This window comes from Paenisporosarcina quisquiliarum (genome assembly GCF_027563315.1).
Taxonomy (GTDB): domain Bacteria; phylum Bacillota; class Bacilli; order Bacillales_A; family Planococcaceae; genus Paenisporosarcina; species Paenisporosarcina quisquiliarum.
The window spans coordinates 1-113,215 of record NZ_JAMKBJ010000010.1 but is presented as its reverse complement, the minus strand read 5'-3'; the positions used below and the strand labels follow the sequence as shown (position 1 = coordinate 113,215).

The 113,215-nt window shown below is 39.4% G+C and carries 112 protein-coding genes; 74 read left to right on the top strand and 38 right to left on the bottom strand.

Features of this window, described 5'->3' with window-relative positions:
* The first annotated feature begins 320 nt into the window (after positions 1 to 320).
* The 13 genes from helD to M9R32_RS12150 all read left to right on the top strand — a co-directional run bounded on the left by helD (position 321) and on the right by M9R32_RS12150 (position 19,314).
* Complete coding sequence (gene helD, locus M9R32_RS12210; RefSeq protein WP_269927010.1) at positions 321 to 2,672, top strand: RNA polymerase recycling motor HelD; 2,352 nt, start codon at positions 321 to 323, stop codon at positions 2,670 to 2,672.
* 519 nt (positions 2,673 to 3,191) lie between these two features.
* The gene (locus M9R32_RS12205; protein WP_269927009.1) at positions 3,192 to 6,764 is read left to right on the top strand and encodes an EAL domain-containing protein; all 3,573 of its coding nucleotides are present in this window, start codon (positions 3,192 to 3,194) and stop codon (positions 6,762 to 6,764) included.
* Between the two features lie 529 nt (positions 6,765 to 7,293).
* Positions 7,294 to 7,713, top strand: coding sequence for a hypothetical protein (locus tag M9R32_RS12200; RefSeq protein ID WP_269927008.1), 420 nt, complete (start codon positions 7,294 to 7,296; stop codon positions 7,711 to 7,713).
* Positions 7,714 to 7,923: 210 nt separating this feature from the next.
* Positions 7,924 to 9,456: a DEAD/DEAH box helicase gene (locus M9R32_RS12195; protein WP_269927007.1), complete on the top strand. Its 1,533-nt coding sequence runs from the start codon at positions 7,924 to 7,926 to the stop codon at positions 9,454 to 9,456.
* 26 nt (positions 9,457 to 9,482) lie between these two features.
* Positions 9,483 to 10,265: a YqhG family protein gene (locus tag M9R32_RS12190; protein WP_269927006.1), complete on the top strand. Its 783-nt coding sequence runs from the start codon at positions 9,483 to 9,485 to the stop codon at positions 10,263 to 10,265.
* 207 nt (positions 10,266 to 10,472) lie between these two features.
* Complete coding sequence (locus M9R32_RS12185; protein WP_269927005.1) at positions 10,473 to 11,312, top strand: DUF2382 domain-containing protein; 840 nt, start codon at positions 10,473 to 10,475, stop codon at positions 11,310 to 11,312.
* 526 nt (positions 11,313 to 11,838) lie between these two features.
* Positions 11,839 to 12,846: a S66 family peptidase gene (locus M9R32_RS12180; protein WP_269927004.1), complete on the top strand. Its 1,008-nt coding sequence runs from the start codon at positions 11,839 to 11,841 to the stop codon at positions 12,844 to 12,846.
* A 26-nt stretch (positions 12,847 to 12,872) separates the two neighbouring features.
* Positions 12,873 to 13,319, top strand: coding sequence for an AraC family transcriptional regulator (locus tag M9R32_RS12175; RefSeq protein WP_269927003.1), 447 nt, complete (start codon positions 12,873 to 12,875; stop codon positions 13,317 to 13,319).
* A 105-nt stretch (positions 13,320 to 13,424) separates the two neighbouring features.
* Complete coding sequence (locus M9R32_RS12170) at positions 13,425 to 14,333, top strand: plastocyanin/azurin family copper-binding protein (RefSeq protein WP_269927002.1); 909 nt, start codon at positions 13,425 to 13,427, stop codon at positions 14,331 to 14,333.
* A 300-nt stretch (positions 14,334 to 14,633) separates the two neighbouring features.
* Positions 14,634 to 15,800: a TraB/GumN family protein gene (locus M9R32_RS12165; protein ID WP_269927001.1), complete on the top strand. Its 1,167-nt coding sequence runs from the start codon at positions 14,634 to 14,636 to the stop codon at positions 15,798 to 15,800.
* A 181-nt stretch (positions 15,801 to 15,981) separates the two neighbouring features.
* Positions 15,982 to 16,599 carry a TetR/AcrR family transcriptional regulator gene (locus M9R32_RS12160; protein WP_269927000.1) on the top strand — a complete coding sequence of 206 codons (618 nt, stop codon included), beginning with the start codon at positions 15,982 to 15,984 and terminating at the stop codon, positions 16,597 to 16,599.
* 55 nt (positions 16,600 to 16,654) lie between these two features.
* Positions 16,655 to 18,130 carry an MDR family MFS transporter gene (locus M9R32_RS12155; RefSeq protein ID WP_269926999.1) on the top strand — a complete coding sequence of 492 codons (1,476 nt, stop codon included), beginning with the start codon at positions 16,655 to 16,657 and terminating at the stop codon, positions 18,128 to 18,130.
* Positions 18,131 to 18,507: 377 nt separating this feature from the next.
* Positions 18,508 to 19,314, top strand: a complete 807-nt coding sequence (locus M9R32_RS12150) for a YitT family protein (protein WP_269927014.1) — start codon at positions 18,508 to 18,510, stop codon at positions 19,312 to 19,314.
* A 75-nt stretch (positions 19,315 to 19,389) separates the two neighbouring features.
* Here M9R32_RS12150 and M9R32_RS12145 read toward each other — a convergent pair whose 3' ends face one another.
* On the bottom strand, positions 19,390 to 20,244 hold the full coding sequence (locus M9R32_RS12145) for a hypothetical protein (RefSeq protein WP_269926998.1): 855 nt from the start codon (positions 20,242 to 20,244) through the stop codon (positions 19,390 to 19,392).
* 199 nt (positions 20,245 to 20,443) lie between these two features.
* Here M9R32_RS12145 and M9R32_RS12140 point away from each other — a divergent pair, with 199 nt between their 5' ends.
* Together M9R32_RS12140 and M9R32_RS12135 are read left to right on the top strand one after the other, a co-directional pair.
* Positions 20,444 to 21,259, top strand: coding sequence for an MBL fold metallo-hydrolase (locus M9R32_RS12140; RefSeq protein WP_418936247.1), 816 nt, complete (start codon positions 20,444 to 20,446; stop codon positions 21,257 to 21,259).
* Positions 21,260 to 21,403: 144 nt separating this feature from the next.
* Positions 21,404 to 21,574: a Fe3+ hydroxamate ABC transporter substrate-binding protein gene (locus tag M9R32_RS12135; protein ID WP_269926997.1), complete on the top strand. Its 171-nt coding sequence runs from the start codon at positions 21,404 to 21,406 to the stop codon at positions 21,572 to 21,574.
* Between the two features lie 104 nt (positions 21,575 to 21,678).
* On the opposite strand, the gene M9R32_RS12130 is transcribed toward M9R32_RS12135, so the two are convergent.
* On the bottom strand, positions 21,679 to 22,518 hold the full coding sequence (locus M9R32_RS12130; protein WP_269926996.1) for an immunoglobulin-like domain-containing protein: 840 nt from the start codon (positions 22,516 to 22,518) through the stop codon (positions 21,679 to 21,681).
* Positions 22,519 to 22,708: 190 nt separating this feature from the next.
* Between M9R32_RS12130 and M9R32_RS12125 the strand changes: the two genes are divergently transcribed.
* Both M9R32_RS12125 and M9R32_RS12120 read left to right on the top strand, forming a co-directional pair.
* Entirely contained in the window at positions 22,709 to 23,509 is an 801-nt protein-coding gene (locus M9R32_RS12125) for a hypothetical protein (RefSeq protein ID WP_269926995.1), read from the top strand.
* Between the two features lie 301 nt (positions 23,510 to 23,810).
* Positions 23,811 to 24,581 carry a DUF817 domain-containing protein gene (locus tag M9R32_RS12120; RefSeq protein ID WP_269926994.1) on the top strand — a complete coding sequence of 257 codons (771 nt, stop codon included), beginning with the start codon at positions 23,811 to 23,813 and terminating at the stop codon, positions 24,579 to 24,581.
* Positions 24,582 to 24,815: 234 nt separating this feature from the next.
* Here M9R32_RS12120 and M9R32_RS12115 read toward each other — a convergent pair whose 3' ends face one another.
* The 8 genes from M9R32_RS12115 to M9R32_RS12080 all read right to left on the bottom strand — a co-directional run bounded on the left by M9R32_RS12115 (position 24,816) and on the right by M9R32_RS12080 (position 31,203).
* The gene (locus M9R32_RS12115; RefSeq protein ID WP_269926993.1) at positions 24,816 to 25,703 is read right to left on the bottom strand and encodes a glycerophosphodiester phosphodiesterase family protein; all 888 of its coding nucleotides are present in this window, start codon (positions 25,701 to 25,703) and stop codon (positions 24,816 to 24,818) included.
* Between the two features lie 258 nt (positions 25,704 to 25,961).
* Positions 25,962 to 26,462, bottom strand: coding sequence for a DinB family protein (locus M9R32_RS12110; protein ID WP_269926992.1), 501 nt, complete (start codon positions 26,460 to 26,462; stop codon positions 25,962 to 25,964).
* Positions 26,463 to 26,606: 144 nt separating this feature from the next.
* Positions 26,607 to 27,047 carry a YybH family protein gene (locus M9R32_RS12105; protein ID WP_269926991.1) on the bottom strand — a complete coding sequence of 147 codons (441 nt, stop codon included), beginning with the start codon at positions 27,045 to 27,047 and terminating at the stop codon, positions 26,607 to 26,609.
* 183 nt (positions 27,048 to 27,230) lie between these two features.
* Positions 27,231 to 27,605 carry a YciI family protein gene (locus tag M9R32_RS12100; protein WP_269926990.1) on the bottom strand — a complete coding sequence of 125 codons (375 nt, stop codon included), beginning with the start codon at positions 27,603 to 27,605 and terminating at the stop codon, positions 27,231 to 27,233.
* Between the two features lie 86 nt (positions 27,606 to 27,691).
* On the bottom strand, positions 27,692 to 28,945 hold the full coding sequence (locus tag M9R32_RS12095; RefSeq protein WP_269926989.1) for an RNA polymerase sigma factor: 1,254 nt from the start codon (positions 28,943 to 28,945) through the stop codon (positions 27,692 to 27,694).
* A gap of 274 nt (positions 28,946 to 29,219) precedes the next feature.
* Positions 29,220 to 30,203, bottom strand: a complete 984-nt coding sequence (guaC, locus tag M9R32_RS12090) for a GMP reductase (protein ID WP_269926988.1) — start codon at positions 30,201 to 30,203, stop codon at positions 29,220 to 29,222.
* 338 nt (positions 30,204 to 30,541) lie between these two features.
* On the bottom strand, positions 30,542 to 30,733 hold the full coding sequence (locus M9R32_RS12085; RefSeq protein WP_269926987.1) for a hypothetical protein: 192 nt from the start codon (positions 30,731 to 30,733) through the stop codon (positions 30,542 to 30,544).
* 278 nt (positions 30,734 to 31,011) lie between these two features.
* A complete protein-coding gene (locus M9R32_RS12080; RefSeq protein WP_269926986.1) occupies positions 31,012 to 31,203 on the bottom strand; it encodes a hypothetical protein in 192 nt (63 codons plus the stop codon).
* 217 nt (positions 31,204 to 31,420) lie between these two features.
* On the opposite strand from M9R32_RS12080, the gene M9R32_RS12075 reads away from it, so the two are divergent.
* The gene (locus M9R32_RS12075) at positions 31,421 to 31,834 is read left to right on the top strand and encodes a hypothetical protein (protein ID WP_269926985.1); all 414 of its coding nucleotides are present in this window, start codon (positions 31,421 to 31,423) and stop codon (positions 31,832 to 31,834) included.
* Between the two features lie 115 nt (positions 31,835 to 31,949).
* Here M9R32_RS12075 and M9R32_RS12070 read toward each other — a convergent pair whose 3' ends face one another.
* On the bottom strand, positions 31,950 to 32,495 hold the full coding sequence (locus M9R32_RS12070) for a hypothetical protein (protein WP_269926984.1): 546 nt from the start codon (positions 32,493 to 32,495) through the stop codon (positions 31,950 to 31,952).
* A gap of 372 nt (positions 32,496 to 32,867) precedes the next feature.
* Here M9R32_RS12070 and M9R32_RS12065 point away from each other — a divergent pair, with 372 nt between their 5' ends.
* From M9R32_RS12065 to M9R32_RS12040, 6 genes are all read left to right on the top strand, one after another.
* Positions 32,868 to 36,695: an AAA domain-containing protein gene (locus tag M9R32_RS12065; RefSeq protein ID WP_269926983.1), complete on the top strand. Its 3,828-nt coding sequence runs from the start codon at positions 32,868 to 32,870 to the stop codon at positions 36,693 to 36,695.
* 5 nt (positions 36,696 to 36,700) lie between these two features.
* Complete coding sequence (locus M9R32_RS12060; RefSeq protein WP_269926982.1) at positions 36,701 to 37,492, top strand: hypothetical protein; 792 nt, start codon at positions 36,701 to 36,703, stop codon at positions 37,490 to 37,492.
* 9 nt (positions 37,493 to 37,501) lie between these two features.
* Complete coding sequence (locus tag M9R32_RS12055) at positions 37,502 to 37,948, top strand: HIT family protein (RefSeq protein ID WP_269926981.1); 447 nt, start codon at positions 37,502 to 37,504, stop codon at positions 37,946 to 37,948.
* Between the two features lie 271 nt (positions 37,949 to 38,219).
* Positions 38,220 to 39,356 (top strand): DNA polymerase III subunit beta, encoded by a 1,137-nt coding sequence (gene dnaN / locus M9R32_RS12050; RefSeq protein ID WP_269926980.1) that lies wholly within the window; start codon positions 38,220 to 38,222, stop codon positions 39,354 to 39,356.
* A 521-nt stretch (positions 39,357 to 39,877) separates the two neighbouring features.
* The gene (locus M9R32_RS12045) at positions 39,878 to 40,084 is read left to right on the top strand and encodes a hypothetical protein (RefSeq protein WP_269926979.1); all 207 of its coding nucleotides are present in this window, start codon (positions 39,878 to 39,880) and stop codon (positions 40,082 to 40,084) included.
* A complete protein-coding gene (locus M9R32_RS12040) occupies positions 40,081 to 40,719 on the top strand; it encodes a hypothetical protein (RefSeq protein WP_269926978.1) in 639 nt (212 codons plus the stop codon). The genes M9R32_RS12045 and M9R32_RS12040 overlap by 4 nt, the downstream gene beginning before the upstream one ends.
* A 154-nt stretch (positions 40,720 to 40,873) precedes the next feature.
* Here M9R32_RS12040 and M9R32_RS12035 read toward each other — a convergent pair whose 3' ends face one another.
* The 4 genes from M9R32_RS12035 to M9R32_RS12020 form a co-directional block, all read right to left on the bottom strand.
* Positions 40,874 to 41,134 carry a helix-turn-helix domain-containing protein gene (locus M9R32_RS12035; RefSeq protein WP_269926977.1) on the bottom strand — a complete coding sequence of 87 codons (261 nt, stop codon included), beginning with the start codon at positions 41,132 to 41,134 and terminating at the stop codon, positions 40,874 to 40,876.
* Entirely contained in the window at positions 41,131 to 41,751 is a 621-nt protein-coding gene (locus M9R32_RS12030) for a sigma-70 family RNA polymerase sigma factor (protein WP_269926976.1), read from the bottom strand. The genes M9R32_RS12035 and M9R32_RS12030 overlap by 4 nt, the downstream gene beginning before the upstream one ends.
* A 72-nt stretch (positions 41,752 to 41,823) precedes the next feature.
* Positions 41,824 to 41,982, bottom strand: coding sequence for a YvrJ family protein (locus M9R32_RS12025; RefSeq protein ID WP_269926975.1), 159 nt, complete (start codon positions 41,980 to 41,982; stop codon positions 41,824 to 41,826).
* 176 nt (positions 41,983 to 42,158) lie between these two features.
* On the bottom strand, positions 42,159 to 43,121 hold the full coding sequence (locus tag M9R32_RS12020; protein ID WP_269926974.1) for a S8 family peptidase: 963 nt from the start codon (positions 43,119 to 43,121) through the stop codon (positions 42,159 to 42,161).
* A 312-nt stretch (positions 43,122 to 43,433) separates the two neighbouring features.
* On the opposite strand from M9R32_RS12020, the gene M9R32_RS12015 reads away from it, so the two are divergent.
* Positions 43,434 to 45,455 (top strand): penicillin-binding transpeptidase domain-containing protein, encoded by a 2,022-nt coding sequence (locus tag M9R32_RS12015; protein ID WP_269926973.1) that lies wholly within the window; start codon positions 43,434 to 43,436, stop codon positions 45,453 to 45,455.
* Between the two features lie 417 nt (positions 45,456 to 45,872).
* On the opposite strand, the gene M9R32_RS12010 is transcribed toward M9R32_RS12015, so the two are convergent.
* On the bottom strand, positions 45,873 to 46,937 hold the full coding sequence (locus M9R32_RS12010; RefSeq protein WP_269926972.1) for an NAD(P)/FAD-dependent oxidoreductase: 1,065 nt from the start codon (positions 46,935 to 46,937) through the stop codon (positions 45,873 to 45,875).
* 157 nt (positions 46,938 to 47,094) lie between these two features.
* Here M9R32_RS12010 and M9R32_RS12005 point away from each other — a divergent pair, with 157 nt between their 5' ends.
* The 10 genes from M9R32_RS12005 to M9R32_RS11960 all read left to right on the top strand — a co-directional run bounded on the left by M9R32_RS12005 (position 47,095) and on the right by M9R32_RS11960 (position 56,116).
* A complete protein-coding gene (locus M9R32_RS12005; protein WP_269926971.1) occupies positions 47,095 to 47,886 on the top strand; it encodes an ABC transporter ATP-binding protein in 792 nt (263 codons plus the stop codon).
* 6 nt (positions 47,887 to 47,892) lie between these two features.
* Entirely contained in the window at positions 47,893 to 48,822 is a 930-nt protein-coding gene (locus M9R32_RS12000) for an iron-hydroxamate ABC transporter substrate-binding protein (protein WP_269926970.1), read from the top strand.
* Positions 48,823 to 48,825: 3 nt separating this feature from the next.
* Positions 48,826 to 49,836, top strand: coding sequence for a FecCD family ABC transporter permease (locus tag M9R32_RS11995; RefSeq protein WP_269926969.1), 1,011 nt, complete (start codon positions 48,826 to 48,828; stop codon positions 49,834 to 49,836).
* Positions 49,833 to 50,840 carry a FecCD family ABC transporter permease gene (locus tag M9R32_RS11990; RefSeq protein ID WP_269926968.1) on the top strand — a complete coding sequence of 336 codons (1,008 nt, stop codon included), beginning with the start codon at positions 49,833 to 49,835 and terminating at the stop codon, positions 50,838 to 50,840. Before M9R32_RS11995 ends, M9R32_RS11990 begins: the two co-directional genes overlap by 4 nt.
* 561 nt (positions 50,841 to 51,401) lie before the next feature.
* Positions 51,402 to 52,130: a GntR family transcriptional regulator gene (locus M9R32_RS11985; protein ID WP_269926967.1), complete on the top strand. Its 729-nt coding sequence runs from the start codon at positions 51,402 to 51,404 to the stop codon at positions 52,128 to 52,130.
* On the top strand, positions 52,127 to 53,677 hold the full coding sequence (gntK, locus tag M9R32_RS11980) for a gluconokinase (RefSeq protein WP_269926966.1): 1,551 nt from the start codon (positions 52,127 to 52,129) through the stop codon (positions 53,675 to 53,677). The genes M9R32_RS11985 and gntK overlap by 4 nt, the downstream gene beginning before the upstream one ends.
* A 17-nt stretch (positions 53,678 to 53,694) precedes the next feature.
* Positions 53,695 to 55,041, top strand: a complete 1,347-nt coding sequence (locus M9R32_RS11975) for a GntP family permease (RefSeq protein WP_269926965.1) — start codon at positions 53,695 to 53,697, stop codon at positions 55,039 to 55,041.
* Between the two features lie 147 nt (positions 55,042 to 55,188).
* Positions 55,189 to 55,404: a hypothetical protein gene (locus tag M9R32_RS11970; RefSeq protein WP_269926964.1), complete on the top strand. Its 216-nt coding sequence runs from the start codon at positions 55,189 to 55,191 to the stop codon at positions 55,402 to 55,404.
* Positions 55,405 to 55,415: 11 nt separating this feature from the next.
* On the top strand, positions 55,416 to 55,694 hold the full coding sequence (locus M9R32_RS11965; protein ID WP_269926963.1) for a hypothetical protein: 279 nt from the start codon (positions 55,416 to 55,418) through the stop codon (positions 55,692 to 55,694).
* 20 nt (positions 55,695 to 55,714) lie between these two features.
* Entirely contained in the window at positions 55,715 to 56,116 is a 402-nt protein-coding gene (locus tag M9R32_RS11960) for a hypothetical protein (RefSeq protein ID WP_269926962.1), read from the top strand.
* Positions 56,117 to 56,192: 76 nt separating this feature from the next.
* On the opposite strand, the gene M9R32_RS11955 is transcribed toward M9R32_RS11960, so the two are convergent.
* On the bottom strand, positions 56,193 to 56,777 hold the full coding sequence (locus M9R32_RS11955) for a biotin transporter BioY (RefSeq protein ID WP_269926961.1): 585 nt from the start codon (positions 56,775 to 56,777) through the stop codon (positions 56,193 to 56,195).
* 334 nt (positions 56,778 to 57,111) lie between these two features.
* Here M9R32_RS11955 and M9R32_RS11950 point away from each other — a divergent pair, with 334 nt between their 5' ends.
* The gene (locus M9R32_RS11950) at positions 57,112 to 57,747 is read left to right on the top strand and encodes a DUF2238 domain-containing protein (RefSeq protein WP_269926960.1); all 636 of its coding nucleotides are present in this window, start codon (positions 57,112 to 57,114) and stop codon (positions 57,745 to 57,747) included.
* A 45-nt stretch (positions 57,748 to 57,792) separates the two neighbouring features.
* On the opposite strand, the gene M9R32_RS11945 is transcribed toward M9R32_RS11950, so the two are convergent.
* The gene (locus M9R32_RS11945) at positions 57,793 to 58,626 is read right to left on the bottom strand and encodes an alpha/beta fold hydrolase (protein ID WP_269926959.1); all 834 of its coding nucleotides are present in this window, start codon (positions 58,624 to 58,626) and stop codon (positions 57,793 to 57,795) included.
* Positions 58,627 to 58,668: 42 nt separating this feature from the next.
* Positions 58,669 to 59,037 carry a helix-turn-helix domain-containing protein gene (locus M9R32_RS11940; protein WP_269926958.1) on the bottom strand — a complete coding sequence of 123 codons (369 nt, stop codon included), beginning with the start codon at positions 59,035 to 59,037 and terminating at the stop codon, positions 58,669 to 58,671.
* A gap of 314 nt (positions 59,038 to 59,351) precedes the next feature.
* Here M9R32_RS11940 and M9R32_RS11935 point away from each other — a divergent pair, with 314 nt between their 5' ends.
* From M9R32_RS11935 to M9R32_RS11925, 3 genes are all read left to right on the top strand, one after another.
* Positions 59,352 to 60,023 (top strand): GNAT family N-acetyltransferase, encoded by a 672-nt coding sequence (locus M9R32_RS11935; protein WP_269926957.1) that lies wholly within the window; start codon positions 59,352 to 59,354, stop codon positions 60,021 to 60,023.
* 298 nt (positions 60,024 to 60,321) lie between these two features.
* The gene (locus M9R32_RS11930; protein WP_269926956.1) at positions 60,322 to 60,660 is read left to right on the top strand and encodes a hypothetical protein; all 339 of its coding nucleotides are present in this window, start codon (positions 60,322 to 60,324) and stop codon (positions 60,658 to 60,660) included.
* Positions 60,661 to 60,689: 29 nt separating this feature from the next.
* On the top strand, positions 60,690 to 61,346 hold the full coding sequence (locus tag M9R32_RS11925) for an alpha/beta family hydrolase (protein WP_269926955.1): 657 nt from the start codon (positions 60,690 to 60,692) through the stop codon (positions 61,344 to 61,346).
* Positions 61,347 to 61,680: 334 nt separating this feature from the next.
* Here M9R32_RS11925 and M9R32_RS11920 read toward each other — a convergent pair whose 3' ends face one another.
* Together M9R32_RS11920 and M9R32_RS11915 are read right to left on the bottom strand one after the other, a co-directional pair.
* Positions 61,681 to 62,967: a saccharopine dehydrogenase NADP-binding domain-containing protein gene (locus M9R32_RS11920; RefSeq protein WP_269926954.1), complete on the bottom strand. Its 1,287-nt coding sequence runs from the start codon at positions 62,965 to 62,967 to the stop codon at positions 61,681 to 61,683.
* Between the two features lie 360 nt (positions 62,968 to 63,327).
* On the bottom strand, positions 63,328 to 63,819 hold the full coding sequence (locus tag M9R32_RS11915; RefSeq protein ID WP_269926953.1) for a YhcN/YlaJ family sporulation lipoprotein: 492 nt from the start codon (positions 63,817 to 63,819) through the stop codon (positions 63,328 to 63,330).
* Positions 63,820 to 63,996: 177 nt separating this feature from the next.
* Here M9R32_RS11915 and M9R32_RS11910 point away from each other — a divergent pair, with 177 nt between their 5' ends.
* The 3 genes from M9R32_RS11910 to aceA are packed head-to-tail and all read left to right on the top strand — an operon-like array spanning position 63,997 to position 67,712.
* On the top strand, positions 63,997 to 66,168 hold the full coding sequence (locus M9R32_RS11910) for a malate synthase G (protein ID WP_269926952.1): 2,172 nt from the start codon (positions 63,997 to 63,999) through the stop codon (positions 66,166 to 66,168).
* A gap of 48 nt (positions 66,169 to 66,216) precedes the next feature.
* On the top strand, positions 66,217 to 66,375 hold the full coding sequence (locus M9R32_RS11905) for a hypothetical protein (protein ID WP_269926951.1): 159 nt from the start codon (positions 66,217 to 66,219) through the stop codon (positions 66,373 to 66,375).
* Positions 66,376 to 66,434: 59 nt separating this feature from the next.
* On the top strand, positions 66,435 to 67,712 hold the full coding sequence (gene aceA, locus M9R32_RS11900; RefSeq protein WP_269926950.1) for an isocitrate lyase: 1,278 nt from the start codon (positions 66,435 to 66,437) through the stop codon (positions 67,710 to 67,712).
* 187 nt (positions 67,713 to 67,899) lie between these two features.
* Here the strand turns inward: aceA and M9R32_RS11895 are convergent, their stop codons facing one another.
* The 3 genes from M9R32_RS11895 to M9R32_RS11885 are packed head-to-tail and all read right to left on the bottom strand — an operon-like array spanning position 67,900 to position 70,117.
* The gene (locus M9R32_RS11895) at positions 67,900 to 68,622 is read right to left on the bottom strand and encodes an amino acid ABC transporter ATP-binding protein (RefSeq protein WP_269926949.1); all 723 of its coding nucleotides are present in this window, start codon (positions 68,620 to 68,622) and stop codon (positions 67,900 to 67,902) included.
* On the bottom strand, positions 68,609 to 69,274 hold the full coding sequence (locus tag M9R32_RS11890; protein ID WP_269926948.1) for an amino acid ABC transporter permease: 666 nt from the start codon (positions 69,272 to 69,274) through the stop codon (positions 68,609 to 68,611). Before M9R32_RS11890 ends, M9R32_RS11895 begins: the two co-directional genes overlap by 14 nt.
* 57 nt (positions 69,275 to 69,331) lie before the next feature.
* Entirely contained in the window at positions 69,332 to 70,117 is a 786-nt protein-coding gene (locus tag M9R32_RS11885) for a transporter substrate-binding domain-containing protein (protein ID WP_269926947.1), read from the bottom strand.
* Between the two features lie 329 nt (positions 70,118 to 70,446).
* On the opposite strand from M9R32_RS11885, the gene M9R32_RS11880 reads away from it, so the two are divergent.
* From M9R32_RS11880 to M9R32_RS11870, 3 genes are all read left to right on the top strand, one after another.
* Positions 70,447 to 70,809, top strand: coding sequence for a rhodanese-like domain-containing protein (locus M9R32_RS11880; RefSeq protein ID WP_269926946.1), 363 nt, complete (start codon positions 70,447 to 70,449; stop codon positions 70,807 to 70,809).
* Positions 70,810 to 70,904: 95 nt separating this feature from the next.
* Positions 70,905 to 71,573, top strand: coding sequence for a peroxiredoxin (locus tag M9R32_RS11875; RefSeq protein ID WP_269926945.1), 669 nt, complete (start codon positions 70,905 to 70,907; stop codon positions 71,571 to 71,573).
* Positions 71,574 to 71,864: 291 nt separating this feature from the next.
* Positions 71,865 to 72,107, top strand: coding sequence for a YqhV family protein (locus M9R32_RS11870; RefSeq protein WP_269927012.1), 243 nt, complete (start codon positions 71,865 to 71,867; stop codon positions 72,105 to 72,107).
* A gap of 132 nt (positions 72,108 to 72,239) precedes the next feature.
* Here the strand turns inward: M9R32_RS11870 and M9R32_RS11865 are convergent, their stop codons facing one another.
* Positions 72,240 to 72,968, bottom strand: a complete 729-nt coding sequence (locus tag M9R32_RS11865; protein WP_269926944.1) for a BsuPI-related putative proteinase inhibitor — start codon at positions 72,966 to 72,968, stop codon at positions 72,240 to 72,242.
* 160 nt (positions 72,969 to 73,128) lie between these two features.
* Here M9R32_RS11865 and M9R32_RS11860 point away from each other — a divergent pair, with 160 nt between their 5' ends.
* Positions 73,129 to 73,983, top strand: coding sequence for a class I SAM-dependent methyltransferase (locus M9R32_RS11860; protein ID WP_269926943.1), 855 nt, complete (start codon positions 73,129 to 73,131; stop codon positions 73,981 to 73,983).
* A gap of 67 nt (positions 73,984 to 74,050) precedes the next feature.
* On the opposite strand, the gene M9R32_RS11855 is transcribed toward M9R32_RS11860, so the two are convergent.
* The 3 genes from M9R32_RS11855 to M9R32_RS11845 form a co-directional block, all read right to left on the bottom strand.
* Positions 74,051 to 75,289, bottom strand: coding sequence for an MFS transporter (locus tag M9R32_RS11855; protein WP_269926942.1), 1,239 nt, complete (start codon positions 75,287 to 75,289; stop codon positions 74,051 to 74,053).
* Positions 75,290 to 75,464: 175 nt separating this feature from the next.
* Positions 75,465 to 75,809: a CHY zinc finger protein gene (locus tag M9R32_RS11850; protein ID WP_269926941.1), complete on the bottom strand. Its 345-nt coding sequence runs from the start codon at positions 75,807 to 75,809 to the stop codon at positions 75,465 to 75,467.
* A 65-nt stretch (positions 75,810 to 75,874) separates the two neighbouring features.
* Positions 75,875 to 76,048 carry a hypothetical protein gene (locus tag M9R32_RS11845; protein WP_269926940.1) on the bottom strand — a complete coding sequence of 58 codons (174 nt, stop codon included), beginning with the start codon at positions 76,046 to 76,048 and terminating at the stop codon, positions 75,875 to 75,877.
* A 307-nt stretch (positions 76,049 to 76,355) separates the two neighbouring features.
* Between M9R32_RS11845 and M9R32_RS11840 the strand changes: the two genes are divergently transcribed.
* The 5 genes from M9R32_RS11840 (at position 76,356) to M9R32_RS11820 (ending at position 83,540) form a co-directional block, all read left to right on the top strand.
* The gene (locus tag M9R32_RS11840) at positions 76,356 to 77,222 is read left to right on the top strand and encodes an AraC family transcriptional regulator (RefSeq protein WP_269926939.1); all 867 of its coding nucleotides are present in this window, start codon (positions 76,356 to 76,358) and stop codon (positions 77,220 to 77,222) included.
* Between the two features lie 123 nt (positions 77,223 to 77,345).
* On the top strand, positions 77,346 to 77,642 hold the full coding sequence (locus M9R32_RS11835) for a DUF3817 domain-containing protein (protein ID WP_269926938.1): 297 nt from the start codon (positions 77,346 to 77,348) through the stop codon (positions 77,640 to 77,642).
* Between the two features lie 180 nt (positions 77,643 to 77,822).
* Positions 77,823 to 79,010 (top strand): exonuclease SbcCD subunit D, encoded by a 1,188-nt coding sequence (locus M9R32_RS11830; RefSeq protein WP_269926937.1) that lies wholly within the window; start codon positions 77,823 to 77,825, stop codon positions 79,008 to 79,010.
* Positions 79,007 to 82,099: an AAA family ATPase gene (locus M9R32_RS11825; protein ID WP_269926936.1), complete on the top strand. Its 3,093-nt coding sequence runs from the start codon at positions 79,007 to 79,009 to the stop codon at positions 82,097 to 82,099. Before M9R32_RS11830 ends, M9R32_RS11825 begins: the two co-directional genes overlap by 4 nt.
* 865 nt (positions 82,100 to 82,964) lie before the next feature.
* Positions 82,965 to 83,540, top strand: coding sequence for a C40 family peptidase (locus M9R32_RS11820; protein WP_269926935.1), 576 nt, complete (start codon positions 82,965 to 82,967; stop codon positions 83,538 to 83,540).
* Between the two features lie 44 nt (positions 83,541 to 83,584).
* Here M9R32_RS11820 and M9R32_RS11815 read toward each other — a convergent pair whose 3' ends face one another.
* The gene (locus tag M9R32_RS11815; protein WP_269926934.1) at positions 83,585 to 83,716 is read right to left on the bottom strand and encodes a hypothetical protein; all 132 of its coding nucleotides are present in this window, start codon (positions 83,714 to 83,716) and stop codon (positions 83,585 to 83,587) included.
* Positions 83,717 to 83,940: 224 nt separating this feature from the next.
* Here M9R32_RS11815 and M9R32_RS11810 point away from each other — a divergent pair, with 224 nt between their 5' ends.
* Complete coding sequence (locus M9R32_RS11810; protein ID WP_269926933.1) at positions 83,941 to 84,240, top strand: hypothetical protein; 300 nt, start codon at positions 83,941 to 83,943, stop codon at positions 84,238 to 84,240.
* A 121-nt stretch (positions 84,241 to 84,361) separates the two neighbouring features.
* On the opposite strand, the gene M9R32_RS11805 is transcribed toward M9R32_RS11810, so the two are convergent.
* Positions 84,362 to 86,434 carry a metallophosphoesterase family protein gene (locus M9R32_RS11805; protein ID WP_269926932.1) on the bottom strand — a complete coding sequence of 691 codons (2,073 nt, stop codon included), beginning with the start codon at positions 86,432 to 86,434 and terminating at the stop codon, positions 84,362 to 84,364.
* A 178-nt stretch (positions 86,435 to 86,612) separates the two neighbouring features.
* Here M9R32_RS11805 and M9R32_RS11800 point away from each other — a divergent pair, with 178 nt between their 5' ends.
* A complete protein-coding gene (locus M9R32_RS11800; protein WP_269926931.1) occupies positions 86,613 to 86,981 on the top strand; it encodes a hypothetical protein in 369 nt (122 codons plus the stop codon).
* Positions 86,982 to 87,068: 87 nt separating this feature from the next.
* Entirely contained in the window at positions 87,069 to 88,931 is a 1,863-nt protein-coding gene (gene asnB, locus M9R32_RS11795) for an asparagine synthase (glutamine-hydrolyzing) (protein ID WP_269926930.1), read from the top strand.
* A gap of 249 nt (positions 88,932 to 89,180) precedes the next feature.
* Here the strand turns inward: asnB and M9R32_RS11790 are convergent, their stop codons facing one another.
* Positions 89,181 to 89,780: an SAM-dependent methyltransferase gene (locus tag M9R32_RS11790; protein ID WP_269926929.1), complete on the bottom strand. Its 600-nt coding sequence runs from the start codon at positions 89,778 to 89,780 to the stop codon at positions 89,181 to 89,183.
* Between the two features lie 121 nt (positions 89,781 to 89,901).
* Between M9R32_RS11790 and M9R32_RS11785 the strand changes: the two genes are divergently transcribed.
* The 6 genes from M9R32_RS11785 to M9R32_RS11760 all read left to right on the top strand — a co-directional run bounded on the left by M9R32_RS11785 (position 89,902) and on the right by M9R32_RS11760 (position 94,053).
* Positions 89,902 to 90,615 (top strand): cytochrome c biogenesis CcdA family protein, encoded by a 714-nt coding sequence (locus tag M9R32_RS11785; protein ID WP_269926928.1) that lies wholly within the window; start codon positions 89,902 to 89,904, stop codon positions 90,613 to 90,615.
* A 14-nt stretch (positions 90,616 to 90,629) separates the two neighbouring features.
* Positions 90,630 to 91,328 (top strand): response regulator transcription factor, encoded by a 699-nt coding sequence (locus M9R32_RS11780; RefSeq protein WP_269926927.1) that lies wholly within the window; start codon positions 90,630 to 90,632, stop codon positions 91,326 to 91,328.
* Positions 91,315 to 92,379, top strand: a complete 1,065-nt coding sequence (locus tag M9R32_RS11775) for a sensor histidine kinase (RefSeq protein ID WP_269926926.1) — start codon at positions 91,315 to 91,317, stop codon at positions 92,377 to 92,379. The genes M9R32_RS11780 and M9R32_RS11775 overlap by 14 nt, the downstream gene beginning before the upstream one ends.
* Before the next feature lie 74 nt (positions 92,380 to 92,453).
* Positions 92,454 to 92,858 carry an OsmC family protein gene (locus M9R32_RS11770; RefSeq protein WP_269926925.1) on the top strand — a complete coding sequence of 135 codons (405 nt, stop codon included), beginning with the start codon at positions 92,454 to 92,456 and terminating at the stop codon, positions 92,856 to 92,858.
* A complete protein-coding gene (locus M9R32_RS11765; protein ID WP_269926924.1) occupies positions 92,855 to 93,469 on the top strand; it encodes a hypothetical protein in 615 nt (204 codons plus the stop codon). Before M9R32_RS11770 ends, M9R32_RS11765 begins: the two co-directional genes overlap by 4 nt.
* Positions 93,466 to 94,053 (top strand): peroxiredoxin family protein, encoded by a 588-nt coding sequence (locus M9R32_RS11760; RefSeq protein ID WP_269926923.1) that lies wholly within the window; start codon positions 93,466 to 93,468, stop codon positions 94,051 to 94,053. Before M9R32_RS11765 ends, M9R32_RS11760 begins: the two co-directional genes overlap by 4 nt.
* 300 nt (positions 94,054 to 94,353) lie before the next feature.
* Here the strand turns inward: M9R32_RS11760 and M9R32_RS11755 are convergent, their stop codons facing one another.
* From M9R32_RS11755 to M9R32_RS11745, 3 genes are all read right to left on the bottom strand, one after another.
* Positions 94,354 to 94,983 (bottom strand): YfbR-like 5'-deoxynucleotidase, encoded by a 630-nt coding sequence (locus tag M9R32_RS11755; protein ID WP_269926922.1) that lies wholly within the window; start codon positions 94,981 to 94,983, stop codon positions 94,354 to 94,356.
* Positions 94,984 to 95,178: 195 nt separating this feature from the next.
* Positions 95,179 to 96,090, bottom strand: coding sequence for an S-layer homology domain-containing protein (locus tag M9R32_RS11750; protein ID WP_269926921.1), 912 nt, complete (start codon positions 96,088 to 96,090; stop codon positions 95,179 to 95,181).
* A gap of 184 nt (positions 96,091 to 96,274) precedes the next feature.
* On the bottom strand, positions 96,275 to 97,249 hold the full coding sequence (locus M9R32_RS11745; protein ID WP_269926920.1) for a proline dehydrogenase family protein: 975 nt from the start codon (positions 97,247 to 97,249) through the stop codon (positions 96,275 to 96,277).
* Positions 97,250 to 97,624: 375 nt separating this feature from the next.
* Between M9R32_RS11745 and M9R32_RS11740 the strand changes: the two genes are divergently transcribed.
* Complete coding sequence (locus M9R32_RS11740; RefSeq protein WP_269926919.1) at positions 97,625 to 98,635, top strand: LLM class flavin-dependent oxidoreductase; 1,011 nt, start codon at positions 97,625 to 97,627, stop codon at positions 98,633 to 98,635.
* 168 nt (positions 98,636 to 98,803) lie between these two features.
* On the opposite strand, the gene M9R32_RS11735 is transcribed toward M9R32_RS11740, so the two are convergent.
* Positions 98,804 to 99,865: a saccharopine dehydrogenase family protein gene (locus M9R32_RS11735; RefSeq protein WP_269926918.1), complete on the bottom strand. Its 1,062-nt coding sequence runs from the start codon at positions 99,863 to 99,865 to the stop codon at positions 98,804 to 98,806.
* 208 nt (positions 99,866 to 100,073) lie between these two features.
* Here M9R32_RS11735 and M9R32_RS11730 point away from each other — a divergent pair, with 208 nt between their 5' ends.
* Positions 100,074 to 100,259 (top strand): aspartyl-phosphate phosphatase Spo0E family protein, encoded by a 186-nt coding sequence (locus M9R32_RS11730; protein ID WP_269926917.1) that lies wholly within the window; start codon positions 100,074 to 100,076, stop codon positions 100,257 to 100,259.
* A 299-nt stretch (positions 100,260 to 100,558) separates the two neighbouring features.
* On the top strand, positions 100,559 to 101,677 hold the full coding sequence (locus M9R32_RS11725) for an NAD(P)/FAD-dependent oxidoreductase (protein WP_269926916.1): 1,119 nt from the start codon (positions 100,559 to 100,561) through the stop codon (positions 101,675 to 101,677).
* A gap of 63 nt (positions 101,678 to 101,740) precedes the next feature.
* Here M9R32_RS11725 and M9R32_RS11720 read toward each other — a convergent pair whose 3' ends face one another.
* Positions 101,741 to 102,058 (bottom strand): winged helix-turn-helix transcriptional regulator, encoded by a 318-nt coding sequence (locus M9R32_RS11720; RefSeq protein ID WP_269926915.1) that lies wholly within the window; start codon positions 102,056 to 102,058, stop codon positions 101,741 to 101,743.
* A gap of 392 nt (positions 102,059 to 102,450) precedes the next feature.
* On the opposite strand from M9R32_RS11720, the gene M9R32_RS11715 reads away from it, so the two are divergent.
* Together M9R32_RS11715 and M9R32_RS16100 are read left to right on the top strand one after the other, a co-directional pair.
* The gene (locus tag M9R32_RS11715) at positions 102,451 to 103,650 is read left to right on the top strand and encodes an MFS transporter (protein WP_269926914.1); all 1,200 of its coding nucleotides are present in this window, start codon (positions 102,451 to 102,453) and stop codon (positions 103,648 to 103,650) included.
* 64 nt (positions 103,651 to 103,714) lie between these two features.
* The gene (locus M9R32_RS16100; RefSeq protein ID WP_418936246.1) at positions 103,715 to 103,891 is read left to right on the top strand and encodes a YfhE family protein; all 177 of its coding nucleotides are present in this window, start codon (positions 103,715 to 103,717) and stop codon (positions 103,889 to 103,891) included.
* An 84-nt stretch (positions 103,892 to 103,975) separates the two neighbouring features.
* On the opposite strand, the gene M9R32_RS11705 is transcribed toward M9R32_RS16100, so the two are convergent.
* Positions 103,976 to 104,167 carry a hypothetical protein gene (locus tag M9R32_RS11705; protein WP_269926913.1) on the bottom strand — a complete coding sequence of 64 codons (192 nt, stop codon included), beginning with the start codon at positions 104,165 to 104,167 and terminating at the stop codon, positions 103,976 to 103,978.
* A 215-nt stretch (positions 104,168 to 104,382) separates the two neighbouring features.
* Between M9R32_RS11705 and pxpB the strand changes: the two genes are divergently transcribed.
* The 7 genes from pxpB (at position 104,383) to M9R32_RS11670 (ending at position 110,316) form a co-directional block, all read left to right on the top strand.
* A complete protein-coding gene (gene pxpB, locus M9R32_RS11700) occupies positions 104,383 to 105,081 on the top strand; it encodes a 5-oxoprolinase subunit PxpB (protein WP_269926912.1) in 699 nt (232 codons plus the stop codon).
* Positions 105,068 to 106,078 (top strand): 5-oxoprolinase subunit C family protein, encoded by a 1,011-nt coding sequence (locus M9R32_RS11695; RefSeq protein ID WP_269926911.1) that lies wholly within the window; start codon positions 105,068 to 105,070, stop codon positions 106,076 to 106,078. Before pxpB ends, M9R32_RS11695 begins: the two co-directional genes overlap by 14 nt.
* A 2-nt stretch (positions 106,079 to 106,080) precedes the next feature.
* Positions 106,081 to 106,851: a 5-oxoprolinase subunit PxpA gene (gene pxpA / locus M9R32_RS11690; protein WP_269926910.1), complete on the top strand. Its 771-nt coding sequence runs from the start codon at positions 106,081 to 106,083 to the stop codon at positions 106,849 to 106,851.
* An 18-nt stretch (positions 106,852 to 106,869) separates the two neighbouring features.
* Positions 106,870 to 108,075: an NRAMP family divalent metal transporter gene (locus M9R32_RS11685; protein WP_269926909.1), complete on the top strand. Its 1,206-nt coding sequence runs from the start codon at positions 106,870 to 106,872 to the stop codon at positions 108,073 to 108,075.
* Positions 108,076 to 108,110: 35 nt separating this feature from the next.
* On the top strand, positions 108,111 to 108,884 hold the full coding sequence (locus tag M9R32_RS11680) for a putative hydro-lyase (protein WP_269927011.1): 774 nt from the start codon (positions 108,111 to 108,113) through the stop codon (positions 108,882 to 108,884).
* 140 nt (positions 108,885 to 109,024) lie between these two features.
* A complete protein-coding gene (locus tag M9R32_RS11675; RefSeq protein ID WP_269926908.1) occupies positions 109,025 to 109,201 on the top strand; it encodes a hypothetical protein in 177 nt (58 codons plus the stop codon).
* 272 nt (positions 109,202 to 109,473) lie between these two features.
* The gene (locus tag M9R32_RS11670; protein WP_269926907.1) at positions 109,474 to 110,316 is read left to right on the top strand and encodes a DegV family protein; all 843 of its coding nucleotides are present in this window, start codon (positions 109,474 to 109,476) and stop codon (positions 110,314 to 110,316) included.
* Positions 110,317 to 110,378: 62 nt separating this feature from the next.
* Here M9R32_RS11670 and M9R32_RS11665 read toward each other — a convergent pair whose 3' ends face one another.
* Positions 110,379 to 110,921, bottom strand: a complete 543-nt coding sequence (locus tag M9R32_RS11665; RefSeq protein ID WP_269926906.1) for a recombinase family protein — start codon at positions 110,919 to 110,921, stop codon at positions 110,379 to 110,381.
* Between the two features lie 175 nt (positions 110,922 to 111,096).
* On the opposite strand from M9R32_RS11665, the gene M9R32_RS11660 reads away from it, so the two are divergent.
* Entirely contained in the window at positions 111,097 to 112,560 is a 1,464-nt protein-coding gene (locus M9R32_RS11660; protein WP_269926905.1) for a SulP family inorganic anion transporter, read from the top strand.
* Between the two features lie 23 nt (positions 112,561 to 112,583).
* A complete protein-coding gene (locus M9R32_RS11655; protein ID WP_269926904.1) occupies positions 112,584 to 113,003 on the top strand; it encodes a universal stress protein in 420 nt (139 codons plus the stop codon).
* Positions 113,004 to 113,215: the final 212 nt, after the last annotated feature.

Genomic DNA, 113,215 nt, shown 5'->3' with positions numbered 1-113,215 from the left:
ACTGCCCATTTTGTTTCGCTTGAATATACGTTTTTGCCCATGCAAAAACACCTCCGATATAAGTACTTGTTTAAAGTGTACCATTTCGAAGGTGTTTTATATTGTCCCACTAAATTAGGTTAGTCCAGATTAAGGTCGGTTTTTCTATAGAAATCGATTTGCAAGAGCGTTTCGACTAGTGACAGGTTCTGTTGTATATGATAAAATTATAAAGATATGCATATATTGACGAGTTGATATAGTTTTCCTTACTTTAAGTATACAATACCGATTCGTCAATAGTCAAGTTTTTTGAGAAAACTTTTTAAGGGGCGATTGCGATGAAACTGGAACTGCAACAGGAGCAACAACGATTGGACCGTGTTATGGACATCATCTCAAACGAAATACAGACACTTGATGGAGATACGGCACGACGAAAAAAAGAGGTCATCAACATTCGGAAGCACTTTTTTGAAGAAGTGAAAGTAAGTACGGATTCGTTTGACGATTATTTAGAAACGATTATTGGTTTACGTCAAGAAGCGGAAGCATTATCTGTCAGTCAAAGTTTGCATCGCCATACTTCAAAACGTTTAGCTACACTTCATCGCATGCAACAAATCCCTTATTTCGGTCGAATTGATTTTTTAGAAAACGGCACATCCTCGCCGGAACAAATCTATATCGGGATCTCCACACTTAAAGATGCAAGTGGAGATGATTTTCTCATTTACGACTGGCGAGCACCGATCTCGAGCGTGTATTACGATTATCAGCCGGGTCCTGCGAAATATATGATTCCAGGAGACTTCATCGAAGGGACATTAGAAAATAAGTGGCAATATATCATACGTGATGGCAAGTTAGAATCGATATTTGACACCACGCTAACAATTGGTGATGAGATTTTGCAACAAGTGCTTGGAAAAGGTACGGATAAGCAGATGCATTCGATTGTCGCCACTATTCAACAGGAGCAAAACCAAATCGTTCGCCATGACCACGGGAAATTGTTAATTGTGCATGGTGCAGCGGGGAGTGGCAAGACCTCGGTTGCGTTGCAACGGATTGCCTATTTGCTTTACCACTATCGCGATAGTCTGACGAGCGATCAAATCATTTTGTTTTCCCCAAACGCCATGTTTAACAGCTACGTCGCTAATGTGCTTCCTGAACTCGGAGAAGTAAACATGCACCAAGTGACTTTTCAACAATACCTGCATGAACGACTGGATCAACAATTTCAAGTGGAGAATCCATTTGATCAATTAGAATATGTCTACACAAAAACGAAAGATCCTTCCTACCGCACGCGATTGGCCAGTATAGAGTGGAAAGCTTCGACAGACTATTTTGATGCCATCAATACCTATCGCAGTTCTTTAGAAAACGCTGGGATGTGTTTTCAGGATCTTCGCTTTCGCGGGAAACTCATGGTGAGCGCAAAACAAATGGAAGAACAATTTTATGGACATCACACGTCACTTCGACTCCTCAATCGAATCGAAAAATTACGGGATTGGCTCATAAAACAAATTGCAGAGGTGGCGAAAGTAGAGTGGCAAAAACCGTGGGTCCAAGAAAAAATGGACTTGTTAAGCGATGATCAATATCATAAAGCACATCGGTACTTAGCCAAAAAACACGGTTATGAAAGAGAGGCGATGGCGGATTACGATATGAGTACAAAAGAACTCGCGCAGTTAATCGTCCGTCAAAAACTCAACACTCTGCGAAAACGAGTTCGAGCGTTTCAGTTTGTGGATATCAAACAGCTTTACAGACAGCTTTTTGAAGACACTGCAAACATGCAACGCTTCTCATCACACGAGTTGCCTCAAGAATGGCCGGCAATTTGTGAACAAACACGTGACACGATTGATGAAGGTAAACTGTTGTATGAAGATGCAACTCCATACGTCTATTTAAAAGAGTTAATTCTTGGGTTCCAGACCAATCGTTCCATTAAACAAGTGGTGATCGATGAAGCGCAAGACTATTCGCCTTTTCAGTTTGGATTTATCAAACGCTTATTTCCTGCTGCGCGAATGACGGTGCTCGGTGACTTTAATCAAGCGATTTTTGCGCATGCTCGTCAAACAAATGATTTCCAGTCTCTATTGAATTTGTACGGACCAGATGAGACAACGGTCATTTATCTAGCCCGAAGCTACCGTTCAACAAAGCCAATCGTCGACTTCACCAGAAAACTTATACCAAACGGCAATCAAATTATTCCATTCGAACGCAAAGGAGAGAGCCCTTCCTTAGAACAAGTGGAGAGTACAGAAGAACTTCATCAACAGATCATCAAGAAGGTAGAGCAGCTGCAAGAACGCGGCTACCAAAGCATAGCAATCATTTGTAAATCTGTTGAGGAAAGTAGTCATGCCTATGAGGGGCTATCTACTATTCCCGAATTAAAATTAATGACAACGGGCTCCATGGAATACGAACAAGGGGTAGTTGTCATCCCATCGTATTTATCAAAAGGAATTGAATTTGAAGCAGTCATTGTGTACGATGCATCGACGCATGTCTACGGAGACGAAAGCCTGCGACGCGTCTTCTATACCGTTTGCACCCGAGCGATGCACCATTTACAACTCTATAGCCTGGGAGAACCTACTCCGTTTTATGAGGTACCTGTGCAAGAAACTATTCAAAATATACACGACAATTGCAAATGAATTTTCCTGAATGTTGCAAGCAACGAGCATTTAAATTAAGGACCCGTATAAATCCTCATTCTTGTAAATTGTCATAATATAAGTGGTGCCACCCTAAAACCTGATTAATGAAAAATAATTTTTAAAAGAGCGAATCGCTAGTGACAAAGTCACTAGCGATTCGCTTTTTATTTTAAGTGATGTTGAAGTAGATTGATCTCATAGTTTTGGCCGGATATTACGACGAATTATATGAAAATGGTTTCATGAAAATCCATGAATTTCCCAAAGTAGGAAAAGAGGAATATTATTTTGCTTATTTCTTATGTCATATATCCTATTAATTTTTGATGGTTCTAAAATTTCCATTAATTTATTCAGTATATATGTACTATTTTTAATTTTTAACTTAACAGGACTATGTAACCACTGATATGATGGAAGAAATAGAGAAATTTGTCGAAGAATGTTGCGGAATTATTCGGAAGTATGATGTGAAAATCTTAGAAAAAGTAGGGTGTTGTTATGGGGCATACATTAATGGGAAATTATAATATTTTACTCGTTTTATTATCTTTTATCGTTATATTGCTAACATCCTTTTCCGTTTTTGATATTGCGGCTCGGATGACACGTGTCGGCAACCGAAAAAGAATCTTGTGGTTAATTGTTGGTTCATTAACGATGGGTGCAGGAATCTGGGCGCTGCATTTTATTGGGATGCTTGCGTATATGATGCCGGCAACTATTCATTACAACATTATGACTTTGAGTGTTTCCTTGGCTGTCACCTTATTTTCTTCTTTTGTTACTTTACTGATTGTCTCGCAGGATCGAGTAAACAAAGTTAACTTCATATTTGGCTGTTGCATTATGGCTACAAGTCTTATTGGATTGCATTATATCGGAATGGGAGCCATTCACGCGAATGCATCACTTACGTATCATCCTTTTAGTATCTTTGTATCTGTCCTACTGGCATTTATTTCATCCGCGATTTTTTATAAAACCATCTATGACACTCGCATAAAAGAATTCCATTTATCCCTTCATACGAAAACAGTTAGAGGCACTTTGATGGCCTTCTCCATATCGGCCATGCATTATGTGGCAATGTATGGTACCAAATTCTCATACACGTTCCAAGGTCATGAGATCCATTTCCAGACGGTTGAAGAAACTCAGCTGGCACTGGGTATAGGGATCGGTGCAATTTTTATGATTGCCTTGGTACTGATCAGTTCGTATGTAGACGTAAAATTTTCAGTTCAGAATGCGCGATTAATTGTTAATGAACAATACTATAAATCACTATTTGATGAAAATTCAGAAGCTGTCTTACTATTTGATCTAGAAGGTCATTTTATCGACTTTAATAATTCCGTAAATGTTCTATATGGCTATACGATTGAAGAATTGAGGCATGAAAATTTCGCATCGCTCATTCATCCGGATTATTTGGAGTATACGATTCAACAATTTAGTTTAGCTGCAGAGGGTACAACCGTTAATTATGAAACAGTGATTTATCATAAGGATGGGTTTTGCAAGGATTTAAAGGTTAAAGGAATCCCGATTGTTGTGGACCAAAAGATTGTAGGTGTTTTCGGCATTATCAATGACATTACGGAAGCCAAACGTGCCGAAGAGGCATTGATAGAGGCGGAATCCAAATATCGCAGTTTAGTCGAACAATCGATCATGGGTGTTTATATATATCATAAGCACAAAATCGTCTACTCTAATCCACGCCTGGAGGAAATCCTGGGCTATAGCCAGGAGGAATTGTACAACCTTAAGCTGCAAGATTATGTGTTTGACGAAGATCTTCCGCTTGTGTCCGGAAATATTTCCAAACGGATTAACGATGGTGTAAAATCCGTTCGATATGAATATCGAGCAATAAAGAAAGATGGCTCAATGGCTTATCTGGAAGTCCACGGATCTGTAGCGAGATACAAAGGTGAAAGTGCACTAATTGGAACAATTGTTGATATTACAGACCGCAAAAAATCGGAAGAAACGATACAACGTATGGCGTACTATGATCAGTTGACCGGCTTGCCTAATAGCAATTTGTTAAATGAACGGCTACAAGAGTTGGTTCAGGATCAAAAAGAAACAGCTATTTTATTACTTGAGTTGGATCGTCTGAAAACGATTAAAGATACGGTAGGTCAAGAAACCGGGAACTCACTAGTCTTACTTGTAAGTGAACGACTCAAGCAGGTGTTAGGAGAGCGAGATATATTGACTCGCTGGCAGGAGGATAAATTCGTCATTCTTGTACCTAACACGGATCATGAGCGGACAGCGCAAACTGCAAAATTGATTTTAGAGGCCGTCACCTTACCGTTGACCAATATCCAACAAGACGTGTATGTAAACCCGAGTATCGGAATAAGTCTATACCCAAATGACGGGAATACGACTGAAAGTCTATTGGATATGGCTAATTCTGCACTCAACTTTGCCAAAAAACATGGCAATAATAGCTATCACTTTTACACAGCTGATTTGAATGGGAAATCGCGAGAGAACCTTGAACTCGAAATGGATTTATATAAAGCGATTGAAAATGATGAGTTAATACTCCATTATCAACCGCAATTCCATTTAAGTACGGGTGAATATATTGGGAATGAAGCATTGATCCGTTGGAATCATCCAAAAAGAGGGATGGTTTCACCGTTCCATTTCATTCCGATTGCAGAAGAAACAGGGCTCATTATCCCCATAGGTGAATGGGTGTTGAAAACGGCTTGTGCCCAAAATAAAGCGTGGCAGCAAGCTGGTTTGCCGCCAATTGTGGTATCGGTCAACCTATCCTCTCGCCAGTTTTCGCAGAGTAATTTAGTGGGAGTTGTGGAGCGTGTATTAGCTGAAACAAAACTGGAAGCGAAATACCTGGATTTAGAAATTACTGAAAGTATGACCGTGGATGTAAAGCAAACGATCAATACTTTGCAGGCATTGAAAAAATTAGGTGTGAAAATCAGTATCGATGACTTTGGTACGGGCTATAGTTCATTATCGTATTTAAAAGAATTTCCGATTGATTGTTTGAAAATTGATCAGTCCTTTATTCGGGATTGCCATGAAGATCAAAGCAATGCCACGATTGTCAAAACCATTATATCGATGGCTCATCACTTAAATATCCAAGTGATTGCTGAAGGTGTGGAAACGAAAGAGCATTTGGACTTTCTGCAGCAAAATTTGTGCGATGCCGTCCAAGGTTATTTATTGAGTAAGCCGATCCCGGCAGAAAATATAGAAGAACAATTTCCTGATTTTCAAAAGATTATTAGAAGGTACGGACTTACTAGTGAAATCAGCCATCGATTATGGTTGGAGCGCGAATTGGAAATGGCCAAACAAGAGTTGCAGGAAACCATTCGTTTACAAAACGGAATGACGCTAAAATACAAATTGAAAGATGGTAAATTAATTCACACAATGTGCGATGGGGAACTGGTTTACCGAATCGGATTATCTCCGGAGCAGGTTATAGGAAAAGAGCTTGCTGAAATTCTTCCTGTTGAGAAAGCTTGTATAAAAGAAGAATATTACCAAAGAGCTTGGCGAGGAGAACAAAATGTCACCTACGAAGGTGAAGGGAATGGCATTGTTTATCTTGCGACTTTACGTCCGGTTTTCCGAAAGGGCAAAGTAGTGGAGGTAATCGCTTCTTGTGTAGACATTACGGAAAGAAAACGTGTGGAACAGGAACTGCAACATAGTGAAAAGAACTATCGGTTAATTGCCGAAAATACGACCGATGTCATTTCGGTAATAGATGAAAATAATATCATTGTTTATACTTCGCCGGCCAGTGAAATAGTGAAGGGCTACAAAGTGGATCAATTAAAGGGGATAACTGCCTATTCGTTCGTCTACCAAGATGATTTAGCCCGAGTTCAAAGTGCATTTAACGAGGTTAGGGAATCGGAAACATCTGTTTTTGTGCAATATCGTTATGTTCACCAAAAGAAGGAATTGATTTACTTGGAAGCGAAAATCTCGCCGGTCGTTGCAGCGAACGGTCAAGTACAACAGTTAATCATTGTGGAAAGAGATATTACGAAACAAAAACAATTGCAAAACACCTGACGGACAGAGATTTAAAGAGTAAAAGTAAGAGAATCTTTCTGTAATTCTGATGTAGGAATAGCCAACTTCATTTCTAGAGTTGGCTATTATTTTTATAACCTAAAAGTGAATATAAATACCTATAATTTAAAGTTTTTTCTAATTTATAACGAAGGTCTATATAACTAATTAATTAAAGTGACTAAATAACTGTAGTAAAATTAAAAATAATTAAAAACAGTACTATTGTATGATAAAAGGGCAGAGGTTATAATAGGTTTAATAAATTTACACAACAAAGAGCAAACATTTAGAAGATAATTTATACCAGTGAAATGAGTTTGGGTTTTTTAAGGATAAAACTAAATTTTTAAACGAACTAGAGTACTGACATCATGAGATATTAAAAATTTACATTAGTTTTAAAAAATCAAGAGACTAAATAGAGATACTGGGGAACTAATTAACTAATAAAAAAGAGAAGAGATACTAATTTCTTTTGGGAAAATGGGGTTCTTTGCTGTTTCTTAAATAAGAAAGAGGTGAAAGTATGTTTATACTAAAGAGAAAACCTTCACTGACAGTACATGCAATGGAAGAATTACGAGAGTTTGTTGGGAAGACGGTTGAAGTCATGCTCTTAACAAAGGAAGAGACAATACACGCAATCACTAAATATGACTTAGTTTTAATTTTTTCATGGGAAAGAGAATATATTGAAGGGTCAATTTTCCGGTTGTCCACTTTTGATATCGCAAAAAATGGCTTGAGTAGTTTGAATAACACGCCGCTATATTCAGGGAAACGTCATTTCGATAAGAAAGATGATGCAATTGTGTATATTGATGATGACGATCTTAGAGGTTTAACAGAACGGAATATACTTGCCTTTTATAATATCTGTGAATTAATCAGAACGTTCGAGGTAGAAGTAGTTTCTTCAAAAAGGTATAAGTGTAAATGGGTATGACGAATAACGATGGTAAGACAAATCAACCGTAAACTTAAGAGATTAAGAGGAAAAGCTGATTGGAGTGATGTCACCACTTCAATCAGCTTTTTTTAATTCTGGCTTTTTTGAGTGAAAGTGTACTTAACATAGGAAATTTCATTTAAAAATCATAGCAAATCCTTTTTGGGACATCTTATAAGAAAGAAAAAGCTGTATGAGGTGAAGTTTATGATTATTGAAAGGTCGTCTACTTGGAAAGAAGGCTTTATCGAACGATTGGAAAATCGTGAATCTTGGGATAACTGGACGTTATATAAGATGAGTTATGACGTAGTGAAGACGAACTTGATTACTGATTTTACAGGCTTGCAATCTCCAAAATACTTACCAAACTTGACGCCTCTGCCACATCAACTAGAAGTTGCCCAAACGGTGATTGAACGTATGAACGGAAAAGCGATTCTCGCAGATGAAGTGGGGCTTGGTAAAACCATTGAAGCTGGCCTAATTATGAAAGAATACCTCATCAGGGGTTTGGTAAAAAAGGCGTTAATTTTGGCGCCAGCTTCTTTAATTAATCAATGGGTGGAAGAGTTGAATCATAAATTTTATATTCCAGCCATTGCTTACCGTAAGAACTACGGATTGGATCATTACAACGTCGTCGTGATGAGTATGGACATGGCGAAGAGAAGCCCACATAAAGAACATATCTATGAGCAGGACTATGACTTAATCATCGTGGACGAAGCGCATAAGTTGAAGAATCATAAAACGAAAAACTATGAGTTTGTTCAAGATTTAAAGAAAAAGTTTTGTTTGTTACTGACGGCCACGCCGATTCAAAATAACTTGTTTGAACTATTTCATTTGATATCGTTGTTAAAACCCGGACACCTCGGTGACTATGAGACGTTTCAAGCGGCATTCTCTGCCAGCAAACATAACTGGGAGAATGATGAGTTCTTAAAAGTGCTGGTCAATCAAGTGATGGTGAGAAATCGTAGACAGGACACAGGCATTGAATGGACCAGCCGACGAGTTCAAACGATTCCTATTCAGTTTACCCAACAAGAAAAAGAAGTTTACGATATGATTTTGGAACTTAAAAATATCTCACCTGAATTTTCAAGTCCGTTCACGATGATTACGCTGCAAAAAGAGATGTGCAGCAGTAAGGAAGCGACGTATTTGACCTTGAATGAAATGCGTCAAAAATGCACGGATCCAAAAGTAGTTCGCTATATCGAAGAAATCATTCAAAAGCTGGTAGCCCTCGAAATCAATGCAAAAGCGGAAAAAGCTTATGAAATTATTACCGAGGCCAATGATAAAGTGATTCTGTTTACCGAATACCGTGCCAGTCAAGCGTATTTGCAGTGGTATTTACATTCGAAAGGAATCACCAGTGTTATCTTTAACGGGAAGTTCAAGGCGAGTAAACGGGACTGGATGAAGCAATTGTTTAAAGACCATGCACAGGTCTTGATTGCAACTGAATCCGGTGGGGAAGGAATTAACCTGCAGTTTTGTCATCACGTCATCAACTATGATTTACCTTGGAACCCAATGAAACTGGAGCAACGAATCGGACGTGTACACCGGTTGGGACAGGAACATGATGTGCATATTTATAACTTGGCCATTGAACAAACGATCGAAGAAGATATTTTAGAATTGCTCCATGTGAAAATCGATGTATTTGAGAAAGCAGTGGGTGAGCTGGATAGTATTTTATCCACATTTAAACAATCCATTTGATCAAAATCATCTAGAGGAGGAATCATATGTATCCACAACAAATACACGAGTACTTAATAAGGTTTTTCAAAGAAAACAATTGCCAAATTGTGAAAGAACATGACCACTACATCACGGTTCAATTGACAATCGATATGGACAAAAAAATCATGAACCGCCCTTACTACTGGCAATACATTGAAAATACAGATGGAGTCCCGAGCCCGGCACAAATCACGTTAATTACCGATCAAAACAAATTAACGGAAGACATCAAGGGAGAAGTCTTGCACTTTGGTTCGCCTCGCCTCAATCAAATCTTTCAAGCAACCAATGACCTTGGTTCTTTTGTGCATATGTATGAGCGGGTGGCGGAGAATTCCAACGGTCAGCCCATATTAACCCCGTGGTTAGGCGTGAACTATAAAGTATCGTATTTCAGCGATCAGACGAAAGAAATGCTGTACTCTTTAGGGATTAATTTGATGACAGGAGAAATGAAACACAGTTTTCAGGAAGAAATACGTGAGTTGGATTTGGATGCCAATATGCCGAAAAATGCTTTTGATTTGATGTATATCATTAAACCGCTGCGCGGCCTCGAGCGATTGGATGCGGCAGTCGAAAGCCTTATCCAGCAAGACGACCACACCTGGGCGGATGAAGCTAAAAGTAGATGGCAAAAGGACAGGCAAGTTTTGGAACATTTTTATGAAGCGATGGACAACAAACCGGAATGTTACGAGATGGAGAAGAAAGCAATGGACGAGCAGTACCAAACAAAAATAAAACTCGACATTGTAAATGGTGGATTATTTTATATTACTTAAGAGAAGGGATATCCAATTGGGTGTCCCTTCTTCCTTATTATATATGAGGTAATTCATTCTCTTGTTTTCATGTGTTCAAAAGGCTTTCTGACATTATTACAAAGATTACGTTTCTGTGATAAGCGTTTATTAATCTCTCAGGAAGGTATCTAGAGTGTAGAAGAAACACAAACAAATATTTTAAAGAAATTCAGGAGGCTGACAAATATGGAAAGCAGAGACAATAAATTATATGGTGTTTTTAATAATGAGACAGAACTTCAACAACAAATTGATGTGTTAAAAGCGCAAGGGTATTCAGACGAGGATATGTACGTTGTGGCAAATCGCGACGATCAGATTTCAATGGTTCGCGGTTCAAATGAAGTTGGTACTAATACAGAAGGTGGCAGCTGGTGGGATAAATTCAAATCATTTATGCTAGGTGAAGATTCCTTAAACGATGGCTACCATCGCATGGGATTTGATGATCGTGAGCGAGAGCATTATTCTTCAGAAGTACAAAACGGCAAAATTCTTTTATATGTAGACCGTGAATACGGAGCGAACTTCGGGAATTATGATGACTCAGCTATTCACACGTCTGATAACGCGTATGAAACGAATTCATATGACCGTTCACGTGTTGATGGTTCGGAAGAAGAACATATTGAATTGCACGAAGAGCGCTTGAATGTAGATAAAACTCGTGTCCAAACGGGTGAAGTAAATGTTAATAAACATGTAGTAGAAGAAGAGCAAACAGTAGAAGTTCCAGTTGAGCGTGAAGAAGTATATGTAGAGCGTCGTGCAGTGAATCGTGAAACTGGTCTTGATTCAACGGATGACTTTACAACAACTGACGCATACCAGGAAGATGGAACAATCCATATCCCAGTATCAGAAGAACAAGTGGAAGTAACGAAGAAAGATGTCGTTACCGAAGAAATCGTCATCGGAAAACGTAAAGTTCAAGACACTGAAACAGTGAGCGAAAATGTTCGTCATGAAGAAGTAGATATCGATGATACAACAAATACATTGAATCGCGATAAAGACCGATTCTAGTATTAAGCTTGTAAGTTAATAAAGTCATATCAGCAAGACCTCAGGTTGCATACCTGAGGTCTTTTTGTCTTTTAAAATTCGATAAAAAGGCGTCGCTTGGTTCAGCAAGTAAACTTGTCAGTGAGACGGCTTTGGGCGATAAAGTGTTCAATATGAGCGATAAATCTCTGATATGAACGATAAATCCCCAGTATGAGCGATAAACACCGTTATCTGAGCGATAAATTTATAAGAGTAACTATCAAGCACAAAACCTTGTTTCATACGCTAACTTAACTTGCCTTATGAGACGCCGTAAGTTGCTCCATTAAACATGTAATTATTCAATGTTAAAATACCTCGGACAGATCATGAATTAAAGGGATTTTAGCCCTTTTCAAAACTGAAAGAAGGGTTTTAAACGAAGAATGTGGAATAAATTTCAGACTCAAACTTATCGATTCATTCGGAGTAAAGGAATTTATAGGGTTGCTTCGTATTATTGAATTACTAAGTACAAATGTTAATCATAAAGGAGAACCATTCCATGACATTATTAAATAGATTGCAAAAAGGCGATAAAATCGGCATTTATTCACCTTCGTCACCCATCACGTATTCTTCACCAAAACGCTATCATCGTGCTAAAAGCTTTTTGGAATCCAAAGGGTTTGAAATCGTTGAAGGAAATCTTACAGGCAAGCATGATCATTATCGTTCGGGGACCATACAGGAACGAGCCGACGAATTAAACGAACTGATTCGAAACCCTGAGATCAAAATGATCATGTCGACAATCGGCGGCACGAATTCCAATGCGCTGTTACCGTATATTGATTATGAGGCTTTTAAGGCGAACCCGAAAATCATGATTGGGTACTCAGATGCTACTGCGGTGTTGCTAGGAATCTATGCGCAAACAGGAATACCAACATTCTATGGACCAGCTCTGGTACCTTCTTTCGGAGAATTTGAACCATTTCTAGACTATACATATGATTATTTCAAAGACATTTTAATAGAAGAACAAAGTCTTCCTTATGTCATCCCGACACCGCCAATCTGGACAGATGAACCATTAAACTGGGAAGTTAAAACGGGTGATAAAGAACAGCGTCCAAATGAATGGGTCTGCGTGAATGAAGGTGTCGCACAAGGCAAGTTAGTAGGTGGCAATTTAAATGCGATGTATGGCATTTGGGGAAGTCCTTACATGCCGGTTATCCAGCAAGGGGACATTCTCCTCATAGAAGATACGATGAAAACAGCATCTGTCGTTGAAAAGAACTTTAATCTTTTAAAATTAAATGGCGTATTTGAGAAGGTTGCCGGAATACTTTTAGGGAAACATGAGTTATTTGATAATCAAGGGACTGGAAGAACGCCGACTGACATTTTGCTCGAAGTAATGGGGAAAACGAAAACAGATATACCGATTTTAGCTGACTTTGACTGCTGCCATACACATCCGATGCTAACGTTACCAATTGGACGAGAAGTGGAGTTGGATGCTACGAATCGAAAAGTGAAGATCATGGAGTCTTGGATTAAGTAAAATACCCTTTTTAAGGAGCGGCTATGATGGAATTCGAGAAGGTTAACAAAACATTTAAAGTAGTAGGTATGAAAAATAGTGGAGCCTTTAATAATTTTGGAAATGAAGTTCCGGCATTTGCGCAGAAATTATTGAATCGTTCGGACGAAATTCAACATCATACCGGAACTGAAATCGCTTTATTTGAACCGAAAAGTGATATGAATCACTTAGAAGGTCATTATTTTGTGGGATTAATTGTGCAAGACTCAATAGCTGAAGTGCCTTCAGGAATGGAATATATAGAAACAACGAAAGATTATGTGGCAACCAGAGGGAAAGTCACGCGTGTAGATGAACTTCATCAACATTTATTGCAATGGGCAGGAGAACAAGGATACAAAAGAGATTTAGAATCTTATATTGTGGAGACTTATCACCCAATAGAAGGGGAAGATGAAGAGGTAATGATTTACTTGCCGATCCATTCTTAAGTGAATTTCAACTAAAAAAGATGATTACATGAATTCATTTTCCCATTATTAGTTACATCATTCAGACCATTTATACATAGCATGTACCCAAAGGGGGTACTGAAAATGAGTGGTTTTCATTTGTATGTGTTGGTCTTAATCGGTGGTATAACCCTGATTACCATCCTGTTAGCGTTAAGAAGGAAGAACTTTTTCTCATCTATGTCGGGAATGATTGTTTCCATGTACTTGGGAATGAATGTTGGATTGACTGCCGGGATCACTTTCGGAACTGTGTATCAAGGGGATTTATTTCTATCAACGATTTTAGGTATGGGTTTCGGTATACTGGCAGGTTCCCTCTGCGGAGCGTGTTTTGGTTTACTTTCATCACTGGAAGGAATGATGTCCGGTTTAATGGGTGGGATGATGGGAGCGATGCTTGGCGAAATGATTGCGGTAGACCAAGCAAATGTGTTTATTAAGATATTTTCACTTCTATCGTGCTGTACTATTTTTTGGATGATCATACTGTCCACGTCAAAAAAAGCCACAATTGACAATCTAGGTGGGTTATTTAAACCCATTTTGACTTCATTGTTGATTGGTTGGGTTTTATTCATAGGAAATGCATTTACGGAAAAAGTTAAATCTAATTCACTTTCTCCGGAACACCAACTAGAAGATAAAGTTATGGATACAAAAACCGAAATTAAAAAGGTTGTTATTGAAACAACTGACTTGAGTTATTCACCGCAGGAAGTGGTTGTGGAAAAAAACAAACCTATTACAGTTGTATTGAAAAATTCAGATCATCTAGAACATGATATAGAAATAAGAGACGTGTCTTTTAATATGATGAGTGAAACGAAGCATCAGCATGGGGTTAAGGAGAACGTCCTGCATTTGCATGCAGAACCTCTTCAAACAAGTGAAATTACTTTTTCAATCACAGAGGTTGGAACATATCTATTTTATTGCACAATTCCTGGTCATAAAGAAAATGGGATGGTTGGTAAGTTAGTCGTGAAATAGTCATGTGATTTTAAGGATAAAATCTCATGTGCTTTACTTATCCCACAGGTACATTATTAATCACATAATAAAAACTCACCTAATGAAGAAACCAACTTATTAATATTTAATCAAATTGGTTTCTATTTGTTTTACATAAGACTTGAAGTTGCGATGCCCTCAACCTATTTCTACGATAATTTATCAAAAGATATTTGAAATTTCTAGTAGTCTAATTCATTATTAAGAGTAGACAGTCTTTTCGTAATTGATAGATTCAGGATTGCGCAGAAGAAATACATTCTATGAAGGAAGTAGCTTATGCCGGAAGAAAATATTACGCGAATTAGCCTTAATGGGAAAGAACTGATTCTTATTGGGACTGCCCACGTATCGAGACAGAGTGCGGAAGAAGTTAAAGAAGTTATTGAACGAGAAAGACCCGATTCCGTTTGTATTGAGTTGGATGAACAAAGATACCAGTCCGTTATGGACAGCAATAAATGGAAAGAGACCGACATTTTTAAAGTCATTAAAGATAAGAAAGCCACCTTGTTATTGATGAATTTGGCAGTGTCTTCTTTTCAAAATCGTTTAGCTAAACAGTTTGATATCAAGCCTGGACAGGAAATGATTCAGGGGATTGAATCAGCAAAAGAGACGGGGGCCAATCTGGTATTGGCTGACCGTAATATTCAAGTCACCTTTAGTAGAATATGGGGTAATCTCGGTTTTTCAGGAAAATCACAATTACTCAGTGCCATTTTCCTAAGTATCTTCAGTAAAGAGACCATTTCGGAAGATGAACTTGAAAAAATGAAAACACAAGATACCTTGAACGCGGCTCTAGCTGAATTTACAGAAGCATTTCCAAAGTTAAAAAAACCTTTAATTGATGAGCGGGATCAATATTTAGCCCAAAAAATCAAGGATGCGCCTGGAAATAAAATTGTTGCCGTCTTAGGTGCTGCTCATGTACCGGGTATTACAAAAGAAATTCATAAGGAACATGATTTAGAGGCCTTATCACAAACGCCGCCTAAATCAATCGTTCCAAAAATTCTGGGTTGGGCAATTCCTTTGCTGATTGTTGCCGTAATGGTCTATACGTTCATCGCTAATCCTACTGCAGGCTTCGATCAAGCATTAGCTTGGATTTTGTGGACAGGAAGCCTGGCTGCTATCGGAGCAGCAGTTGCTCTTGGCCATCCACTTGCCGTCTTGTCCGCATTTGTCGCTGCACCATTTACAGCGCTGCATCCGTTGATTGCAGCAGGATGGGTTTCGGGAATCGTCCAAGCGTATATTCGTAAACCAAATATCGGAGACTTCGAAACGCTTTCGGAAGATGTGTTTTCGATTAAAGGATTTTGGAACAATAAAGTCACGCGCGTGCTTCTGGTTGTAGTCCTTACTAACCTAGGGGGTTCACTGGGAACATTTATCGGCGGGGCGGATGTAATTCGAACGTTCTTAAATAACTTATAAGTAAATAAAAGAGATAAAAGAGAAAAGTCATTTTTGACTTTTCTCTTTTTATTATGGAGAAATAGTCTGAATATGACACGCTGTCATCTTTTTATTGCAATGTGACAGCGTGTCACCTATAATTAAAACTTGTTGATATGTGACACAGTGTCATATAACTGCCAGATTGGAGTGTAAGAGAATGCCTAAACAAACGTTCATCAATTTACCTAACGATAAAAAAGAAACATTAATACATGCAGCTATGAAGGAATTTTCAAGAGCCCCATTATTTGAAGCGTCCATTTCCAATATTGTGAAAGAGGCTGGAATACCGCGTGGGAGCTTTTATCAATATTTTGAAGACAAAGAGGATCTCTACTATTTCTTACTGAACGAATATTCACAAAGGTTAAGAAAACGATTTATTACGATATTAGAAAATCAAAATGGAGATTTGATGGAGACTTTTATTGAATCCTTCCGTGTGATGCTGAAAAGCTTGCAAAGCGTTGAATTACGCCTGTTTTTCAAAAATGCATTTTTGAACATGAACTATAAATCAGAAAACACGTTAACTCCTGAGGTAAGCAAGGAGGAACTGAATACGCGTCTGAAACAAGTTATTAGTCTAGTAGACAAAGATCAACTAAATATTAAGAATGAGGACGAACTCGTTCATATCCTTAAAATTTTGAAAGCTGTCACGTTCCAGAATCTGATTCAAGTATTCGCAAAAGACTTATCGATTGAACAGTCCATGCAAAACTATACGATGGAAGTGAATTTGATGAAGCGAGGGTTATGTAAGCAAAAATGAACCTGCCTTCAAGAAATATGAAGATAACGACTAAACAGTGTGGAGGAATAAAAGGATGACAGAACAGAAAAAACCACCTTATGGCATCATCGCCATTTTATTTACAGGGGCATTTGTGGCAATCTTTACGCAAACATTGCTGAATGTCGCATTGCCTGCCATTATGATAGATTTGAATATTAAAGACGCTTCCACAGTACAATGGCTCGTTACTGGCTATATGTTAGTGAACGGGATTTTAATTCCAGCGAGTGCGTATTTTATACAGCGTTATTCAAACCGCTCGATTTTCATCTTAGCCATGTCCTTATTTACACTCGGTACGCTATTTGCCGGTTTAGCTCCGACATTTGGTGTGCTGCTTGCAGCTCGAATGATTCAGGCAGCAGGTGCGGCTCTGATCATGCCGCTGTTGATGAACGTAATGTTAGCTGCGTTTCCAGTGGAACGTCGAGGAGCGGCGATGGGGGTATTCGGTCTAGTGATGATCGTTGCACCGGCAATCGGGCCAACACTTTCAGGATATATTGTTGAACATTATTCTTGGCGAGTGTTGTTTTACGTTGTCTTACCTGTTGCTTTAATTCCGCTTGCTTTAGGGATTTTTAAATTAAAAAATTTAACGTTCCAAAACCGGGAATTATCTTTGGATAAACTATCATTAGTCTTTTCAAGTCTTGGCTTTGGCGGCATTCTATACGGATTTAGTTCTGCTGGACAACGTGGATGGGATGATGCCATTGTTTTAGGCACCATAACGATTGGTGTAGTTTCACTTGTCACATTCATTCTGCGCCAACTCAAATTAAGTGAACCATTGCTGGAATTCAGGATTTACAAATATCCGATGTTCGCATTATCATCAGCCATTTCGATTGTATTATCTATTTCCATGTTCTCGGCCATGATTCTCATGCCGATTTATGTTCAGACAATCAAAGGGATTTCACCTCTTGATTCAGGATTGCTCATGCTGCCAGGAGCTTTGGTAATGGGCTTCATGTCACCAATTACAGGTAAACTGTTTGATAAATACGGAGCAAAAGTACTCGCAATTACCGGTATGTCGATTGTGGTGATTTCAACTTATTATTTTAGTCAACTGAGTTTGGAGACCACATACCTTGAAATTATGTTTCTTTATACAATCCGGATGTTCGGGATTTCAATGGTGATGATGCCGGTCATGACGAACGGCTTGAATACACTACCAATGAAAGCTTATCCACACGGAACAGCCATGAACAATACGCTGCAACAAGTATCGGGTGCGATTGGATCTGCGTTATTGATTACTGTTATGAATACCCGCACAACTTCCACGGCTGAAGACTTGGCGAAAAGTGGTGCGGACCCAGTAAACATAATGAAGAACTCCATGATGGAAGGGATTAATTATACGTTCTTCATCTCTACATTTATCGCCGTAGTGGCGTTAGCGTTGACTCTATTTATCAAAAAGCCGAACAGACAGGTTACTGAAGAAGAGAAAGAGCGCGTTTATAAACAAGTACCCGTTAAAGAATCGTAAAAAGTTGGCTGGACCCATAGAGGTTCAGCCTTTTTTGTATGAATGCAGTGCTAGTATAAAATGCCAGACTGCAGAGAACACTTTTCACAGTGACGATACTGTGGGATTTGAAATTCACTTCATTGATTGATTTCGTTGGACGAAAAGCCAGTTTCGTTGGATGTTATGAGATTTCGTTGGACACTATCCAATTTTCGTTGGACGAAATGCAGGTTTCGTAGGAAAAGTGAAAATTGCCCCGCCCTTCACTGAGGAAAACGAAGGTAACGGGGCAATATATTATTCACGTATTAAGCTATCACCATGATACAATGCTCTTTCATACATAAAAGAAGCGCAACCATGTAGAAAAAAGTTGGAGGTATGTATTTGTGTTCATGAAAAACGCGATCGTCATCATAGGCTCACTCATTGTGGCATTCGCTTTTAATTTCTTTTTAGTTCCTTATGGGATTTTGAGCAGCGGAATTAGTGGAATCGCAATTTTGGTTGGATTGATTACCCCTTTTAATACTGGCTTATTAAACCTGTTATTTAACTTGCCTTTAGTTGTGTTAGGCTACTTCAAACTTGGTAAAACCATTACGATTAATACCATGATTTGTGTTGTTTCACTATCGGTCTTTTTATATTTATTGCCAGTCGTTCAAGTGACAGACAATATCTTGCTGTCCACTGTTTTTGGTGGGGGATTAGGTGGACTAGGTGTCGGCCTTATCTTAAAATACTCCGGAACTTCTGGTGGTCTGGATATTATCGCGATTATGATTTCCCGAATCAGTAATGTCAGTATCGGCCTGCTTCTCACGGCTATGAACGGTGTCATTGTTTTGATTTCTGGAGCAGTGTTCAACTGGAATATCGCCTTGTACACCTTATTATCTATTTATTTGACCGGTAAAATGATTGATACGATTTTCACTAATCACGTCAAATTGACAATGCAGATTGTCACTTCAAAAGGTCACTTAATCAGCAATGATTTATTGCAGTCCATCTATAGAGGGATGACCATTTCGGAAGGTTACGGTGGGTATACGAAGGAAAAGAAACAAATATTAACGATGGTCGTTACACGATATGAAACATTGCAAATCAAAAAAATAGTCCGAAAGCATGATGAACATGCGTTTATCAATATATTTGAAACCGTTGAGGTAGATGGGAAATTCGCAAAGAATTAGAGGATACGCTAAAAAAGACAAGCAAAGTTATGTTCACTTTGCTTGTCTTTTCTTACAAATACTTTTGCATTAATCTCATTCGGCCGACTTGAATTTATCAGGTAGCTCATTTATGACTTTCCCTGTATCCGTAAACCGTCCCTTTAGCGTGTTGTCTTTAACGATCATAACAATAATCGCATTTGCCGTTTTTGAAGTGCCATCGTCCATGGTGCCCGTTATGGTTTCTTCAGCAATAAACTCGATTTCGGAATCATTCATCGTTTCTTCATGGATAAGTAATTCCTCTTTAGACAAGTTTAGAGGTTCTTTGTCTGCATCTACCCATTCATACCCACTAATTAACCACTGCCCATTTTCGTACACAGCTGTTATATAAACATTTCCATGCCATTGATAAAAGTCTTTCAATTGAAAGGTTTTCACCTTTATTAATTGTGGAGTGTTTTCAATCACTTCCATCCGTGCATCCAAAGAAACTTCAGGGAAGAACCCATCTTCTCCACTCGTAGAATACCAATACTGAATCTCTTTCGGCAATTCTTTGTTAAGCATTTTGCTTGATGCCAATTCCTTTATACTCTCAGGTAAGTTTTCTTGAAGTTTAGCTGCCATCACTTCTGGTTGGGTACTTTCTTCATCAGAAAATGTCATCTTGCCATTCGTCTCTTTAACAATTTCTTCTATCTTTAGAAACTTATCCATGACCACTCTTATTTCAGCATCACTTAACACTTCTGGCTCTTTGCTCACAACAGGATCTGTTTCGTCATCATCCTTTTCAGATTGTGAATCTGAATCCACAGGAACAACTTCTTGTTCATTAGGTTCGCTGCTTTGTTGGGTGGGTGTATCGTCGACCTCGGAACAAGCAGCTGTAAAGAAAAGAATTAACAATATAAAAAAGGGGTTAAATTTATTTTTAAACATCCAATTCCTCCAATAATTACAAATTATAGATACTTAATACAGTATAACTGAAATGAGGTAAAAAATCTGACACTTCTATAAGATTTATGGATTGAGAAGACTCTTTCATTCAGAATGACAGGAGGAATTAAAGTGAATAGTCATTCATTTTATGCTAAAGTCATTTAAATAGAGAGGTTTTTCCAGAGGAGTGGGATGAATGATTTTTAAGAAGAAGGTGGAGCTGTCCGAAATAAGTGGTGTTCAAATGATTAATGGCAATGTGGCATTTCAAGGCGTTAACCTAAATGTGTACTGTTTTGTGACGGACGGCGTATTAATAGATACTGGCGCAAAGTCACTCGAGAAAGAATTTCAACCATTTTTTGACCAACAAGAAATCGATCAAGTCATGATTACCCACCATCATGAAGATCACACAGGTGGGGCGGCTTACCTGCAACAGTTAGGAAAACCAATTTATATGCATGAACGATATATAAGAGACTGTCAGTCAAAAGCGAACTACCCTTTATATAGGAAGTTATTCTGGGGGAAACGAGAACCATTTCATGCCGAGCCGATGAAGAGCACTTTCTCAAGCAGAGGGGCAACATGGGAGACGATTCACACCCCTGGTCATGCGGAGGATCATATGTCTTTTCTAAATAAAGAAACGGGTCAACTTTTCACTGGAGACCTATATTGTCAGGAACGGACAAAGGTAGTTCTTCGAGACGAAAGCATTCCGACCCTAATCAGATCCCTTCAAAGAGTCCTTACGTACGATTTCAATGAAGTCTACTGCAATCATGCAGGGTACCTAGAGAACGGTAGAGACAGTCTCGATCGCAAACTCGAATACCTACTGGAACTACAAAGTAAAATCATTTCGCTCCACAACAAAGGCCTACCACCTAAACAAATTAATAAAATCCTCTTCCCAAAAAACTATCCCATTATGCGCTTTTCAATGGGTGAATGGGATTCGTTACATATGGTGACTTCGGTTTTTAAAGAAGGAGCGTCTAATTAGAGAATTCATTCTTGAAGAAATAAGCTTAAACAGTTAATTGGCTTGTATTTTTTATTAAACTCTCGCGGACTTGTTGAAGGAACTTTTCCAAAAGTTATTCGTATAGAAACGAAGGGAATTATAAAAGTCTAAGGGGGGAGCGTAGTGTTGGATAAACCTAAATGTGTAGTATGTCATAAAGAGATTAAGGAAGATGCAGTTGTTTTTGTAAAAATGCGTTACCCTAAGCGAAGAGGATTTACTGAAATAAAAGCATATTTAAGAAACGAAGGTAAATTCATTTGTGAAGACTGTTTTAATATTAAATCCGTCTAAACGTTGAACAATTTGAGAATAGCATCAACACAAAGATTGTTATATCAATAAATTTAGACAACCAATTAATTAGGCTGACTTTCTATTGAAAGCCAGCCTATTTTTTATTCAACTTTAAAGGCTACCGAAATTTTATGATTACCTGGTAGCTCTACAAGAACACGGTAAGTTCCTGTTTCAAAACCCTTAAGAAAAACATCTTGAGAAAAAGATTGGTCTGTTCGTAAAATAATTAAAATTGCGTCAACAATTTGTTCAAAATCGTAAGGATTCCAGCGTTCGCCATCCCATTTCTCAAAATGAACCCCATATCCAGTAGATAATTCAACTGTACCCAAGTTTTTAAGTGTAACCTTCATAGTATCTCCCGGAGAATATAAGGTCTTATCAAGCTCGATTTTTGCATTTACCTCGTTGTATGGGACAAAAAGACGTTGGAATTCTTGTTTGAGAACTTCATTTTTTGTGTTTAAAGCTATTTGTTCGAGATAATAAGTGACATTTTCCCCTTCTGGGATTTCAACGATGAAATCAGGGTCATTTCTGTTAACTGTTTTTTCTATGATTGTCTCAAATAGTTTATCGGTTCTGTTAAATTTCATTAATTTCACTTCATATCTGCCATCTCGTGGTAAGGAATCAGCATCGATTTCAATCTGATCACCTGGACGATAAACTCGATGGGATCGTAGATAATAAGATTCACGACTTCGGTTTTCAAAAAAACTTGAATCTAATAAATCTAAATAAGATTTACTCCAATAAAGAATCGCTTTATCCATTTTCTCATTGTCTATTTCCTTTAATTGCTGAGGAACATCGTTATGTATGGCAGTGTTTTTTATTTCCGTGTCTAATGTTGCAGAATCGCCATTGTTGATTCCACCACCAGTACTACAGCCGCTTAATATAATACAGATAAACATTGCAATTACTTTCTTCATTTCAATCACTCCCTATCATATTAGTCTGCAAAAAGTATAGTTTGGTTACAATTTTTAGAAATTTTTTAACAATGAGTGGAAAATCAGTGATTTGGGATTTAACTTAAATGCAGTTTCGGTTAAGCTCCGAATAACTTTTATGAACTGGGCAAACTACCTTACATGATAAATTAAGGTGGTCATTAATAATATGAAAACCAAACACATGATTTTTTTGTTGGTTCCATTCATTTTAGTATTCACGTTATTTATTACTGGATGGAAGTCGAATAAAGTTAAAGAAGAACCTGAGAAAGTTATTGCTGAAGAAAAACATGAACGAATCGTTTTACTAAGTGTCCCTTCAGAAATAAGGCATCAAATTATTTACTTAATGGCAGATAAAATAACGTGGATGGACTATGAAAACTTTGTTATTCAAGTTGGTGATAGTGTGCAAGAGACTTTGTATCGCTTTCCTAATTGGTATCACGGAAAGTATCCGCCAGAATTATTTTACAAAGATGTGAATGGTGACAGTTTTGGTGACATTATCGTTGTACTAAATAATGATCGGGCTGGTATCGGAAATCCTAAAAAGGACATTCATATCCTGAATTTCATCAAAGAGCGAGTAGCGTATGAAGAAGCCCCTATCGAATCTATGGAGAAGACAAAAACAACCATTAAATCTAAAGTGACACTAGGGAAACAGGGCAATATCGTTACGATTCATATTGAAGATGAGAAGTACATCATCGATATCACCAAATATCATTACCGGAACCCACGTGAACCATTAAGCATCAGCTTTGACCTGACAACTTACGCTGTTGAAAATGGACAACTGTTTGGAAGAGTCCCTGTTTTTATATCGCAAGACAGTTTCATCGGAGGAGTAATTGGCTTACTTAGACTTGAGTACGATTGGAATGGGGAAGAGTATGCTGTAAAACAGATAGATTTTATAGAATATAATTCCGAAGATGACCAATTTTTCTTTTCATACTAAACTAGGTCAGCGGAAATTAATTGCAAGTTCTAACGATTGAACTAACGCCTAGGTTCGTTGAATAGTAATAAATTGAAGAGTTAAACGTTAAAAAGCATTCCTTTGTCATGAGGAATGCTTTTTTTCATTGCCTAGTATTTCTCTACCTTAAAAATATACAAATCGATAATAATTTATTGTAATACGATATATAATGAATTAAAATCAATATAAACAAGCTGGTTTAAGTACATAATTTCATTTAGCACTAATCTAAACAAGATTTACATATATTCAGAAAAACCCTTTGGAGGCAGAAATCATGAGAGCACTAAAACAACTTTTTCGTTTTGGTTGGGAGCAGGCATTATCATGTTTGTTTCCTGTTGTTATTTTTGCCTCTTTGGCATTTACGCAAATCATACCGCTTCCTTTCCTACCACGGTATGACTGGCTGCTCATCATCTGCCTTCTGATGCAGTGGTGGATGGTGCGTTCAGGGCTTGAAACTCGGGATGAACTCAAGGTGATCACATTGTTCCATCTTATCGGACTTGCACTTGAAGTTTTCAAGGTGCATATGGGCTCCTGGTCATATCCAGAGGAAGGATATTTTAAGATTTTTGGAGTGCCTTTATATAGCGGATTCATGTACGCAAGTGTAGCGAGTTATCTTTGCCAGGCGTGGAGAAGATTTAACGTTGAACTGGTTAAGTGGCCACCGTTCTTGGTGGTTGTACCACTTGCAGCTGCGATTTATTTAAATTTTTTCACCCACCATTATTGGATTGACGTTCGTTGGTGGTTATCAGGACTTGTAATACTCGTCTTTTGGCAATCATGGGTCACATACGAGGTGAATGAAACTCGATACCGTATGCCACTCTCATTTTCTTTTGTGCTCATCGGATTTTTCATCTGGGTAGCTGAAAATATAGCTACGTTCTTTGGTGCTTGGGAATACCCAAACCAAACCGATGCATGGAGTCTCGTTCATCTAGGAAAGGTCAGTTCATGGCTCTTATTAGTCATTGTCAGCTTTCTTATAGTAGCGACGTTAAAGCAGGTTAAGCGGAAAACGTCACTAGAGTAGATACTAGTCAATTTTTATAACTGTCAAAAAGTCGAATCCTAAATTTAATAAGGAATTCGACTTTTTTAATAGATAAGAAAGTATGCAAACCCATATCGTTAGAAATGTAAGGCAGGGATTGCCACGAAGACTCCTGTGGGAATAGCTTGAGCTGAAGACCTCCGTAGGTGGCTGAAGCCAAGCCCACGGAAAGCGAAGTGGCGGTCCCTGCCAATTTCTCTGGTTGAAGGTTTACTAGTTATTCTCTAATCTGTTCGTCTCACTTCTAACCCAATTTGCCACATCGGGTCTGTCCGTGAAAAATCCGTTTACCCCTAGATCAATAAGGAAACGCATCGTTTGTGCGTCATTGACAGTGTAGGGGTGTACGATTAAGTTTTTGTTGTGCATCAAATCGATGAATTCCTTAGAAACAGCAATTGAATTCACGCCAACCCCCGATGCATATTGTGTTAGTTCATTCAGATGTTCAGTGGGAATATGTGCTTCTTTCTCAAATGTGTAGAGTTTGATTAAGGGAATGGAAGGCTCCAAAGCGAATATATCTTTTAGACTTTGTGAGTCAAAGGATTGAATGATTACTTTTGGAATGATGTCTGTCCGATCTAAAAGGTTGTGTTCTCGTAGCTGTTTTAAAAGCTCCTTCTCAATCCCTGGGTACTTTTTAGGTGATTTTATTTCAATGTAATAATTGACGGTGTCACCGAAGTAAAGAAGAATCTCCTCCAAATCAACAATTCGTAAATCGTCGTAATGGGGGAGGGTGTAGTCCAGGTAGTTTCTCTCGAATGCCTTTTCAGGAGAATGAAGTTGAATCTCATCAAACGTGACATCCGTTACTGCCTGTTGTGCGTTGTTAAAAGTGATAACCCGATCATGCATCGCCACTAATTTCCCGTCTTTCGTCATTTGAAGATCGATTTCAATGTAGTCCGCCCCCATCTGTATAGCCATTTCATAGGAAGCAAGTGTGTGCTCTGCTGCATAGGCAGATGCACCGCGATGGGCAATAATAAGGAAGTCATTCTCGGGAAGAGTCTTACGTTCAGGTGGTGGCTCGCTTAATGGTTGCGCACATCCATTTGTGAGTAGGAGGACAATAAGAAGCAGTATTTTTTTCATGAGTCCTATCCTCCGAAATGTAAATATGAAATAGTCCTAAAGGATATGCTTCAAGGGGGAAATCATGCTAAAAAACTTCACGCCTTATATTATAAATTCATAACGTTTTCCGATCGCTCTTAATACCTATAGAAGTGTAACTACTTAGTCATATATATAGTACGCAAAATAGAATTACACTTTAAAGAACTGATGGGATAATAGTAAAAAGCTATCCTCATAGGATAGCTTTTCTTCAAATAAAGCACTTGTTTTGGTTTATACCAAAAGTTTTTGATCCAGTTCATATTTCTGACTCAGATGATGACGAAAATGCATGCCAACAAGATCAAACCACTCCTGTGCATTTAGCCAGCCAAAGCCTCCATGTTTGTCCTTGTAATTTGGGTTACTATTATCTACTGTTATTTGCAATTCTTTCATTCTTTTCATTAGTAGATCAAGCTCGAGTATAATGTCCTCTTTAGTTTTTGTATTGTCCGGCGGGGTATCAAGTTCGGCTGGTAATTTGATTTTAATTGGCGGGAATCCACCAATGTTAAATAAATATTCTCCAAACTCCGTCTTTCCCTGTTTTTGCTCTCCAACAGCTGACGCACAAGCTTCAACACTATCCAGATACTCATGAGCTACGACGATTAAATGGTCATACATTTGACCGATAGACCAGACCCCTTGCTCAGGTATATGCCTTAGTTGCTCCGATGAATATTGTTGTAAAAAGCTTTTGTATGTTTCAATTAGTTTCAGATTACTCATGGTAAATTCCTCCTTGCATTTACTTTTCAATCGATTGTTTCGCTTTTTCATACTTTCAATAAAAAAAGCACTTCTCCTTCTTGAAGAAATGCAACAAATCATGACTCATTTTACTTCTTTTTTCCCTTACCAACTCGGACTCTATTATTTTAGGTTAAAGATACCTTTTCCAGTTTGCATATCTATTGGCAATGATGAATGCTCGTGTGTTATTAGCCAAGAGTCATTTACTTTTTTCAAGCCAAATGTGAAACGGTTGGTCATTTGACGATGTTTATCTTCAGTATTTCCTTTGAAAGCAGCGAAAGTCACAGCACAATGCACGAACGCAATATTAGTATTTTCCTGAATCGTTATATCATTTAAATCAACTTTCAGTAAATATCCGTCTTCATTCACACCATTAAACCATTCAATCACACTTTCCTTCCATAAAGAGATCCCCTTACTCTCCCAGTTTCCCCAGCAATCATAAATATGTACGTCTTCAGCATAGATTGATAGGAATTTTTCAGTATCTAGTTCATAAACGGCACTTTTGTAAATTTCTAGAACGTCCTGAACTAAACTCGCTCCATTTGTCATAAACTCAGCTCCTTAATAAAAAATGTAATTCTTTTAAAAACGTATGAAAATATCTACCCTATACTTAGTGTCTCTTTTCCCACTATAGTGAACGTCTATTCTGTTGTTTCTCTATTTTATAAACTAATCAACTATGATTCACCTTAAGAGGTTCTCCATCTTGGCTTTCTACGCGATACCCTTTTATTTATCATTCTTAAAGTAATGAACAGGGCGAATCTCGATGCGCCAGCCAAACTCTTCTCCTTTATCTACTTGTGTAGTTGGATGAATAGAGGCTATCTGAATTGCCTCATCCATGTTCTCTGCTTCAAAAATGAATATGCTGCCAATCAACTCTTTCGTTTCAGTATACGGACCATCTGTTACGATTACTTTCCCGTCCACACGGCGCAAGTTTTTGATCTCTGACTCTAGACCTGCATCAAGCAACACCTTGCCGCTTTCATAAAATTTCTCAGTATGCGGCTGGCATTCATCCATCACAGCCTCAATCTCTGCATTCGGTCGTGCATGCATTTTTTCAGAGTTAAAATAGCCCATACATAAAAATATCATTAACATCTCTCCTAAATCATTCAAATTTTTTGTATCTATTATTACAACGATCAGTAAATCAAAAAATCGACAAAACGAATATTTTTTTATTTCATACAATCTTTAGCCTGTTTCGAGAGGAACTTCTTTTCTTGTACATTTTGTGTTAACGAAGCAGCACGCCGGAATTCTTCAGATGCTTCTCTCTTTCTTCCTAGTTTTAGAAGTAAATTACCCCTAACACTGGGAAGCAAATGGTAGTTCTTCAACGCCGGTTCTAAAAGTAGAGTATCAACAATTTCCAACCCTGCTTTTGGTCCATATCCCATTGATATTGCAACCGCCCGATTCAATTCAACGACTGGAGAAGGAGTAATTTTTGAAAGTGCATCATACAGAGCAGAAATTAGCTTCCAGTTGGTCTTTTCTGGTGAGTCCACTCTTGCATGACAAGTAGCTATAGCAGCTTGCAATGCATACCTACCGAAAGTGCCGTGCAAATCTTCAGCTTTTTTTAGTGAGGCGACACCTCGTTTGATGTGTTCCTGATCCCACAACGACCGGTCTTGATCCAGTAGCAAAATCATTTCACCTTCCGTGTTCGTTCGTGCTTTAAATCGGGATACTTGTATCTCCATTAAAGCAACAAGACCATGAACTTCCGGTTCTATAGGAATGAGATTTACTAGAACTCTTCCCATTCTTAATGCTTCATTACAAAGATTCATTCGTACTAAATTTTCACCTGAAGTAGCTGAATACCCCTCGTTGAACATAAGATAGATTACTTCCAAAACGGAAGAAAGCCGTTCCGCATACGCTGTCTTCTGAGGAACCTCGAAAGGGACATTGGCCGTAGCAAGTGTTCGTTTTGCCCTAACAATCCGTTGGGCAATCGTCGGCTCAGGTACAAGGAACGCATTTGCGATTTCTTCTGTTGTCAGTCCCCCAACCAGTCTCAGTGTAAGAGCTACACGCGCATTTTTGGATAGTACCGGATGACATGTCATAAAAATCAACCGAAGCAGGTTGTCGTCTATATCCTCGTCAATCTCATCAGCCAAATCAGGCTCATAATTTGTGTTCATTTCATAAGCCATTTGTTCATATTTTTGATCCAGTCGTTTTTTCCGACGAAGCAGGTCAATGGCTTTTCTCTTAGCCACAGTCATTAGCCAGGCACCAGGGTTATCCGGAATACCAGAGACGGGCCAGCGTTCAAGCGCTATAATTAGTGTGTCTTGCGCAAGATCTTCCGCTATACCGATATCCCGCACCATCCGAGTTATGAAAGCAATTATATTAGCTGATTCCGTTCTCCAAACCGACTCAATCCTTTGGTGGATGAAAAACTCATTCATCTGTTTGTTCCTCCTTTCTCCAATGGATTCCCGCCAAAGACAACGAATAAAATCTGATTAATACAATGCTGAATAAGTGTTATTTTGAGTAAAATACTTCCATCCTTTCATTTAGTTTAACATGAATATCCAAATATTCTGTTAAATAATTTAGTTATAGAATATTCACTGTGATAATGAAAGAAAGACAAAATGCCCCCATCAATCATCTATTGAACGATTGATGGGGGCATTATTTTACGTAAATAGGATAGATCAGATATGCAGTAAAACCTTAATATACTTTATCCCCATTAAAAATGGAGTTCTTAACGATGACGTAATCTACATTGCGGATGGCTTCCAACTTGTTTCCGCCTGAATAGGAAATAGAGGATTGAAGATCTTGCTCCATTTCTTTTAACGTATCTTCAAGAGAACCTTTGTGCTCGACAAACATTTTCTTGCCTTCAACGTTTTTCTTCTCGCCTTTTTGGAATTCCGAAGCGGAACCAAAGTATTCTTTATAGTGTTTTCCATCTTTTACGACTGTTTCTCCTGGAGATTCATCATGACCAGCAAATAGGGAGCCAATCATGACCATGGAAGCTCCAAATCTCACGGATTTAGCGATATCTCCATGCGTACGAATCCCACCATCCGCAATAATCGGTTTGCTTGCTGCTTTGGCACACCAACGAAGCGCAGCCAATTGCCAACCGCCAGTTCCAAAGCCTGTCTTAATCTTCGTGATACAAACTTTTCCTGGTCCAATGCCCACTTTAGTCGCATCAGCTCCTGCATTCTCCAGTTCTCTAACTGCTTCCGGAGTACCGACATTTCCTGCAATCACAAAACTTTGAGGTAAGTGCTTTTTGATATGCTTAATCATTTCAATTACTGCGTTAGAATGACCATGTGCAATATCAATTGTGATGTATTCAGGTATTAACTGTTCATCCGCCAATTGTTGAATAAAGCCGTATTCTTCTTCTTTAACTCCAACACTAATAGATGCGATTAATCCACGTGAATGCATATCTTTAATGAATTCGACTCTTTTTTCTGGTTGAAAACGGTGCATCACATAGAAGTAACCTTTTTCCGCTAAGAAAATCGCAATCTTTTCGTCTATAATCGTTTGCATATTTGCAGGCACTACAGGCAACTTGAATGTATGTTCACCTAAAGTAACCGTTGTATCACATTCTGACCGGCTATTTACAATACATTTCGCCGGAATCAATTGAATATCTTCGTAATCAAACACGTTTTCCAAATTAAGCACCCCTAAATACGAATATTAAAGTTAAGTTAATTAAAATTGTTCGTCTATAGGATAATTTATAACAATTTTGCTTGGATGTCAAAGGCTTTATCAAGATAATGGAGGATTTCACACTGTTTTAAATGTCATGTCAGGAATCCAGCGATATCTATAGATTGAGTTATAGCACTCGACTACTAACGGATGGGGAAGGAAGATCAGGACTTATTATGAATAACTACAATAGACATTAAAAATGACGAACAAACAATGACAAGAGCCGAACGAAGGGATTTAACTCCTTTGCTCGGCTCGTTCATCATTCCTTAATTCAGTTGACAGACTTAATGTTAATTAGCTGCACAACATTCCAACTGTTCGTTAACACTTCGCTTGCTGAATGTTTTCTTAAACATCTCAATGACGTTCATTCTTTCTTTGTTCTGCTTAAACTGGTGGTAAGTAGAACGCTCTTCCATATAGCGAGCCATTTCCATTTTCTTCGCTTCCATCATTTGTTCCATTCCGTAAAAGTTAATCATTAAAATCATTCCTTTTCTAATTTGATTTTTTTAAAACAACAACTTTTAATTGTAAGTTGCAAGTGTTAGGGGAGATGTAACAACCCGAAACGAATCTAGTTGTGTTTAGTATTTAAGTGAATTTTTGTATTTGTTGTTTTACCTCTTACTTTATTTATATGCTATTTAATTGTAAAATGCAACTAATAAATAAAATAAATTTTATCGTGGTACAAATGTTGAAGAAAACAAAAGCGGGAGTGACCTGGTCACTTCCCGCCGCATGTTTCTTTGCGATTTTAGCAATTTGCACAACATTCGTCTTGGTTGCTATTTTTTCGATTGTTGAACATTTTCTTGAACAGTTCAAACAGACTCAAACTTTCTTTAGTTGTTTCTCCCTGAAGGAAAAACGACTGCATTTCAATTTGACGATCTATCTCCATTCTTTTTGCTTCCATCATTTGTTGCATTTCATAATGATTCATCATGTACTCACCTTCTCATCTTAATTTCGTGTAGGATCAGTTACATCACATGTGAAAAACATGGATTCAATTTTGACCACATTCAATATGTATATGCCGCAAATGAATATTTGATACATAAAACAAAAATTAAATGGAAAAAATTAAACTGATGAATTCTGTTACATTTTATGTTCCCGGACGTCTGTACTATAATGCACGTAAAAGAAGGAGTGAGAAGATGAAGAAATTTTTAGTTGCAGTCCTGATTTTAGGACTCGCAGGTTATGGACTTTATTATTTCGGAACCAATGTCGCTTCTGAAAAAGTGGTTGATTCCGTTTCAAAAGAACTCGAGGATAGTGGCCAAATGAATGAAGTGAAATCCTATATAGAAAATGATCCCGAATTAAAGGCAATGATGAAGGAAGCAGAATCAGCAGATGAAAGTACATTACCATTCAAGACTAAAGGAGAAGCCACGCGCGTCCTTGTCAAAAAGGTAGGCGTCACTAAGCTTCAAGATTTACAAGCCAAAGTCAGAAATGGAACCGCTTCTAAAGAAGAGGTTTTACAGGCACTCAACGAGGACTTAACAGAAGAAGAAATGTTGGCGTTGAAAGTCATTGCCTATAAAGAAATTTATAAGAAGTAGTCGATGATGGTCAGTCCATTTGAAAAAGTATCAAAACCATAAAAGAGACGTTCAATTTAAGTTAATTGAATGTCTCTTTTTGTTATGGCTATTTTCTACTTGGATAATCGCAGAGTCAGGCAGTACGTCTATTTGGGCGTGGCCAGATAAAGTAACTCAATGTGATAAGCAAATCAAGACCGACCACAAGTGACCATACGCGAATAAGTTGTCCGAAAGCCTCTGTTCTTTCGGCATTTCCAATCAAATTAGTTAATAAGAACAATAAACCAGCACCGATTATAAAGGCGAGTAGATGTCTTAACCAATTAACGAAATCATGTTTAGCAAAAGCCATTCCCGTTTTTTTAGCAGGCTTTTTCTTCGTTTTAAGAATGTAAAAACAAAACTGATCATCAGCCCAGCGAATCATCGATTTACCGTAAGCAATGGAAACACCGATATAGATAGCAGCAATCCCGTGAGCCATTGTGGCAGTCGATCCTCGATACATGTCGTACCCCGTTAAAGCAAGTAAAGCCAAATCCACTAGAGGCGTCATTGCAAAGAGGACTAACCCAAGTGTTTCTTTTTTTCCTATATAGCGAGCGACAAGACCACTGACTATAAACACCCAAAATAAAATCTCACAGATCACAATAGCCCAAGCAATTCCATTCATAAGTGCACCTCTTCTTTATTAAGTACGCCTGTATTAATTAAAATATACCATCGCAGTTCATTGTAAAAAAGAGGGATTTTTCCACCCCTTTATGGGTAATAAAAGTTCAGTTGAAGTATTAACCGATTTCGTTGGACAAATGAGGAGTTTCGTTGGAAGTATTCAGGATTTCGTTGGACAAATCACGAGTTTCGTTGGAAAAGTAAAATTGGGTTACTTCAAGAGAAAGAAATCAATCATCTTCAGCCACTTATCATGTTCGAAGACGGACAATTCTTTCTTTAATTGAATTGAATTCCTACGTCGATTTGAACATGGATTTCCGATACAATGGAAAGATGAGTTTTTACTGGGCAGGGGGTGAATGTAGCGGTGAATGTGAAAGTTAGTGAGATCACACGGTGTAACTTGGCGGTTGGCAGCCGGTTTAAGAAGAATAAACCGAAATTGGCAGAAGAGATGACGAACTTGTTGAATGTGTCTCCAGTTGTAGACGTTCACATGGAACGCCTTTCAGATGGGCAGACAAATCAAAAACGAGTCTCTTTATATATTGAAACTGAATCAGTCGAAGGAACACCAGTCATGGAGTGCGAATGGATTGGTAACGGACTTGAAGTTGTTCATTTCTATATAACAAAAAAGCGACTTCAGTTAGGAAATAACCGACATTTGCAGATGAGGATGGCGTTTGATCGCAAAGGATTAGTCTCTACAGAAATGACGCTCTCACTTTACAGGATTATTCAAGCTCTTCCCATTGCTTCCGACCGATCGGAGTACGTGAAAAAACGGATTTCCAGCTGGGAATCGTATTTACGGGTTATGGAACGCAACGCAGATGTCGAAAGGCTCGAAATTGGTATCCGGAGTGCAAGGTTAAGCCTGGACTTTCGTAAAGTTACATTTGAACTTCATAAACTGCCGAATGGCTTTGATAAGTTCTACAAAAAATCGGCGGTTAAATTAGTCGAGACTAACCAAAGCCTCGGGAACGTTGTGCAGGTGCAAATGGGCAGACGTTCCATTGATATTGAACTGACCAGAGATCTTCAGGAAAAGGCACGGACGGGGAAATGGCGAGTACCGGCAAATGGCAAACTCGCATTCGACAATGTGGCAGAGATGGCGCAAATCAATCGTTTGAAAGATGGGTTTAAGCGTCTGGAAAATGGTTGGGCGGTAAATCCGAACCTCGAAAAGCTACTATTTGAAAAGCGTCCAACAGTTCGAAAAGGGAAGGTACCGGAAGACTTAGCCTTCAAGCAAAATCTGAATGATTTTCAACGTCAGGCAGTAGAAGGTGCGATTGCCGCACAAGATCTCTATGTCATCCAAGGGCCACCTGGAACAGGGAAGACGACAGTTATATCTGAAATTTGCTATCAGCATGCGAAGATGGGATTGAAGACACTCGTCGCTTCCCAATCGAATTTAGCGGTCGATAATGCGCTGGGTAAATTACTGACGGACCAGGATATTCGTATTTTACGAATTGGTCGAAGTGAAAGCATCGAGGAAGAGGGCCAGCGTTTTGTTGAAGAACAAGTTGCTCTTTACTGGAAGCAACAGACACTTTTGTCGATCCAGACACATGTAAACCAGTTTGAAAAAGAGGAGAAAATCTTACTATCTTCTATAAAAGATACCGAAGCAACGCTAGAAAAACTGAAAGCTGAAATAGCTGTTCTTGAAACGAAGAAAATAGAAAAGAATCAAGCCAAGGAAAATTTGAACAGACTTCAGCTCGAAATGAAGTCCAGTCAGTCATCCGTTCAAGAGTTGAAACGGAAAAAAGATCAATCTGATTTTCAATTCAATATGAGCCAGGACATTTTTGAGGATGCAAAAAGTAGATATGAACGATTGAATGACCAAGTCGCGCGTTATTCAGGGACGGGTGAATTTGCTAAGCTACAAGCTAAACTCAATGATGAGCTACAGGTGCTTCAAAAACAGTTAGCGTATTTACAAACATCAACGTCACTTCATCAGAAAAGAAATGCGCATCAAGAAACGACTGACCAACTGAAAAAGGCTTCTGCTCAACAAGAGCTATTGGAGCGTATAGCCAAGCAGATGCCAAATGTTAAGAAAATTCCTGAGCTACAAGCTTTGATTGGCAATGAATCCTGGGCTCGTTCGTCTGAAATTAACGGCATACTTCATCAAATGGAACAGTTGCGTAGGAACTATCAAGCTTCAATTAAAGCTGGCAATCATTCTGAAATGGATGAAACGTTGAATAAAGCCATTAAGTATGCGGAACAACAATTGATTGCCCATCAATACAATATGAAGATGCTCGGTAAGAAAATTTCCATGATGCCGAATGTGGTTGGGGTAAAGCTAGAAGATCGATATGTAAAAAAAGTGATTGACGCATTTCGTGATTATGCCAAACAAATGAACGCTTTCCGAGAGCCTTTAGTTCAAGCCGACCGACAAAAACTGTCTGCTATATATGAACATATGATGGTCCTGAAAGCATCCAGAAATGTTGGATTCACACGCAGTGTTGCACAAGGGAACGAGCAAATTAAGAATGAAATATTGACTTCATTTGAACAGTTAAAAGAAATCGTAGGACAGGCTCTTGTAAAACGCCAGCAAGAGATTGTTGCAGAGATTAAATCACTGACGCCAAAACTGTCTGCTTTGGACGAAGAAATTGAGTCTTATGAAAAGACCCTTTCTGACATGCATGAAACGGTACCCAATCAAGAAACGCTTCCTCCAATGGTCGAACTAGAAAATGCTCTTACGGATAAAAAATCCGAGCTGGAACAGCTGGGAACAGAAGAAAGTTACCTGGAAGGTTTGGTTCAAGCAGCATCCGTACAACAAGGGGTACTGCAAAAGCGAGAATATGAAATGACCCAAATCCAACAGTCAATGGATGAACTTGAACAAAAATTGACGATGGAACAGTCGAAACAAACGAACATCCATGAAGAAGTAGTGGAATTAGAAGAAATCATTCGTATCGATATAGATGCTTTATTGAACGAAGTGAAATCGAACTTCGAGAAATTGTCACCTCAATTAACTGAATTAAAACGTAAAGAAACGTTCCTGAACGTGTCAAACGATATTCGTCTTGAGTGGCAAGATATGCTTGGGCAATCGACGACTTACGATATGGATGAAATTAAAAAATTATATATCCAGTACGCAAATGTAATAGGGGTGACCTGTTCGATTTCAGCAAGTAAGGATTTCGTGACTCAGTATCCCGATTTTGATGTCGTCATTATTGATGAAGTATCAAAAGCGACACCTCCCGAATTACTGTTGCCGATGCTAAAAGGGAAAAAAATCATTTTAGTTGGCGACCATCATCAACTGCCTCCGTTGGTCGGCCAGGACACGATGGATGAAGTGCTTGAAGATATGACCGATGCGAAAGAGAAAGCCGATTTGAAGTCGATTTTAAAGGAATCCATTTTTGAACGATTGTTCAATGATTTGCCTGAAGACAGCAAGGCGACGCTTCGCATTCAATACCGGATGCATGAGCACATCATGGAAACCATCAATCCGTTTTATCAAGAAAACAATTACGGGTTGGAATGCGGTCTTGTTGATTCAAACAAGGATCGGGATCACTTGCTAGATGGCAAGCTGTTTAAACGAGGACAGCATATTATCTGGTACGATATGCCGAACGATCAAGGGTATCTTGAGGAGCGGGAGCAGCATAGTCGCAGCTATTATAATGCAGCTGAACTGAAACAAATTCGTGAATTGTTGCTGGATTTGAATCAGGCTACTGCTCAAGCGAAAAAGGATGGGCGTTTAGATGAAACCGTAAAGAAAAAAGTAGGCGTCATCAGTTTTTACGGTGAACAAGTGAAAAAAGTAGATCGTCTTCTGAGCCAGGAACTAGATCTGCCTCATCTGCATTGCCGGACAGGAACGGTCGATAAATTCCAGGGGATGGAGATGGATGTCATCATCCTGAGCTTCGTTCGTAATCATCACCAAAAGGATGGGAACATTGGATTCTTGAAGGATTATCGTCGATTGAACGTCGCTCTTTCCCGAGCACGAGAACTTCTAATGATTGTCGGCAGTGCGGATATGTTCACGAAAAAAGCACATGGGGAAGCCCAAAAAGCCATGTTCCAGCACGTGTTGAAGGTCGTGGATAAATACGAGGGACTGAAACAGTTGGAAACTAACACAGGCAGGAAGTGATTTTTGTGAGCAAACAACTGGATACAGAAATGTCGAAAGTATCAGCCATGTTGTTGGAACAACGCCATCTCAGGTTGCTTGGAAGTGAGCGGTGGTTATTTCCACTTCAGCTTGCGAACATTCAAATGACAACGGGCATCCGAAGTCAAATGGATGTACTAATGAAAATGATCTTAAAGATTTTAGGGAAACTGGACGTTAAACATGCTACGGAAATCAGTGAATTGCTGGCAGTAGAAAGCATTTTTGTCGAGCATATGCTGAAGTTGATGATGCAAAATCAGATGGTTGAGATAAATGATGGTTTCTATCGGCTGACCAACATGGGGATGGAACAACTAAAAGTAGGGACGTTCGTCCATGATTCCATGGAGGAAGAAATCGAAATTGCATATAGTCCCTACCACAACGATGCCCTCGTTCAAGATTCAAATCAAGCCTCTATAGAGACAGAGAATCAGTTAGCTGATTATCGGTTTGCTGACGACATTAATCAGGTTGATGTGACCAAACTAAAAGACTCGCAAATCATACAGATGATCGAGGACTCGGGTTATGAATTTATCGTGGAGAACGGACAAAAACAGATTGAAGAGATTAACTTGATTGAAATACAAGAGACGTTGCAAGTAGTGTGCTTTGAATTTCATATGCATGACACTACGGAAGACTCCGTTTTTATACGTGTCTGGAATACATGGACAGGCCAGTTTGACGTGCTGTTTGAAACGGAACTGAATCAGAAAGAAGCAAGTCGCCTGAGAAAACACTACTTTGACCAGCCGACATCCAAATGAGGTGAGCAAATGACGAAACATGAGCATTCTGAGTGTCTAGGTTGTGCACTAGCAAACAAAGCTTTGCCCGTTCAAGTGGTTTATGAAAATGAATTTGTTTGTTGCATTTTAGACCATGATCCTTTTAACGAAGGACATACTTTAATTTTACCCAAGAAGCATTTTCGCTTTGTAGATGAATTTGACACCGAAACGGCAAACGCCGTAATGAATGCAGCTCAATTAATGTCAAAGGCAATTAAGAAAATGTACAAACCTGATGGGATAACAGTTTGTCAAAACGGCGGAGCATTCGATGAATTGTCCCATTACCACATGCACGTCGTTCCAAGATATTCTAATCAATCATTCGCTAGTTTCTTCACAGAAGAACCTTGGGACAACGAAGATCTTAAAGAGAAACTACCAGTTACACGCAAAGAATTAGCAAAAGTGATTAGTGAGTTACTAGCTTAAATCTTAATATGCATCCGCCTAAAATATTTACTATCTGACCGCTGAATTCACATCTTCAGCGGTTTTTTCTTGTTTACAAGATGTTAATGATGAAAGAAATAATTGTCGCGGTTCGACATGAAGCGACAAAAAGTTGAGTTGTTAGGCTATACAATAAATAGACAGATCGATTTAAAAAAGAAATTAATTTAATCATTTCAATCCAGTAATCATCATCGTATTACGTACTAATGTTCAAATTTTTAAAAATACATACAAGTGAGGTATCATCATGAAATTTGAAATCAAACGTGATCGATTATTAGATGGGTTAAATGATGTTATGAAAGCAGTAAGTTCTAAAACTACGATTCCTATTTTGACAGGAATCAAGTTCGACCTAACAACAGCCGGGTTATATATAACAGGTAGTGATTCTGATATCACGATCCAAACTTTTATTAAAGCTGAAGAAAATGGCGAACAGGTTATCAATATTTTTGAAAATGGAACGATTGTGGTACAAGCGAGAATGTTCAATGAGATAATACGAAAACTGCCTACAAATGCTGTTGAAATTGAAGTCAATGGGCAAAATCGGACGCATATTCGTTCAGGTAAGTCAGAATTTCATTTAATTGGATTAGATGCTTCTGATTATCCCTTACTTCCAGATATTCAAGATGATCATCAGTTTAGCATTCCAGCAGATTTACTAAAATCCACAATTCGTGAAACTGTATTTGCAGTCTCTACATCAGAAAGCCGGCCGGTATTGACTGGTGTTCACTGGCAAGTAAAAAGTGGAGAACTTGAATGCTTAGCGACGGACAGTCACCGTTTGGCTCGTCGGAAAGTTACGTTACAGCAGCTGCCTGAAGAAGAGTTCAAAGTAGTAATTCCAGGGAAAAGCTTAATTGAATTAAATAAAGTCATTGCGGATTCTTCACAGCCTGTACATATTATGATGACGCAACAGCAAGTGTTGTTTAAAACAGAAGGTATTCTATTTTATTCACGTTTATTGGAAGGGAATTATCCAGACACATCCCGATTGATTCCAAGTGATTATAATACGACCATCACACTTGATGGAAAGGCTTTGCTTCAAGCAATTGATCGCGCTTCCTTACTTGCACGTGAAGAACGCAATAATATTGTCCAATTAACTTCATTGGGTGGAAACATCATTGAGATATCCTCTAGCTCACCCGAAGTGGGACAAGTGGAAGAAGAAATTCAGGCAACTTCTATTGAAGGAGAAGAAATGAAAATCTCTTTCAGTGCGAAGTATATGATGGATGCATTAAAAGCTTTTGGTGGGCACGATATAAAGATTCAATTTACAGGAGCAATGCGGCCCTTCATCTTGAACTCCGTTCACGATAAAGCCATTTTGCAACTAATAGTGCCTGTTCGAACGTATTAAAATTTAGAAATAGAAGAAACGAGTCGTGACCTGGTCACAACTCGTTTTTTTACTTACTGATTCAATTTCATAAATGCCTCTAGATAAATGAAACTTGAACTTTTTAAGTGTATTCTTTTAATTTTGTTATGAATTTAGGGGAATTGATTGGAGTGAAGGCGCGAGACTCCAGCGGGAGCAGCGCGAGCCGAAGACCCTGCAGCGAACGGAGTGAGTGAAGCGGCTGAGGCCGTGCCCGCGGAAAGCGAGCGCCGGAACGGAAAGCAACCGCTTACTGCATTACGCTAATTATCTTCTCCTAAAAATACGGGAGAACTTTTGACTAATGGTAAGAAAGTGTCCGCCCGTAACGGAAATCAACAGAATCGCTGTGACGATTTCTGTTTCTGGAAAGTTCGTGTTTACAATCGGTTTTGTGAATTATGAAATTGATTCTACTAAAGTTTTATGAACAATTTTTCTTCTACTCGTGGGCTTTTAGCAATTAGAAGTACCTACTATAAGTAGAAGGAGAGATGGATATGAAAAACTTAAAAATAGAGTATATCGGTGGAACGTACACTGTAATTGAACATGTTAAAGGATACCAACTCGTTCGAATCATCTGGGAGTATGAAGATGAAGAAGCAGCAGAAAAGGATCTAATTGACATCCTATTGAAAATCAAGAAAGAGTACGAAGTGGAAGATCTCTATAAGGCAAAGAAGATGGGAGGGATAAATGGATGATTCAATTCATCGAGAAAATAATAGATGCAGAACAATTAATCCATGGATTCGATTATGCAATCGTCTCGATGGCGGCTCTTGATGACGACTTTGAAATTTATTCTGTCGATGAATGGTACAACATCGATAGCCTGACCTATTTCGAAACTGACCGATTGAAGAACAATCACTATCAGACATTTTTAGAGTTACTGAAAGGGTTGAATTATCATATAGGAATGGGAATTACCCCAACTCCTCATGTCGGAAATGCCACATTTTATTTACCGCAAGTGAGAATCGATTTAAGTGCAGCTTTAACTTTTGGTCTTGGGGTAGTGGAAATATTAAGAGGGGAATATGCAGGTCAATTCATGCTTTATAATTTCATGAAAATGAATCAAGAAGATTTGATTGAAACAGATGCCTTGGATGAAATTCTTAGGCTTAAGCTTTATTTCCAATACACCAACCCGTTTGATTACTATGACAAAGGCGTAGATTTTTTAATCAGAAACAAATGGGGTTACACCATCGTTTTGGTCTTGAATAAAAGAGAACAAGTGAAAGCAAGATTTGAGGAAATATCCAACTATCATGTAAGTGGCGGCGGTAGACAAGTAGATAAGAATCAGAGGGTGGCTATAGTCAATTAATGATGAAAAGAAAACGCATGAACAAAAACACACGATTTTAGGATATTTCTAATACTTTATTAACCAACTTCATCAAAAGACCTCCCATCAACTTAGAAAGGAGGAGGTTTAGCACATGGCTATGCTTTGTGGGAATGGCCAAAAATTATCCATTTTATAATTGGTCATAGTATTGAGTATCTTGTCCTTCCAAGAGGTCGAGCATTTGAAAATAGCCCGGAATGTTATCGACTTCATAATTTCGGATGCATTCCAGTAATTTGATTTTCAGTTCTTGGGATAAGTCTTCTCTGTGTTGCCATTTAGTCTGATGCAAAGAGCGATCAATTTTCGGAGCAAACAAATCAATGACAATGGCCAATGAATCGTTATCCGTTCTTGATTGCTTTACTAAAGTAAACAAACTTTCACTCATTTCTGCCCCTTCCTTCTCTGTTCAGTTTCTATTATCTCTCTAATCTTTCTTAATGCTTTTGTATGGCTTTTGGAAACTGCTTGCTGGGATTTATTCAGGCTGTTTGCAATTTCGGAATCGTTCAATCCATAAATGTAAGCCAAACTCAGTACTTGCTGCTGATTTTCTGTGAGTGATTGAATCGCATGAAAAATATCATAGCTTGTCAAATGGTCCATAATTGTGGATGAATCAATGAAAATGTCTGTGTTTCTCATGTTCTCTGAAGAACTTAGTAAATCAAGGAATGTTAATTCACCCTCGTCTTTTAAAGGTCTGTCCAAAATTAACTGGTACCGTTCCGAGACCAGCTTAATTTTCTTGTCATAATTGATTGCATTAAAATAAATGGTTTGTGATAAATAGGTGGTAAATCTGATGTTGAAGTAAAATTCCCTGAATGTATCATCTAATTTCTTCTTTAATTCGGGAGTGGGTTGATTTCTGACTTCTTTCAACAAGGCAACATGTTCCGGAATTTCCAAAAAAGATTTGATGATAGGGTTTTGAAGGTGTTTTTTTAGTTTATCCAAGTAAATCTCAACACTTTGAGTATGATGATCGAATAACTCTTTCATCTAATGACCTCCCGCAAAGAACGCTAGTTCGGTTAAGCGGTTAAAAAAATTTAAAGGAACTTCGATTTCATTTTACAAATAATCTTTGATGTCTTCATTCAACTGAAAAATGACATCTTCCAATTTTTCAATTTTCCTCTCAAATCGATAGAAAAGATAAATAGTGATGGCAATCGGAAATCCAAAATTACCTATTACTGTTGTCCATAATGGAACATCTACTGTATTCATGAAATATCCCCGCCTTCTTTATTAGTATTTATTTGATAAAGAAGACAGATGCGACTATTTCACAACTCCTTGAAAAAAGTTTATTGAAAAATTATTACATTTATGAATAGAACTAGGTAAGCAACGAAAACAATTGGAAATACAGATGCCTTTTAAGTAAAGGCATCTGTTGTTTTTTATATGGAAACCAGTGATTCTACTCTTTGTTGATCGAAAACTGTTTTAATATAATCTGGAAGCGTCAGATAAACTAACCCATTTCCTTCGATATAAGGAGAATTGCCAAGTGGTACTGTCCGCTTAATCAATTGCGCATACAATTCGGGAACAGTTAGTTCTCTCTGAAATGATGCATTCGCCATTACTTTTATCAAGGCCAATGCGCCAGATACGTGAGGCGTCGCCATTGAAGTGCCGCTTAATGTCGCATAAGTTCCATTTAGGTAAGTGGAAGTCACTTTTTCACCTGGTGCAACCAAATCAACTTGGTTATTGGAATTGGTAAACTCAGAAGACTCTCGTTCCATATTAACCGCTCCAACGCTTATTACTTCGTTGTAACAGCCAGGATACCCCAGTTCGTCCGTCGAATCTTGCCCGTCTCCATCATTACCTGCAGCACAGACAACAAGAATCTTTTGATTCACCGCTTCGATAATCGCTTCGTGAAGTTCTTTTACATCTGATGGTCCACCTAGAGACATGGAGATAATATCTACTTTTTGTTCGATTGCATAATGAATGGCTTCGATGATCCAATCATACTGGCCAGAACCATTTCTCCCGAGAACCTTCAGTATCAATAAACTTGCTTCCGGTGCAACGCCAACGACCCCCTGGTTATTAAGTGTTGCTGCAATCGTTCCACATACATGAGTTCCATGACCGTTGTTATCTTCGAATCTCTCCGGATCCCCTTTGTAATCTTTCGTGAAATTACGTCCCCCGATAATACGGTCTTTCAAGTCGGGGTGATTCGTATCGCACCCTGTATCCAGAATGGCGATAGTGATCCCTTTTCCTTTTGTTTCGTTCCAAATCTCAGGGGCTTGAATAATTTCGACCCCTTTTGGGATTTCATTTACCGTGTCCAGTTGTTCTACTACGTGGTAAGGAATTAACTGTACAAAGTTTTTCACATTCTCCCTCCTCATATTTTGGTAAGCGAAATCTAGATGTGTAATGATAGTACCAATTTTCTGAAAAGTTAAATAGATTCAAAGGTAGCATATATTGGAAGAAAATAATAGGTAATATATAACAAATATTTACTATAAATTACTAATAACCTATGGTTTTCAAGTTTACGACAAATAGTGAGTGATTCTGTCTGATAAGGCTAGTAGGATCGAATAATGTTTAATTAAAGTTAGGAGGTAGATTTTAACAAGTTTAAGGGGAGAATGTTACCATTAATATACAAATTATTAAGTTAATAAGGAGGTTATAGAATGAACAAGGGTTTGTCAGCTGTTAGCGCATTATTGTGTATCGCCTTCATCCTTACAGGCTGTCGCGATCAATTGACACCGGAGGAACGGTTAAAGGAATACGTTGGTCATTGGAACAAAGGGGATTTCGATGCTATGTATAGCGGCTTCCTGAACAAAGAGACAAAAGAGATATTTGGAGAGAAAGGTTTTGTCGAGCGACAGGAAAAACTGCAAACAGATTTAGGAATTGAAAATATAAAAGTAACGTATACCAAGCCTGAGAAGGATAAAGAGTGGGACACTGAGGAACCAGCAAGTTTTCCAATACAAGTGAAAATGGATACATCAGCTGGTCCGGTAACATTCGAGAAAACGATGAAGTTGGTGCACGAAACTCATGATGAAAAAGAAAACTGGTTTGTAGAGTGGGATACTTCGTTTATATTCCCAGAACTAGGAGAAAAGGATAAAATCAGAATTTCAACGCTCCCACCGGCACGTGGTGAAATTCTTGACCGCAACGGACTGCCAATTGCAATAAACGGCAAGGGCTATGAAATAGGCATCGAGCCTGGTAAATTCACGGATGATGCGAAAAAAGCAGAGCTGATTATGTTGCTAGAAACAACGGAAAAGTACATTGATGATCAGTTAAGCCAAAGCTGGGTAAAACCAGATCAATTCGTACCGATTGCTAAAGTTGCGAAAACGGATATGCCATTACTGGAAAAGCTTGATGACATTCCAGGGGTCTTACGTAGGGAAACACCAATGCGTGAGTATCCATATGGTGAGGCACTTTCGCATTTAACCGGATTTATCGGTGTCATTACAGCGGAACAGTTGGAAAAACGTAAAGAAGACGGATATACGGAAAGTGACTTCATTGGGCGACAAGGATTGGAAAGATTACTCGAAGATCGGCTACGGGGAGAAGAAGGAATCCGTATTTACATTGATAAAGCAGAAGAAGGTGCGGAAGCAATAACGGTAGCCGAGCGACCCGTCGTGGACGGTGAGACGATTTCTTTGACGATTGATGCAGAGCTGCAGAACGAAACGTATCAAGCGATGCGAGGCGAAGCGGGAACAAGTGCTGCAGTCGATCCTAACACTGGAGAGACACTTGCTCTTGTCAGTTCTCCTGGTTTTAATCCATCCGAATTCATGCTAGGCATAAGTGGTGATCGATACAAGGAATTGGAAGAAAACCCGTTAAAACCATTATTCAATCGGTTCACTGCTACTTATGCGCCAGGCTCTACAATAAAACCTATAACGGCAACAATTGGTTTGGAAGCAGGTACATTGAATCCTACTAAAGGAATTACAATAAAAGGAAAGACATGGCAAAAAGATGCTTCCTGGGGGGACTATCGGGTAACGCGTGTCCATGATGAAGCACCAAATCCGATAGATTTGAACAAAGCACTTGTCTATTCGGATAATATTTACTTTGCGCAACAAGCTTTGGACATGGGCCGCGAGACATTTGTGGAAGGAATGAAACGTTTCGGTTTGGGTGAGGAAATACCATTCTCTTATGGAATGAAATCTTCTCAAATTTCAAATAAGGGAACAATTGAATCTTTAGGGCAGCTTGCAGACACGTCATTTGGACAAGGCCAAATGTTGACGAACATTCTTCATCTTGCGTCGATGTATGAAGTCTTTCTAACAGACGGTGTCATGTATAAGCCAACTTTGTTTTTAGAAGAGGAAGACGCTCAAGTTTGGAAGGAAGGACTTATTAGTGCTGAAAATGCGGCGCTTATTCAAAAAAGTTTGCGAAACGTTGTGGTAGATGGCTTTGCACAGGCTGCCAATCTTCCTTCTATACCTCTTGCGGGAAAAACAGGTACGGCAGAACTGAAAGCAACTTCGGAAGAGAAAGGACAGGAAAATGGATTTTTTGTTACGTATAACTCCGAAAATAATGCTTTCATTCTTGCGATGATGATCGAAGGGGTGGAAGATAACGATGGCAGTGCTTATGTAGCGGAGCTCGTGTCGAATGTCTTTGCACCATCGGAAGAATAATATGAAGTAGAAAAAAGAAAAAGGTAGCTGAATGACTTATTCAGCTGCCTTTTAGTTTTAGTTCAGTTAAACGATATTGTTGATTTTCGTTCCATGCGGACGCTTTCCGCGGGCAGTCAACTAGCCTCCTTGAGCCAACAGGATGTTGGTCACAAAGGCGTTGCCAAATTTCTTAGTTCTGCATTTTGCGACGAGGAAACGCAGGAGCAACACGAGGTGGCGTTCTTAGCCTTTGTTCATTTATGCTGCTCCTGCGGTTACTCGTCGGAAAGATATTGGCCATTCGACCAATATCTTTCCTGTGGGAATATCTTGAGCTGAAGACCCCCGTAGGTGGCTGAAGCCAAGCCCCCGGAAAGCGAAGTGGCGGTCCCTGCCATTTTATATTGGAGTTTTGTTTTTTCAACTCACACGAATTTAGGCATGAACACTTTCTTTCAGCAACTCTTTTACGAGTTCTTTATTACGCGCTTTGAAAACATCATTATGGGAAGAGACCATAGCTACTTCATCTGCTTCTGGCTCTATATATTGTTTCGCTTTGTTGACTGCGTTCGCAGCATCCTGGAATGTACCGGCAATCAAGTTAAGTTTGCCATCATGTTTCAATATATCACCAGCTGCAAAAATACCAGGAATCGAGGATTCACTGTTTACGCTCCCTGCAATATAATATCCATCAGCTAATTCTATATTTACGGAACTATTTTCAAGTAAAGCGATATCTTGTTCAAATCCGTGGTTGATGACAATTTCATCAACGGACAAGTATTGTTTTTCACCTGTAATGGAATCGGTCAGTTCCACTGTTTCGATATGAGAATTGTCTCCTGAAGCAATCAATTTGGAAATGGACGTATGGAACAAGCAAATGGCATTGCTTTCGAAAAGCTTGGTAACTTGAGCCTCGTGTCCAGTAAAATCACCTTTTCTGTATACGACGATGACTTGTTTAGCGATAGGGGAGAGTTCATTGGCCCAGTCGATGGCCGAGTTCCCTCCACCAGAAATGATGACCTTTTTATCTTTAAAGCGCATTAGCGATTTAATCGTGTAATTCAGGTTGCTTACTTCAAATCGGTCAGCACCTTCAATTTGTAGTTTTTGTGGAGTAAGGATCCCACTCCCGGTTGCCACGATAATTGTTTTGGTTATATGTTGTTCGTTTGTATTCGTAGTAATTTCGAATAGTTGATCCGCCCGCTGATGGATCGCTTCTACTTTTGTATTCACTACGACGGTTGGCTTAAACGTCAATCCTTGTTCCACCAGTTTCTCAATAAGCATCGCTCCAGGTAGAGGTGGGTGTCCGCCAACATCCCAAATCATTTTTTCGGGATAGACATGGATTTTGCCACCCAGTTGAGGCTGGAATTCAATAATCTTCGTTTTTAGTCCGCGGAGTCCACTGTAAAAACTGGCATATAAACCTGCAGGGCCTCCACCAATGATGGTTACATCATATTCTTCTAAGTGCGTCATTCTATTCAATCCTTCCTCAACTGGTAATAAATCGTGGTTTTTAAATTTATATATAGTGCTATTGACAGGTTTAGCTTACCCCATTATAGTTAGCTTGTAAATGATATTGATAATCGTTATCAGTAAATATACATAATTTATTGAAAGGAGGTTGAAAATGGTTCGGCTACAAGCGAAGGACTTACAAATCCGATATGCGGATCGAACAATTGTCGAAAACTTATCGGTTTCCATTCCGGATGAAAAAATCACCGTCATTATTGGTCCCAATGGCTGTGGAAAATCCACATTATTAAAAGCAATGACTCGTATCATTCCTCATCAAAAGGGCTCCGTTGTTCTTGATGGTGAAAGCATTGTCAAAGAACCCACAAAACGCCTGGCGCAGAAAATTGCTGTACTGCCTCAGACGCCAGAAAGTGCGGGTGCACTGACTGTTGGGGAATTGGTGTCATATGGACGGTTTCCACATCAGAATCGATTTGGAAGATTGACTAAAAAGGATTTAGAAATGATTGACTGGGCACTTGAAGTGACAGGTACTAAGTTTTTCAAGTCACATCCCGTAGATTCGCTATCAGGCGGGCAACGTCAACGTGTGTGGATTGCTTTGGCCCTTGCTCAGGAAACCGATATGATTTTCCTGGACGAACCAACAACCTATCTGGATATGGCGCACCAACTGGAGATTCTTGAATTGCTACAGCAGTTGAACGTTACGGAAAAGCGCACAATTGTGATGGTGTTGCATGATTTAAATCATGCTGCCCGTTTTGCGGATTACATTATCGGCATGAAGTTTGGGAAAATCGTGAAATCGGGACCGAGTGAAGAAATTATCACGAAACCGGTTTTACGCGAACTGTTTCAAATCGATGCCGAAATTGGCGAAGACCCACGTACAGGAAAACCGATTTGCATTACCTATAATTTAGTAAGAGGAGATTGACATAAAATGAAAAAATACTCATACCTATTCATCGCACTTCTTGCGATGTTTGTACTAGCTGCATGCGGCGGTAACAAAGAAGAAGGAAAATCTACTTCCAATGCAGGTGACTCTTCAGAACCATCAACTATCACATATGAATCTGAAAATGGACCTGTCGAAGTACCAGCTGACCCACAACGTGTAATCGTTTTAGCTTCATTTGCAGGTAACGTTATGGCATTGGATGTTCCTTTAGTTGGGGTTGACTCTTGGTCGAAAATGAATCCACGCTTTGAAGATAAACTTGAAGGCGTAGAAGAAGTAACAGATGAAAACCTGGAGAAAATTATTGAAATGGATCCGGACTTAATTATCGGTCTTTCTAACATCAAAAATGTAGATAAACTGAATGAAATAGCACCAACCGTTACATATACGTATGGTGCAGTTGACTATTTAACGCAGCACGTAGAAATCGGGAAATTACTTAATAAAGAAAAAGAAGCACAAGCTTGGGTGGACGATTTCAAAAAACGTACACAAGAAGCAGGCGATGAAATCAAAGCGAAAATTGGTGAAGATGCGACTGTAACTGTAATCGAAAGCTTTGATAAAGACTTGTATGTATTCGGCGACAACTGGGGCCGCGGTACGGAAATCCTTTATCAGGAAATGGGTCTAGGCATGCCTGAGAAAGTAAAAGAAATGGCATTGAAAGATGGTTACTATGCATTATCTGCTGAAGTTTTACCTGAGTATGTTGGAGACTATTTAATCTTCAGTAAACATAAAGGTGCGGACAATTCTTTTGAAGGTACAGAAACATTTAAAAATATCCCGGCAGTGAAGAACAACCAAGTGTATACAGTGGATGCAATGGAGTTTTACTTCAATGATCCTTTGACACTGGATTATCAATTGGAATTCTTCAAAGAATCTTTCTTAGGGAACTAAATCATGTTTAATTATCGGCTTCAACGCATTCCTTATTCAATTAAACTGGGAATGAGTTTGATTCTGATGATCGTACTTTTCGGCATGGCGTTAGTTTTCGGAGCGGCCGATACGAGTGTGAAAGATGTAATATCTGCCTTACTATCAACTGCTCCGAATGACCAAGCCATCATGTTGCGGGAGATACGTTTTCCGCGAGAAGTAGCCGCTGCCCTAATAGGCGCGGCTCTTGCCGTTTCTGGTGCAATTATTCAGGGGATGACTCGCAACCCGCTTGCCGATCCAGGTTTGCTCGGTTTGACTGCAGGTGCTAATGCAGCACTGGCGATGACGTTGGCATTTTGGCCATCGGTAAATTACTTTGGTGTGATGTTAGCGTGTTTTGCAGGAGCGGCTGTCGGAGCGATTCTCGTCTTCGGATTCAGTTCGTTTCATCCGGAAGGCTTCACCACTTTACGAATCGTGCTGGCAGGAGCAACCATTTCAGCTTTTCTCTATGCGATTGCTGAAGGAATCGGACTCTATTTTAAAATATCGCAACAAGTCTCCATGTGGACTGCTGGAGGCATGATCGGAACGACTTGGAATCAAGTACTGTTGATTGCGCCAATTGTTTTGGTCGGGATTGCCATATCAATCATGTGTTCACGCCAATTAACGATTCTGTCTCTGAGTGAAGAAATGGCTCTTGGTCTAGGGCAACGTGTACGATTGATCAAGTCTATATTGTTTGTACTCGTTATCATTTTGACAGGTGCCTCCGTAGCATTAGTCGGCAATTTAGCATTCTTCGGGCTGATGGTGCCTCATATTGTGCGGGCAATCGTCGGTACGGATTATCGTTTTGTGCTTCCGATGTCAGCCATTCTTGGAGCGTCTTTCATGTTACTCGCTGATACCATCGGTCGTACCATTAATGCTCCGTACGAAACACCTGTGGCAGCTGTTGTTGCCATTATGGGCTTGCCATTCTTCTTGTACATTGTACGTAAAGGAGGGCGAAGCTTCTCATGATCGAAAAATCCATTATTCGTAAACAACGAATGCTGCTGATTGTCTTTTCATTTTTGATACTGGCAACTGCAGTGATTGGACTGGGACTCGGCTATTCATCCGTTTCATACGACCGCATACTCCCAACCATTCTCGGCCAAGGAGAGTTTAAAGAAGAATTTGTGCTTTTCTCGGTTCGATTGCCTCGAATTGTGATAACGCTTTTGGCAGGAATGGCGCTCGCCTTATCAGGTGCTTTGCTACAGGGAATTACCCGCAATGAATTGGCTGATCCCGGTATCATTGGAATCAATTCTGGCGCAGGTGTTGCTGTAGCGATTTTCTTTTTATATTTCCCTGCAGAAGCAGGTACGTTCATTTATGTATTGCCTTTGGTCGCATTTATTGGTGCATTACTAACTGCGGTAATCATTTACCTGTTTTCCTATAGCCGAACAACTGGTATGGAACCAGTTCGACTTGTGTTAGTAGGTGTCGGCATGTCAATGGCGTTGTCAGGTGCAATGGTTGTCATGATATCTTCAGCTGACCGAATCAAAGTTGATTTCATTGCACGATGGCTAGCCGGGGGTATTTGGGGAACGGATTGGCCGTTTGTCCTGGCGATTTTGCCATGGCTGGTTGTACTAATTCCATTTGCTTTAATGAAAGCGAACCGCCTGAATATTCTAGGACTGGGTGAACCGGTAGCCATTGGCGTCGGTTTATCCGTTCAAAAAGAACGAATCGTCCTGACGCTCGCAGCCGTCGCACTTGCTGCGTCCGCTGTCTCGGTAACAGGTGGGATTTCATTCATTGGGTTGATGGCACCACATATTGCACGTACACTCGTGGGTCCACGACACCAGCTATTCCTTCCACTGAGCTTACTGGTCGGTGGATGGCTATTGCTAATTGCGGACACAATCGGTCGTAATATTATTGAGCCAAACGGACTTCCCGCAGGCGTCATGGTGGCATTAATCGGTGCACCATATTTTATTTACCTGTTGACGAAAAAATAAATAACTCTACGTTCGCAGCATGAAAATACACTTCCACAATTAGATCCGACCTGAACGCAAAGACCCTGATGAAGTGAAGTTGTCACTTCGCCGGGGTCTTTCTCTTGGGCAATTACGCCGTCGCTCCCTGGAACAGTGCTTTTGGGTAACGAAAGATTCGACACCTAGTCTCGAGAAAACAACCTGCCAAAGATGAAATTTTGGCAGGTTTCTTCTTTTTTTATCTGGTTGTGCGAAGCTTATTTCTATTTCGTGTATAGTATGAACGGTTTTAAGTTGTTAATTTAGGAGAAACTGATCCTCAGTTGTAATAAATGAGGTTCACGTAGGAAAAATTGGAGTTGACGTAGGAAAAATTGAGCTCCACGTAGGAAAAATCGACGTTCACGTTGTAAAAGCATCTTTTGGCATGTGCTTCTTCTCGGCAAAACCACGCCTGCATCCTCAGCAATTTTATTATTGAGAGCGAGAATGAATCTTGTAAAAGCGTTTACATTTTGAGAATAGTCATTTACTATACTTGTATACAAGTATGTCAGTTAAAAAGGTAGGCAGGTAATAATGAGTGAAAAACAAAATTATATCTATCCTGAAAAGTGGATTGCAAACGCTTCCACGGGCGTGCGATTAGCAAGTGAGTTAAGAATAAGAATCATTGCTGGGCTAATTGAGCGTGGGTCCGTACTTTCGGAGAACAAACTGGCAGCGGAATTTGAAGTAAGCCGTTCGCCGATTCGTGAGGCGCTTAAAATATTAGCATCTGAAAATATCATTCGTCTGGAACGGATGGGTGCTGTTGTTGTTGGATTAACGGAAAAAGATATAAAAGAGCTATACGATGTTCGACTCATGATTGAAACGTTTGTATATGAACGAATCTTGAAACTCGATACAACTAACTTGGTAAAGGAACTGAGTAAAATACGTGAAATGATGGAAGTGGCCATTAAGTATAAGGATGCAGATGAATTCTCTTACCAAGATGTGTTATTCCATGAAACAATCGTTCGTTCCATCAACCATTCCTATATCTTATTGATTTGGAACAACGCAAAACCGGTGATGGAAAGTCTCATTCTATTATCCATGCGCATGAGAATGGAAGAGAAATTCGAAGATTATTCACGTGTTTTGAACAATCATGATGTGTATATCGAAGCGATTCAATCGAAAGATCGGGTCATCATGATCAAAGCATTGCATCAAAACTTCGAGGATGTTCAGGAGAAAGTGGAAGACCTTTGGATGTCCCAACAAATGCTCACGAAAGAAAAGGAGCAAAATATATGACGTACTATATGTTAGGTGTGGATATAGGAACAACTAGCACGAAAGCTGTTCTATTTACACAATCAGGTGAAATCATTCATCAAGAGAATAATGGATATCCCCTGCATACACCGGATATTTCAACTGCTGAACAAAATCCGGAAGAATTATTTCAGGCTGTCGTCAAATCAATCTCCAATGTCATGAAACTATCTGGTATTTCACCGGAAGAATTGTTATTCATTTCATTTAGCAGTGCCATGCACAGCGTCATTGCAATGGATGAAAATGATCAACCACTGACGCAGTGCATCACGTGGGCAGATAACCGCAGTGAGGCTTGGGCTCGGAAAATTAAAAAAGAATTAAACGGCCACGAAGTCTATAAACGGACTGGGACGCCGATTCATCCAATGTCCCCTTTGAGCAAGATTGCTTGGATTGTAAATGATCGTCCCGAACTGGCAGTTAACGTAAAAAAATATATAGGCATTAAAGAATATGTGTTCAAAAAGCTCTTTGATCGATACGTGGTCGATCATTCCTTGGCCTCTGCAATGGGGATGATGAATCTGAAAAAAATGGCTTGGGATGAAGAAGCGTTACAAATAGCGGGCGTCACGTCTGACCAGTTATCTGAACTGGTGCCAACGACCGAAATTTTCACTGACTGCAATCCGAAGTTTGCGAAAGAGCTTGGAATCAGTCCACAAACAGCTTTTGTCATCGGGGCAAGTGACGGGGTCCTTTCCAACATTGGTGTCAATGCAATTGGGAAAGGGGAAGTAGCGGTAACAATTGGTACTAGTGGAGCGATTCGTACGGTTATTGACCGACCTCAAACAGATGAAAAGGGGCGCATCTTCTGTTACGCCTTGACTGAGAAACATTGGGTCATCGGTGGGCCAGTCAATAATGGCGGAATGGTTCTTCGATGGATTCGAGACGAATTTGCCTCTTCAGAAGTGGAAACGGCAAAGAGACTTGGCATTGATCCATATGAAGTGTTAACGAAGATAGCAGAACGCGTAAGACCAGGTGCAGACGGATTATTGTTCCATCCTTACTTGGCAGGTGAACGTGCACCATTGTGGAATCCCGATGTAAGAGGTTCATTTTTCGGGCTGACCATGTCCCATAAGAAAGAACATATGATTCGGGCTGCACTTGAAGGTGTCATTTACAATCTTTACACCGTATTTCTGGCATTGCTCGAAGTGATGGATGAACCTGTCGTTCGGATTCAGGCAACTGGTGGTTTTGCCAGATCAGATGTATGGCGCCAAATGATGGCAGATATATTCGATCTTGAAGTTGTTGTTCCGGAAAGTTATGAAAGTTCTTGTCTTGGGGCTTGTATATTGGGGCTTTATGCTACGGGGAAAATCGACTCCTTCGATGTGGTTTCCGACATGATCGGCAGTACATTTAAGCACACACCGATTGAATCCGATGTCCAGGAATATAGAGAACTGCTACCGATATTTATTAATATTTCGAGAGTGTTGGAAAAAGAGTATGCCAGCATCGCAAAATATCAAAGAAGTTTAATCAAAACTAACAACTAAGAATTGGGGGAGTTATCATGCCGTTATTAATTGTTGCAATCGGGATTGTCTCGTTACTTATTTTGATCATGGGCTTGAAATTAAACACGTTTGTTTCATTGATCATCGTTGCATTTGGAGTTGCTTTAGCTTTAGGTATGCCACTGGATAGCATTGTTACATCTATAGAAGGTGGACTTGGCGGAACACTTGGACATTTGGCATTAATATTTGGACTTGGTGCCATGCTCGGTAGATTAATTGCAGATTCAGGTGGTGCACAGCGCATTGCTATGACTTTGATTGACAAATTCGGAGAGAAAAATATTCAATGGGCAGTAGTCGTTTCTTCATTCATCATTGGTGTTGCGCTATTCTTCGAAGTTGGAATGGTCTTGTTGATTCCGATCGTATTTACAATTTCTAAGCAATTGAAGGTTTCCATTTTGCATTTAGGAATTCCGATGGTTGCCGCTTTATCCGTCACACACGGATTTTTGCCGCCGCATCCGGGCCCGACAGTTATTGCTGGGGAGTACGGAGCGAATATTGGTGAAGTTTTACTTTATGGTTTCATCATTGCGATTCCAACCGTCATTATTGCTGGACCTTTATTTACGAAACTGGCTAGAAAAATTGTCCCTAATTCGTTTAATAAAACGGGGGATATCGAATCGTTGGGTGAACAAAAAACGTTTAACCTTGATGAAACGCCAAGCTTTGGGATTAGTGTCTTCACGGCTATGTTCCCGGTTATTTTAATGGCAATTGCTACGATTATTACAATGGTTCAAAAAACAAATGGCATTGAAGATAACGCGATTTTTGCAACAGTTCGTTTTATCGGGAATGCATCAACGGCGATGCTTCTTTCATTATTACTTGCTGTCTATACGATGGGACTTGCTCGAAATATTCCGATGAAAACCATCATGGATTCTTGTTCTAAAGCGATTGCAAGTATCGGTATGATGCTATTGATTATCGGTGGTGGCGGTGCTTTTAAACAAGTGCTAATTGATGGTGGCGTGGGGGATTATGTGGCTGAATTGTTCAGTGACAGCACCCTTTCACCAATCATTCTTGCATGGATGATTGCTGCTATTTTACGTATATCTTTAGGGTCGGCAACAGTTGCGGCATTGACGACTGCTGGATTGGTTATTCCGATGTTAGGTGCAACTGACGTCAACTTGGCGTTAGTCGTTCTAGCAACTGGTGCAGGTAGTTTAATAGCTTCACATGTAAATGATGCAGGATTCTGGATGTTCAAAGAATTCTTTGGTCTGACATTGAAAGAAACATTTGCAACATGGACATTGCTTGAGACGATCATCTCGGTATCTGGATTAGTATTTGTCCTATTGTTGAGTTTAATTGTATAAGAGTTTAATAAGAAAAAGACGGCTGAGAATTTACATTCAGTCGTCTTTTTTCTATATAAATTAATTTGTTTTTTCCAATTGAAACCCAACGGTCACTTAGAACGTATAAAAAAGAAACATATCCTGATCATGTAAGGGGTTGTCAGATTGAGCAATAAAGAGGACCGACGTCAGGAAGATAAGGAAACTTGGAGAATATGGGATGCTGTGTTTTTCTCCAGCATGTTTTCAATTTTCAAAGACAATGAAGAAGCACAAAGTGACGATAAGAAATTCAAACAGTTACTTTATCAATTGTTGTTCAGTGTGGTTTTTGCATCCGTTGTGTTTATGATTGCTATATGGATCGTGAAAAGGGGATAGGGAGGGAAAGTATGAAAAATAATTTTCAAGTAGTACTCACAGTCTTTTCCGTTATTTTACTATTGGTAGGCTTTGTTACCTTATCTAAAAGTGTTGATCTTGCCCGTGATGCTCAGTTTGAATTCATTGAATCGGTTGGTGGCATTGTTGATTCAGCGACTTCGGCATCTGTGTTGAATGGGTTTATAGCAATCAATGTTGCCAAAGGCGGGATACTGTTTTTGGTAGGTTTACTGTTCCTTTGTTTGACTCTTTACAGGTTATCGAAGGATGAAAAACCTACAATGTGATAAGGAAGCGGGGAGAGAAGATGATCTACTATTTATTCATGGGTATATTTATAATAATAGCCAGTATCTTCGTCCTTAAAAATACCCAAATCATATATTTGCTCTTTAAACTCGGATTCAATTTCGATGTCATTAGGTTTATGATCGTAGAATTATTAATGGTAGCCCTTGTCATAACAATCTTGGACAGTTTTGGTTATACCACATCGTCATTCGTTATATCCTCACTCATTTTAGGGATGTTTTTACCAGCTGTTTTTGAAACTACCCAAAAAAGAAAACCATCAAAAATCAGCAAGAAGAAATCTAAAAAGCAGTCTTCAAATGACTACGCCTGGAGTTATTACGGTGGGAGTGGGAGCAGTGACTGTGGGGATAGTGGAGGAGACAGTGGCGGTGACGGCGGAGGAAGCTGTGACTAAGTAGAAGAATAGTATGATTCTCAAAAACCCCCTTACCAAACGGCAATTGACCGGTTTGGTAAGGGGGTTTTTGAGATTATAAATATTTTTGAATGATTGGACGTAATCGATAACCGAACAAGCCAGCAAGAACCGCTAGCAGAAGGTCTTTTGGCAAAGGCACGGCCATCCAAGCCCAAGCCATTTGGTATGTAAAGCCTTCTGGTGCTGCAGCCCATACTTTATATGCAGCGTACATCCAGTTCGTTCCGAAAAGATAATTGATTGCAGTCCCGACTAATGCCGCTATTACAAATCCAACCTTAGTTGGGTACTTCTCAACAATAAGACCAACAAAATAAGCGACCAAAATAAAGGAAACAATAAAGCCGAATGTTGGGCTTACAATTGTATCAAATCCACCTGAAAAGCCTGCGAATACAGGTAATCCTGCCAAACCGATTAAAGCATATACAAGCATGGCAATTGCGCCGTTACGTTTACCTAATAAGAGACCGGCTAGTATGGCGAAGAATGTTTGAAGCGTGATTGGGACACCACCAATGATTAGAAACGATGAGATGTTGGCACCCACCATCATTAAAGCGGCAAACATCGCTGTTTGTACCAATTGCAAAGTGCGTGAATGGTTAGTTGATCTTGTTGCAGTGGAACTCGTCATGTGAACCCTCCAGTAACTCAATATAAATTCAGTATAGAAAATCCGAATTTATTAGTCAACCTATTTTTAATAATGGTTAACACATTTTATTTTGTGGGACTGAAAGGATAACTTTAAGTACTAGATATTGTACTAAATACTGAGTGATGCCGATTAAAGCCAAGTGGATGCCGATTAATTTCCCTCTTACTCCGAATAAGTTAAGCGTCATGCCGAATAAACAGAGTTCGATACCGATAAACTGTGAAATATTCCTGACAAGTGGGTCTTCATGATTAAGCAGGTATGCGCTATTCTATTTTTTCGCATACTGTTAGCGGAAGGAGTGAACACGTTGGCATTTGGTAAGGAGACAAAGCTTCATATAATTCTACTTTTATTGGTTTTAGCTGTTTTCGTGTGGTCTGTTATCAAACCAGCCGTTTGGATGACATGGATGGCAGAGGTCGGGCCATCAGTGATCGCATTAATTGTAGTAGTGGCTACTTATAATAAGTTTCGCCTGACAACCCTTTCTTATTTCATCCTTGCACTCTTGTCCATCCTTACATTTATCGGTGGTCATTATACTTATGCTGAAGTCCCTCTTTTTAATTGGCTAAAAGAAGAGTTCGGATTGGCTCGGAATCACTATGATCGATTTGGACATTTTCTAAAAGGACTATCCGTCATTGTCATTAGGGAAATTTTAGTGAGGAAAACCCCATTGTTCAAAGGAAGTTGGTTGACTGCCATATCCATCAGTATGGTACTTGCGCTTGCAGCGTTGTATGAAATCGTTGAATGGTTGAGTACAAAATTGCCGAATGCCAAAAAAGTAGCGAAAGATTTTCTGGGCATGCAAGGAGATCAGTGGGACGCGCAATGGGATATGTCTTGTGCCTTTTTGGGGGCAATTTTAGCAACCCTTATATTGTCTGGATTACACAATAAACAAATGACGAGACTGGATGCTTTGAAGGAAAGGTAACTCAGTATCAATTAGTACATGATGAACTGTAAGCATTCTTTAAATTCATACTGTTTTCGCAATCATATCCATAAATTTTTCAGGTTCCTCCGTGAAAGGGAAATGGTTACTTTCTTCAAATGTAAAGAGGCTTGCATTTGGAATGGCATGTGCGATTTGTTCAGAAAAAACATATGGACACTGTGCATCATGTAAACCGCAGTATACAGTGGTTTGGACAGTGATCGTACTTAAGCTAGCCAGTAAATCATATGTGGGAAGTTCTGAGTAGGAATAATAGTTGAGTCGATCTGGAACGACACTGCCACTGTTTGGCACATTAAAATACTCTTCGTACTTCTCGGGACGGTAAATGGACATTTCTGTCCACTCTCGACCAGCTGATTTCTTTGCTTCAATTGAGCTCGAAGGGGAGTTCAGTGTAGTGAAAATCTCAAGCAGTCGTTTATTATTCAAATTGTCCTTACAATAAATACTTCCTGGGTGATTCATATATTCCTTAGAAGCAGAAGCTCCGCCAATGACAATTTTTGCTAAAGATTGAGGTGCTTGGACGGTATACACGAGCCCGAGCATTCCTCCAGTGGAATGACCGGCAAATGCCCACTTTTTATAGTCAAGTGCATTACGAATGGCTTCCAGATCGTTGATAGATTCATTCATACTTAACTCATCAGCTTTCTGAAAACCAACCGAGTTTCCAGCTCCACGGAGGTTCACGAGATAAACGGTGAAATAATTGGTAAATGCTTGAGCAAATGTGTTTCCATTTGCATTAAAAGCGCTGTACAAATGCGTCACACACATGGGTTCGCCATTACCTTTTATGAATATCTCGAAAGTTCCCCTAGTTGTTTCAATGAGTTGCTGCACCCACATGTATTTGGCCTCCATTTGTTTTCTCGATTCGTACTACCTTAGCTATTTAACTAGATCTTGAGAGGTTAAGATTCTTTTGGCTTTTATATAAGCAATTGTGTCTAGCAATTCTTCTTTTTCTACCGGCCGATTGTCAACCAAGAAAGTGTATTTGTCGATCACGTCATCGAGTGGATATTGAAAATTGACTGTATTGTTCTGCTGTTCCCGATCCAGTAAGTAATCAACTGAGACATCAAAAAAATCGGCAATCTTAATTAAATGTGTATTACTAGGCTCTTTCTTATTTAATTCATAACTCCAGATAATACTTTTGGCAACATCAAGATTTTTTGCTAACTCCTCAGAAGTCATACATTTTTTTGTTCTTAATTCTTTTAGTTTGGTCCCCATTTTAGACAATAAGTTCATTCCCTTTTCCTGTAAATTACTAAAAATAATCAATTTCTTAAAATATATAATAGTTTGAATATTATAACATTCGTAAACCGAAATGTATTGTACTCAAAGTAAAAAATTTTAGAAAAACTCGGGATTTCAAAGAAGAAGGTGGTTGTCAGCCATTTAACTGCGATTATTTTCATGAAGAAAGAAATTAAGTTTGCAATAGATTTTTGCATATTTTGATGAAGAAGGACAATTACCTCAATGAGATTTCACAATATTTTCGATTGAATTTTTACTGACGTAGATTTGTATTATGACTTTGGAAAGTAGGTGAGAATTTGTATAGAAAAGAAGTATATGTATTTCAGGAAACAACTCCTATTCCAGCAGTTGTCAGAAACTATCGGGAGGAAGATTTTGAAGACTTAATTGCCGTTCAAAAAGAGAGTTTTCCACCGCCGTTCCCTTCAGAGCTATGGTGGAATGAAAAACAGCTAAGGAACCATGTGGGGATCTACCCAAAAGGTGCATTATGTGTAGAGATAAATGGTGAAATAGCGGGTTCAATTACCGGATTATTGGTTGATTTCAATCCGGAAACCCCCTTGCATACTTGGGATGAGGTGACTGATCACGGTTATATCACGAATCATAACCCTATGGGGAAAACATTGTACATCGTTGATATTTCCGTAAAGCCTACATATCGTAAAATGGATATTGGGAAATTGTTGATGCAGTCGATGTACGAGCGAGTGGTCTACGATAAACTTGATCGTGTGCTTGGTGGAGGACGCATGCCAGGGTATCACAAGCATGCAGTTCAACTATCACCTGAGGCGTATGTGGAGAAGGTGGTAGCTGGTGAAATTAAAGATCCAGTTATTACTTTTTTACTCAGATGCGGGCGTACGCCAGTTTGTATAGTACCAAATTATTTGGATGATAAAGACTCGCATCATCATGCATTATTAATGGAATGGAAAAATCCTTTTAAAAATATTCGGTGAGCAATGGAGTAAATCAGGTTAGGAACACAGGGACTAAAAAAGAATCAATATAAATCGAATTAACTTAAAAAGCCTCCACTTTTCCAATTCTGTATTGGAGAGTGGGGGCTTTTTAAGAGTCAAGAGGGTAGGGGTGCGGAAATAATAAAGATTTAAGTGAAGGGTGAATCAAATATTTCCCAACATCAATTTCGATAAAATGTAAAATAATTCTAACTCATTACGAAACTACGTGTTATGATATTGGGTATAATTTACAAATCGTTCAGTTCGGTTTGTTGAGGAAGGGGGAGGTTTTATGATGAAGATTATTGGTTGGGTCCTAGCCATCGTACTTTTCATTGGAGTTGGTTTTTATTCGACGACTGTATTTGCCTATCATTCCTCTAAAGAATTATTTAACTTCCCAGTACCTAAGCATGCTGAGCTAGTTGAAGAAAGTACACAAGGGAAAACGTACGAGTGGCCCCATGTCTCTGAAGAACACGGAATACCAGTAGCTTACGAAGTGGTACTCAAAGTAAATGGTTGGGAAAAAGGACAACGAGAAGGCGCTTCGGTTTATTACATAAAAGGTAACCATCAAATTGATGTCATTTCTCATACTGATCTGTTGACGCTTCGTAAAGTAAAGTAAGAAAAAACTCACTAAAAAGGTGATGTAGGTTGAAAGTAGAATCCGGTGTTGTTAAAGGTTATCAAAAATTGAATGTCCCGTTTACTTATCTGAGAAATGAATGTCACTCAAAGAGTTTAGTTGTGTTTTTACCTGGAACCGGATACACCGTGCAAAGTCCTCTGTTTCATTATGCGAAAGAGCTGTTCATTCAGAGAGACTTTGATGTATTACAGGTTAACTATCAGTATAAGGATAAGGCTTATGCTGAATTTACCGTGAAAGAAAAAATTGAATCAATTATTTTTGATGTCAACAAGGTTATTGATGAGACTTTAAAGACTGCTCAATACGAAAACTATTACGTAATGGGTAAGTCTATAGGGACGATAGCGATGAGTTCATTGTTAAATAGGGCTGAATTCATTGAGGCGAAAGCGATTTGGTTAACCCCTTTGCTTCAACGAGATGAGGTTTTTTCTGCTCTTGCTGCAATCAGTCATAAAAGTTTGTGTATCATTGGAGATCAAGACGATTGTTACATTAATGAACGATATGATGTGGTGATAACCAATCCCCATGTTATTTTTCGCCTGATACCGAACGTAAATCATAGTCTGGAATACGAGGATTTTAAGGTGGAAAGTATTGATGTAATGAAGAGTGTAATAGTTGATATAGAAAAGTTTGTTTTGCAAAACAGCTAAAACCTATTTAGTTCCAGCGTTCGTATAGATAAGACTTCTTGAGAAATATGACTGTGTATTTTATTGACAAGAGGGGGGAGAATTAAAATGGAAAACTATGAGCTGTATAAGATAGCCTTATTAACTATAATGACCATTACTTTATTGTATATAGCATTTATCATCTCAGATCCAGGTTTTGGAGTAGGTTAATAAGCTTTAATTAATCAGATAGTGAATAAAAGATAACATAAATATTTATTGATGAAATATGGAACACAGAGAAAGAAAGCTCGGCTCTTGTTATAAATCACAAAGAACTAAATTGCCAATGAATCATTTATAAATAAATTAATTAATTATCCTCATTTGAAGTACGACGGTTTTGCATGCGCTGATGCAATAGACCGTCTGTTTTTTTGTTCTCCCCTGTAATGAATTCGGTCATATAGTGCGTTAAATATTTTCCATAGTTGTTTTCGGTGTTTAACAACAGTTCATCTACATAGTACGCGCCTTTAGGGACAGCATCCAAAAGCAGTACGCAAAGAGAGGCATAAACTCCGCATGCTACTTGGAAATATGTTGCATTTGTTTTGTATTTAGAAAAGATTGCTTCATTGCTCAACACGTTATACATGTACCTTTCTTTATTGGGATAAACGAGCAGAACTCCTACGAGATCTTCGCCAATTAATGCTTCGTCTTCAGGGTTAAGTACCTTCATTTCATAATTCCACAATTTATCCAAGTCATCGATGTTTTCACGAATCAAGTTCGTCGTATGATCGTTCACCTTATAAAGAAATCCGCCTTCCATGTCGAAAAGCTTACAAAGGGTATAGACTTCCTCGTGGGGCATTAAGCAACCATGAAATTGTTTATTTCCCAAGGTTACCTTGAATTCAAGATCATAGACCTTTTCATAGAAGAAGAGGGGGTTGTGGTGTCTCATGAACATGGGGTAGCTAAGAATCGCCTCGTCCAGGAAACATTCAGGGGACCATGTGGTGTAGATTACATTCTTTTTCGCTAGTTTTGGATTTTTAAAAAACGAATTATCGTGCTCTACAATATAACAGCCGATCGGCTTATTATCTGGTGTGTCTGTCTTTAGAAGTTCAAGAGCCATCCACTGAACGACACCGGGATTCATTCCAGATCCGATAATAGCTGTGTGATTTTGAAATTTGTTTTTCACCTTTTCCAACTGTCTAAATCGTTCAATCAAGCCAAATCCTTCATATAACTCTTCGTTTTCATCAATCATTGTATTCTCCAACGCTGTATTTACATAGCTGACACCAATTTGATCACAACACTGCATCATTTCAACTGTATCCGCCCAGGAAAGATCAATGACAACAGAAGTCCGGGAGTTTCTTAAGTGAGCCTTAAATTGCTCATTGTCTCTCAAATCGAATTCATGAATAACAAATTTATCTTTTAAGTTTGGATAAGAAAGAGCATATTCAGATGCTTCTTTCTGTACATGATCAATCAAATGAATGCAGCAATCATTCATAGCTTGATTCATTGGATCCTGCTGATCCTGCATGGCGTTATTTAAAATCGAAAGTATTCCGTGTGCCACTCCTCCTGCACTGCCCAATATCGTTATAACGTGTTTCGTGTATGTCATGTCAAAACCTCATTTAGTTTTATACATAATCTATGTGGTTTCGAAGGATTGATATAGGTTGATTTCTTGTTTTTGAATAAGGTGGCTACTGGGAGGTTAAATGCATCGAAAACCGCCACAGAATATAATTCATGACTAAATCAATTCCAAAAGTTGCTAATTACAACGTGAACGTCAATTATTCCTACGTCAACGCCAAATTTTCCTACGTCAACCTCGATAATTACTACGTGAACGTCGATAATTACAACCAAGAATCGTGTCCATGTAAAAACCATAAAAAAACCTGCCACATAGGCAGGTTTCTAAGAAATAAATATCGCATTCAGGGAATAATAAGGCGTATTTGTTAAAGTGGTACTATTTTGCGTCCGGAAAGATCCGTTTAACAGTTTCGCTAAATTCTTCGAATAAGCCTTCAACGGGTTTCCCTTCCTCAATTTTTTTACCATAGTCCTGAATGCGGGTTACAAATTCAGGATTTATGGAAATATAAACATTCTTAACATTGGCGTTTGTCATACTTAATTCTTTTCGTATCTCTGCGTATAGTTCATCAAGTTCCTCTGAACCTTCTTTTATTTCTGTTCCATCTGCTTTTTTGTTCAATACCACTCCGACATAGGCGTTGTTATCTGTAAGAATGACAGTCGCACTTTCCACTTCTTCTAATTCCGCAATTTTTTCAGATGCTTTATCAGCAAGTTCTAAATTCACTTTGTCATTTGCTGTTTCATCTGTATTTTCCTCAATCGGTTTATTACTAGACGTGTCTTTATCTTCTTTTGTGCCACATCCCATTAACGCAGTACATAAAAGGATGGTTGAGAAGATCATCCATATTTTTTTCATTATTTATACAGCCTCCTTATTTATTTGTAACTTTAGAGTGGTCTTATATCATTTTTTTATTCTCTTTTAGAAGATTGGTTTTTTGTAAAAAAAATGACGAAAGTGACTGCACGAAACAGATTGTTATGTAATAGTATATAAAAAAATAACTGTACTATAACAACGGGAGGCAATTGAGTGATTAAGCGTAACCGTTTAAAAATTTCAAATGAATTATATCGGTTTATAGAAGATGAAGCATTGCCAGGCAGTGAGGTATTGAGCGATGGGTTCTGGGAAGGTTTGAGTCAATTAGTTTATGAATTGGCTCCAAAAAACCGCGAGTTGTTAACTATTCGAGAACAGATGCAGACAAAAATTAATGAATGGCATACCACTCGCAATTGGTCTGATAATCGGACTCAATACGAAACATTTTTAAAAGAAATCGGTTACTTGGAACCGAAGGGGATGCCCTTTCAAATTGAGACCGCAAATGTAGACGACGAAATTGCAAATCTCGCAGGACCGCAGCTTGTCGTGCCGGTCAATAATGCACGTTATGCAATTAATGCAGCGAATGCTCGGTGGGGTAGCCTATATGATGCGCTTTACGGAACGGATGTCATTGATGAACAGAATGGCGCAGAAAGAGGAACCACATATAACCCGCTGAGGGGGCAACAAGTTATTTTGTATGCCCGCAAGTTCCTGGATCAAATAGTACCGCTTGAAAAGGGTTCACATTTGCAATCGACTGGTTATCGAATTGAACAGAATCAACTGATTGTGGAAATGGGTAACGAACAGTCAATTTTGAAGGAGCCATCAAAATTTAAAGGCTTTACTGGGGATGTCACCATGCCGTCGTCCATTCTTCTCCAAAACAACGGCTTGCATGTAGAGATTCAGATTGATCGCCATCACCCAATCGGCAAAGTGGATTTAGCCGGTGTGAAAGATTTAATGATTGAATCAGCTTTATCGACCATACTCGATTTCGAGGATTCGGTGGCAGCGGTTGATGCGGAAGACAAAGTCCTGGTATATCGTAATTGGCTTGGATTGATGAAAGGAACATTGAAGGCGACGTTTAAAAAGGGGTCACGGGAAATTCAGCGAGAGTTGAATACTGACCGGACTTACAAGACAACTGCAGGGGAAGAACGACTGTTACGCGGACGTTCGCTATTAATTGTGCGAAATGTGGGTCACTTAATGACCTCCAATATGATACTTGATGAAAAAAATGAAGAAGTGCCAGAAGGAATCATCGATACGGTTATCTCCAGCTTACTGGCGAAACATGATCTGTTGAAAGCACCAGGGTGTTTGCGAAACTCGGAGCAAAGTTCAGTTTATATTGTGAAGCCCAAAATGCATGGCTCGGCAGAAGTGGCTTTTGCCAATGAACTTTTCAATCGTGTGGAAGATTTGCTAGGGCTGAAACGTTATACGTTGAAGATTGGCGTAATGGATGAAGAAAGAAGAACCTCGATAAATCTTGAAAATTGTATTCGGCAAGTAAAAAACCGAATTGTCTTTATCAACACGGGCTTTTTGGATCGAACGGGAGATGAAATCCATACATCGATGCTGGCTGGACCAGTCATTCGCAAAAATGATATGAAACATTCTTGCTGGCTTCAGGCATATGAGAAGTCAAATGTTGATAACGGGCTGCTATGCGGTTTGCCAGGGGTAGCGCAAATCGGGAAAGGCATGTGGGCGATGCCGGACCGCATGAAGGAAATGATGGAACTGAAAATCGGTCATTTGGAAGCGGGAGGAAGCACTGCCTGGGTACCTTCACCGACGGCGGCAACTTTGCATGCACTTCATTACCATCAAGTAAATGTTTCGAATGTGCAAAAAGAGCTGGAACAGAAGATTCAAGATCGAACAGGTGACATTTTAACTCTTCCTTTAACTAATGAAGGTTGGTCACCCCAAATAATCCAACAGGAACTAGATAACAATGCACAAGGGTTGCTCGGCTATGTGGTTCGTTGGGTTGAACATGGAGTGGGCTGTTCGAAAGTGCCTGACATTCATGACGTAGGGTTGATGGAAGACAGAGCGACACTGCGTATTTCAAGTCAGCATATGGCCAATTGGCTTCACCATGGAATTTGTACAAAAGAACAAGTTTTGGAGACTTTAAAGCGTATGGCGAAAATTGTAGATGAACAAAACGACGACGACCCGTTATATCATCCCATGTCCGCCAATTTTGAAGAATCGATTGCCTTTCAAGCAGCCTGTGAACTTATTTTAAAAGGGAAAGATCAGCCGAGTGGCTATACGGAGCCGATTTTACATCGCAGAAGATTACAGTACAAAATACAAAACGCTGCCAAAAAGAGCTGACTGTTGGAACTGGGGCAGTGTAAAGAAAAATGAAATGGAGGGATACCCATGTATGAAAATCAACCGGAAATGAATACAAACGAAGTCACACCGACCGTTATGTTTCAATCCAAAAAGGAAAGAAAACATTTGAATATTTGCCTTGCTTGCGGACAGGAATTTGATAGTTTCAAAGAGTCTATTCAATGCTGCGCGGATTTGGACTGATTGATTCAGTCAGGCTGTTTAAAAGTTTGTTCTAATTAAATCAAAAAGGAGATTGTGAATTGATAAATCGAAAACAACAAGCGGACCTACTAACAGAGAGTTGGAATGAAAGTCGTTGGAGAGGTGTGGTTAGACCTTATAGCGCGGAAGATGTCGTGAAGTTAAGAGGCTCTATCGTCATCGAGCATACACTAGCGACTTTAGGAGCGAAGCGTTTATGGGAGCTTGTCAACACGGAAGACTACGTCAACGCACTTGGTGCCCTTACTGGGAACCAGGCGATGCAACAAGTGAAGGCAGGTTTGAAAGCCATTTATTTAAGTGGTTGGCAAGTAGCTGCCGATGCCAACTTGTCAGGACATATGTACCCCGATCAAAGTTTGTATCCGAGCAATAGCGTACCACAAGTAGTGAAACGTATTAATCAAGCGTTACAACGTGCTGATCAAATTCAGCAAGCGGAAGGAAAGGGCGATACATATTGGTACGCCCCCATTGTAGCGGATATGGAAGCGGGTTTTGGTGGAACGCTGAATGTATTTGAGTTGACCAAATCAATGATTGAAGCCGGGGCTGGTGGCGTACATTTGGAGGACCAGTTGTCTTCTGAAAAGAAATGCGGTCACTTGGGCGGGAAAGTATTACTTCCGACACAAACAGCCGTACGAAACCTCATTGCTGCGCGTTTAGCAGCTGACGTGATGGGTGTGCCGACGGTCATTATTGCACGAACGGATGCCAATGCAGCCAATTTAATTACAAGTGACGTGGACCCGTATGATCATCAATTCATTACAGGGGAGCGTACCCCTGAAGGTTTTTTCCGAACAAATGATGGAATCGATCAGGCGATTGCACGTGGTCTTGCTTATGCGCCATATGCCGATTTAATTTGGTGCGAAACTTCCGAGCCAAACTTGGAAGAAGCGAGAAAATTTGCTGAAGCGATACACGAGAAATTTCCCGGGAAACTATTGGCTTACAACTGTTCGCCTTCATTTAACTGGAAAAAGAAATTGGATGAAGAAACAATTGCAAGCTTCCAGCAACAGTTAGGAAAGATGGGGTACAAATTCCAATTTGTCACACTTGCAGGCTTCCATGCGCTTAACTACGGCATGTTCGAACTTGCGAAAGGGTACAAGGAGCGGGGGATGGCGGCGTATTCTGAATTGCAGGAAGCCGAGTTTGCTGCAGAAGAAAACGGCTATACGGCAACCCGTCATCAACGTGAGGTAGGAACAGGCTACTTTGACGAAGTATCGCTTGTCATTTCTGGTGGTACATCATCAACGACTGCTTTAAGCGGTTCCACTGAAGCGGAACAGTTCGAATAAGTGCACGAAAAAAACCAGTAGAGCGTGTACCTACTGGTTTTACATATGAGTTTTTGTCCATTCAGTTTTGGTTTTCGTCCAATCAGAACGGTTTACTGTCCAGTCAGGTTCGCTTTTTGACCAATCAATCCACGTTTTCGTCCAGTCGCAAGCAATTACCGCCCATTCAGTATTTAAAACTCTCAAATTATAAAATCTTATCCAAAAACTCTTTTGCTCTAACCGTTTTTGGCTGAGTGAAAAATTCAGCAGGTTGGCCTTCTTCAAGTAATACGCCATGATCAAGGAATAGGATGCGATCCGCGACTTCGCGGGCAAAGCCCATTTCATGCGTGACTACGACCATCGTCATCCCCGACTTAGCAAGATCTTTCATGACATCCAATACTTCTTTCACCATTTCGGGATCAAGAGCTGATGTAGGTTCATCGAACAGCATAAGTTCAGGTTCCATGGCAAGCGCACGGGCGATTGCGACACGTTGCTTCTGACCACCAGAAAGGCTGCCTGGATAAGCTTTTTCTTTCTCAGACAAGCCTACTTTTTTCAGTAGTTGTCGTGCCTTTTCTTCAGCAACTGGCTTTTTGATGCCTTTTGCCTTCATTGGTGCATACGTTAAATTCTCAAGTACCGTTAGGTGAGGAAATAAGTGAAAGTGTTGAAAAACCATGCCTATTTGTTGGCGTACCTTATGAATCGGCGTTTTTGAATCGGTTAAGTCTTTGTTTTCAATCAGAATCTTACCGGATGTTGGGGTTTCCAACATGTTCATGCAACGTAGGAACGTTGATTTTCCAGAGCCTGAAGGTCCGATGATGGAAACCACTTCGCCTTTAGCAATCTCAGTGGAAATGTCATGCAGTACTTCGTTGTTACCGAATTTTTTAGATAGTTTCTCAACTTTGATCACTGACCTTCAACCTCCTTTCAATCATTCGTCCGATTGTTGATAGTCCAAAGACCATAATCCAATAAATTAAACCGACGAACAGCAATGGTTCGAAGTTTCGGTAAATATCTGCACCGACGACTTGTGCACGGCGCATTAAATCCAAGACGGATATCGTTGAAACAAGCGCAGACTCTTTTGTCAGTGTGATTACTTCATTCATTAATGCAGGTAAGATGTTTTTCATGGCTTGAGGTAAAATGATGTCTTTCATCATTTGTCGGTAAGGAACACCGAGTGCCATAGCCGCTTCTGTTTGTCCTCGATCAACCGCTTGAATACCTGCGCGGATAATTTCAGAAATGTAAGCAGCAGAATTTAATCCAAATGCCAAAACGGCTGATAAAAACGGAGAAATGTCATAGCCAGTCAGTTGGGGAATGGCAAAATAAAAGGTCATCAACTGCAAAATCAAAGGCGTTCCTCTGAAAATAGAGGTATACGCAGTAGCAAACCAATTCAAAGGTTTAATGTGACTAATCTTGAACAGGGCCAAAACCGTTCCAAGAATAAAACCAACGACCAATGCCACGGCGACAAATTTTAACGTTACCCAAATTCCTTCTAACATAAAAGGAATATAAGGCGTGATTTGCCCGAAGTCCAAATTCATGCCTTACACCTCATTTCTATATTTTGCTTTTGTATAAATCTTTACGTCTTAAACTGCTTATTCTTCAGATAACCACTTGTCTTTTAATTCCTGAAGTTTGCCGTTCTCTTCTGCTTCTTTCAGAACTTCATTAACTTTTTCAGTCAGTTCGCTTCCTTTAGGGAAAGCCACAGCCATTCCAGGTGAACTAGAAGTAGTATCGTCGAAGCCAGCCAAATCTTGTTCGGCAATGAAGCCTTCAGCTACCGCTTTATCCATGTAAGCAACATCAATACGGTTTGACAACAATTCTTGAATTAACACGTTGGCACTATCCACGGCTTTAATTTCAAAGTCGACTGTTTCTTCTTTGATTTTATTTGCACCGTCTTCTTGAATCGTACCAAGTTGCACGCCAAGTTTTTTGCCTTTCAAATCTTCAAGTGTTTTAATGTCCGAATCCTTTAATGTAATGAACATTTCGCCAGATTGGTTATATTCAGTAGAGAAATCAACATTTTTTTTACGGTCTTCCGTTGCAGACATACCGGATAGCACCATATCGATTCGTTCACTTTGCAAAGCACCGATCAAACCATCAAACTTCATGTCATTAATTTTAAGTTCATATCCTAGTTCGTCGGCAATGTAGTTAGCCAAATCAATATCAAATCCTTCAAATTCACCTGCAGTATTGCGTGATTCAAATGGCGGGAAATCAGCTGAAGTCGCCATCTCCAATACTTTTTTATCACCTGAACCTGCTGTTTCATTTCCAGCTTGTTTCGAAGCATCGTCTCCACATGCGCTTAAAAGCATTGCCCCAAGTGCAAGTGTTCCAATTAAATTCCATTTTTTCATCATGTATAATCACTCCTGTTAATGTATAGTTATGCGTTAAATGAAGTTTATCATGATATTTATTAGTTGTGAAGTATTTTTATTCAAATTATAAAAGTTGTATTTTTCTAAATTGTTCAGATTAAAAGTTGTTGTAGAGGTGTTTGTGTATAAATGTCATGTTAATTTTAAAAGTATTTATGATTTTTGTGTATAAATAAACGCATATTTATACTATTTTATGTGAATGTGTCAATCAATAGAATGAGCCAAGTTATTGTGCGAATTAAACCTACAGGGGTATAATTTGTTGTAAACATGGCGTGACTATAAAAAAGGAGTGGAAGAAGTTAATGAAAAGAATGATGAGCTTATTACTAATGGTAATGATGGTTATGGCTGCTTGTGGATCAGAAGAAACGTATCAAACTATTGATATAGAAGATATTCCGACAAAAGTGGACGAAGGATTTACGGTGCTGGATGTACGCGAGACATCTGAATTCGAAGCGGGACATATTCCTGGTGCGAGCAACAAACCACTTTCTGAGTTGCAGCAAGGAAATCTAGAAGGTTTGGATTCAAAAGGGAAATACGTTGTAATTTGTCAGAGCGGTAACCGTTCAAAACAAGCAAGTGATATTTTGGCAAAAGAAAACATTGAAATCGTCAATGTTTCCGAAGGTATGTCTTCATGGACAGGTGAAGTGGAATAACGTCCCCTTGTTACAGGTGAATGTCGAACCCTCTAGTTACAAGATGCATATACATGGAGAAGAGTGCATTTCGTGTACAAGGAGGAACGTGAACGTTGAAACAGTCAGGCTGTCCGCCACTATTAGGCGAACAATTTCCCACTGTTGAGGTAGAAACAACATTGGGTAGGAAGAAGTTGCCAGAAGATTACGCGGGGAAATGGGTTGTGTTGTTTTCACATCCCGGTGATTTCACACCCGTGTGTACAACGGAGTTTGTTGCCTTCCAAAATAAAATGGAAGAATTCAAGGCTTTGAATACGGAGTTGATCGGCTTATCTTTAGATGATGTGTTTGCGCATATGAAATGGATTGAATGGATACGAGATTCTTTTAATGTATCCATTACCTTTCCGATTATTGCCGATCAATTAGGGAAACTTGCTACACAATTGGGCATGGTGTCTCCAGAACTGGGTTCTTCAACGGTCAGAACGGTGTTTATTATCAATCCTAAAGGCGTCATTCTATTAACAATGAATTATCCTCCAATGGTCGGACGAAATATGGAGGAAATATTGAGAGCTGTGCGAGCACTCCAAGTTGCAACGGAGAACAATGTAGCAACGCCTGTAAATTGGCCTCACAATGAATATTTGGGTGATCAAGTCATTATCCCGCCACCAAGAAATGTGATGGCTGCACAGGAACGTATAGAAGGTGCAAATCAAGGAGAATACCAGTGTTTGGACTGGTGGTTCTGTTATAAATCTTTGGAAAAATAGCGATATAAATGAGCAGCATTTGCAGGTGGAATTTATCTGCCGAAATGCTGCTTTTTTGTGTGAAGATTTAGGAGTAATAGGATGAATCTTTCGTGAAACCTGAATAAACGCATTCTTTTTATACTGATATAACGGAAAACGTAGACATACACTTTAGGAACTTGAAAAGTTAAAGGAGGAATCCAATGATTATACGACAGCAAATCGAAATTAAGGACATGTCCATACATAAGAGTATCGGGAAGATAGAAGGTGATAAAAATCGCGCACATTGAAAAGGCACTATTATTCATGATTGTGTTAAGACTGATAGGGGGAAGTATCGAGGTGTCAGCAGCTTTGTTGATGCTCAAATTCAATGATTTGGAGAAAGCCTTTTATATTAATACGCTACTCGCTTTAGTGGGTCCCACCATTTTAATTGTCACAACAGGAATCGGATTAGTAGGTCTGGCTGATAAAATTCCCTTAACCAAAATGATTTGTCTCTTTAGTGGAATCGTGCTTATTCTTTTTAGTTTGAAATCGAACTAAGAGGAACATTGAGGAATTAGGCTCCAGGTTGATAGATTGGTCATCCAGGTTGCACAAAATGATATTACGATCATCAAAAGGCCCGATCAAATTACTGATCGGGTCTTGTTAATGAACTATTGAACAACTGTTTTATTGTTTTTCAGCATTTTGGATGACTTTTTGTCCATCTATAATCACGTAAAAGACTTTAATTTTTACGCCTTCTTCCAACTCATCAAAGAATGGCTTCGCTGTTTCAGATAATCTCATTGCTTCAGGTTCGTTCTTGTCATTTTTCACTTCAATTGAGTTCACGTCCTGGCGACCTACGTAAGTGACTGAAGATTCTTCAACCTTCAATTTTCCTCCAGTAGATGCAGCATCCTCACTACCGTCCCATGTTACTTCAGTAGAAGCTTTCCACTCTTCTGCTTCATTGGCAGTTGACCAAACCTCTAGCTTGTATTCCCCTGCAGGCAATTTTGCCAGACCTTCCGTTGCATCAAACTTCATTTCAAGAACTTCACCTGGCTTCAAGATTTTTTCCTGCAACATTTGTGTGTACATTTTGTTATCGGAATCTTTATAAACTACTGTATTTGAGCTGTCGATTAATTGATAGTCAAAGAACTGCGAACTATTCATCGATAATTTTACGTCTGTCTCTTTGTCATTTTTCAGCTGGAATACATATTGATGTGCTCCGTCTGTACTTTCTTCCGTCAGACTCGGTACAACTGAGCCTTCGACAATTCCACTGTTTTCATTTCCAGAGCCTGTGTTTACTTTTCCCGGTTCACTTGTATCCGCTGTCGTTCCACAGCCTGCCATTGCGATGATAATAACTGCTGTCGAGAAAAATCTCAGCACATTTTTCATCTTTTTTACCACCTTTCGTTAATAACCGATTAGACCGTTAAGAAGTAAAAAGAGTTACAGTAAATGTGTGAATTTTTAGAAAAAGGATTTTCGACCTATAACCACAATATGAAAGTCAGCAGAAGTGAAATGATATGATAATAATAAAAAGAGGTGTCCGATGAACTTTAGTGAAATCGAGTCCATAGTGAACTGTATGGCAACAAATGAACAGATGAAAGACATTCAGTCCATACAAACAGAACACCGCCTGAAGCTTGCGGAGGTTTGGGGGATTAAAGTTGGAAAGCGGGTTCTGGAAATAGGATGTGGGCAAGGGGATACAACTGCAGTTCTTGCATATTTAGTAGGAGATAAAGGTTTTGTACATGGAATTGATATTGCCCCTGCGAATTATGGAAGTCCAGTCACTGTTGGAGACTCCGCTAACTATTTAATGAAATCGGAGTTAGGCAAACAGATCCATATGGAGTTTGAAGTAGACGTGTTGGCTCAGGCGATCGATTTTCCTGAAAATGCTTTCGATTATGTCGTGTTATCACATTGTTCCTGGTACTTAAAATCTGCAGATGAACTTTTTGCATTGTTGAAGAAATCTAGAAAATGGGCTAAGCAACTTTGTTTGGCAGAATGGGATTCGCGGCTTCAAACCATGGAACAGTATCCTCATTTTTTAGCGGTACATATTCAAGCTCAATACGAATGCTTTAAGAAAAATAGTTTTTCAAATGTACGGACTTTGTTCACACCGAATGATTTATTATCTATTGCTAGAAAAGCAGGTTGGACAATTACCAATGAACAATCCGTTTACTCGTCAGAGCTCCAGGATGGAAAATGGGAAGTTGATCTGACATTAACTGAATATCAAAATGAACTTGAAGAAATGACCCATATGCCTGACAAACTAAAAACGTTAATAAAATCTGAAGTAAACTTATTGGAAGAAGCCGTAAAGAACACACCTTCCATATCTTCGTTACCTACTTATGTGTTCACAGCAACTAGCAAGTGAAAAAAGATGATTTGAGCATAGATAAAGGACCTTTCCACCATAGGGAAGGCCCTTTTTGAGTTTCAATTTACTCTACAGTTCTTAGAGCAGCTTGATAATTCTCTTTGGTAGGTAACTCAAAGCCATTTCTCCCAGTTAGCAAAACAATAATAGAGGCTACAACCAATAAGGCACTAAGTGAAATAAAGCAATATATTATTAAACCCGAAGAGACCATACCAGTAAAGATAGCGATTAGTCCAATTCTTAATAACAAACCTAAAGCGCGGAATAGGCTATCGACCCTGCCAATTAATTCATTAGGGACTTCATCCATCAAGAAGGAATTTCTGGCTACCCTGGCACCACTGTTACCAAGCGCAATGAAAAACATGAGCGCGAGGTACAAAGGAACATTTGCCAGTAAAATGAAGGAAATCGCAATCGTATAAGTAATTACCGCATAAATTATGGTCTTTTCATCACCCAATTTTTTAGCAATGACTGGAACAGTTATTCCTGCCACGATTGCTCCAAATCCATAGACCATTCCTTGTATGCCATAGACACTCCCAGATGTCTTAAGAACATCGAATAAATAAACGGGAAATAGATAATTGGTAATCATTACACCGATAAACGGCATCATCGAACAAAGAAGGAACATGAACATGAGTGGTCGCTTCCTCATATAATTCAGGCCTTCAGATGCTTTTGAAGGAACTGCATTTTGGGAAGTGTTTTGTTCTGTTCTGACATACGGAATTTTTATGTAAAAGAGTATGGCTGCGGCAAAAGATAGCACGTCGATCAACAAAATATAGTGGAGGGCCCATTGGGTCAATAAAATACTGGCGATAGCTCCGGCAACCATGCTTGATAGTTGCCCCTGAACCTCCATAATTCCGTTCAAAGATTTATAATGCTCCTTGCTGAAAATCTCCTGATTAAGTGCAAACATCGTTGGATAGAAAATCGTGTAATACAGACTGCCGATCATATAAATAATCATGTAATGCCATATTTCATAAGACATCCCTAAGAATCCAATCAACGCAAAAAACAATAAGGAAATCATGCTCACCATTTTACTCGTGATGAGCAATTTTTTACGTGAGGTTTTGTCGATGAGATGCCCGATGAAAGGCGTGACCACAAAGCTGATGATGGTCATGGCGATTGTGATGTAACCGAATACCGCGTTCCCATCTTCACTTGAAACTAACAACCAAGGGATGGCGATCATTGTGATTCCCGAACCGATCGATGAAGCAATATTCGCAAATATAATCAACCGGAAACGTGAATCCTGATATAGATTTTTCATTGTATGTATCTCCTTTTTAAGTTTGAACTAAGGCTATACATTTACTATAACGCCTGAAGTGTGGAGTGCTTTCATCCAATGGTTCTTAGTTTCCCTCGGTCAAATGACTGAAGTATTAACAGGATTTGTCAGACAAAAGGTGTATAAAAAGAGCACTTCCTCATTTGGGAAGTGCTCAACATTCTTTCATTTGCGTCTGAAAGTAAAGATGTTTATGAAGGCTGCATCCAGGGTTGAATGCACTGTGGCAAGAAGGACAAGCTGAGTTGCAGGACAAATATTCATCGATCGTTAATTCATGTCCACATGCTCCACACAAAATGGCTTTTTCGTCGAATTGATCTCTCGGCCAAACTTTAGGAGAGTTGCACCCGACTTCTTCATGACAGGAGTAACAAGGGAAGTATGTATTGCAACAATAAAACTTAATGGCGATTCGGTCAATTTCAGAGTGGTAGTGAGCGCAGCGCGTTTCTTTGTCTATGTCTATTCCCTTTACTTGATGTCCATGAATAAGCATTTTGTAATCTCCTTTTAATGGGTGTTGAAGTCATTTAACCATACAACTGGTAGTAAGTCATGCATTCATTGTCCCCTCGAGAAAGGTTTTCTGATGTGACATTCGGAAATTCCTACGTGAACGGCGATAATTCCTACGTGAACCTCCAGATTTCCTACGTGAACGCCTATAATTCCTACGTCGACCCCCATTTTTACAACTGAGCGACCGCTCAGACCTATTGTCATCACTTCTTTCACAGAAACACCCACCAAGCAATGGCTGGTGGGGCTATTCGAGTTGGTTTTAAGATCTTTAAATGGGGCTGTTCGCTTTGCTCGGCAGCCTTTTCTGTTAAAAAATGAGTCTCTTTATTTTCGAATATGGTTTTTCAGACGTGCTGCTTCATTCTTCACACGTCAACCTCATTTTTTCACACGACACCCCCGAAAAGTCAGACTGATCGACCGCTCAGCGCGCTAACAAAGAAGCATCTGTCCGCATCAAGCAGGAAAAGACAGGATTCACTGTCGAAATAGAAATAAGATAAGTTTACGAGGTGATGAAATGAGCTGGATAGAAGCACTGCAACGGTCGATCGATTATTTGGAGGATCATTTGGAATCTGATTTCAAAATGGAGGATGCCGCAGCGGAAGCGAATGTGTCTGTCTTTCATTTTCAAAGAATTTTCATGGTTCTGACGGACATGAGTGTGATGGAGTACGTGCGTCGCCGTCGATTGACACTCGCTGCGGAGGAGCTTGCTTTAACTAGTGTGCGAGTAATCGATGTAGCATTCAAATATGGATATGAAACACCGGAATCCTTTGCGAAGGCTTTCAAGCGGCAGCATGGGATGTCGCCTTCTGAAGCACGATCTTCGAAAAAAGGATTTACTTCCTACAATCGTTTGGTCATCTCTGTACAATTGAAAGGGGCGTTACCGATGAAGGTACGTATTGAAGAAAAAGAGGCTTTTCAGATTATTGGTGTGAAAAGAGAGTTCTCATGTGAGAATGGAGAAAACACACGTGAGATTCCAAAAATGTGGCAAGAAGTCCATCAAAACGGGGTGAATGATGAACTGACGAAATTGAACAACGGTGAAGTGGAAGGGATGCTTGGTGTCTGCCGAATGATGGATACCGCTATAAATACTTTAGAGTATTGGATTGCCACTGCTTATGAAGGAAATGAAGTACCTGCACGTTATGAACGGTTGGAAATTCCTGCTGCGACATATGCAGTATTTGAAGTAGTTGGCCCGATGCCACAAGCAATCCAATCGATGTGGGAGAAAATCTACAGCGAATGGTTCCCATCAAGTTCTTATCGACCAAGCGGTTCAGCTGAAATGGAAGTTTATACAATTGACGATGCCAACAAGGCAGATTATTATTCGGAAATCTGGATTCCTGTCGTAAATAAGTAGGTGGTAACTGTGACAAATCCTTGAAGGCACTATCAATAAAATCACTGGAATAAGTCGCTATGACTGTACACCCTACCCCACACCTCTCTATAATGAGGGGTGTAGAAAGCAGGAGGGGTTAAAATGTCAGAAAAACCACTTAAGCGATTTCGTTTCATGGGATTATTGGAAGGTGGCTCCCTATTAATCTTGTTATTCCTGGCCATGCCATTAAAATATTTCTTTGGAATGCCTGAAGCAGTGAGCGTTGTTGGGTCAATTCACGGGTTTCTGTTTGTCAGCTACTGCCTAATGATTGCCTATATGACTTTCATCGTGAGATGGCCGTATATTTATAGTGTGATCGCTGTGATTGTTGCCTTCATTCCGTTTGGCAATATCTTATTTGATCGTAAGCTTGAAAAATTGGAAACGGTATAAACACTGGTAAGATTCATTTCTTACTAGTGTTTTTTCTTTTCAGTTTCGATAGTTCAACTAGTAATCATGTATAATAATACTTATTTTGGAAATCGCTTTGGCTTAAAATATAGATAAGATAAATGTAGAGTAACTACTGGAATTTATAAAATAAATGCACGATGAAAGGAGCACAATTAGATGAAATTATTCCATACCGCGGATTGGCATTTAGGCAAGCTGGTACAAGGCGTTTCAATGACAGACGAGCAACGATTCGTGCTTCAGCAATTTACAGAGGCGATTGAAGAAGAGAAACCGGACGCCGTCATCATCGCTGGTGATTTATATGACAGAGCTGTACCACCGACGGATGCCGTGAATTTATTGGATGAAGTACTGGAAACGATTGTATTGAAAATGAAAACTCCAGTCATTGCTGTTTCAGGAAACCATGATAGTCCGGGTCGATTGAACTTTGGTAGTCGCATGATGAAATCAAATGGATTTTATATTACGGGACAACTAAAGAAAGATCTGGAGCCGATTGTACTCCTAGATGCATATGGAGAAGTTCATTTCCATCTGGTTCCTTACGCAGATCCTTCTCAAGTTCGTCATGTTTTGGATGATGCAGAAATACGCACACATGACGACGCCATGAAGAAAATGATCGCTCATATCGAGTCCACAATGGATCCATCAAAACGCCATGTTTTGGTAGGACACGCTTTTGTGACACCACACGGGGAAGAAGAAGAAAACACCAGTGATTCGGAGCGTCCATTAGCAATAGGTGGAGCAGAATTTGTGAGTGCTTCTCACTTCAAAAAATTCCACTATACAGCCCTTGGTCACTTGCATCAAGCGCATTTTGTGTTGAACGAAACCATTCGCTATGCCGGTTCACCATTGAAATATTCCATTTCAGAAGAGCACCATAAAAAAGGTTTCCATATTGTTGAGATGGACGAGCTTGGCAATGTCACCGTTGAAAAACGCTTGCTCACACCGAATCGCGATATCCGCACCGTTGAAGGGAAAATGGAAGATATTTTGCAGCATAAGTTTAATGAAGATTACGTGTTTGTGAGATTGCTTGATGAAACGCCAATCCTCTTCCCAATGGAAAAGGTGCGTTCAGTCTATCCAAATGCCATGCATGTGGAACGCAAAGTAGTGTCCGTTTTAAAAGGAACGGAAGAAAGTACGGTCGGTTCTCGACGTAAAATGGACGACTTGTCCTTATTTAACGCTTTTTATGAAGAAGTTAAAGGTGTAAAAGCTTCTGAAGAGACAGCATTGATTTTTAAAGAAGTGCTACAGGATTTCTTACATGAGCAGCAAGAGTTCACTGGCCCCGCAAAGAAAGAGGGGGTTAAAATTTGAAGCCGATTACATTGAAAATGACCGCATTTGGTCCATACAAACAGACTGAAACGATTGATTTTACTGAGTTGCAAGGCAATCAATTATTTGTGATATCAGGCAGTACCGGTGCTGGGAAAACCACAATTTTTGATGGCATCTGTTTTGCACTTTACGGAGCGGCGAGCGGGTCTGATCGCAGTGAATCACGTATCATGCGCAGTGATTTTGCAGACGATGCCGTTCACACTGCTGTAGAGCTTGTATTTGAAATCCATCAGAAGACGTACCGAATCCTTCGTCAAATGAGTCATGTTAAAAAAGGCAATAAAAGTGCGACTGGGGAAAAATATGAGTTCTTTGAAAAATTCGGAGACCGTGAAGTACCCGTTGTGGAACGTCAAATTGTTTCGGAAATCAATGTGAAAGTGGAAGAAATCCTCGGATTGACCCAAAATCAGTTCATCCAGATTGTGATGCTTCCTCAAGGGGAATTCCGCAAACTTCTGACATCTGAAACAGAAAACAAAGAGGACATTTTACGTAAAATTTTTAAAACAGAGCCTTATAAAATGATCAGTGAACGCCTTAAGCAAAAGAAGACTCACGCTGAAGAAGAATTGAAAATCGCTCAAAGAACGAGGAATAGTTATATTCACAATATCGTCTCTTCACTTCCAGCGAGAGAATCCACCATTTTTAACGTATTAGCTCAAGAGCATTTCAATATGCATCAAGTCATATCGGGCTTGGAAGAAGAAGCTACTTATTATGAAAACAAAATTGTCTTGGATCAGATCAAGTACAACGATGCTTATCAGAAGCATACGAGCAAGTCCGGTGAATTCCATCAAGCCAAGAGTTTGAATGAACGCTTTGAAGAATGGGGGACCAAAAAACAGAAGCTACAAGTACTGACCGAACAGTTGCCTCTTTTCGAGGAAAAAGAAACGCGACTCGAGAAAGCGGAACGAGCAAGTGTGATCGAAGCGATTGAACAACAGTATGTTGAACTTCAAAAAGAAGTACTGGAAAAACAACAACTTTTAAACGATGCGATTGCTTCAGAGGAGAAAGCAAAAATTCATCTGGAGCAGATGAATTTGAAATACGTTGAAGAAGAAAAGAAGCAGGATGAACGCGAGAAGTTAAGTGAGTCACTCGTCCGATACCATGATATTTTACCGGTTGTGCGGGATATGGCGGTAAAAGAAAATGAGTTAAAAGAACTTAAAGTGAAGATTACTGGCTTGTCTGTGAATGTGAAAAAACTCGCTGAACGGACTGTAATTGAAAATGAAAAACTTCAATCACTGAAGCTAGAAACGGAAAGTCTCGACAATCAGTTAGGTTCATTTGACGATAAACTGCAAAAGTTAAGTGAAATAAATGATCAATGCCGCGTGTTAAAGGAATACAATGCTGTTCAGCAAGCCGTCTATAATCAAGAAGCTGTTACGCTTAAACGACAACAAGAATTCACTACTGTCCGTGATGCATATTCGGCACTCGAACAGGAATGGTTTGATAATCAGGCACGTGTTTTGGCAGCTCATCTGCATGATGGTGAAGCTTGTCCGGTATGCGGCAGTGTGGAACATCCCCAGAAGAATGACAAGGACCAAACGCTCTCTCCTTCCAAAGAAGAGTTAGAGCAGTCCAAATACATCTTGAACCAAGTGGATAACGACTATCGCGACGCCTTGGCAAAACTGAAAGCTTACAAGAATCAGTGTGACGATAAAGGCCAAGAACTTTCGAAGTTCGGCATTGAGATCGGTCAGGCTGTTGAAGCGCATAAATCGATGGACGAGATGCGTCTAAAACTGGATGAAGAAGTCAGCGATATGCGAAAAGATAAAGAAAAACTGCGCCTCAAGAAGCAACAATTAAAAGATCAAACAGTAAAAGTTGAACAGCTTCAGGCACAAACATCGGATATCACTGCAACGTATCAAGAATTGAATTCAACGTTTGAAAAATCAAAAGCTGTTTATGAGGATAAGCTGCAATCAATTCCGAGCGAAGTGCGTGTGTTATCACAATTAGAGAAACAGATTCGTGAAACGGAAGAACGTAAACGCAGGTTGGAAGAGGCTTGGACAGCTGTGCAACAGGAAAGACAGAAAGCGAAGGATCAATATGCAACAACTGTCCTGACAATTGATCACATGGAAAAGGCAGTGCTCGAAGCAAAAGCCAAAGAGGAACGGGCTGGCCAGTCGTTTAGTACGGCACTCACTTCTTCATCTTTTGAATCGGCAGAAGCATATCAACAAGCGAAGTTACAGGCATCGGAAAAGGCTTCATTGAAAGAAGAAATCACACATTTCAAGCAAACAAGACATACGCTTGACCAACAAGTTACAGAGTTGAGCGCGTTACTTCAAGGCAAAACGAAAGTCGATTTAGCCGCTTTGCAAAATGACATGATTGCGTTGAAACAAGTGTATGAGTTGGCGCTTCAGGAAATGAACCAGTCCGTGGAAACCCAAAAGGCAGCAAGCAAATTGATTGAGAACATCAAGGTTTCCAATGAGAAGTCCGCATTGAAAGAACAAGAATTCAACCGAATTACGGACTTGTATGATGTCGTTCGAGGTCAAAATGGAATGAAGATTTCGTTCGAAAGATACTTACAAATCGAGTATCTGGAGCAAATTATCGAGTCTGCCAATGAACGGTTAAAACATTTATCGAACGGGCAATTCCACTTGATTCGAAGCGAGCGACAGGAATCGAGAGGGAAACAAAGTGGTTTAGGCTTGGATGTTTATGATGCTTATACAGGGCAAACACGAGATGTCAAAACCCTTTCTGGGGGAGAGAAGTTCAATGCTTCGTTGTGCTTGGCACTCGGCATGGCTGATGTCATTCAAAGTTTCCAGGGAAATGTGTCTATCGATACGATGTTTATTGATGAAGGATTTGGGTCACTCGACGAAGAGTCATTGAACAAATCGATCGATACGTTAATTGACTTACAAAAATCAGGACGGATGATTGGCGTCATCTCACATGTCCAAGAGTTGAAAACAGCCATTCCTGCGATTTTGGAAGTGAGAAAATCGAAAGAAGGCTACAGTGAAACCAGATTTGTCATTAAATGATTAAAATATTGGTAGAAAAAACAGCTAGATTCGCTGAGTGATTTTACCTTATTTCTAATTATTGAAAGTAAGCATTTAATATGAATTACTCTTGAGGATACAAACGTCATGTTTGAGAATCGACGAAGAACGAGAAATCATATACAAAAAGAGAATGATAATCCTAGATATCAAAACATACAAAAAACCAGTTCCTCGTTGAGAGGACTGGTTTTTTTGTGTATTAATTTGCATATCTAATTAAAGGTTTTACCAAAAAATAGTTAGTAGTTATTAAGTCTCTCTTTAGGTGATTGTTGGTAGTTTGGGAAGTTGTAGGTGAAAAACTTCGGTAATAATTACCACCATTTCCTCTATTGTTAGCATGCTATACTCAAAAAATGTTAGCCAAGTAAATGATATCCGGTCGAAAAGAGCCTGGCGGAATAGCTCCCATTTATGGTGGTGTGCTGTGTGTTGTCTCATAAGGCAAGTTAAGTTGGAGGATGAAACAACGTTTTGTTCCTTAGAGTAGCTTTCAAACATTTATCGCTCAAATCTCGGTATTTATCGCTCAAACTGGAGATTTATCGCTCACACGGAAGTTTTATCGCTCAAATCCATCTCACGCGCAAGTTTACTTGTTGAACTCACATACGCTATTTAATCGACTTGCTCTAAGGTTTTCTCTCCAACAGAAAAGTGAGCCATGCAACGTCAGTGGAATGGCTCCCATTAAGACAAAGATTCATCGAAAGCGCTTACATGCAGTTATACATAGAAGACCATGCCCAAAAGTAATTTCAGTTCAGTACCAAGTGCAAGAAAAAATACCAATCAATTTAACACAAGGAGATGAACGACCATTCGAAAGCTTACAAAGATTTTGGTTCTATCATTTATTTTCACACTGTCATTTTCAGGCGCGGCAGGAGCAACATATTCAGTACATAAAGGTGATACCTTATACGGAGTCGCACAAAAATACAGAATGGGCTATACCGATTTACGATCTTTAAATCCCCAAATCAAAAATCCTAACCAACTAAATGTTGGTCAATCGATTGTGGTTAGAACTCCTGACAAAGCATCAGATCTAGTTGACTATGCAAAGGTTCTTAAATCACAAACGAAATACGTGTACGGGGCAGATTATAGCCTGGCGCCTTACAAGGCCGATTGTAGCAGTTGGACCAAGCATATTTATGCGAAATTTGGCGTGAGTTTACCTAGAACTAGCCGTGAGCAATCACATGTTGGAACTTCTATTTCATTTAAAAATATGAAAAAAGGAGATTTAATGTTCTTTGCGAGCAACGGCACAACTATTTCACATGTAGGTATCTATATGGGGAATGGGATGTGGATTAGTAATTTAAACACTGCACAGAGTGTACAAACATTTTCGGTTTGGGGCCCATGGACTCAAAAACACTTTATGTGGGCACAGAGAGTACTTTAAATAACGTTTGTTTTTAATGGTGCTACAAATCGACGTCCATTTTTTTATTCAACATCATTTTCTTGGTTGTCGAGATGATAAATGGGTGCACCTTCAGCGACCATATTAAGAGATGCAATGAAATCGTGGTTTTGGCGTAATTCCATTTCCTTTTGATCCACATATTCAGGATTCATCGTCAAATATTCCCCCAATATAGTTTTTTAGAAAAAGTATATGAAAGTTGTCAGAAAATAATGACAAAAATTTAATCAAAGTGATACACTTTCATTAATTGTTAGAATTAACGTAAGACAACTCATAACTTTTCATATTTCCTCCCAGGATGAAAAATCTTATTTTGGGGCATATTTCGGATGATGAGAAATTAATAAAACTCTGAATAAGGGAGTGCTAGAACATGCCGATGTCTTATGAACAGGTAGTCAGTGTCTTGGATGAGTTTCCAGAGTTAAAGCGTAAGGAAGTCTCGAATAATCGATCGACTTATTATTATGCCAATAGCCCAATTCGCAAAGAGAATGTATTACAAGAATTGCATCTATCGGGCAATGGTTATTTATTTGTTGGCTATTTGACGGAATACCGTCATCACATGGATAAAAGACAGTTCATAAGCATTAAAAAGTTCACACAACCTGAGTTCAGATCTGCAGTTAAGCAGGTTCTGCAATCATTTCATGAGAAATCAAAAGCTTGAAGAATAGAATTAACCCATAACAAAGGGCTGCCCAAATTGTCATTTAATATGACAATTGAGGACAGCCCTTTTTCATTTTACTGGTCATTTTTTCGTGAGAGGAGAATCCAGAGGTATTGGTTCAAAGTTCAAAAGTTAACTCTTGTTTCTCGGAATCCCTATAACTGAGCAAACGATTTTGAATGGAATCTTTAGAAATTGAAAGCAAACCGAGGTTATTTTCTGTTGTTATAATCGAGCCGGTGTCAGTGGCGAGATAACGAAGTGTTTCTTTCCAAATATGATCAGTCGGACAAGCGTGTGCAGACTCTTCAATTTGTATCCGGAAGTCGTTGTCACAATATCGAATGATGTTCCTCTTTTTCCGTTTCATGCTGTTGAACCAGATTGTAAGTTTCAACATGGAGCCCCATAGGCCAAAGAAACTCATATTGTGCATTGGGCTGCTGGTAAATTGGATGATGTTTGCTGTTTGCCCGTTCTTGGATTGAACTGTGCTTTGAACAGAAGAGGCATAATGAACATCACCAGAAACAATGAAGCACGTACTTGGATTCCATTCGAAAACCTTTGCAAGAAATTCACTGAATCCTTTTCCATTATATTTCCAAGCTTCAAAATCCAGGGTTTGGTGAATCGGAAAGCCAATTGATCTTAATGGGTAGACATAGGAGTGGAGAAACGATTCAATAAGCCCAATTCCATACAATGGAGCGGGTGAGGCAATCGTTAAGTCACTTCCGCTTTTCCAACCGGAGTCCATTAAGACACGAGAAACTTCCTTCCAACATTGTCGACTGACCAATTGTGGACTGCGAATATTTTCTTGAATGATGCCACCAATCTTAACTGGAAGGGGATGTATGTCAAATTCTCTTTGTGTTCGCGTATCGAGGAATAGTGTTTTGGGTTCCGTAGGTGCTACAAAATACCAGCTTTTAAAGTTTTCTATGCATTTCATCCATTGTTCATAAGAAGAAGATTCAAGTGTGAATTCAGAGAAATAGTTTTTCATGTGACTCTTAAAGATCTGACCGAATGAGTCCGGGCAATTTCCCCAGCCTTGAAAAGCCCAGTAGGCAGTAATTGCGTTGGTCACCACATGTCTACCAAGAAGAGAGTGTCCAACTTTCTCTTTCCAGTCAATCGATAGATTCCAATCGTCAGTAACATCGTGATCATCAAAAATCATATAAGTAGGAATGTTCGCGAGAAGTCGTCTTATTCCAGGAAGAGTTGTGAGGGCTTGTCGAAGGTTCTCGGAATCCTCATTATACTGATTCCGAACTTTTATCCATTCTGCTGCATGTTCTTTTTGAAATTGTTTGGAATTAGGAAAGACAAAATAGAATTTTTCATTTTCAATTTGTTCTTCGAAAGTAGGTAAACCACCTTGCTCTTGTATCGCTTCCCATAATGCTGGTCCCCATGAAAGCAAATACATGGCAGCGTACTCGCCGAATTTCATTAAATGGTTGTGGGCATGTGAAGAGGTGAACTGGCAAAACTGTTCCATTATATATTGCCTACCATTAATTTGATTGAGCGAACGTTGAAAAGGCTTTTCTTTCAATCGAGGATCAAGTTTTACAAGTTGTTCATCATGACCCATCAGCAGTTTATTGAGAGAAGTGAGGATGGGGAAAAGGGGAGCAGCTACATCATCAGCATAGATTTGATCACCCAATAAAAATAGTGCGTTGGGACGCTTTGCTAAATCTAAATATGTCTCCTGAAGAGTCAAATCCCCTGCGGCCAAAGCGTCGTCTCGTTTTCCATGAAGTTTTCGGCAAGAACCATATAAGAAGCGGGCATCCAATTCTTTTTGGATATAAAACGTTGGATATTTAAGATCACCATATACGATGGATTGATCATTATCTGGATTAAGTAAACCAAAACTCCCCAAATCCATTCTCGTAGACTTACCTTTAAAGTAAAGGTTGTAGCCAAGGAGCGTATCAACAGGAAAGTCTTTGTGCAGCGGTAAAAGTGTCAGAAGGTAAACATACAAGCGTTCACCTAAACAAATGAACTCGGTCATACATTGAATTTCGAGCTGTTCCGCTTCATCATGCATCTTAAATAACTTGGCATCCATATCAAAGGGTTGGCTCGTTGCAATCCAAACAGTGACACGATGGGCGTCCACTCGTCGAAGAATGGGTCCAGCAAGGATGATGGGTAAGTCCATAAGTAACACCACCAATTTTGATTTACCTTTAGCGTATTCAGATTGCTTAGATTCGGTGAGGTGGCGTTTTTGACGAGGTCAATTAAGTGAAAATGATAGATTTGAAAATTAATTGGTATAATCACTGCGCGAAATGGATAGGATGACAGTAATCTATCAAAATTTGAGGAGGAAGATTATGAACAAAGTAGAGTTTAAGAAAAACTTCGATCTAGGCTATGAAATGATAGAATTTGTAGCAAATTACGATGAGACAACCATTAGAATCAAAAATCATTTTTCCGTTCCTTCTTCCACTATTAGTTCAACCATTATAAAAATAGAAGGAAGTTTATATGAAGAAAGACGATGGGGTTTTATCTTTTCGGATTTGATTGAAATTGCCACAGATATTAACGAAGAAGTTCAGTTGGAATTAGACCGTTTTGAAATCGATACGGAAGATTTCGATGAAGAAGGATTTCTTGCGCATTTAGTGAATCAAGCCACACTTGAAATCCAGAACTCTGAATTCTCTACTGCACTAAAAAAAATGACGATTGTTTAAATTGTATCCATGTTTGAACATAGGGATAGGGCAGCCTGCATAATATCAATCAGTATTGTTGGAAATTAACGTAGGCAGGAGATCTGTATGTGTGGATTTGTTGGGATTTTGTATAACCACCCTCAAGAAATAACTGACATGAGGAAGCAAGAAATGGAAGACATCACATCTTTAATTGGCCACAGAGGTCCTGATGATGAGGGGTGTTTTGTGGATGAGCATGTAAGCTTCGGATTCAGAAGGCTGAGTATAGTGGATATTGAAGGTGGTCATCAACCGTTATCGTATGAAAATGAACGGTACTGGATTATCTTTAATGGGGAAATTTATAATCACATTGAACTTCGTGATGAACAAATAGCCAAAGGTCATGAATTTTCTAGCGAATCGGACACAGAAGTCCTTCTGGCTTTATATAGCGCGTTGAAAGAAAAAATGGTTCACAAGCTGAGAGGGATGTTTGCATTTGTCATTTGGGATAAGGAAGAACAACTTTTATTCGGAGCACGGGATCATTTCGGCATCAAGCCTTTCTTTTACTTAGAAAAAGAGGATACAACGTATTTTGCATCTGAAAAGAAAGCAATCCTATTAGTCGAGCCTGAGGAACTGGATACTGATTCACTGCAGCATTATTTGAGCTTTCAATACGTACCAGAACCAAACACGATGACGAGAGCAATTAAAAAGTTGCCAGCTGGACATTATTTCAGAAAAAAGCTGGATCAACCAATGAACATACAGTCATTCTGGACCCCGAAATTCCATCCAGTTCATTCTTCTGAAAATCAATTGATCCATGAAATCCGCAATGTTTTAACCGATTCAGTTCATGTTCATATGCGCAGTGATGTACCGGTAGGGTCATTTCTATCTGGAGGGATTGATTCGTCCTTTATTGTTTCATTGGCAAAGGAAGTGAACCCACAACTAAAAACGTTTACTGTCGGTTTTGAAACAAGTGGTTACAGTGAGGTCAATATCGCACAAGAAACGGCCGATATACTCCAATTAGAAAATACCAGTTATATTATCTCTTCAGAGGAATTTCTTGAGGAACTTCCTAAAATCGTTTGGCATTTAGATGATCCCTTGGCTGACCCGGCTTTGATTCCTCTATATTTCGTGGCACGGGAAGCTGCTAAGCAGGTAAAGGTGGTCTTGTCTGGGGAAGGAGCAGATGAGTTATTCGGTGGCTATAATATATACCGAGAACCTCATTCTCTAAGAATATTTAATCATATGCCTCAGCGTGTGAAAGAAATTTTGAAGGTCCTAAGTCGACTAATTCCTGAAGGATTTAAAGGGAGGAGTTTCATTGAACGTGGGACTACACCTTTGGAACAACGATACATTGGCAATGCCAAGATGTTTGAGGAAAACGAGAAAAGAAAACTTCTTCGAACATATCAAGAAAATTTGCATTATACAGGCATTACAAAGCCTATTTATCAACAGTCTATGGGGTATGACGCCGTTACTAAAATGCAGAATATCGATATTCATACATGGCTGAAGGGCGATATATTAGTAAAAGCAGATAAGATGACAATGGCCCATTCACTGGAACTTCGTGTACCGTTTCTGGACACTTATGTATTCGATGTGGCATCCAAAATCCAGTCCAATCAAAAAATAAAGGCGAATACAACCAAATATATGTTAAGAAAAGCGGCAGAAGGGATTGTGCCTGAACATGTGGTCAATCGCAAAAAGCTTGGATTTCCTGTACCTATTCGTCATTGGTTAAAAGATGAATTATATGAATGGGCAATAAACCTAATACATACCAGTCAGACCGAAACGATTTTCAATAAACACGAAGTCTTTCAATTACTTGCAGATCACGTAACCAACAAAAAAGACAACAGCCGTAAACTATGGACGATTCTCATCTTTATGGTTTGGCATCAAGTTTATGTAGAGAAGATTTATGATTTCAATCGTTAAGATAAACATCGCTAGGAGGATTCTAAACAGCCCCCATTGAACGGTAAGCGAGTTTTCTTCGGTGGTGCAAAAACATAAAACACACAATACAAAGGACTATCAATACGCAATCCAATTGGTAGTTCTTTGTTTATTGTTGTATAAGCGTTCTTAGCTACTGTAATAAAAATTTTACCGATGATAAAAATAAACAACTATAAAAAACATACGTAATTTGCACCATCATACGGATGTTTTTTTGTTTTTTTACTAATACGGTTTTTGTCCAACAAACTGAATGACATGTGACAATCCGTTATGTAGTTCTCCTTCATGTCGCACGACCTCGCCCATGAAAAAGTGTACAGTTCGCCAATCTGAGAACGTTTGTAAAAATTCTTCTGGAGAATATAGTAAGTCCAATTTTTGTGGACCCCCACTCTTATATGGGATTTGATAGTGAGAATATACTTCGGTTATAAAATATCCACCTGGTTTTACGGCCTCTTTAACTCCTCGAAGTGTTTTATTACGCAATTCTTTTGGAAAATGCCCAAAAATACAGACAATCTCATCCCACTGATTTGTTACCCACTGAGCTTCGTTTAAGTCAACAAGTTCTGTTTTTACGGTTACACCTTTTGTTTCGCCAAGCTTCTTTGTTTTTTCTAGACCAGATTCGGCATAATCCCATGCTGTCACGTTCAGTCCTTGTTCAGCTATAAATACTGCATTCCGGCCTTCACCTTCTGCAATTGTCAGAGCGTCACCAGATAATTGAAGTTTTTTCTGCATATCTCTTAGAAATTCATTCGGCTCTGTTCCATACACATATTTCGCATCTTGAAAACGCTCATTCCAGTGATTCAAAGTTATTCTCCTTTTTTATCCGAATTTTTTTATTCAGTTTAACATGAAGTCACTGGAATTGACTTTTCTTAATCAAACATTAACAAACACTCTGCATAATGGATGGTAAAGGAGTGTTGTTATGAATGACATCGGGATATTTTTTGCTATTGTAGGGGGGATGCTGTCTTTTTTCTCTCCATGTGTTTTTCCTCTCTTACCTGCATATATCACCCACTTAACTGGTGGTAAGATTGAAAACTCTCAAATGAAAGTAAATCGCACAACCCTATACTTGAGATCCATTGGGTTTATTATAGGGTTTAGTATAATCTTTATTGCATTGGGGGCTTCTGCCAGCTTTTTAGGTAATCTGTTAATGAATTACCGAGACCTCATTATGCAGCTTGCTGGAATCCTAATTATTGTTTTTGGCTTGCAGATGGCAGGGTTACTCAATTTTAAATTTTTAATGAAAGAAACAAGAATTCAAACGGAACATAAACCAAAGAATGTCTTCAGTTCCGTTTTACTCGGGATGGCTTTCGCAACTGGTTGGTCCCCTTGTGTAGGTCTTGCTCTATCGTCGATTCTCTTACTAGCTAGCTCATCAGACACATTAACCCAAGGGATCATCTTGTTAGGTGCCTACTCGCTTGGAATGGCCGTACCTTTTTTCATCATTTCCATTGTAATTTCTTATTCATTGAAAACGATGAAAAAAATCAACAAATACTTATCAAAATTGGCATTAATTAATGGGGTCATTATGATTATTATGGGATTTTTTGTATTAAGCGGACAAATGCAGAAAATCAGTGCATGGTTATCGGTCTTTAGTTTATTTGAATTATAGAAAAGGTGAAGAACTTGAATCAAACAAATCTCATTGGCAAGTCTGTATTGATTGTGGAAGATGATCCAAAAATCCGGAATCTCATTAAAATCTATTTAAACAAGGATGGATATGAAGTCATTGAAGTTGATAATGGAGCTGACGCAAAGGAAAAAATTCTAAAGCTGGATCCATGTATTTTGATACTTGATCTCATGTTACCGGGAATCAGCGGTGAAGAGGTATGCAGATGGGTACGTGAAGATTTGAAAAATATGATGCCCATTATCATGCTTACGGCAAAAGCTTCAGAAAAAAACAAAATAGAAGGCTTCAAATTAGGGGCTGATGACTATGTCGTCAAGCCTTTCAGTCCTGCTGAATTAATGGTTAGAATAGAAGCTGTTTTAAGAAGGACGGCAAGCCGTTGCGGAAAGTTAAGTTTTACAGGATTTACGATTAAACCGGCAAAAGGCGAAGCGTGGATAAATGGAGAACAGCTGGAATTAACTCACTTCGAATTTAAGCTGCTACATACTTTTATGCAACATCCCAGTCAGGTTCTATCCAGGGAACAAATCCTGAATATGATTTACGAAAATAATGAAAAGACTGTATCCGATCGCACTATTGATGTTCATATCAAGCATTTGAGAGGAAAGATTGGTGAAAAGACACCAAAAGATTATATTCAAACGGTGAGGGGAATGGGGTATAAATTTGTGGGTCTTTAGAAAATTATCCAACCTATTGTCCAAACTGGTTGCGCTCAATAGTCTAGTTATCCTTCTCGTCATTCTTCTTGCCGCTCTATCTGTCACGGATTATGCCTGTTATTTGGTCAATTCACAACAAGTCACTGGACAGGAATTTGTTGATACATTGAATAGATTTCTGTGGAAAGTAAGCATTCTGGCATTTATTGTTGCAGGGTTGTTTCATTACTTTACAGTGAAAAAAATTGTAGGTCCCATTAAGCATTTGACACTTGCTGCAAAAGACATCAAAGAAGGCAAAACGCCTTCCAAAATTGAAAGTTCAGCTACAGGTGAACTAAGGGAACTAATTGAGAACTTCAATTCAATGTCAGAAACGCTTTCTTCCGTTCAAGAACAAAGGGAAGAAATGCTGAAGGATATTGCACATGAACTTCGTACACCATTGACAAATATAAACGGTTATCTTGAAGCCCTTCAAAACAAAATCATTGATGGGAACCCTGAATTATTTAGTTCGCTGTTGGAAGAATCCCGCCGAATTACAAGAATTGTTGAGCTAATAACAGAATTGAATTCTTGGAATAACGGTTATTTTTTGGAAAAGCATTTTGAACAGGTGGAAATTAACCAAGTGCTGTCAGAGTCATTAACAGCCTTTCACTTGAAACTACAGAATCAAATTAAGGACATGCACTTCAAAGTTGAGGATGCTGAGATACTGGGTAATAAAGATGGTCTTATGCAAGTCTTTACCAACATGCTTCAAAACATCCTGGATTATAATACCGGAACATTCTTGAAGATTAATGGTGAGATAAAAAACAATCGATATATCATAACCTTCACTCATTGTGGTCAATTTATTGATCCAAATAAAAAGGCCATGATCTTTGAACGTTTTTACCGTCTTGAAGAATCAAGAAGTACTAAGTCGGACGGTGCCGGCCTAGGACTTGCCATTAGCCAAAGCATTATCACCGCACATCAAGGTGAAATCGGTCTAGATACAGATGGCACTCATCATACTTTTTGGATTGACTTACCGTTACGAACGTTGACTCGATAATAGGGAAGAACGATTGTCTTAATCAAATCTTAACAAACAATGTTCATAATCAATTTGAAAGGAGTTTGTTCTGAATGAAATTTACAATCGAAAATGAAAAAATAGTTGGCGAATTAGGTTTCGGATCGCTACCAATTTCGCCTAACGACACAATTGGTTATCGACCATATGAGCTTTTTGTCTCTTCTTTAATCGGATGCAGCGGAACTTTGCTCGGAAATATTTTGAAAAAGAAAAGGGTTGAGCATAAAAAGATAGAGATGGAAGTCTCATCTGTCAGAAATCCGGATCACGCAAATCGAATAGAACAACTTTCCATCACTGCCTATGTCCAATCAGACCAACCGTTAAGCGAACAAAATGCACAGAAGATAACTGATTTAGTCGTCAAGAATTGTGGAATGATTCAATCAGTTATTAATTCGATGGAGCTAACTTTCACGATCAAGACTTCCACAATCAATGGTGATGTCAGTTGACCTTTTTTCAATTGGGTAGCTTTAATGTACCTGCAATGTGGCTTGCAGTGCTTTTAGCACTGGTATTCAGCTTTTTCATGAGTAGAGCTATAGGCAATAAAAGCGGAGAATGGGTTTGGAATGGAGCTTCTCTCTATTTTCTTGTATGGAAACTCAGTTATATCCTCTTCAACTTTGAACTATTTATGGAAACACCACTCTCCCTTATCTTTTTTAATGGAGGAACAAAAGGGCATTTCCTAGCTTTGGCGATTCTTACCGTTTATCTGCATTTTATTGCAGGGAAGAAACACCCCAACATTTATGTGGAGGCACCTCAAATAATTCTGCTTTACTTTTTCAGCTATGAAGTTGTAATCAATCTAGTAGAAAAAAATGTGACTGAAACCGTTGTTCACTTTAGTGTACTGGCGGGATATTTAGTTGTTCTAGTCATGCTGAAAAAGAGAAGAATGCACTTTTTAAATCGAATTTTATTATTGATGATCATGCTGGAGTTGCTGCTATTGAGCATTTTTCAATCCATTTTCGAGAAGGAATCATTAACCTTCTTATGGATGGGGATTACTGCACTCTTAATTTCAAAGAAATCGAAGGAGGTTAAAACTTGAATAAAAACCTTTTATCCATCGCGATTATTTTATTGGCAGTCGCTATTGTCATCGTAAATTTATGGGAACCTAACTCAAGTGAAGAAAAAAAGGACGTAGCTAGTGAAGAAAATGGAAGTACATCATCTGAGAATGTTGCCGTGTCGGATTCATCTGGGGTAGAAATAGGAAAGACTGCGCCAGACTTTGAATTAGTCACCCTAAAAGGTGAGTCAGTTAAGCTATCCGATTATAAAGGCAAAAAAGTAATATTAAATTTTTGGGCAACATGGTGTCCGCCATGTAAAGCGGAGATGCCACATATGCAAAAATTCTATGAGGAAAACAAAGAAGACGGTATTGAAATCTTGGCCGTGAATTTGACAGATATAGATAGTGGAAAGGAGTCCATTGAGTCCTTTGTTAAAGAGTACGAGCTTACCTTTGAAATTCCCCTTGATGAAGAAGGAGTTATTGGTCGCCAGTATCAAGCTTTCACCATTCCTACCAGCTATCTGATTGATACAAATGGAGTTATCTCAAATAAGATTGTCGGTCCAATGGATGAAGAGATGATGAAGAGCTTAACGGACGAAATGAATTAAATAAAGTGGACATCAAAGAGGATTGGAAGATAAAACTTTGTCGTGCACAAGTAGCCTTATTTGATGAGAAAAAAACACATAAAAAAACGTCCGGCAACCACTCCGGACGTTTTTTAACACAGACCACATAACACAAAACAGGAAGGTTATGTGTTGAAACATTATGTTGTGAAATAGTAGGACGAAAGACGATGCGCATCCTCTTCCGTCTACTCTTTAATTTTAACATGGGTATTTAAACTGGCTAGACATCAATTTATAGATATGTTTCCAGTTTGTTGATGATAGAGGATATATATGTCACGGTGCCTGTAGTACTTTAAGGGTGAATGCTTTGACATCGAGGGCCGTATCTTCCCGTTTCACGTCTTCGAGCATAATATCCCGGAAATAAGCGACACTTGCAGGTAGAGGCAATTTAAGCAATTTCGTCAATGCCTCCTGATACATCAAGACAAATTCTGGGTCAGTGTTGCCTCGTTTCAATTCTGCAAAGGATTCATAAAACTGATCGAGTTTATCGGCAAATTCAAGAATCCGGCCTTCGATGGAAGCATCTTTACCTTCTTTCATGCGATGAAAGAAAACAGGTTGAAATTCTTCCGGGATTTCTTCCAAAATGAATTTTTCCATCATTTTATCTTCCACATGGGCAATCATTTGCTTCAACTCAGGCGAGGCGTGTTTGACTGGTGTTTTGATATCTCCGATGAATACTTCTGCGAAATCATGGTTGATTGTTTTCTCATAAAGCGCTTTCCAATCGATGACTTCTCCGTTATTTTCTTCAATCGTCGCAAAAAACATGGCGTATTGCGACACTTTCCAACTATGTGCGGCAACATTATGTTCTTCAAATTTGAATTTGCCTGGACAGCGAATGATTCGCTCCAAATCGTTCATGCTTGTAAAAAATCGATGAATTCCCATTGTATCTCTTCTCCTTTAAGCTGACGGTTCATGTCAACGTGTAATCTGTATGTACAAAAGTCTTTCATAAGTGGTTTCCACCAATTTCACAGATTAAACGCTTCTTTCTATACAATGTGTAAAAATCGATCTGGTCGTGACATTTAACACAAAAAAACTCATCCTCTTTTACTTCTAGAGGATGAGTTTTGTTTATTATTTAGTTTCCACAACAGGTGCTGTGAAATCGAAAGTAAGTTCATTCATTCCGTCGATTTCGATTTTGCCTTTTTTGCCAGCCAATGAACTGTCTGCTGATAGTTCAACTACTAGAGTTGTACGATCTTCAGATAATGACGTACCGACAAATTGAAGATCTTTCACTGAACCATTTGGGAAAAACGCTTCAATGTAGAACATTTCTGCAAGGTCTGTAACTGAATATTGCTCAGGTGCAGCTTCTTCCATTTTAATTTCAATCGTTGTCGGAGTCAGGATTGTCGCTGACTCTGCAAACGGCATATAGAATGAGAACATAATTGTATTGTATAGAAGGTTGGCGAATTCACCACGTTTGATATTATCATTTGTGCCGAATGTAGTTGCCGTTTTACCATTCGTGATTCCAGAGCCATATAAAGCTTCAATATGAGGCGTAAATACACCTACTGCATCTGTGAATGGTGTTGGTTCTGCGTATTCTTCCAATTCGAATGAAAGATTCATTAACTTAGCCATTGCGCCACGGCTCAACAATTGATCTGGGCCGAATGTATCTTTAGTTACTCCTGAGATAATTCCGGCATCAGCCAATGCATCTACTGCACCTTTAACACGTGGGTTTAAATCTTTGAAGCCTGCAGATGGGGCACCTTCGACATCAAGACCAAGCGTGTTTGCCAAAATTACAGCAGCGTCTCCACGTTTGATATTTAAGTCTGTACCAAAAGTAGTAGTCGTTGTTCCTTTAATTAATTCATATTCGTAAAAGAAGCTGACTGCTTCATCATAACTTGGATTAACATCCGTAAATTGGTGTTCCGCTGCAGAAGCAGATGGAACGATAGCAGAAACTGCCAGAATAGCTACTAAGCTTGTAGCGAACAACTTTTTAATACTAGTAAACATTCATTTTTCCTCCTAATAATGGGTAAAACTATTTTCAAATACATCTAAATTTACCATGGATAGTTTTGTATAAATACAGGTAAATTGAGGGATTTATTAATTGAGCCTAAAGACACCGTGAAATGGCATAACAATAAGACTTTGCATAAAAAAACTGCCCTTAAAAAAGGGCAGTACCATTAAATTACTTCTTCTTTTTAGAAACTAATTGGCTCAATGCAAATGCGCCAGCAAAGACGCCGATAGCTGTATTTGTACGTTTGTTGAAGACTTGTTTTACAACAAGATTCAAGTTTTGCGGACGTTCAGCCAATCTTCTCATGAAGTAACCATACCAATCGTCTCCAAATGGCACGTACGTGCAGAAGTTGTATCCTTCTTTAGCTAAATCCACTTGCATGTCTTTGCGGAAACCATATAACATTTGGAATTCAAATTTGTCATTTGAAATTTGATTATCTTCCACAAACTTCTTCACATGGTTGATGACGTTATGGTCATGTGTTGCGATAGATGTGAATTTACCATTCAGTAAATGATATTCAATCAGTTTGATGTAGTTGGCATCAATTTCTTGTTTTGTTTGGTATGCGTGTTCAACAGATTCTTTATAAGCGCCTTTTACAATGCGTAAACGCATATCTTTATATTTTTCGATGTCGTCTTGTGCACGGTAGAAATAAGCTTGAATTACTGTGCCGACATTGCTGAACTCTTTTGAAAGAGTGTCTATTAAATCAAATGAAGGTTGAAGGTGACCGTAGTCTTCCATGTCAAGGTTGATGTGCATATCATACTTACTTGCAGCTGCAACGATTTCATATAAGTTTTCGTAACAGAAATCATAATCGATATCGAGACCAAGCTGAGTTGGTTTCAAAGAAATGTGAGCATCCACGCCATTAGCTTGAATCGCTTCGATTACTTCCAAAATGCTTTCTTTCGCTTTCAATGCTTCTGATCTTTCGAAAACGAATTCGCCCAAGTTATCAACTGTTGCACTGATGCCCAACGCGTTTAACTCACGAATGCTTTTGATAGTATCTTCAACATTTGTTCCAGCTACAACTGTTTGTGCGCCTAATTTCAAACCATATTTTTTAGCTGCACTCGTCAGCAATTGGTTTTTGGATAAAGCCATAAATACATCTTTTAACATGATTTTGCCTCCTGAAAAATATTCATTATATGTTGTCTTGCATCCGTAAAATCACTAATCCTATCATGTGAATCATGACACCGTTTCATTATAAATCTTTTTTCACGAACATGTACACTAAACATATCGAGATTGTACGGAAATTCTTTCCTTATAATTGCACACCTTCTACTCAATAGTATCTGAAAAACATCACAACAGAACGATATCAGAAATAACTGAATTTTAGTGGCTGAAAACGCCTACAATACACATCCTAAAGAGAATTCAGTGGGTTCGTAATGAGGCAAGAAATTCTCACAGGCAGATAGCTTGATGAAAGATAGTCTACGATATATTATCAACTCAAGATATTAGCTTGCCGAAAGGATTTTGATGATGACAGTAAATAAAAAATCTATTCCAGTATCCGTCCTGGATTTGGTTGCAGTACTTGAAGGACAAACACATAAACAAGCAATTGGGAATTTAGTCAGTTTAGCTCAACATACAGAAAAACTTGGTTATCAACGTTATTGGCTAACCGAACATCATAATATGCCTGCAGTAATCAGTTCGGCCACTTCGGTTCTTATTGGACATGTATTGGAAAATACCCAATCAATTCGAGTGGGTTCAGGTGGAATCATGTTACCGAATCATGCACCTTTAGTAGTGGCAGAGCAATTTGGAACATTGGAGGCCATTTATCCAAAACGGGTGGACTTAGGTTTAGGCCGGGCACCTGGTACAGATATGCGTACGGCTCATGCACTTCGTCGTACGACACAGGAAACGGCTTTTGCGTTTCCGCAAGATGTCGTTGAACTGCAACAATATTTTAAATCCATGGAGCATCAAGGTGAAGTTCGTGCTTTTCCTGGCGTAGATGCCGATGTACCGATCTATATTCTCGGTTCAAGTACATCAAGTGCTTCGCTGGCTGCAAGGCTTGGATTGCCTTATGCATTTGCAGCTCATTTTGCACCTGCCCAACTGGAGCAAGCACTTCAGATTTATCGTAATCAATTTACACCATCTGAGTATTTAAGCGAACCTTACGTTATGGTTTGTGTGAATGTTGTAGCGGCTGATACAAATGAGGAAGCAGCAAAACTGTCCACTTCAACAGACCGTTTCTATCTAAACGTGGTAAGACGCACAGAAGAATTCTTGAAACCTCCGGTAGAATCAATGGACGGTTTATGGAACTCATTTGAAGAAAGTGCAGTCCGCAGCATGTCGGCTTATTCCTTTAAAGGTGACAAGAACGCAATTCAGCAACAACTTAAAAAATTCCAGGATACGTTCCAAGTAGACGAATTAATGGCAGTAACCTACATTTACGATCAGCAAGCAAGAAAACGTTCTTATGAAATACTGAAAGAAGCTGTGGACGAACTTTAATAAGACAAAAAACAGGCCGACATTCCGGACTGTTTTTTGTTATCTAATTCATGAGTTTTTGAAGTAACTCTTCCAAATTGAGCTGATAGTTAATGGACAAAGAAGCGTTCGTTTCTTTGTCCATTTTTTAATCTAAAATTTATTGAAAATCAGTTTTCTCTTGATGAATTATTCTATCTGAAAAGTACCCGATCCTGGCAATTGTTCAATCAACTCTGAACCAAACAAAGTAGCTGGCGTATAACTACCTCCAGGCAGGTCTGTTTCGAGCAACCGCGTTGTGATAGCGAGAGCTCCATAAACAGTTAAACTATAGACGTTTGCGGTTTGAATGCGAACGGTCCGTTTTTCACCAGTTGCAGTTGTGGCTTCACCCCAAATATAAGCGGGAGAATTTTTCCGTGCTTCTTCATCAGGTCCAGTGATTGATTTATCAACCCAGGTTCTTAAAGCTTTTTGAAGCATCGGCTTTGCCAAGATGGGTTTCAGCCATTTCATCGAACGAGCACCAACTATTTTGTAAGTGGGCATAGGAATCCATGTGTTGATATTTGGGATGCCTGTCGTATAAAAAGCGGTTGATACATCACCCCATGGAATGGCCATTGCTGAACGGGAACCTTTGCCAAAGTCGATAAACCGATGTTTAGTACCGAGGGGAAATTCAGTAATGATCCCGTTTTTCCGTTCTGCACTACCGGATGAAAGCCCTTGAAGCATTGTTTTAAAGGTGCCAGGTGATATGCCTGAATCAGAGTCAAAGCCAAGGGAAAGATGCGTGGCATTTGGCAGCAACTCCTTCAACTTTAGCGCTATGCAATCTGTTGGTACTACATCAAAACCTACACCTGAACAAATGACTACTCCTGCTTCTTGCGCACGATTTGATTGCGCTGGTGCATGGGCATGTTCAAATACCCCAATTTCTCCTGTGATATCAAGGTAATGAACCCCAGCTTTTATACATGCTTCAATCATAGGGGCACTAGTTTGAGAAAATGGGCCTGCGCAATGAAGAACCAAGTCAACTCCTGCAAGACCTTCTTGGACATTAGCTGATTCATTTAATGAAAACAAACGACTTTCAAGTCCTAATTCACGGGCAAGAGCGTGGATTTTTTCCTTATTTCGACCGCCCAATATGGGTTTCAGACCTTGTTCGACTGCAGTTCTCGCTATTAACTCGCCTGTATAACCATTAGCGCCGTAAATCATCCAAGTACCGTTCATTCTAAAAACCCCCGTTTCTACCGGACAGGAAACTTAAGATTTTCTTCCGGAAATAAAAAATTTGAATATTTAATAAAAGTTTTTAAAAATTAAGTTTAATGAAGTATAAAAATGGTTAAAGAGATAATACATGATTGTGAATATGGTTATCACCATACAACATTAACATTAAATTTAAAGCTACTAAACAGTTGGAGGATGCAAAAAGATGAGAACGAAAACGGTGTATAAGCAGCATTTATTGTTGAAACAAATTAATCGTAAAAAGAAAGATATGTATAGAAAGGCAAAGCAGTATGGCTATACTCATACTTTGGTTGTGACTTGCAGCCAAGAACTTGATCACCTTTTAAACCAATATCAAGGCATGTTTCCTTACCAAGAAGTAGGGTGAATCTGCACTGTATCTTTCATTAACGACATTTTTTGATTCGCTCATCTAGATACTCTCAACTGTTGAACTATAACTAATTAATCAATCAAAGGATGCCATATAGGAAGTATACCCTTGTTGAAGTGAAGGCCGCCAAGCCTTGAACCTCAACAAGGGTTTTTATCGTTATTATTTCCCTGGAAATGCACATTGCGGTCTATTCTTGGGAAAGCTTTACCTGAGCTAATCGAGGGACTTTGAGTCATGGAATGTAAACGTGTAAAATGACTTTAGGAAATCTATTGAAAAAAGGTGTTTTCATGAAAAATTACATCGTCATTGGAGCTGGAATATTAGGAGCGTCCACCGCTTATCATCTAGCTAAATCAGGTGCGAAAGTAACTGTCGTGGATCGACATGATAAAGGACAGGCAACGGACGCCGCGGCGGGCATAATTTGTCCATGGCTATCACAAAGACGTAACAAGGCATGGTACTCACTTGCTAAGAGTGGGGCCGCCTATTACGAGGAACTGATTGGCCGATTGGAAGAGGACGGGGAAACGGAAACGGGTTACAAACGTGTGGGGGCTATCAGTCTGCATACCGACGAAAGTAAACTGATTAAAATGGAAGAACGAGCTGTTGCAAGAAGAGAGGATGCACCAGAAATTGGAGAGGTACGGCTAATGAAACAGGATGAAACGAGCTCTGCATTTCCTCCTTTAGCTAAAGAATTTAGCGCAGTGTCTGTTAGTGGAGCGGCTCGCGTAAACGGCAGAGCACTGAGACAATCCTTAGTCCGGGCTGCAAAAAAACATGGAGCAACTTTCATTCACGGGTCTGCTGAAATTGAACACGAAAATGCAGCTGTCACAGGTGTTCGTGTCGGCAACGAACATTACGCTGCGGAAAATGTAATGATAACTGCTGGAGCTTGGGCGGATTACTTATTGGAACCATTAGGCATCGAGTTACAATTATCTTCCCAAAAAGCACAAATCGTTCATCTTCAAATCGAGAATTCGCAAACGGATGACTGGCCGGTTGTGATGCCTCCAAATGATCAATATATTCTTGCTTTTGATGACGGCCAAGTGGTAATTGGCGCAACCCATGAAGACCATGAAAACTTTGATCTCCGCGTAACTGCAGGTGGTTTACACGAAGTGTTTCACAAAGCCTTATCAGTGGCACCAGGTTTAGCGGACAGTACATTTGTTGAAACCCGTGTAGGTTTTCGCCCATTTACACCAAACTTCCTACCGATTATCGGACGGGTACCAGGCTGGGAAGGGCTTCTTCTCGCTAACGGGCTAGGTGCTTCCGGTTTAACGGTAGGGCCATTCCTTGGTGCACAACTTGCAAAACTTGCGCTTTATGAACCAGTTGAAATCGATTTGGCATTATATGATGTGTCAGGTGCTATTGCGGACTAATGTAATAAATTCAAATAAACGAACACCCCCGTAGATGTATTTTCTGCGGGGGTGTTCGTTTGTTTAATTTTCTTCAATGACTTCGATATGATGTTCTCCCCAAGCGCACATGGCGTCTAAAATTGGACGCAATGACCATCCGTACTCAGTTAACGAATAAATGACTTTTGGTGGAACTTGATCAAACACCATTCTGTTCACTACGCCATCATGCTCAAGCTCACGCAATTGTTGCGTGAGCATTTTCTGTGTAATGGTCGGCATGAGCTTCTTTAATTCACTCGTCCGTTTTTCTCCTTTAATTAAATGGCACATGATTACAACTTTCCATTTACCACCAATTACGTCCAGCGTCGCTTCGACAGGTATATTATATGCCATAGCTGTGCCTCCTCTATAAATTCAAAGGCTCCAAAAAGAACCTATCATCCTTAACTATGTGTATGGTTTTAGTTAATCGCATTCTAACATATCCCACTTTACCCTAGCATCTTTTAAAAGGATATAGGTACTTTAAAGTGCCTACATTACTTAAAAGTGCGTACTGTTCATTAATGGAGCAAGGGTGCATAATAAGTTTTGCCGGCGAGTTAAGCTCCAGAAAGACCTAATGGATGACCAGAATTGAAGCCTGTTGGTTCCAGGTAGACAGAACTGATCTCCAGGTAGACAGAAGCGTGTTCCAGGTAGACAGAACAGCCTTCCAGGTTGCACAAATGCATTTTCGACTAACTCGGATACATGCCATCAATAAAAAATAGGAGGATTCATACATGAAACATTCACATACAGCTGAAAATACAGCAAGAAATGGGAAGCTAGCGTTATGGGCACTTGCGATAAGTGCCTTTGGAATCGGAACGACTGAATTTGTTCCAGTAGGATTATTGGCTTCGATTGCAAAGGATTTGGATATCGGAATTACACTTGCAGGTTTATTGATTTCTGGTTATGCGGTGGGTGTAGCAGTGGGTGCACCAATATTAACTGCACTTACGAATCGAATGAGCCGAAAAACGCTGTTAATTTCTTTAATGTTTGTTTTTATAGTAGGAAATATCGTTGCCGCCTTGTCCACATCATTTGAACTGTTAATGGTCGCCCGGTTTATTACGGCATTTTCACATGGTGTTTTCTTTTCAATAGGAGCAACCATTGCTGTGCAATTAGTGCCTGCGAATAAGAAAGCAAGTGCCATTGCGTTAATGTTTACGGGATTAACTGTGGCTACAGTTACAGGAGTACCACTTGGCACATTTATCGGACAAGCTTTTGGTTGGCGTGCAACATTCTGGGGCGTTGCGATTCTTGGAATTATCGCGGTCGTAGCGAGTGCTTTGTTAATTCCGAAAAACCTGGAACAATCGCCACCTGCGAAATTCAAGGATATGTTTAAACTTGTCACAAACACACGTCTTTTACTCGGATTGGCTATTACGGCACTTGGGTACGGAGGAACATTTGTAGCATTCACGTACTTAACGCCAATCTTACAAGAAGTCACAAAGCTTGATTCAAAATTAATTAGCATTGTTCTATTGGTATATGGAATTGCTGTTGCTATTGGGAATGCAATAGGAGGAAAGCTTGCAAATCACAATCCGGCACGAGCGCTATTTTGGATGTTTATCTTGCACGCAGCCATCATGATTGTCATGTCCTTTATGATTCCATTTAAAATTGCTGGGTTAATTGCCATCATGTTAATGGGACTGCTAGCGTTTATGAACGTGCCAGGATTGCAGCTCTATGTTGTTCAACTCGCTGAAAAATATGTTCCGACTGCGGTTGACGTTGCTTCTGCATTGAATATTGCCGCATTTAATATTGGAATCGCATTAGGTTCGATTATTGGTGGAGTAGTGATTGATACGATTGGTTTGGTGCATACTCCGTGGGTCGGCGGAATCATGGTTTTTGGTGCGGTTATACTAACTGCTGTATCTCTGCGCCTTGAGAAAAGAGATGTTTAAGAATAAAGGAAGTTCAATAAGGACAAACTAATGTTTTCAATAGATAAGAGAGGAGAATGCAAAGATGAGTGAGAGAAAACCTCCACATCAACAAATGTCTGAAGAAAATAACGGTTTGTCCGCCACGCAAGAAGTGCTGTATAACGATGAGTTCAACAAAGCTGATAAAGCGAGTGGACTAGAAGGCGTTAAAGGCATTACCAAAAAGGACGAAAAAAAAGGCGATAAGAATTTTCATTAAAAAAGAGGCAAATCCAGGTTGAGTTTCAACTTTGGATTTGCCTCTTTTTATACAATATTCATACAGTACAAGTTAATAGTAAACTTACATTGTAGTAGATGTTGTCGACTTTTTCTTATCAAAGGAATTTAATACTTGATCAAGCATGCCTTTGCCATTTCCACTTTTCGTGAAATCGTTGACTTGGCCTTTCAATTTTTCTCTAGAATCTTTGTTTCGCATTAGGAAAGCCGCTCCAAGTCCAAGTGCTGCCATTGCCATAGTATTTCTTTTCATTGTTAAACGCCTCCTGTTAATTTTAGTGAAAAGTGTTGTAGTAAGTTAATTCCCCAAATGCAGAACTTCAAACATCTCATCCTATGTTCCCATGAAAAAATAATAGATATGTATTTCCAATAGGATATTTGCATGATTATTAACTTACGGTTGTGTCCCAATATTATCTTCTTTATAATAATCCTATATTTCAGAAAACGTTTGGAAGTGAAAAAATGGACATCAATTATTCACCACTTGGAGACGAAGCCATTGTCCTGGAGGTTGGACAAGAGATTACAAAAGAAAGCACCAGCCTGGTACGATCAATTACCAAACGTATCGAACAAGCATCAATTGAATCGGTTGTAGAAGTCATCCCAGCCTTTACGACCGTTACGGTTTTTTATAAAGTGACTGTTGATCATCAATTTGAAGATATGAAGAATTTACTAAAAAACATTTTACTCGAGAAAAACGTTTCAGAAACAGTAGAGCAACGCACCATTGAGATACCCGTGTGCTATGGCGGGGAACATGGACCGGATCTAGAGTTCGTAGCGTCACATAATCAATTATCGGTAGAAGAAGTGATTGCCATTCATTCTTCAAGTACTTACGAAGTGAATATGATTGGATTTGCACCAGGGTTCCCGTTTATTGGAGGCATGTCCGAAAAAATTGCAGCTCCAAGACGTTCGACCCCAAGGTTGCGTATTCCTGAGCGTTCTGTTGGCATCGCAGGAATGCAGACTGGCGTTTATCCCATTGAAACACCTGGTGGCTGGCAACTAATTGGTCGGACGCCGATGGATCTTTTCCTTCCAAATGAAGACATCCCGAGCTTACTGCAAGCAGGCGACTTCATTGTCTTCAAACCGATAACAGAAACGGAGTATGCAGAATGGGAGGAGAAGACTCATGCTGCAGATTGATAAAGAAGGTTTGCAAACGACTGTTCAAGACCTGGGCAGGAATGGTTTTCAAAAATATGGTGTGATTGCAAGTGGCGTCATGGATCCATATGCACATCGACTGGCGAACATAATGGTTGGTAATGAAGAGACAAAAGCAACAATTGAAATCACATTGATGGGGCCACAAATAACGTTTCTTGCTGACTGTTTATTTGCATTAACTGGGGCGAATCTATCACCAGCGATTGATGGAGTACAACTAAAAATGTGGCGTCCGATTCTTGCGAGAAAAGGGAGCAAGCTAACTTTTGGCAAGCCTGTTTGCGGTTGCCGAACGTATATGGCGATTGCCGGAGGAATTGATGTACCTGAAGTGATGGGCAGTCAGTCCACTTACTTAAGAGCTAGTATCGGAGGGTTCAACGGAAGAGCCTTGCAAAAAGGAGACGTTATTCCGATTGCTGATGCTCCTCAACATGTGCAAGGTTTTATCGATAGACTCGCTAAAGATGTGGATGAAACTACATTTGCGCAAGCGGAATGGACGTTGAATTCTGAAGCAATACCTACTTACGAAAAGGAAGCGACGGTGCGAGTCACCGAAGGAAGACAAGCCTATTTATTCGATGAAAATAGCCAGAAAGATTTTCTGGAACAATCCTATCAAATTACATCAGATTCCGATCGGATGGGTTATCGCTTGAAAGGAACGGAACTTACTTTAAAAGAACCGAAAGAATTATTGTCGGAAGCGGTTTCTTTTGGTTCCATTCAAGTCCCGCCTGACGGACAACCGATTATCCTAATGGCTGACCGTCAGACGACCGGCGGATATCCGAAAATCGGTACAGTTGTTACGGTAGATTTACCGAAAGTGAGCCAGTTGAAGCCAGGGGAAAAGATTCGATTTGAAAAAATATCTCTGGAAGAAGCACAGCGAGCGTTGATTGAACAGAGAAAATTAATCGATGAATTATCGAAATCCATTTCGCTTAAATTTAAGGAGGAATCCTGAAAATGAAGTATCAAGTCGATTTAAATTGTGACATGGGCGAGAGTTTTGGCGCTTACAAAATGGGGAACGATGAAGAGATTTTAGATTTCGTGACATCGGCCAATATTGCGTGTGGATTTCATGCAGGCGACCCTTCCACGATGCGCAAAACGGTCAAACTCGCTCTTGAAAAAGGCGTGGGCATCGGCGCGCATCCCGGATTTCAGGATTTAACGGGATTCGGTAGAAGGAATATGTTTGTGTCTCCTCAAGAAGCATACGAACTCGTGGTCTATCAAATTGGAGCGTTATACGGTTTTGTGAAATCCGAAGGAGGCGTGATGCAACACGTCAAGCCTCACGGAGCTTTGTTCAATATGGCAGCAACAGATGCAGCATTATCTGAAGCAATTGCTGAAGCCGTGTATGCAGTGAATCCTGAGTTAGTTCTGTTCGGTTTATCCGGCAGTGAAATTGTCAAAGCGGGAGAGAAAATTGGTTTACGCACGGCCAATGAAGTATTCTCCGATCGTACTTATCAAGCTGATGGAACATTGACGAGCCGAAAAGAGGCGAATGCGCTCATTACGGATACTGATGCAGCGATTGGTCAAGTTGTGCGAATGGTTAAAGAAGGCATGGTTACAAGTGCCGATGGAAAAGAAGTAACCATCCAGGCTGATACCGTTTGTATTCACGGAGACGGTGTTCATGCACTCGATTTCGCAAGGCGGATTTCTCAAACGTTGAAGACATCTGAAATTGATATCCGGAAAATTTCAGAGTTCAAATAAATCACAAAGGGGCACTATATGAAAAAGGAAAATAATTTAAAAAACACCAATCGTAGTTTGTTGCTTGGTGCTGCATTCTTGATGGCGACTTCAGCTATCGGACCAGGCTTTTTAACACAAACGACCGTTTTTACTGAATCACTTTTAGCAAGTTTCGGTTTCGTTATTTTGATTTCCATTATTATTGATATCGGTGCTCAGCTCAACATTTGGCGAATCATTGCGGTATCTGAAAAGCGAGCACAAGATATTGCGAACGATGTATTGCCAGGCCTTGGTTATTTTCTTGCACTCTTAATTGTTATGGGCGGCCTTGCATTTAACATCGGAAATATCGCGGGTGCCGGGCTAGGTACAAACGTATTATTTGGCATTTCTGCACAGACAGGAGCCATTTTAAGCGGGATTCTGGCAATTGGTATTTTTATGGTCCGAGAAGCGGGTAAAGCGATGGATAAATTCGCGCAAATATTAGGTTTTGTCATGATTGGTTTAACCGTTTACGTCATGTTTACTGCATCTCCACCTGTTGGTGAAGCGGTCGTGAAAACGTTTGTGCCAGATAAAATTGATATTTTGGCGATTGTTACATTGGTAGGGGGAACTGTTGGGGGCTATATCACTTTTGCCGGTGGACACCGCTTGATTGACGCGGGTGTCAAAGGCCAGGAAGCGTTACCAGAAGTTACACGCGGTTCAATTTTTGCCATCGGTATTGCTTCCTTGATGCGAATTTTCTTATTCCTTGCCGTGCTGGGTGTTGTATCTCAAGGGTTGAAGCTGGATCCTGCAAACCCACCAGCGTCTGTGTTCCAACTGGCAGCTGGGAACTTTGGTTATAAGATTTTCGGGATCGTGATGTGGGCAGCCGCAGTTACATCAGTAGTTGGTGCAGCTTATACATCGGTTTCATTTATTCGTACGTTCCATCCATGGTTAGAGAAGCATCATCAAAAAATCATTATCTCGTTTATTGCAATTTCGACGATCGTCTTTGTATTCGTCGGTCGACCAGTCAGCATTCTTGTGCTTGTAGGGTCAGTAAACGGTTTGATTTTACCGATTGCACTAGGCGTTATGCTCATTGCGGCATATAAAACGAAAATTGTCGGGGACTACAAACATCCAATGTGGATGACGATTTTTGGCATTCTGATTGTAATCGCCATGTCGATCATGGGCGTGTATACCTTAATTGAAGGCATTCCTCAATTGTTTAAATAGAGGGTTTTTATCAGAGGAAAGGGGTTCTTATCTTGATGACACCGTCTGAAGTCAGAGAAAAGATGCGCAGTGGTGAGTTTTCTTCGCCAACTTCTGGTTTGTGTGAAGAATACATTCAAGCGAATTTGGTGATATTGCCTAAGGATTTGGCATTTGATTTCCTGCTGTTCTGTCAAAGAAATCCTAAATCCTGTCCACTCATTGATGTGACAGATGCCGGTTCTTATATTCCGAAAATGTCTGCACCTCAAGCAGATTTGCGTACAGATTTGCCAAAATACCGCATTTATCGCGATGGTCAAGTTGTGGAGGAACCTACAGATATTACAGCGTATTGGACAGACGATATGGTCGGCTTCCTAATTGGCTGTAGCTTCACATTCGAAGATGCATTGATTAAAAACGGCATTCCAATGAGGCACAATGAAGAAGGCGTCAATGTCCCCATGTATAAAACGTCTATTGAAACTTCACCTGCTGGCAAGTTTGCAGGACCGACAGTCGTCAGTATGCGGCCGATGAAAGAAGCGGATGTCATACGGGCGGTTCAAGTAACGAGTCGTTTCCCATCTGTTCACGGAGCACCCGTTCATATCGGAAACCCTGAATCGATTGGCATCCAGAATATTCATCAGCCTGATTTTGGTGATGCAGTGACAATCAAAGAAGGTGAAGTACCTGTGTTTTGGGCATGCGGTGTGACACCTCAAGCGATTGCCATGCATATGAAACCGCCATTGATGATCACACATGCACCAGGTCATATGTTCATCACGGATTTAAAAAGTGAACATATGAGCGTGATTTAACTCAAGCTGCGTTTATTTAAACATACACAATTTCTGAAGTATCTCTTGGTTTATGACTGAGAGGTACTTTTTTGTGCTAGTATAAGCAATACAAGGTCAATTGGACGTGATCAAAACAAATTGAAAAGGAGGCCCTTTATATGAAATTCGTTAAATCGAAGATGAAGCAACTCGTAAAAGAAAACGAGGAACTAAAGGTGCGTTTGAAGCAAATTATGAAAGAACATGAGCTTGAAAAAGATTATGCTCTTAAAGCGATGTACCATACTGAAGTAGTAGAAGGTAAGTTTCAAGCAAAATATCAGGAACTTTCATAAGCTGCCATTGGGCAGTGTAAAAATCCAAATCGGGGCAGTCCTGGTTTGGATTTTTCTATTTAAAGGAATAATTGAAGAGAGGATTATGTACAGTTGATGACAATCTTTAATATTTCCCCGTAAACATGACATTTGTCATATCACACTCATGATACATAACCCTAGTCAAAAGCAGTGATTCTTTCCATACTTATAAATTCAAAGAAATCTGTAGAGGGATTTCTTGATTCTTAAAATAATTTAATCGATTGTTACTTAAAGGAGCTATGGTCATGAACCAATCTAATATTGCATGGGTAACGGATTCAACTGCAACCCTGTCACCAGAATTTATAGAAAAGCATAATATCCATGTGGTCCCGTTATTTGTCATCTTTGGCGAAACCGCTTACAAAGAAAATGTAGATATCAGTTCAACTGACTTTTATAAGAAGTTGGCATCTGCTAAGGAATTGCCAAAAACATCACAACCGTCACCAGGTGAAATGCTGGAGCTGTTTAACGAAATTAAAAACAAATATAAGCACGTTATTGCCATTCATGCGACAGGCGCATTGACTGGTGCCTATAGTGGCGCAGTCTCGGCTACAAAAGAAGTGGGTGTTGACGCGTTTGTTCTAGATTCCCAGATTGGATCGTTTCCACTTGGGAAAATGGTGGAGCGCGCTGTGGCTTTAGAGAAACAAGGAAAAACATTTGAAGAGATTGTTGCTGAAATCAAGACGTTGCCTGCAAAAGGCCGACTGTTCTTGACGCCAGGAAGTCTGGAACAACTTCACAAAGGTGGACGCGTAACGGGTACACAAGCTGTTTTTGCAACGTTATTGAATATGAAGGTTGTCATGAAGTTCCACGAAGGCCGTGCAATGCTATCCGATAAAGTACGTAGTCATAAACGTGCCATCGCAAAAATGGCAGACTACTTGGAAGCAGAGAAAAATCACGTGAAAGAAGTGACCGTCCTCCACGCTGACAACTTGAAAGAAGCAACTCAATGGAAAAATGAACTACAAACACAATATCCTCAAATTGTTTTTTCTATTACAGAATTTAGCCCAGTACCTGGTACTCATACGGGAAGAGGAACAATCGGTCTTGCTTGGCTAGGGGAATAAGAATAGATCGTACAAGAAAAGTCGCTAATCCTATAAATGGATTAGCGACTTTTTGGTGGGTTTTAATTCTCCAAATTTCTGTACAAAGTAGATTTGCTGATGCCTGTTGCTTCCTTAATTTCTGATAGAGTATACTTTTTGCTTTCATGCATGAGGATGGCTTTTTGTACATTTGCATCTGGTTTTCTCGGGCGTCCGGCTGTATTGCCCTTTTTTTGAGCCTCATTCAAACCACTTTTCGTCTTTTCACTGATGACATCACTTTGAAACTGTACGAGATGTCTTACGATGGAATTGAAAGAATAACCCTCTTTTTTATTTGTATCGATATTCTCGATGATCGAGAGTATGGAAGCGCCTTTTTGTTCCACTTCATCCAATAATTCAATTAAGTGCCGACTGGAATCGGCTAAGTTATATAGTTTGAAAACAAAGATTCGATCACCTGGTTGAAGGGTTTGGATCAATTGGTCTAAAGCAATTCTCTTCTTAGCGGAATCATGCTTTTCTTTAACAATTTGTATTCCTTCTATACTAGATAATCTTTGAATTTGAATGGTTGCATCTGAATCATCGTGGGTAGGTCTCACATATCCGTAGTTCATAAATTTGCTCCTTTTTTCACAAGGTTCCTGTTTAGTTTACCATAAAAAACTCGAATTTTGTTTTAAAATGGTTCCTTTTTGGGAAAATAAATGATACACTACATCTCGTGGATTTAACTCGTGACTTTTATGAGAGTTAAAAGTCAAAAAATTATTTCATTGAGGTGATTAAAAAGTGTTAGAAAGAATAAAATTAGAATGGTTTTCAAACATTCGTGCGGATGTTTTGGCCGGCATAGTAGTTGCGTTGGCACTTATTCCTGAAGCCATTGCTTTTTCCATAATAGCAGGGGTCAATCCAATGGTTGGGCTATACGCTTCTTTTAGTATCGCAGTCATTATCGCTTTTGTTGGCGGGCGTCCAGGCATGATTTCAGCTGCCACAGGGGCAATGGCTTTGTTGATGGTTCCATTAGTTAAAGATTATGGGGTCGAGTATTTACTTGCAGCAACAATTTTAACAGGGATTATTCAAATCCTATTTGGGATCTTTAAAATAGCAAAAGTGATGAAATTTATTCCTCGTGCAGTCATGATCGGTTTCGTAAATGCATTAGCGATATTAATTTTTATGGCGCAAGTTCCGCATTTTTTAGGGATTTCTACCATGACTTATGTGTTTGTAGCGATTACTTTGTTGATTGTTTACATTCTTCCGAGGTTTTTAAAGTCCATTCCGGCACCGTTAATTGCAATTGTTCTATTAACGGCACTTGCTATATTTACAAACTTTGACTTAAGAACGGTGGGAGATTTAGGCGCGATTTCGCAGGCACTACCGTCATTCTTCATTCCAAATGTACCTTTTACACTTGAAACATTAATGATTATCTTCCCATATTCATTGGCGTTGGCAATTGTCGGTTTACTCGAAACACTATTAACCGCAACCATTGTAGATGATATGACTGGAACGGATAGTAATAAAAATAAGGAATCCCGTGGTCAAGGGATTGCGAACTTCATCAATGGATTCTTTGGTGGGATGGCAGGTTGTGCCATGATCGGACAATCCGTTATCAATGTGAAATCCGGAGGTCGTGGACGTTTATCAACGTTAATAGCAGGACTGTTCCTCATGTTCCTGATTATTGTTTTAGGAGATTTAGTCGTTCAGATTCCTATGCCCGTACTTGTTGGTATCATGATTATGGTATCTATCGGAACATTCGATTGGTCTTCATTTAGTTATTTGAAAAAAGCGCCAATCACTGACTCTGTGGTTATGGTTGTAACAGTGTTAATTGTCGTGTTCACACATGATCTTTCAAAAGGCGTGATTGCGGGTGTTGTATTAAGCGCTATTTTCTTTGTAGCGAAAATTTCTACAGTAACAGTCACAAAAGAAGTGATGAACGAGTCTTCAATTTTCACTGTTGAAGGGCAATTATTCTTTGCATCCGTAGAAAGTTTCTTGGAAGCTTTTGATTTCACGGTTGAAAATGAAAAGATTGTCATCGATTTCTCTCAGACACATGTATGGGACGACTCAGGTGTAGGAGCCATAGATAAGGTCGTATTAAAATATTATGAGAACAATAATGACGTAACTTTGGTAGGTTTAAATGCTACTAGTCAACAACTTGTTGATAAGTTGGCCATTTATAACAATAAAGACGCTAAGATGTCCGCGCATTAATCAAAAGAAGGGGTGTATGTAGGGTGTATCAAAAAATCTTATTAGCCGCAGACGGGTCCAACCACTCTGTTCGTGCCACAGGGGAAGTTATTAAAATTGCTTCGTTAAATCCTAAAGCGATTGTAACTGTTGTTTTAGTGGCAGATTATTCACAAGCGAAAAGTGATGTCCTCCACAGTGGCAGTTCTGTGGAATTGGATATGAAACGCAGGAAAAAGTTGCTACCGGTTGAAGAGTTATTGAAAAACGCAAACATCAATTATCGTGTGGAAATCCTTCATGGTGTTCCAGGACCGGCAATCGTTGAATTTGCTAATAAGCAAAACTATGAACTTCTGGTTATTGGAAGTCGCGGGTTAAATTCTTTACAAGAAATGGTACTCGGGAGCGTCAGTCACAAGGTAGTTAAACGTGTGGAATGTCCTGTTCTTGTTGTGAAATAACATAAAAGACCCATTACATGTTCAAATCTATTCTGATTTGAGTTTGTAATGGGTTTTTTTTTTACGATAACCTCTAAGATGCTTATTCACGGTTTGGCCCCCTCTATTTAGACACCATCTTTAAAAATTAAAGACTAATCTTTTGTGAATGGCCATTATTTTCTTGAAAACGTCTTAAAAACTGGCAAGGTGAAAGATAATTTAAACTTCCA

Coding starts and splice junctions, on each gene's coding strand:
- M9R32_RS12130 (WP_269926996.1), bottom strand. CDS start 22,518: ATGAAGAAAGTAATTGCAATGTTTATCTGTATTATATTAAGCGGCTGT.
- M9R32_RS12185 (WP_269927005.1), top strand. CDS start 10,473: ATGGAAAGCAGAGACAATAAATTATATGGTGTTTTTAATAATGAGACA.
- M9R32_RS12190 (WP_269927006.1), top strand. CDS start 9,483: ATGTATCCACAACAAATACACGAGTACTTAATAAGGTTTTTCAAAGAA.
- M9R32_RS12205 (WP_269927009.1), top strand. CDS start 3,192: ATGGGAAATTATAATATTTTACTCGTTTTATTATCTTTTATCGTTATA.
- M9R32_RS12125 (WP_269926995.1), top strand. CDS start 22,709: ATGAAAACCAAACACATGATTTTTTTGTTGGTTCCATTCATTTTAGTA.
- M9R32_RS11985 (WP_269926967.1), top strand. CDS start 51,402: ATGAGTGAAAAACAAAATTATATCTATCCTGAAAAGTGGATTGCAAAC.
- M9R32_RS11770 (WP_269926925.1), top strand. CDS start 92,454: ATGAAATTTACAATCGAAAATGAAAAAATAGTTGGCGAATTAGGTTTC.
- M9R32_RS12010 (WP_269926972.1), bottom strand. CDS start 46,937: ATGACGCACTTAGAAGAATATGATGTAACCATCATTGGTGGAGGCCCT.
- M9R32_RS11755 (WP_269926922.1), bottom strand. CDS start 94,983: ATGGGAATTCATCGATTTTTTACAAGCATGAACGATTTGGAGCGAATC.
- M9R32_RS11880 (WP_269926946.1), top strand. CDS start 70,447: ATGAAAAGAATGATGAGCTTATTACTAATGGTAATGATGGTTATGGCT.
- M9R32_RS11745 (WP_269926920.1), bottom strand. CDS start 97,249: ATGTTAAAAGATGTATTTATGGCTTTATCCAAAAACCAATTGCTGACG.
- M9R32_RS11695 (WP_269926911.1), top strand. CDS start 105,068: ATGCTGCAGATTGATAAAGAAGGTTTGCAAACGACTGTTCAAGACCTG.
- M9R32_RS11715 (WP_269926914.1), top strand. CDS start 102,451: ATGAAACATTCACATACAGCTGAAAATACAGCAAGAAATGGGAAGCTA.
- M9R32_RS11735 (WP_269926918.1), bottom strand. CDS start 99,865: ATGAACGGTACTTGGATGATTTACGGCGCTAATGGTTATACAGGCGAG.
- M9R32_RS12095 (WP_269926989.1), bottom strand. CDS start 28,945: ATGAATGAGTTTTTCATCCACCAAAGGATTGAGTCGGTTTGGAGAACG.
- M9R32_RS12195 (WP_269927007.1), top strand. CDS start 7,924: ATGATTATTGAAAGGTCGTCTACTTGGAAAGAAGGCTTTATCGAACGA.
- M9R32_RS11675 (WP_269926908.1), top strand. CDS start 109,025: ATGAAATTCGTTAAATCGAAGATGAAGCAACTCGTAAAAGAAAACGAG.
- gntK (WP_269926966.1), top strand. CDS start 52,127: ATGACGTACTATATGTTAGGTGTGGATATAGGAACAACTAGCACGAAA.
- M9R32_RS11975 (WP_269926965.1), top strand. CDS start 53,695: ATGCCGTTATTAATTGTTGCAATCGGGATTGTCTCGTTACTTATTTTG.
- M9R32_RS11955 (WP_269926961.1), bottom strand. CDS start 56,777: ATGACGAGTTCCACTGCAACAAGATCAACTAACCATTCACGCACTTTG.
- M9R32_RS11855 (WP_269926942.1), bottom strand. CDS start 75,289: ATGAAAAATCTATATCAGGATTCACGTTTCCGGTTGATTATATTTGCG.
- M9R32_RS11725 (WP_269926916.1), top strand. CDS start 100,559: ATGAAAAATTACATCGTCATTGGAGCTGGAATATTAGGAGCGTCCACC.
- helD (WP_269927010.1), top strand. CDS start 321: ATGAAACTGGAACTGCAACAGGAGCAACAACGATTGGACCGTGTTATG.
- M9R32_RS12160 (WP_269927000.1), top strand. CDS start 15,982: ATGCCTAAACAAACGTTCATCAATTTACCTAACGATAAAAAAGAAACA.
- M9R32_RS11865 (WP_269926944.1), bottom strand. CDS start 72,968: ATGAAAAATGTGCTGAGATTTTTCTCGACAGCAGTTATTATCATCGCA.
- M9R32_RS12115 (WP_269926993.1), bottom strand. CDS start 25,703: ATGAAAAAAATACTGCTTCTTATTGTCCTCCTACTCACAAATGGATGT.
- M9R32_RS11840 (WP_269926939.1), top strand. CDS start 76,356: ATGAGCTGGATAGAAGCACTGCAACGGTCGATCGATTATTTGGAGGAT.
- M9R32_RS11785 (WP_269926928.1), top strand. CDS start 89,902: ATGAATGACATCGGGATATTTTTTGCTATTGTAGGGGGGATGCTGTCT.
- M9R32_RS11870 (WP_269927012.1), top strand. CDS start 71,865: ATGATTGTGTTAAGACTGATAGGGGGAAGTATCGAGGTGTCAGCAGCT.
- M9R32_RS11815 (WP_269926934.1), bottom strand. CDS start 83,716: ATGAATCCTGAATATGTGGATCAAAAGGAAATGGAATTACGCCAAAAC.
- M9R32_RS12200 (WP_269927008.1), top strand. CDS start 7,294: ATGTTTATACTAAAGAGAAAACCTTCACTGACAGTACATGCAATGGAA.
- M9R32_RS11915 (WP_269926953.1), bottom strand. CDS start 63,819: ATGAAAAAAATATGGATGATCTTCTCAACCATCCTTTTATGTACTGCG.
- dnaN (WP_269926980.1), top strand. CDS start 38,220: ATGAAATTTGAAATCAAACGTGATCGATTATTAGATGGGTTAAATGAT.
- M9R32_RS11930 (WP_269926956.1), top strand. CDS start 60,322: ATGATGAAGATTATTGGTTGGGTCCTAGCCATCGTACTTTTCATTGGA.
- M9R32_RS12120 (WP_269926994.1), top strand. CDS start 23,811: ATGAGAGCACTAAAACAACTTTTTCGTTTTGGTTGGGAGCAGGCATTA.
- M9R32_RS12110 (WP_269926992.1), bottom strand. CDS start 26,462: ATGAGTAATCTGAAACTAATTGAAACATACAAAAGCTTTTTACAACAA.
- M9R32_RS12025 (WP_269926975.1), bottom strand. CDS start 41,982: ATGAATACAGTAGATGTTCCATTATGGACAACAGTAATAGGTAATTTT.
- M9R32_RS12070 (WP_269926984.1), bottom strand. CDS start 32,495: ATGAATGGAATTGCTTGGGCTATTGTGATCTGTGAGATTTTATTTTGG.
- M9R32_RS12165 (WP_269927001.1), top strand. CDS start 14,634: ATGCCGGAAGAAAATATTACGCGAATTAGCCTTAATGGGAAAGAACTG.
- M9R32_RS11990 (WP_269926968.1), top strand. CDS start 49,833: ATGATCGAAAAATCCATTATTCGTAAACAACGAATGCTGCTGATTGTC.
- M9R32_RS11860 (WP_269926943.1), top strand. CDS start 73,129: ATGAACTTTAGTGAAATCGAGTCCATAGTGAACTGTATGGCAACAAAT.
- M9R32_RS12180 (WP_269927004.1), top strand. CDS start 11,839: ATGACATTATTAAATAGATTGCAAAAAGGCGATAAAATCGGCATTTAT.
- M9R32_RS12000 (WP_269926970.1), top strand. CDS start 47,893: ATGAAAAAATACTCATACCTATTCATCGCACTTCTTGCGATGTTTGTA.
- M9R32_RS11730 (WP_269926917.1), top strand. CDS start 100,074: ATGAGAACGAAAACGGTGTATAAGCAGCATTTATTGTTGAAACAAATT.
- M9R32_RS12140 (WP_418936247.1), top strand. CDS start 20,444: ATGATTTTTAAGAAGAAGGTGGAGCTGTCCGAAATAAGTGGTGTTCAA.
- M9R32_RS12175 (WP_269927003.1), top strand. CDS start 12,873: ATGGAATTCGAGAAGGTTAACAAAACATTTAAAGTAGTAGGTATGAAA.
- M9R32_RS12075 (WP_269926985.1), top strand. CDS start 31,421: ATGAAGAAATTTTTAGTTGCAGTCCTGATTTTAGGACTCGCAGGTTAT.
- M9R32_RS11750 (WP_269926921.1), bottom strand. CDS start 96,090: ATGTTTACTAGTATTAAAAAGTTGTTCGCTACAAGCTTAGTAGCTATT.
- pxpB (WP_269926912.1), top strand. CDS start 104,383: ATGGACATCAATTATTCACCACTTGGAGACGAAGCCATTGTCCTGGAG.
- M9R32_RS11800 (WP_269926931.1), top strand. CDS start 86,613: ATGAACAAAGTAGAGTTTAAGAAAAACTTCGATCTAGGCTATGAAATG.
- asnB (WP_269926930.1), top strand. CDS start 87,069: ATGTGTGGATTTGTTGGGATTTTGTATAACCACCCTCAAGAAATAACT.
- M9R32_RS11830 (WP_269926937.1), top strand. CDS start 77,823: ATGAAATTATTCCATACCGCGGATTGGCATTTAGGCAAGCTGGTACAA.
- M9R32_RS11680 (WP_269927011.1), top strand. CDS start 108,111: ATGACACCGTCTGAAGTCAGAGAAAAGATGCGCAGTGGTGAGTTTTCT.
- M9R32_RS11890 (WP_269926948.1), bottom strand. CDS start 69,274: ATGAATTTGGACTTCGGGCAAATCACGCCTTATATTCCTTTTATGTTA.
- M9R32_RS12015 (WP_269926973.1), top strand. CDS start 43,434: ATGAACAAGGGTTTGTCAGCTGTTAGCGCATTATTGTGTATCGCCTTC.
- M9R32_RS11805 (WP_269926932.1), bottom strand. CDS start 86,434: ATGGACTTACCCATCATCCTTGCTGGACCCATTCTTCGACGAGTGGAC.
- M9R32_RS11945 (WP_269926959.1), bottom strand. CDS start 58,626: ATGTGGGTGCAGCAACTCATTGAAACAACTAGGGGAACTTTCGAGATA.
- M9R32_RS12145 (WP_269926998.1), bottom strand. CDS start 20,244: ATGTTTAAAAATAAATTTAACCCCTTTTTTATATTGTTAATTCTTTTC.
- M9R32_RS11665 (WP_269926906.1), bottom strand. CDS start 110,921: ATGAACTACGGATATGTGAGACCTACCCACGATGATTCAGATGCAACC.
- M9R32_RS12150 (WP_269927014.1), top strand. CDS start 18,508: ATGAAAAACGCGATCGTCATCATAGGCTCACTCATTGTGGCATTCGCT.
- M9R32_RS16100 (WP_418936246.1), top strand. CDS start 103,715: ATGAGTGAGAGAAAACCTCCACATCAACAAATGTCTGAAGAAAATAAC.
- M9R32_RS12005 (WP_269926971.1), top strand. CDS start 47,095: ATGGTTCGGCTACAAGCGAAGGACTTACAAATCCGATATGCGGATCGA.
- M9R32_RS11670 (WP_269926907.1), top strand. CDS start 109,474: ATGAACCAATCTAATATTGCATGGGTAACGGATTCAACTGCAACCCTG.
- M9R32_RS12035 (WP_269926977.1), bottom strand. CDS start 41,134: ATGAGTGAAAGTTTGTTTACTTTAGTAAAGCAATCAAGAACGGATAAC.
- M9R32_RS11940 (WP_269926958.1), bottom strand. CDS start 59,037: ATGAACTTATTGTCTAAAATGGGGACCAAACTAAAAGAATTAAGAACA.
- M9R32_RS12080 (WP_269926986.1), bottom strand. CDS start 31,203: ATGATGAATCATTATGAAATGCAACAAATGATGGAAGCAAAAAGAATG.
- M9R32_RS11905 (WP_269926951.1), top strand. CDS start 66,217: ATGTATGAAAATCAACCGGAAATGAATACAAACGAAGTCACACCGACC.
- M9R32_RS11705 (WP_269926913.1), bottom strand. CDS start 104,167: ATGAAAAGAAATACTATGGCAATGGCAGCACTTGGACTTGGAGCGGCT.
- M9R32_RS12170 (WP_269927002.1), top strand. CDS start 13,425: ATGAGTGGTTTTCATTTGTATGTGTTGGTCTTAATCGGTGGTATAACC.
- M9R32_RS12055 (WP_269926981.1), top strand. CDS start 37,502: ATGACGAAACATGAGCATTCTGAGTGTCTAGGTTGTGCACTAGCAAAC.
- M9R32_RS11920 (WP_269926954.1), bottom strand. CDS start 62,967: ATGACATACACGAAACACGTTATAACGATATTGGGCAGTGCAGGAGGA.
- M9R32_RS11960 (WP_269926962.1), top strand. CDS start 55,715: ATGATCTACTATTTATTCATGGGTATATTTATAATAATAGCCAGTATC.
- M9R32_RS11995 (WP_269926969.1), top strand. CDS start 48,826: ATGTTTAATTATCGGCTTCAACGCATTCCTTATTCAATTAAACTGGGA.
- M9R32_RS12040 (WP_269926978.1), top strand. CDS start 40,081: ATGATTCAATTCATCGAGAAAATAATAGATGCAGAACAATTAATCCAT.
- M9R32_RS11885 (WP_269926947.1), bottom strand. CDS start 70,117: ATGATGAAAAAATGGAATTTAATTGGAACACTTGCACTTGGGGCAATG.
- M9R32_RS11685 (WP_269926909.1), top strand. CDS start 106,870: ATGAAAAAGGAAAATAATTTAAAAAACACCAATCGTAGTTTGTTGCTT.
- M9R32_RS11810 (WP_269926933.1), top strand. CDS start 83,941: ATGCCGATGTCTTATGAACAGGTAGTCAGTGTCTTGGATGAGTTTCCA.
- M9R32_RS11835 (WP_269926938.1), top strand. CDS start 77,346: ATGTCAGAAAAACCACTTAAGCGATTTCGTTTCATGGGATTATTGGAA.
- M9R32_RS12045 (WP_269926979.1), top strand. CDS start 39,878: ATGAAAAACTTAAAAATAGAGTATATCGGTGGAACGTACACTGTAATT.
- M9R32_RS11740 (WP_269926919.1), top strand. CDS start 97,625: ATGATGACAGTAAATAAAAAATCTATTCCAGTATCCGTCCTGGATTTG.
- M9R32_RS11965 (WP_269926963.1), top strand. CDS start 55,416: ATGAAAAATAATTTTCAAGTAGTACTCACAGTCTTTTCCGTTATTTTA.
- M9R32_RS11850 (WP_269926941.1), bottom strand. CDS start 75,809: ATGCTTATTCATGGACATCAAGTAAAGGGAATAGACATAGACAAAGAA.
- M9R32_RS11720 (WP_269926915.1), bottom strand. CDS start 102,058: ATGGCATATAATATACCTGTCGAAGCGACGCTGGACGTAATTGGTGGT.
- pxpA (WP_269926910.1), top strand. CDS start 106,081: ATGAAGTATCAAGTCGATTTAAATTGTGACATGGGCGAGAGTTTTGGC.
- M9R32_RS12100 (WP_269926990.1), bottom strand. CDS start 27,605: ATGATATTTTTATGTATGGGCTATTTTAACTCTGAAAAAATGCATGCA.
- M9R32_RS12105 (WP_269926991.1), bottom strand. CDS start 27,047: ATGACAAATGGAGCGAGTTTAGTTCAGGACGTTCTAGAAATTTACAAA.
- M9R32_RS12155 (WP_269926999.1), top strand. CDS start 16,655: ATGACAGAACAGAAAAAACCACCTTATGGCATCATCGCCATTTTATTT.
- M9R32_RS12085 (WP_269926987.1), bottom strand. CDS start 30,733: ATGATTAACTTTTACGGAATGGAACAAATGATGGAAGCGAAGAAAATG.
- M9R32_RS12030 (WP_269926976.1), bottom strand. CDS start 41,751: ATGAAAGAGTTATTCGATCATCATACTCAAAGTGTTGAGATTTACTTG.